Here is a 115,343-nt window from a genome sequence, read left to right as displayed (position 1 = left end):
ACGGAGTGCTTCACATTCGCGGCGAGAAGTGGCTTTCGCTAACCAATGGCGATGAGTACATCCGTCTCAGCGGTCTGGTTCGCCCCCAGGACATCGCCCCGGACAACACCGTGGCATCCAATCGCATTGCGGATGCGCGCTTTGCCTACGGCGGCACCGGTGACTTTGATCAGGCTAACCAGATGGGCTGGCTGGCCCGCTTCTTCAACAGTGAGTGGTGGCCGTTATGAGGATGATCCGGTTCTGGGTTGTTGTTCTTGCTATGGCCGTCGTGGCGTCGCCAGTGCTGGCGGATCGCCTCAAGGATCTGGCGCGCATCAAGGGTGTTCGCAATAACCAGCTGGTGGGCTACGGCCTGGTGGTGGGTCTTGATGGCACCGGTGACAAGGCGCCGTTTACCAATCAGACGTTCCGCAACATGATGAACCAGTTTGGCGTCACCCTCCCGGAGGGGGTCAACCCGAATCTGAAAAATGTCGCCGCGGTGACCGTCAGTGCCACTTTGCCGCCCTTTGCCAAGCCGGGTCAGGAAATGGACATTACCGTGTCCTCCATCGGCAACGCTGACAGCCTGCGCGGTGGTACCTTATTGATGACCCCGCTGAAGGGCGCCGACGGCCAGGTGTACGCCATCGGCCAGGGTAGCCTGGTGGTCGGCGGTTTCGGTGCCCAGGGTCAGGACGGTTCCCGTATTACCGTGAATGTGCCGTCCGTTGGTCGCATTCCCAATGGTGCCACCATCGAACAGGAAGTGATCTCACCGTTCAGCAAGGGCGATACCATTACTTTCAACCTGCTGCGGGCTGATTTCACAACGGCGCGACGGGTGGTTGAAGCGATCAACGATATCCTCGGTCCGGACATGGCTTATGCCCACGATGCCACCTCGGTGTCCGTCAAGGCGCCGCGTGATGTGAATCAGCGGGTCAGTTTTCTGTCCATCCTGGAGAACATCGAAGTGAGCCCGGCGGAAGATGCCGCCAAGGTAGTGATTAACAGCCGCACCGGCACCATCGTGGTGGGGCAGAACGTTAAGGTCAGCCCGGCGGCGGTGACCCATGGCAACCTCACCGTGACCATTCAGGAAAACCCGGAGGTCGAGCAGCCGAACCCGTTCGCGGGTGGTGAGACCGTCATCGAGCCTGATACCCAGATTGCGATTACCGAGGATCCCGCCCGTATGTTCAAGTTCGGACCGGCGGTCACCCTGAACGAGATCGTTCAGGCGGTAAACCAGGTAGGCGCCGCGCCGGGTGATGTGATGGCGGTGCTGGAAGCGCTCAAACAGGCCGGCGCACTGCGCGCCGAGCTGATCGTGATCTAGGTGACGTGATGCAGGATTCCAGCGTTCAACAGGCCCGTATCTACACCGATTTCAGTGGCCTCAACGAGCTCAAGAACCAGGCCAGAACGGACAAGAAAGCCGCTTTGCAGGAAGTGGCCCGTCAGTTTGAGAGTCTGTTTCTCGGCGAGATGCTGAAGTCTATGCGTAAGGCGGGCGATGTGTTCGCCGAGGGCAATTACCTGAACAGCAACGAATCCGAGCATTACCGTGACATGTTCGACAACCAGCTCAGCCTGAGTCTGTCGCAGAAGCAAGGCACGGGCCTGGCGGAAGCACTGGTGCGCCAGCTGAGCCGCCAGATTCCCGGCATGAATGAGGAGGGCGACAAGCTCTCCGGGCATAAGGCCACGCTGGCGGATTACGACCGCGCGGTGCCGGTCCTGTCGGAGCGGTTACCGGAACGGGTGCAGGAAGTGAATCGCGTGGCGCCCCCGGGTAAGGCGGCAGATGTTGCCGAGGCCATACCGGTGGCAGATAGCGCCGCGCCACCACCCAAGCGTTTCAGCAGCCCGGAAGAATTCGTACAGACACTGTTGCCGATGGCGCAGCGTGTTGCCCGTGACAGCGGCATCAGCCCTCGCCTGATGGTTGCGCAGGCCGCGCTCGAGACCGGGTGGGGCAAATACATGATTGAAGGTGGCAGTGGCGAGCCGAGCCATAACCTGTTCGGCATCAAGGCGGACCACCGCTGGCAGGGCGAGGCCGTGGACATTACCACCACCGAGTTCCGTGAGGGCGTGCCCATGAGTGAGCGGGCGGCATTCCGGGCGTACCCGGATTACGAGTCGAGCTTCCGCGACTACGTGGCGTTCCTGGAATCCAACCCGCGTTACCGAGATGTATTAGCTAGTGCCGACCGGCCCGAGCTGTTTGCCCAGAAATTGCAGGATGCCGGCTATGCCACCGATCCGGAATACGGTGCCAAGATCCGACGCATCATGAATGGCGATTCTCTGATGACCCTGTCACTGGGCGAATCAGAGGCTGAGGAGTAAGCGATTATGGCAGGGCTGATTAACATTGGTCTGACGGGCGTCCTTAGCCACCAGACAGCATTGAACACGACCGGTAATAACATCACCAACGCCAACACCCCCGGTTATAGTCGCCAGGAGGTGCAGTTCGACACTCAGTCGGGTCAGCGTACCGGCGCGGGTAGCGTTGGCAGTGGTGTGAGCATTACCAATATTCGCCGGCTGGCCAACGAATTTCTCTCCCAACAGCTGCGGGAAGACACCACCCTGTACGGTGAGCAGGACACCCTGCGATCCGAGCTCAGCCGTCTGGACAACCTGCTGGGCAGCGAAACCACCGGGCTGAGTGACGCCCTGAACAACTTCTTTGCCAGCCTGCAAAACGCCGCTGAAGATCCCGCCTCATTGCCGCAGCGCCAGCTGGTGTTGAGTGAAGGTCAGCAGGTGGTCAATCGTTTCCAGGCGCTGAATCAGGAATTCATCCAGCAGCGCGAGTCCGTCAAAACCCAGATGCAGCAGGGCGTGAAAGACGCCAACACGCTGCTGCAGAGCATCGCCGAGCTTAACCTGGCGATCTCAGAATCGCCCGGGCTCGCAGAGGGCAAGATGCCCAACGAGTTGCTCGACAAACGGGACGAGGCGCTACGCGAACTGTCTGAACTGGTGGGCATCAAAGTGACGCCGACCGAAGGCAGCCAGGTGAATGTGTCCCTGAATAACGGTTTGTCGCTGGTGGTTGGCAGTAACGCGGCGGAATTTGGCACCCGTGAGAGCGCTCAGGACCCGACGTCTCTGGAGTTTACCCTGCGAAACGGTGGTCGCACCCTGGTGGTGGACAACCAGATCAACGGTGGCAAGCTCGGCGGTTTGCGCCGCTTCGAGTCGGAAGCGCTGCGGCCGGCGTTTGAGGAACTGGGACGGGTTGCCATTGCGCTGTCGGATGCCCTGAACCACCAGCATGAGATTGGTCTGGATCTGGAGGGCGAGCTTGGCGGGCGGTTCTTCACCGACATCAACAACGCTGCCGCTCAGCAGGGGCGGGTGATTGCCAATGCCAACAACCAGGTGCCCCAGAACGGTCAGCTGGCGGTTGAAATCACCGACAGTGGCGTGCTGGAAGCCGGTAACTGGACCCTGCAATTCAGCGGCGACGGGCGCAGCTATGAACTGGTCGATAACGCCACCGGTGAGATTGCCAATCAGGGCCGCCTGCCGGACCCGGTGGATTCAGAGATCTCGATGCCGGGATTCAATATCCGTATCGAGGGTGGCACGTTCAATGCCGGTGACAAATATCTGATTCAGCCGACCCGCAATGCGGCGGCCAATATCAATATGGAAGTGGAGCGGGAAGAGGATCTGGCGTTTGCCAGCCCGGTACGGGCGGAATCTGATCTGGGTAACAGCGGCACCGGCAAGATCAATCAGGGCAAGATGCTGGACGTTCGCAACCCGCTCACCAATTCGCTGCTGCCGTCGTTCCGTTCGGAAGGCGAGCTGACCAACGGCCCGCTGGAAGTCCGCTTCGCCGACGACGGTGCGGGCAACCTGGTGTTCAGCGTGTTTGATAACAACGGCGACGCAATCATTGACGAAAAGCCCTATCAGGCCGGTATCTCCAACAAGTTGTTCAGCGAGAACCCCGGCGATGGCGCCGAGTATCAGGGCTTCCAGTTCGAGATCTCCGGCAATCCGGCGGTAGGCGACGTTTTCTCCATCGACTTCAATGAAAACGGTGTCTCTGATAACCGCAACGCCGAGTTCCTGGCGGCCCTGGGGACCGCCAACACCATGAACGGTGGTACCCAGAATTTTACCGAGGGCTACGCCGGGCTGGTGGAAGCCGTGGGCGTGAAAACCCGCCAGAGCCAGCTCGACAGCGACGCCGGAGCCACCCTGCTGGAGCAATCAACCAACCAGCGGGAATCGGTCTCCGGAGTGAATCTCGATGAGGAAGCCGGCAAGCTGATTCAGTACCAGGCCGCCTATAACGCATCCGCCCAGGTGATGAGCGTGGCGCAGGATTTGTTCAACACTCTGTTGCAGAGTTTCCGGTAACAGGGAGAGGTGATGTGACATGATCAGAATATCCTCACAACAAGTGTTCTCCGGTGGTATCAACCGGATTCAGGATCTCAACACCAGCCTGAACAAGACTTCGGAGCAGGTGTCCACCGGCAAGCGGGTCAACCGGCCGTCGGATGACCCGGTCGCCGCGGCGCGGATTCTCAAGCTGGATCAGGAGCTGGGCCGGGTGGAAACCTACCAGCGCAATGCGCAGCTGGCGGATAACCGCCTGAAACAGGAAGAAAGCACGTTGGCGAGCGCTGTTGACGTGATCCAGCGGATCCGGGAGCTGACGGTTCAGGCCGGTAACGGAGCGTTGTCGCCCAATGACCGCCAGTCTCTGGCCTCGGAAATGAAAGAGCGCCTGGGGCAACTGGCTAATATCGCCAACACCAAAGACGCCTCTGGCGAGTTCATCTTCAGCGGCTTCCAGGGTAACCAGCAGGCCTTTACCCAGAATGTCTCCGGCGACTGGGTGTACCAGGGCGACGAGGGCCAGCGGGTGCTGGAGATCGACGACGGTGTGACGGTGCCGATCAGCGATCACGGCAAGGGCATATTCGTGGACGTGGTTGCAGCTGAACCCACGTTCTTTGCTGAGGCCGCGAAGTCGAATACCTCGGGCGCGCAGATCAGTTCCGGTATGGTGGCGGATCGGGATGCGTTTGATCTGGTGTACCCGGACGACATCGCTGTGTCTGTGGTGGATGACGGCGCAGGGGGGCTGGAGGTGCAGGCCTTCAACCGCCGCACCAACGATCCGTTGCCGGTCGTGCCGGCAGCCTACACCGGTGGCGGCAGCTTTGAGGTGGCAGGTGCTCAGGTCGAGGTGTTCGGCGCGGTCGAGGGTGACGAATTCACCCTTAAAACAGCCCAGAAACAATCGGTGTTCACCTCCATCGAAAAGCTCATCTACGGGCTTGAGAACATCGACAAGACGGCTCCGGGAGGGCAGGGCGCCTATGACGATCTGATCGCCAGTTCCCTGACTAATCTCGATAACGGGCAGGAAAGCATTGTGCTCAAACAGACCGAGCTTGGGGGACGGATGAATGCGGTGGAATCCACTCAGTCATTCCTCGAGGATTCGTCGGTGTACAGTAACGAAATCCGGTCCCAGCTGCAGGATGTGGATTATGCCGAGGCCATCAGCACACTGAGCTTCCAGAGCTTCGTTCTGCAGGCCGCTCAGCAGTCCTTTGCCCAGGTTTCACAGTTGTCATTGTTCGACCGCCTGTAAGAAAATGACTGCCGGAACAAGGAAGTCCGGCGCTTGTTATTGCTTTCACATTCAGGCTCAGTATAATCCCCACCACTCTCCGATGGCGGCGTGGTGAAATTGGTAGACACGACGGATTCAAAATCCGTTGGGGTAAAACCCGTGGCGGTTCGAGTCCGCCCGCCGCTACCACTTACAAGCCGCAATACGCGGTGTCGTGAACAGTCCATTCAATGAATGTCTCCGATTTCCACTTTGATCTGCCGGATGAACTCATCGCCCGGTATCCTCTCAAAGAGCGCAGTGCGTCCCGTTTATTGAGTCTTAACGGCCTGTCCGGGGAGACCAATCACCTGCGGTTTACTGACTTACCCGACCTGCTTCAACCCGGCGACCTGCTGGTGTTCAATGACACCCGGGTGATTCCGGCGCGCCTGTTCGGGCGCAAGGAATCCGGTGGGCAGGTGGAAATACTGGTGGAGCGGGTTCTGGGTGAGCGTGAGCTGGTTGCTCATGTGCGCGCGTCCAAGGCGCTCAAGTCGGATCAGAAAGTTATTCTCGAAGACGGCACCGCCCTGCGCATGACCGGCCGCGAGGATGCGCTGTTCCATCTGGTGTGCGATAGCGGTGAGGCGGTGCTCGATCTGCTGGAACGTGTTGGCCACATGCCGCTGCCACCCTATGTGGACCGCCCGGACGAAGACTCCGACCGCGAGCGCTATCAGACCGTCTATGCCCGTGAGGCAGGTGCCGTTGCTGCGCCCACGGCCGGACTGCATTTTGACGAGGCACTTCTCGAAAAAATACAGGCCAGCGGTGTTGAGGTGGCCTGGGTGACCCTGCACGTGGGCGCCGGCACCTTTCAGCCGGTGCGGGTTGATCGAATTGAAGACCACGTCATGCACAGTGAGGTGGCCCACGTGCCGGATGCGACGGTTGACGCGGTGAATCGCGCCCGCGCCCGGGGTGGACGTGTCATCGCCGTGGGAACCACGTCGGTACGCTCTCTGGAATCCGCGAGTCGTGGCGGGGTATTGAGAGCCTTCCGGGGCGAGACCGATATCTTTATCCATCCCGGCTACCGTTTCCAGACGGTAGACGCCATGGTCACCAATTTCCACCTGCCTGAATCGACCCTGATCATGCTGGTCAGCGCATTCGCAGGCTACAACAATGTCATGGCGGCATACGCCGAAGCGGTGCGGGAGCAATACCGTTTCTTCAGTTATGGCGACGCCATGTTTATTACCGGCCAGGACCCCAGCCTCGGCACCCTGATCGCCCATAACGGGGATGCCGGGCAAGACAGCGGAGTGACATCGTGAGTGAATCCTGCTTTATGTCGTTTGAGAAGCTCGGGGAAGACGGGCGAGCGCGGCGCGGCCGCCTGACGTTCCCCCGGGGAACCGTGGAAACCCCCGCGTTCATGCCGGTGGGTACGTACGGCACGGTCAAGGGCATGCTGCCGCGGGATATCAAAGAGATCGGTGCCGAAATCATTCTCGGCAATACCTTTCACCTGATGCTGCGCCCGGGCACCGAAGTGGTCAAGGCTCATGGTGACCTGCACGATTTCACCCAATGGCAGGGGCCGATCCTGACGGATTCCGGTGGTTTTCAGGTGTTCAGCCTTGGCGAAATGCGCAAGATCACCGAAGAAGGTGTCACCTTCCGCTCGCCAGTGGACGGCTCGCCGGTGAAGCTCAACCCGGAAATTGCCATGCAGGTTCAGCGGGATCTGGGTTCTGACATTGTCATGATTTTCGACGAATGCACCCCGTACCCGGCAACGGAGAAGCAGGCGAAAGAGTCCATGGAGCTGTCACTGCGCTGGGCGAAACGAAGCAAACAGGCGCATGCCGGCAACCCGGCGGCGTTGTTCGGTATTGTTCAGGGTGGCATGTACGAAGCATTGCGGGACCAGTCCCTTGAAGGACTCACGGACATCGGCTTTGACGGCTATGCCATTGGGGGGCTTTCGGTGGGCGAACCGAAAGAGGATATGCTCCGCATTCTGGATCATCTTCCGACCCGCATGCCGGAAGACAAGCCCCGTTACCTGATGGGGGTTGGCCGCCCGGAAGATCTGGTCGAGGCCGTGCGCCGTGGAGTGGACATGTTTGACTGCGTGATGCCAACCCGTAATGCCCGCAATGGCTATCTGTTCACGTCCACCGGTATCGTCAAGATCCGCAATGCGAAGAATCGTCACGACACCGGTCCCCTGGATGCCACCTGCGACTGTTACACCTGTCAGAATTTTTCGAGAAGTTATCTGCATCATCTCGATAAGTGTGGAGAAATGCTGGGGTCCCAGCTCAACACCATCCATAACCTGAGGTACTACCAGAACCTGATGGCCGGATTGCGTGGCGCTATTGAAGCAGGTACATTGTCGGACTTTATTAGCGACTTCTACGCCCGTCGAGGGGAGACAGTGCCGCCGTTGGCGGACTGACAAACCTGCCTCGGCAGGCTGAAATGACTCACTAACGACTGAAACAGTTATCTCACTTAACGGAGACTTTGAATGAAATCGATCAAGCTGCTTGTTGCTGCCCTTATTGCGTTCCTGCCGTCACTGGCACTGGCCCAGGATCCGGCCGCCCAGGGCATGGGTGTCATGGGGCAGGTGATCTTCTTTGCGGGCTTTATCCTGATTTTCTACTTCCTGATCTGGCGTCCGCAGTCCAAGCGCGCCAAAGAGCACAAGGCGCTGATGGGTGGCCTGAACAAAGGCGACGAAGTGGTCACTTCCGGCGGTGTTGCGGGTCGTATCACCAAGGTGACTGATGACTTTATCGTGGTTGAAGTGGCCGACAACGTTGAGATCAAGGTCCAGAAAGTGGCCGTTGCTGCCGCTCTGCCTAAAGGCACCCTGAAGGATATCTGAACCGGCACCTCGCCAGTCTGAATTTGCCAAGCCGACTTTTCAGAGCCGGCCCTCCGGGGCCGGCTATAAAGGGAACCCATGCTCAACAAGTACCCGCTCTGGAAGAACCTGATTATCCTGGTCGCACTCGTGATCGGGTTTATCTACGCCTTACCCAACCTGTTTCCTGACGATCACGCCATTCAGATCACAGGTGCCCGAAGCAGCACCGAGATTAACCAACGCGTTCTCGATCGTGCGCTCGGCGCTATGGAAGCGGAAGGCATTTCCGTGAAAAGCAGCGAACTCCAGGACAGGAACGGGCTGATCCGGGTCCTCGACGGTGATGACCAGCTGAAAGCGCGGCCATTTGTTCAGGAGGCGCTGGGCGATGACTATCTGGTGGCCCTGAATATGGCGCCCTCCACCCCGGACTGGCTGCGCAGCCTTGGCGCAGGGCCGATGAAGCTGGGTCTTGATCTTCGTGGTGGTGTGCACTTTTTGCTGGAAGTGGACATGGTAACCGCCGTGGAACAGCGCCTTGAGGCGTTGTCTGGCCAGATCAAGCGTGAACTTCGTGAGGAGCGCATCCGCTACCGTGGCGGCGATGTCGCCGGTCGGGAAATCATCCTGAGTTTCCGGGATGAAGAGGCTCGCAGCGAAGCATTCGCCCTGATCCGCGGCCAGTATAACCAGTTCCTGATGGACGAGCAGACCGATGGCGACGAGCTGAAGATTGTGCTCTCGCTGTCCGAGCAGGCAGTGACCGCCATACAGGACTATGCGCTCGAGCAGAACCTGACCACCATCCGCAACCGGGTCAATGAGTTGGGTGTAGCTGAGCCTCTGGTGCAGCGTCAGGGCGCTGATCGCATCATTGTCGAATTGCCGGGGGTGCAGGATACCGCGCAGGCCAAACGGGTTTTGGGTGCGACAGCAAATCTCGAGTTCCGTCTTGAGGCCCGCCAGGATGCGCCGTCAGCGGAAACGGAATCGTTTGGCTTCCGCGATGAGCCGGGCCGGACGGCCCGCCTGGAGCGGGAAGTGATTGTCACCGGCAATAATGTCTCGAATGCCCAGCAGGCCTTCGATGAGAATGGTCAGCCACAGGTCAATATCACCATGGACTCCGTCGGTGGCGACCTGATGAACCGTGCGACGCGCAATGCCATTCAGCGGCGTATGGCGGTGCTTTTTATCGAGTACAAGACCGAAACCCAACAGAAAGTGGTGGATGGCGAAGTTCAGAGTGTTGAAGAGCGGGTGGTCGAGAAAGGCATCATCAGTCTCGCAACGATCCAGTCAGCACTGGGTGCCAGCTTCCGTATTACCGGGCTGGATTCCATTCCGGAGGCGTCGGAACTGGCGCTCCTGCTGCGGGCCGGTTCATTGGCCGCGCCTATGTACTTCGTTCAGGAGCGTACCATTGGCCCCAGCCTCGGCCAGAAAAACATCGATGCGGGTATGATGTCTGTGGCATTGGGCTTTGCACTGGTGTTGATCTACATGGCGCTCTACTACCGCGGGTTTGGTCTGATTGCGAACGTGGCGCTGACCCTGAACCTGATGATGCTGATTGCCTGCATGTCGATCCTCTCCGCCACGCTGACCCTGCCGGGTATTGCCGGTATTGTACTGACAGTGGGTATGGCGGTAGACGCCAACGTGCTGATCTTTGAGCGCATACGGGAAGAGCTGAAGGCCGGTGTGCCACCGCAATCGGCCATCAATTCCGGCTACTCCCGTGCCTTTGTATCGATCGTGGATGCCAATATCACCACCTTGCTGGTGGCGGTTATCCTCTTCGCCATGGGCTCGGGGCCGGTGAAAGGCTTTGCGATCACCCTGTGCCTGGGTATTCTCACGTCGATGTTCTCCGGGCTGATGGTCAGCCGCAGCATCGTGAATTTTGTTTATGGCGGTCGCAAGATCGGCAAGCTGTCGATCGGAGGGAAACTGGCTAATGTCTGATACACAGAAGAAGCCTATCGATTTCATGGGAATCCGGAAGATTGCTTCCGTGTTCTCTATCGCTCTGGTCATCATTTCCATTGCCCTGCTGGCCGTGCGCGGTCTCAATCTGGGTATGGATTTCACCGGTGGTACGTCGGTGGAGTTGGAGTATCAGCAAGCGCCAGCCCTGGAAAACGTGCGTCAGACCCTGAACACAGCCGGCTACGATAACTTTGTGGTGCAGAACTTTGGCTCAGATACCACGGTGCTGGTGCGCATGCGCGAATCCGGCAATGACGAGCTCGCTCGAGAATTGACTGGCGCTTTAACGGCAGACGGCACCGAGCTTGAACTGGTCAGCTCCGAGTTTGTCGGCTCCCAGGTCGGTGATGAACTGAAAGAAGACAGCGGACTCGGCCTGCTGATCGCGTTGGCGGTGGTGCTGATCTATGTCGGCATGCGTTTCCAGTTCAAGTTCGGTATCGCTTCCGTGTTGCCTCTGGCTCACGATGTGATCATCGTGCTGGGCGTGTTTGCGCTGTTCCAGTGGACCTTCGACCTGTCCGTATTGGCGGCACTGCTTGCGGTGATCGGTTACTCGCTGAACGACACCATTGTGGTGGCCGACCGCATCCGCGAAAACTTCCGTAAGCTGAGGGAAGGGGATTCCTGGTTTATCATCAACGAGTCCATTCATCAGACCATCAGTCGTACCATAAACACCTCCGGTACCACGCTGGTGGTATTGATGGCGCTGTATCTGTTCGGTGGCGAAGCCATCAACAACTTCGCCATTGCGTTGATGGTCGGTGTGGTGGTGGGAACCTATTCTTCCATCTACGTGGCAGCGAACATGCTGATGGTGCTGGGCGTGAGTCGCCAGGACCTGATGTTGCCGGCCAAGGAAGGTGCGGAAGATCAGGAAGAGGAAGAGCAGCCACCTGAGTGGCTGAACCGAATGTAATGCCCGGTTCCTGCCCATAAAAAAGCCGCATCCCGAAAGGATGCGGCTTTTTTTGTGGTGGCTGCGATTCAGCCCGCCTCAGCGGGGCAGGCGGCCACGGAAGGGGTGTAGCACTTTCAGTACTTCCCGGAACAGCTTGGGGTTGGCAACCACCAACTGACGAGCCTGGCCCGCGGAGGGGTTTCCGGAGAAATCACCAGTCAGTGCGCCGGATTCCATCGCCAGGGTCACGCCGATGTCCAGGTCTGCCGCCTCAGGGCGGAAGATGATGGCAGCGTCCAGATGGCCGGCAGAGACCCGGGCAATGTCCAGGGCGACACAGCCGGAGGTGCGGAACATGCCGGTTTCCCGTGCGATCACCGAGGCCATCTCACCCCACAGCAGCGGGTCATCGCCGCTGCGGGCCTGATCCAGCAGGTTGCTGGAGATGGCGGCCTTCTGGGCCTGTTTGATTTCGCTGGTCCGCACGCGGCGGCTGTTCAGCGCGGCACCATGGCCGCGACTGGCAGAATATTCTTCGCCGGTGATGGGGTTTACCAGCAGCAGGTTTTCTGCTCGGTTGTTCTTCTTCTGGACCAGTGCGAGGGCAAAATCGGGAATGCCCCGGAGGAAGTTTTCGCGACCCAGTAGCGGAAAGATGTGCCAGCTTTTATCGCTGCCGGCGGCATCGGATTCGCCCATCGGTGCAATGGTGTGGTCTTTGTAGGCTTTTTCGAGCTGCTCGGTGAAGTTGCCGTAGATAGAAGTTTCCACGCGCTCCAGCTGGCTGCGACGCTCCGCGTCGTCTTTGCCATTGGGTTCCTGGCGCTCGAAATGTGCTTTCAGATAGTCAGACCCCTGACGCGCTACGCGCAGAGCCATTTTAATTGCTGGTTGCATCTGAGTGATCATTATCCGGGTGTGTGAAGGTCGCGTATGATAGCAAAAGATAGCCCTGCTTGTATGTTTTTTGCCTTAGCAATGTCACGGATAGCAGCGGGTTTCGGGATGTTCGGAGAGGCAAGGGCGATGTGATATCTGGTATCATTGGCGGCCCGAAACCCATCACAGAGACAACGTTCCATGCACAAGCCGGCACTTCCCCAGGAAGGCACAGACACGTTCCAGGACCAGATTCGCATCGTATTGGTGGAAACGTCCCACTCTGGGAACATCGGCGCGGTCGCCCGTGGCATGAAGAACATGGGCCTGGGTAATTTGTGGCTGGTTAACCCGGCGTCGTTTCCCGATGAAACCTCCTATGCCCGCGCGGCGGGTGCATCGGACGTGCTGGACAAGGCGCAGGTGGTTTCCTCCTTGGATGAAGCGCTGGCCGACTGTGTGCTGGTGATGGGTACCAGCGCTCGCGGCCGCAAAGTGCCCTGGCCGGTGATCGCGCCGCCGGAAGCGGCGGCCAAGGCGGCGGAACACACCCCGGCGGGGCCGGTCGCCCTGGTGTTCGGGCGTGAGAATCACGGTCTGAGCAACGAGGAACTGCAGCGTTGCCATTTTCACATTCATATCCCGTCAAACCCGGATTACAGCTCGCTGAATCTGGCCATGGCGGTTCAGGTGGTGACCTATGAAATGCGGATGCATTATCTGCGGGGACTTGAAGGTGGTGAGGGCAGCCCATACCTAAAGGCCATGACGATGCCCGGCGATGATGGATGGGATGTGCCGCTGGCCCCGGTAAACGATGTGGAGGGTTTTTTCGGGCATCTGGAGCAGGTGCTGGTGGACATTGATTTCCACCGTCGCGAGAATCCGCGGCAACTGATGACCCGGCTGCGCCGCCTGTTCCAGAGATCGAAGCTGGATCAGATGGAAATCAACATTCTCCGTGGCATTCTGACGGCGGTTCAGAAATCCGCGGGAGCAAACACCACTGGCCCGACAGAGACGGCCGGGAACCCCGCGAGCGGGCAGGATAAAGACCATGTTTGAGCGATTGAGGGAAGACGTCGGTAGTGTATTCCACCGGGACCCGGCGGCCAGAAACACTTTTGAGGTGCTGACGAACTATCCGGGTTTGCACGCCCTGTTGTTCCACAGGTTTTCGCACTGGCTGTGGAATCTGGGGTTCAAGTGGCTGGCGCGCACCCTCTCGACGCTTGCCCGCTGGTTCACCGGCATTGAGATTCATCCGGGCGCAACGATTGGTCGGCGTTTCTTTATCGACCATGGCATGGGCGTGGTGATTGGTGAAACCGCCATTATCGGTGACGACGTCACCCTGTATCAGGGTGTTACGTTGGGCGGCACCAGCTGGAACAAGGGCAAGCGTCACCCGACCATCGCAGATGGCGTGGTGGTTGGCGCCGGTGCCAAGATTCTGGGGCCATTCGAGGTGGGTGAAGGCGCGAAGATCGGCTCGAACTCGGTAGTGACCAAGGCGGTTCCGGCCGGTGCCACGGTGGTGGGTATTCCCGGGCGTATCATTGCCAAGCGCAAGCCTGAGGAGGGTGACGAGGTTCGTCGCAAGCAAATGGAAGAACGTATGGGCTTTGACGCATACGGGGTGACCGAGGAAATGCCGGATCCGGTTGCCCGCGCTATGCGCAGTTTGCTGGATCACATGCATGCGGTGGATGATCGCATTGAAAACATGTGCAAGGCACTGCGCAAAGTGAACAGTGAGTACCAGAACGGCGCGTTGCCGCCCCTCCATGAGGAGGATTTTGACTGCGTGCGGGACGACGAACCCCGGGAAAAGTGAATACTTGACTGTTTTGGTGGGTCAATTCATACTCGGCGCTGTGAATTCTGATTCATTCCCTTATCGGGGCTGAGACTATGAAACTGACCACCAAAGGCCGCTATGCCGTTACGGCGATGCTGGATCTGGCCCTTCACGGGGATCACGGGCCGGTCAGTCTTGCGGACATCTCAGCCCGTCAGGAAATATCCCTCTCGTATCTCGAGCAGTTGTTTTCCCGGCTTCGCCGGCATCAGCTTGTGGTCAGTATCCGTGGGCCAGGCGGTGGTTACCGGTTGAGCCGTGATGCAGCGTCGGTGTTTGTAGCCGAAGTGGTTGACGCGGTGAGTGAGTCCCTCGATACGACCCGTTGTGCCAACAAAGGCGATTGCCAGAACGGCGAAAAATGCCTGACCCACCATCTGTGGTCCGACCTGAGCGATCAGATCCATCAGTTTCTCAGCGAAATCAGTCTTGCGGACCTGATGAGGAAGCGGGAAATCCAGCGGGTGGCGGACCGCCAGGACCGTCGCCAATCGGACTCTGATTCCCAAACCATCAATACCGAGCGCCTGAACGAACAGACGCCGGCCTGAATCAAGTTACCTCGATACCATGATGAAAAAGCCCGTCTATATGGATTACGCGGCAACCACGCCCGTTGATCCGGCTGTTGCTGCCGAAATGGTCAAATACCTCACCCTCGACGGCGTGTTTGCCAACCCCGCTTCCCGCTCTCACGTTTACGGCTGGCAGGCCGAGGCCGCCGTGGAGAACGCGCGGAAACAGGTTGCTGAACTCATTCACGCAGACCCGCGGGAGGTCGTGTGGACGTCTGGTGCCACCGAATCCGACAATCTGGCCATCAAGGGAGCAGTGGCGGGCAAAGCATCGGCGCACGTCATCACCTCGGTGATTGAGCACAAGGCGGTGCTGGATACCTGCAAGTGGCTGGAGGGGCAGGGTGTTGAGGTGACGTGGCTGGCGCCCCATCAGGATGGCCGGATCACCGTCGACCAGGTGGAGGCGGCGCTTCGTGACAATACCGCACTGGTCAGCCTGATGATGGTCAACAACGAACTCGGGAGCGTTACGGACATTGCCGCGATCGGCGAGCTGCTCCGCGCCCGCGGTGTGCTGTTTCACGTGGACGCGGCTCAGGCCGCCGGCAAAATTGCGATAGACGTAGGCCGGATGCCCGTCGACCTGTTGTCCTTGTCCGCCCACAAGGTGTATGGCCCCAAAGGTGTGGGGGCGCTCTACGTTCGACGTTCACCGGATGTACGCATCGAGTCCCAGATCCACGGTGGTGGTCATGAGCGGGGCATGCGCTCCGGGACCTTGCCCACGCATCAGATCGTGGGCATGGGTACCGCCTTCGCGCTGGCGCAGGAAAAGCTGGAAGAGGACGTGGCCAGCCTGGAGGCTCTGCGCTCGCAGTTCCTCGAGGGACTGGCCGGTCTTGACGGTATGTCGCTGAACGGCAGCGCCGAGGCCCGGGTTCCGGGTATTGTGAATCTGTCGTTTACCGGGGTGGACGCCGAGTCGCTGATGTTGGGGCTGCGGGAGCTGGCGGTGTCGTCCGGTTCTGCCTGTGCGTCCGCGACCATTGAGCCTTCTTTTGTGCTGCGGGGCATCGGGCTGGACGATGAGCAGGCCCACCGCGCCCTGCGTTTTTCCATGGGGCGTTACACCACCGACGAAGAAATCGAGTTTGCGGTCGCACAAATCATTGAAGTTGTTGGGCGTCTCAGGTCGGTGCGGTAGGCAGTAGCCTCCGGACTGCGTATAATCCCAACCCTGAATTTTCAACCTGAACCATACTGGAGAAATACCATGGCAAATGAGCGCACGCTCTCGATTATCAAGCCCGATGCAGTCGCCAAGAACGTGATCGGCGAAATCTACATACGCTTTGAAAAAGCCGGTCTGAATATCGTTGCCGCCAAAATGATGCACCTGACCCAGGAGCAGGCGGAAGGTTTTTACGCTGAGCACAAAGAGCGCCCGTTCTTCAATGACCTGGTAGCGTTCATGACCTCTGGCCCAGTTGTGGTGCAGGCTCTGGAAGGCGAAGGCGCCATCCTGAAGAATCGCGATCTGATGGGTGCAACCAACCCGAAGGAAGCCGAAGCGGGCACCATCCGTGCCGATTTCGCCTCTTCCATCGACGCGAATGCAGTACATGGTTCAGACTCCGCGGCTTCCGCTGAGCGCGAGATCGCGTACTTTTTCAATGACAGCGAAATCTGCCCGCGCGGCTGATTCGCTGCCGGGGCGGGTCTGACGGCTCGCCCCGGATTGGTTATCTGATCGAGGTTATGAAATGACAGCGGCCGCTGAAAAAACGAATCTTCTCGGGATGCCGAAAGCCAAGATGGAGGCTTTCTTCGAGAACCTGGGCGAGAAGCGTTTCCGTGCTACCCAGATGCTGCAGTGGATTCACCAGCGGGGTGCTGATGACTTCGATCAAATGACCAATATGAGCAAGGTCCTGCGGGACAAGCTCAAGGCCGTGGCCGAGATCCGTGGTCCCGAAGTGGTTTACGACGAAGTCTCCAAGGACGGCACCCGCAAGTGGGTGATGCGCATGGACAATGGCAACAGCGTGGAAACTGTGCTGATCCCCGACGGTGAGCGCGGCACACTGTGTGTGTCGTCCCAGATTGGCTGCAGCCTCGACTGTACTTTCTGCTCCACCGGCAAGCGCGGTTTCAACCGTAACCTGACTGCGGCCGAGGTCATCGGGCAGGTCTGGGTGGCCAGAAAAGCCTTCATGCCATTCGAGCCGGGCCCCGATCGGCCGATTACCAACGTGGTGATGATGGGCATGGGCGAGCCCCTGCTCAATTTTGACAACGTTGTCGACGCCATGAATCTTATGATGGAAGACCTGGCCTACGGGATCTCCAAGCGCCGTGTGACGCTGAGTACCTCCGGGGTTGTGCCGGCTCTGGACCGGCTGGGGGAAGTTACCGATGTTTCACTGGCCATTTCGCTGCACGCCCCCAATGATGAACTGCGTAACAAGCTGGTTCCATTAAATAAAAAGTATCCGATTGCCGAGCTTCTGGCGGCCACCAAACGGTACTTTGCCCGCCTGCCGGACAAGCGCAAGGCGACCATTGAATATACCGTGATCGAGGGCATGAACGATCAGCCGGAACATGCCCGGGAGCTTGCCGAGTTATTGCGGGATCTGCCATGCAAGATCAATCTGATACCATTCAACCCATTTCCGGAGAGCGATTTCCGTCGGCCCAGCATGAACGCGACCCGTCGTTTTCAGACAATCCTGAACGAAGCCGGTTACATCGCCACCATCCGCACCACTCGTGGTGATGACATCGATGCCGCCTGTGGGCAGCTGGTTGGCCGGGTTGAAGACAGAACCAAGCGAAGCCAACGTTACATCGCGGTGCAGCAGGTCAATCCCTGACCGTTACCAACGTTGTAAAAAATCAGAGCAAGAGGGGTGATCGAACTGTGGCAGTCAATCCAGTGAACAGTATCCGGGCTTTGATGACCGTTGTGCTGGTGATGTTCCTTGCGGCGGGCTGTGTCACGGTGTCCGATAGTCGTTTTTCCCGCGAAGAAGACCGCGAGAAAGCGGTAATGAACTACGTTGAGCTGGCAACGGCCTATATCAGCCAGGGCAATCTGGACCGGGCTCGGAGTCATCTCGACCGTGCCCTCGAGTTATCACCGGATGACGCCGGCGCATTGTCTGCCATGGCACTGCTGCACAACTCCGACGGCGAGCGCAAACTGGCGGAGGAGAATTTCCGCAAAGCCATCGCCAGCGACAGCGACTACACCCGCGGCCGAGTCTATTACGGTGCCTTCCTGTATGGAGAGCGTCGTTTCGAGGAAGCAAGGGATCAGTTCAGAACGGCTGCCGATGACACCAAATATCCGGATCGTGCTTCCATTTTTTTCAATCTGGGAATGAGCGAAGAGCGTCTGGAAGATAATGATGCAGCGGTCGATGCCTATCAGCGGGCTGTGGAACTGTCCAGAGGCGACGCGAAGTCTCTGCTCGCTCTGTCCCGTACTCTGCTTGAAGCGGGAGATTACAGTACTGCCTCCCGATATTACGCGCGGCTGTCCGCATTGATGCAGCAGAATTCCCGGTACCGGCACTCTCCCGAGAGTTTGTTGACGGGCATTCGGATTGCGCGCTATTTCGGTGAACGGGATCGGGAATCCAGCCTGGCGCTGCAACTGCGAAATAATTTCCCGGAGTCAGTCGAATACCAACAATACAGGGTGCTGATTTCTAATGAGTAACGAAGAAAACGCCCAGCAGGTTTCCGGAGAGTCGGTAGGCAGCCAGCTCCGACGTGCCAGAGAGCAACGAGGACTGACGGTGTCCGACGTTGCCAATGCGCAACATCTTCGGCTTGCGGTGATCCAGGCTATTGAAAATGGCGAGTATCAGCAAATCGACAGCGAACTGTTTCTCAAGGGCTATGTCAGAGCTTATGCGAAACAGGTCGGGCTAGACGCCGACGCCATCGTGGCCACGCTGGACAGGGAACTGGAGCCGTTTCGGCAGCAGAAAGCCGAAGCACTTGAGGCCAACCCGTTGGTGGATATTGAACGTCGGAAGCGCCAGAAACGCCAGGCAGCGAGGGCGTTGATGGTGTTGCTGGTACTCGCCGTGATGGGTGCCCTGGCGTTCACTTTCCTGGGCGATGACAGTGGCGGTAGGGAGGAAGCTGCCACGTCTGGACAGGGCACTGACGACGGCGTCGCCCTGGGTGCGAATGTTGCGCCTGAGGAAGTGGTGGCACCGGAAACAGATTCAGACGCGGCGCCGACGGAGGTTATGCAGGCAGAGCCCGACGCGGCCTCGGAAGGTAATCAGGCCCTTGGTGCCGAACCCGAGCCCGGTGAGCCGCTGAACGACGCGGCGCCGCTGGCTGAGGTCGTGGATGATGAGGACGCGCTGGACGAGAGCCGGATACCGACAGTGATCAGCAGTACCGACCCCGCGCTGACCGAAGAGTCCAGAACCGGTGATCTGCCGGGTACCGGCCGTCTGGAGGTCTCTTTTTCCAATGATTGCTGGGTTGAAATTACGGACGCCACCGGCGTCAGGCTGGCCAGCGGCCTTCGACGGGACGGTGACGTGATTGACGTTTCCGGGCAGGTTCCGCTGAGGGTCGTTATCGGTGCTGTGGACGCCGTGGACGCCATCCGTTTCCAGGGCGAGTCCGTTGAGCTGTCGGATTACCAGGTGGTAAATAACCGGGCCCAGTTTTCCCTGGAAATCTGAACATTCTGAACACACTTATTTTTGGTTAACACCAGATGAAACAGGAATCTCCGATTATCAGACGTAAATCCCGCCAGATCATGGTGGGTGATGTGCCCGTGGGCGGCGATGCACCTATTGCGGTGCAGAGTATGACCAACACCAACACCTGTGATGTGGAGGCCACGGTCGGCCAGATTCAGGCGTTGCAGGACGCGGGTGCCGACATCGTGCGGGTGTCCGTGCCCAGTATGGACGCGGCTGAAGCGTTCGGACAGATTCGCTCTAAAGTGTCCGTTCCTCTGGTGGCGGACATCCATTTTGATCACAAGATTGCGCTGCGGGTGGCGGAACTGGGAGTGGATTGCCTTCGCATCAACCCAGGCAACATCGGCCGGGAAGACCGGGTCAGTGCGGTGATCAGTGCGGCCCGGGATCGCAACATCCCGATCCGGATAGGAGTGAACGCGGGTTCTCTCGAAAAGGAACTGCAACGCAAGTACGGCGAGCCCACGCCGGATGCACTGGTGGAATCCGCCATGCGCCACATTGATATTCTTGATCGCCACGATTTCCAGAACTTCAAGGTCAGCCTGAAGGCCTCCGAAGTCTTCATGACCGTGGCCGCCTATCGCAAGATTGCCTCACAGATCGAGCAGCCGCTGCATCTTGGCATTACCGAGGCCGGCGGTTTCCGTTCGGGCACGGTTAAATCCTCCATTGGCCTCGGTATGCTGCTGATGGACGGTATCGGCGATACCATCCGGGTATCGCTGGCCGCAGACCCGATACAGGAAATCAAGGTCGGCTTCGACATTCTCAAGAGCCTTCGTTTGCGCAGCCGGGGCATTAACTTCATTGCCTGCCCAAGCTGCTCACGGCAGAACTTTGATGTTATCCAGACCATGAACGATCTCGAGGCCCGGCTGGAGGATGTCAATTCCCCGCTGGATGTGGCCATTATCGGGTGCATCGTGAACGGCCCCGGAGAGGCGAAAGAAGCGGACATCGGCCTCACGGGTGGCAGCCCCAAGAACCTGTTCTATATGGGCGGAAAGCCGAACCAGAAGCTGGATAACGCCACCCTGACTGACGATCTCGAGCGTCTGATCCGGGAGGAAATTGCCCGCCGCCGTGAGCAGGAAGACGCCATTATTGCCCGTTCGGGCGAGTGACCAGTCAGCGCGCAATCATTGATTCGAATTTAAGGGTTTAACTTGGCTAAGATTCAGGCAATTCGCGGGATGAATGACATCCTGCCGGAGCAGACACCGATCTGGCAGTTTGTTGAAGGTAAGGTTCGCAAAGTGCTGGCCGGTTACGGTTACCGGGAAATCCGCATGCCTATTGTGGAGCAGACCGATCTGTTCAAGCGTTCCATCGGCGAAGTGACCGATATTGTTGAAAAAGAAATGTACACCTTCGAGGATCGCAACGGGGACAGCCTGACCCTGCGGCCGGAAGGTACTGCTGGCTGTGTGCGTGCGGCCGAGGAACATGGTCTGCTGTTCAACCAGACGCAGCGGCTGTGGTACACCGGCCCGATGTTCCGCCACGAGCGTCCGCAAAAAGGCCGGTATCGTCAGTTTCACCAGATTGGGGTGGAATGCTTTGGCATGACCGGTCCGGATATTGACGCGGAATTGCTGATTCTGACGGCACGACTCTGGAAAGAGCTCGGCCTGACCGCTCATACCCGCCTCGAGATCAATTCGATCGGTACATCTGCCTCCCGTAAGGCCTACCGGGAAGCTCTGCTGGGGTATCTGTCGGGATTTCGTGATCAACTGGACGAGGACAGTCAGCGCCGTCTGGAAACCAACCCCTTGCGTATCCTGGACAGCAAGAATCCGGACACCCAGGCTATCCTGGGCGATGCGCCGAAGCTGGACGAATACCTCGACGAAGAATCACTGGCCCATTTCAGCCGGCTGTGCGAATTGCTGGATGCCGCAGGTATTCAGTACACGGTGAATCCCCGCCTGGTGCGCGGTCTGGATTATTACGGCAAAACGGTGTTCGAATGGATTACCGACAGTCTCGGGGCTCAGGGCACGGTGTGTGCCGGCGGGCGTTATGATGGCCTTGTCGAGCAACTCGGCGGAAAGCCCACGGTGGCGGTCGGATTTGCCATGGGGCTCGAACGCCTGATTCTTTTGCTGGAAACCCTGGGCCTGGTCCCCGAAGACGCAAACAGTGATGCGGACGTCTACGTGACCGCCATGGGTGAACGGGCAGTGGCTGCTGCGTTTGCGCTGTCTGAAACGCTGCGGTCAGAACTCCCGGGTGCCGTCATCGTGACCCACTGTGGTGGCGGCAGCTTCAAGAGCCAGATGAAAAAAGCCGATCGCAGCGGCGCCCGTTATGCGGTCATCCTCGGCGAGAATGAAATCGACAGTGGCACCGCTGGCCTTAAGCCGCTGCGCTCTGACGAGGGTCAACAGGCATTGGCGCAGGCTGAACTGGTATCCACACTCAAACCTTTGCTGGGCGCCTGAACGGGGCAACCGCGAACACTTATAAAAACGTTTATCACAGGAGTCATCATGGCTGAATTGCGGACTGAGGAAGAACAGATTCAGGCGATCAAGGACTGGTGGAAGAAGAACGGCAGTTCGCTTCTGATCGGTATCGGTGCAGCCCTGGCGATTGTCTTTGGCTGGCAGACCTGGCAGAACCATCAGCAAACGCAGCGTACCGAAGCGGCGTCCCAGTTTGCTAATCTGCTCAATGCCTACAGCGATCAGTCTGATGACAACAGTGGCGAAACTGTGGCGTTCGTTGCCGGCAATCTGAAAGAAGAGTTTTCTGACAGTGCCTACGCGGTCTACGGCATGCTTCTGCTGGCCCGTCAGCAACTGATGGATCAGGGCGACGCAGGGGCGGCCGTTGAATCCCTGCAATGGGCTCAAAGCAGGATCGATGACGGCACTGCGTTGTCGTTTGTTATTCGTAACCGCCTGGCCCGTGCCCAATTTGCTGCCGAACAATACGACGAAGCTCTGGCCACCCTGGACGCTGCCGGTGACAACCAGGCATTTGCTTCGATCTACGCAGAACTGCGCGGAGACATTCTGCTGGCCAAGGGTGATCGTGAGGGTGCCAGGGAAGCCTACCTCGCTGCCCGCGAACAGAGTCAGCAGGGCCGCAGCGGCGTTCTCGAGCTGAAACTGTCGGATCTCGGCGTTCAAGGGGGTGCCTAATGCCCTGGTTTTCTGATCGGCCCATTGCCAGTCGTTTTATCGGTGCTGCGTTGCTAGCAACTCTGGTGGCCGGGTGTAGCACGCGGGAGCCTATCGAGGAACCTGCGCCGGTCCCTGAGATCGAAACCACCGTGGAACTCGACAGCGTCTGGACCATGGATGTGGGCGACGGCCACGGGGAACAGTTTCTCTACCTCACGCCCCTGAACACCGGTGAGCTTATCTATGTGGCGGCGGCCAACGGCGACGTATACGCCGTGCAGGCAGAGAACGGTAAGGTTGAGTGGTATCAGGAACTGGACAGGCAGGTGTTTGCCGGTCTGGGCGGTGATCGTGAGCAACTGTACCTGGTGACCCGTGACGCCCAGCTCGTGGCGCTGTCCCGGGATAACGGAGACGTGATCTGGGAAGAGCCGCTGCCGAACGAGGTGCTGGCGATGCCGCAGTCCAATGGCGACATCGTGGTGATTCAGACCACCGACGGTAAAGTGCTGGCTTTTGATACCGCCTCCGGTGAGCTCAACTGGCAGTACGACGGCGTTGTTCCGGTACTGTCGATCCGTGCGGCATCACCACCGCTGGTGGGTAGCGAGCTGGTGCTGGCCGGTTTTGCCAATGGCAAACTGATGGCCTTGTCTGCCGAGAACGGCCAGCCGGCCTGGCAATATGAGGTAGGACAGGCGCAGGGGCGTACCGAGCTTGAACGCCTGGTGGATGTGAGCAGCCAGCCACTGATCCTGGAGAATGCGGCCCTGGTGGTCGGTTATCAGGGCAAGCTGGCGCTGGTGGACCTGCGTAATGGCGAGGAAATCTGGAGCCGCAGTGCCTCCAGCCTTCATTCCCCCATGATAGGTGCGGGTAACCTGTACGTTTCCTCTGCCAATGGAGACATCATTGCCTATCAGGGCTCGAACCGCCGTGAGCTGTGGACTCAGGACAGGCTATCGTGGCGCCAGACTACTCAGCCGGTGGTTTACGGTGACTACCTGCTGGTGGGGGATTTCGAAGGTTACATTCATATGCTGTCGCTGGAAGACGGCTCGCTTCAGGGCCAGCTGGAATTTGACGATGAAGGTCTTCGTGTGCCTGCCCAGCGGCTGCGCGATGGCAAGCTGCTGGTGTTCGGGAACAGCGGTAAACTGAGCGTGCTTGAACTCAAGGAAAGCGACTGATCGCCTCCTTCTCCGGGTCCACAAGGGCCCGGATAATCTTTTGTAGCGGAACACTATGACCCCTGTAATTGCCCTTGTCGGCCGACCCAATGTCGGTAAATCGACTCTTTTCAATCAGATGACGCGGTCCCGGGATGCGCTGGTCGCGGATTTCCCCGGGCTTACCCGTGACCGGAAATACGGTGAGGGCAACCATGAGGGGCAGCGTTTCATTGTCATCGATACCGGCGGCCTGACCGGTGACGAAGAGGGCCTGGATGCGGAAATGGCGCGCCAGTCCCTGCAGGCAATCGAAGAGGCGGATATTGTTCTGTTTCTGGTGGATGGCCGATCCGGTTTGATGGCGGGCGACGAGCTGATCGCCAACCACCTCCGCAAGACAGGCAAGCGTGCCCATCTGGTGGTGAACAAAACCGACGGCCAGGATCCGGATATTGCCGCTTCCGATTTTTACAGCCTTGGGTTTGATTCCACCTTCATGATCGCGGCGTCCCATAATCGAGGGATCCGCTCGATGCTGACGCTGCTTTTGCCTTCGGAGGAAGAGCGGGAAGAGCAGGATCGGGCAGACCGTTATCCTGGTATCCGTATCGGCATTGTCGGGCGGCCGAACGTCGGTAAATCGACGTTGGTCAATCGTATGCTCGGTGAGGATCGGGTGGTGGTGTACGACATGCCGGGTACCACCCGCGACAGCGTCTACATTCCGTTTGAGCGTCAGGACAAGCAATACACTTTGATCGACACAGCGGGCGTGCGCCGTCGCAAAAATGTGCACGAGGTGGTGGAGAAATTCTCCATCATCAAGACGCTGCAGGCCATTGATGACGCCCATGTGGTGATTCTGGTGATTGACGCCCGCGATGGTTTGATGAATCAGGATCTGCATCTGATCGGCTTCGTGCTGGATGCGGGCCGGTCGCTGGTGATTGCGGTCAATAAATGGGACGGCATGGATCCGGAAGACCGGGCGAGGGTGAAGGAGCAGGTGCAGCGACGCCTCGATTTTCTCGACTACGCCGACAAACACTACATCTCTGCACTGCACGGGTCCGGGGTGGGCGTGATGTACGATTCCGTCCAGGCCTGCTACGACTCTGCCATGGCAAAGTGGCCCACTAACCGGCTTACGGCCATCCTCGAGGATGCCATTGCCCAGCATCAGCCGCCGATGGTACACAACCGCCGGATCAAACTGCGCTATGCGCACCAGGGGGGCTCCAACCCGCCGGTGATCGTGGTGCATGGCAACCAGACCGACGCTCTGCCGGGATCCTACAAGCGTTACCTGGAAAACACCTTCCGCAAGGTGCTGAAAGTGACCGGGTCTCCCATCCGTTTCGAGTTTCGCTCCAGCGAGAACCCGTTTGCCCACAAGGTCGACCGCCTGACGCCACGCCAGAAGGTCAAGAAAGACAACGATATCAAGGCGGGGCGTCGAACCAAAAAGCCCCGGATGAAAAGCAAGAAGCGTTAGGCCTCAAACGACCTTTAGCAACTCCACGGGGCTGTTATGCCAGCCCCGCATCCTCCACCTGTTTTGCCTGAACCGCCGTCAGTGCGATGGTGAAGACGATGTCTTCCACCAGTGCGCCACGTGACAGATCGTTCACCGGCTTCCGCAGACCCTGCAACATCGGACCAATACTGATCACGTTGGCACTTCGCTGGACCGCCTTATAGGTGCTGTTTCCGGTGTTCAGGTCGGGGAAGATAAACACCGTGGCACGACCGGCCACCTTGCTGTTCGGCGCCTTGCTTTTAGCGACGCTCTCAATGGCGGCGGCATCGTACTGCAGTGGACCGTCGATCAGCAGGTCCGGGCGGCGCTCACGGGCAATCCGGGTGGCCTCCCGAACCTTATCAACATCCTGGCCGCTGCCTGACTCACCGGTGCTGTAGCTGATCATGGCGACCACGGGTTCGATGCCAAACGCTTCCGCTGACTCCGCACTCTGGATGGCAATGTCGGCCAGCTCTTCGGCGTTGGGGTCGGGGTTGATGGCGCAATCTCCGTAAACCACCACCTGCTGTGGCAGCAGCATGAAGAACACCGAGGATACGACTTTGGCCTGATCGTGGGTTTTGATCAGTTGCAGGGCAGGGCGCACGGTATTGGCCGTGGTATGGACCGCACCGGAGACCAGCCCGTCGGCTTCGTTCATCGCCACCATCATGGTGCCGAGTACCACGTTGTCCTCCAGCATGGCGTCGGCCATGTCGGTTGTCAGCCCTTTGTGCTTGCGCAGGTCCACCATGGCTGCCACGTATTTTTCACGGTCTTTTGCGGGGTCGATGATCTCGATGTCCTCGGGCAGTTCAAGCCCCTGGGAGTTGGCCACATTACGGATATCGGCAGGCTCGCCGATCAGCGCGCAGGTTGCCAGCCCTCGTTGATGGCAGATGATAGCCGCTTGAACCGTGCGGGGCTCGTTACCCTCCGGCAGTACGATCCGTTTGGCCGCGGCCCGGGCACGCTCGGACAACCGATGCCGGAATGCGGGCGGTGAGAGACGGCTCTGGCGATGAACCTTGAGGTGCTCCTGGAGCCATTCGGTGTCCATGCGGCTAGCGACGGCCTCCATGGCGCTTTCGATGCGATCGGTATCGTCAATGGGGATGGCGTTGGAGAGGTTGGCCAGCTGGTGCGCGGTCTCATAGGTGTTGCTGTCCGCGCGCAGCACCGGCAGCCCGGTGTCCAAGGCACGCCGGCACAGATCGATTACACGGTCATCGGGCATGAGGCCGCCGGTCAGCATGAGTCCGGCCAGTGGCACGCCGTTGAGCGCGGCCACCGCGGTCGCCACGACGATATCCTCACGGTCGCCCGGAGTCACCATCAGCGTCCCGGGTTTCAGGGTATCCACCATGTTGCGAATGGTGCGGGCACACACCGAGACTTTCTGCACCCGGCGCGTGTGCATATGGCCCTCATGTAACACGGGCATACCGGTTTCCCGCGCAATGTCGGAAACCCGCACCGCTAAAAGCTCCGGTTGCCACGGAATGCTGGCCAGCAGACGGAACCGGCCGTCGCGGAACACGGCGCAGCGTGTCGCAAAATCCACATCGCCGCCAGCCGCGTGGGAATTGATTCTTGGCGTGAATTCCGAACGTTCCGGCTCTCCCACTTTGTTGAGGATCACCGCGATCACATCCGGGTCGGAGGGATCCGCGAACAGGCGAGACGAGAAATCCAGCTCCTCATCCAGCTTTTCCGGAGAGAGGTCCTTGGGAGTACTGACCAGAATGACCTCGGAGCCAAGATTGCGTGCGACCTCCACATTCAGGCGGGCAATGTAGGCCTCGCTGCGGTCCGGAACCAGCCCCTCGATAATCACCACATCGACGATGCTGGCTACCTTCTGGTACTCACCGACCAGGGTTTCCATCAGCAGGTCGGCCTTGCCCTTGTTCAGAAGATGCTGTGCTTCCTTGAGATCAATCGGATCGGGGGGCACGAGATGGCTTCGGGCGCGCACGAAGGCGATCGAGGTGTCCTTACCATCGTTGTGCTGTGACTCGCCCTGATGGACGGATTGGCTGAAGGGTTTGTAGAAGCCCACACTGACCCCCTGGCGCTCCAGCGCGCGGAACAGCCCGAGACAGACCGAGGTGAGACCGGAATCGAGGGAGGTTGGAGCAATAAACAGACTTTTCGCCATGAGCGGGTCCTTTCTGGAGATGCGGTATCAGTGACTGGCGCCTGACCGGGCGATGGTCAGGGCTTCGCTGGCGATAACCCGTTCCTCGTTGGTGGGAATGACCAGGATACGGAAGCGGCTGTCGCCGCTCTCGATGCGGTATTCGCGCTGTTTTCCATGATCCCGGTTCCGCTCGGCGTCGAGCGAGAGCCCGACCAGGGAGAGGTGAGCCAGAGTTTTGCTGCGCACGAGCGCGCTGTTTTCCCCGATACCACCGGTGAACACCAGAGCGTCGAGGCGGGTGAGTGAGGCCATCATCGCTGCAATGTAGCGCGCCAGCCGGAAGCAGAAAACCTCGATAGCCAGTGCCGACGCTTCATGGCCCTGTTCGGCGAGTTCACACAGGGATCGCATGTCATTGGTTTCGCCGGACAGTCCCAATAGACCACTGTCATGGTTGAGTAAGCGGTGAAGGTCCTCCGCATTGATGCCTTTGGAGCGCAGAAAGTCGAACAGGCCGGGATCGATATCGCCACTGCGGGTGCCCATCACCAGTCCTTCGAGCGGTGTGAGCCCCATGCTGGTGTCTACGCTGGCACCATCCCGTATCGCAGTGATGCTGCAGCCGTTGCCAAGGTGTGCGGAAATAATGGATGTCGTTTCCGGCGACTGATTCAGAAGCCGCGCGGTCTCGCTGGCCATGAAGCTGTGGCTGGTGCCGTGGAATCCATAGCGGCGCACGCCCCAGTCCTTGTAGAGGCGCTCCGGCAGCGCGTACCGGTAGGCGTAATCCGGCAGTGTCTGATGGAACGCGGTGTCAAATACCGCTACCTGGGAGACACCTGGGAACAGTTCGCGGGTGGCCTCGATACCGACCAGATTGACCGGGTTGTGCAGTGGCGCGAGGCTGGCGCATTCGTGAATGGCGGACAGGACAGGGTTGTTGATCAGTGCAGCTTCCCGGAAGGTTTCGCCACCATGAACCACCCGGTGGCCAATTGCGACCGGGGCTTCGCGCAACAGGCCCTGAGCCCGCAGTGCGTCTATCAGGGTCTGCAGTGCCTCTTTATGACCGGCATTGGTCGCCAGCGGCAGGGTGTCCCGGGTGCCGGTCAGGCTGGCAAAGGCATCAGGGCCACCGATCCGTTCGGCCAGGCCAGCGGCCAATTTGTTCAGTGAGGTGTCAAACAGTGCCACCTTGAGCGATGAACTGCCGCAGTTGATAACCAGTACCATGGCTTCCATGAAACGAATCATGCTCCTTTAATCAGGCTTTTGATGTGCCTCTGTCAGGCTTATGCGCGATGGTTGGTGCGCAACCATGTCTCGAAATCAGCGTGGGGGATGGGGCGGCTGTAGAAATAGCCCTGTGAGTAGTCACACCCTTGCTGTTGCAGGAAGTGGGTCTGTGCTTCTTCCTCGACGCCCTCGGCGATGACCGAGAGGCCCAGGCTGTGGGCCATGTTTATGATGGCCTTGACCAGCGATGCGTCTTCCTGCTCTTTCATGACGTCCTGAACGAAGGACTTGTCGATCTTGAGGGTATCAAAGGGGTAGCTCTTGAGATAGCTCAGGGCGGAGTAACCGGTGCCGAAATCGTCGACCGACAGCCGGATTCCGGCAGCATCCAGTTGCTTGAGGATGTCAGCGGTTTCAATGGTGTTGTCCAGGATCAACCGTTCAGTAATTTCCAGCTCCAGTCTCTCGGCGGCAAGGCCACTGTTGTGTAGGGCGTCCATGACGGCGGCGGTGAAACCCTGATCGCGGAACTGGCGTGGCGAAACGTTCACCGACACGCCAATATCGGTGCCGGTTATCTCCCGCCATTGCACGGCTTTTTTACAGGCCTCCTGCAGCACCCATTCGCCAATCGGTATGATCAGTCCGGTTTCTTCGGCCAGCGGGATAAAACGGTCAGGCATGACCATACCCATGGTGGGATTGTTCCAGCGTAGCAGGGCTTCGGCGCTGCACAGGGCCCCGGAGTCGGTGTGAACAATCGGCTGAAAATACAGCTCGAATTCGTTCAGCTCCAGGGCCCGCCGCATCCTCGATTCCATCTGCAGTCGTTCATGGGAGACTTCGGTCATCTCCGGTGCAAAGTGGGCAAAGGAACTCTTGCCCTTATGTTTGGCCTGGTACATGGCGGCGTCCGCGTGCTGGAGCAGGGTGCCACTGTTATCGGAATCGGTCGGGAACATGGCAATCCCGATACTGGTGGTGACAAACACTTCCTGGCCATTGAGCAGGTAGGCTGGCTCGAAGGTTTTCAGGATGCGCTCCGCCACCTGGGAGGTTGCTTCAGGTCCTGCCAGACCTGGCAGGATCACCAGGAACTCATCGCCCCCCAGTCGCGCGACGGTACTGGTACCGCGCAGACAACTGGAGATGCGGCGGGCGGCCTCAATCAACAGGTTATCGCCGGCGTCGTGGCCGAGGGTGTCGTTGATATGTTTGAAGTTGTCGAGGTCGAGAAACATCACGCCGACCAGCGAACTTTCCCGTCGTGCCTGGGCGAGGGCCAGTTTCAGGCGGTCCAGTGCCAGCATGCGATTAGGCAGGCCGGTCAGAATGTCGTAGTTGGCCTGCCGCAACAGCTGCTGCTCATAGCGTTTGCGGATGCTGATGTCCTCACCGAGAATCAGGTAACCGGTGGCCTCGCCGCTGGAATTCTTGATGGGCGTTACGATCAGCTGCTCCCAGAAACGTTCACCGTTCCGCCTTACGCTGTTCACTTCACCCTGCCAGACGCCCACGCGCTGAACCTGCAGGCGGATGGATTGCCACAGATTACGGGTTTCCCGATGCTCCATGGCGTTCTCGGACAGGGCTCCCGGGTGTTTACCGTGAATCGTTTCGGCGTCATAGCCGGTCAGTTGGGTAAACTTCTGGTTGGCAAATTCGATCCGCCACTGGCGGTCGCAGATCAATACCGACGACGGGCTCTGTTCAATGGCCTTGGAGAATTTCCGGATTTCAGCCGCATCCCGTTCCTGCCGTGCCACATCTTCATTCAAGCGCTCACGCATGTGATTGATGGCATCGGTGACCTGTGCCAGTTCGTCCCGGCGATTGCGCGGCGTGTCTGGCCTATCCAGCCGCAGGGGGTTGGTGGGGTTGGTCAGAGAAAATTCACGGGCATAATCGGCCATGGCGGACAAATGCCGGGTCACGAAATACTGGAAGATCCAGATGATCAGGATGGACACCAGAAAGGTTTTGAAGAACTGGGTGACCAGAATAAAGCCGACCTTGCGCTGCATGTCGGCGTATACGCGATTCAGGTCTGCGGTGACGGTCAGTTCCCCGAGTTTGAACATTTCATCGCCCCGATGAATCAGTTCGAAACTGTGGGAGGTGGTTTTGGCCTGCCGGGGAATCTCGCCCATGACCAGCTCAGAATCGGGCTCGATCCTCAGGCGGAGGTGGACGACGTCGGGCATGCTGAGTATGCCTTCCATCTGGGTTTGCAGAAGTTTTTGATCCAATGCCCACAAGCTGCGGGCCAGACTGGAGGCATAGCCCGTTTCCACCACCAGCATCCGGCTGTCTATCTTCAGGAGGTCTTTGCGGTAATCGGAGTGCAGCTGGATGGCAGAGGCACTCAGTGTGAAAAGTGAGCTGAACAGAAGTATCCATGCAAGCAGCCGAAATGAAAGGGGAGACCCCGTCCGGAAACGTTGAAGACGTGTCGACAGTTTCTGCATGCTGCTAGTTCAGCCACCCCGGCCAGTTAATCGAGGAACAAGAGTTGAGCGTTGGTTATCCTCAGGACTATAGCAGCAGTTTCTTTCAAGTGCCTTGCAAATAAGGGAAAAATAGAGAGAAGTGTGGCCCGGTTCCGGCTTTTGAAGGCCATGTCCCGCGCGGACAGTTTGATGCAGGTCAATACGGTGGAAGCGCCGCAGGCGTAATCTGAAAACCATCAGACAAAACGAAGGTGGAGATCAGGCTATGTATATGGATGCGGTGGTATTTGCCGGTATTGCAACAGTGTTGTTGATGATCGGCTTTCTGGTTGCGGTGGGCGTGTTCGTAATGCGAGATGCAAAGCAGCAGGGAAACGGTGCCAGTAAAAATGTCCTGAGCCCGAAAGGAAAGACGGTGTGACAGAGAGAGAATTGGCGTCCCCTAGGGGGTTCGAACCCCTGTTGCCGCCGTGAAAGGGCGGAGTCCTAGGCCACTAGACGAAGGGGACGCAACGTTCTTACTGACTTGCCTCGTCGAGGTGGCGCGTATATTAAGTAACGACGATTTCTCTGTCAAACAGTTTTTTTGAAAAAAATCAGGCCCCGGGGTCGTTCAGGCAGTGCTTCAGTTCCCCGGCGAGATGGTCGAAGGTTACCAACGGTCCCTCGGCTTCAAAAATGCGATAAATCGCTTCGGCGACAGCGTGGTGCTGAGGCTCAAGGCTTCGCTTCACGTCTTCCACCGGTGCTTCCATAACGGCCGCGAGTGTGATTTCGTACCGAACCCGGTTTTCTCCGGCACAGAAGTGAAAAGCGCTGTCGCGAGTGCCGGCCTCGGGCATTCCGAGCCGCGTGAAGACCTGGCGGGCGCAGGCAGCGTATTCAGAGTGGACCCGAGAATGGGTGTCAACCAGCCCCTCTTTGCGAGACAGGGCGAGGAGGCTGTCGACCCGTTGTCTGGCCGCCGCGCTGATGTCAGGCAGCGACGCGTTCAGCGTGGTTTCATCGAGGCCACGGGAGGCCAACTGCAGCACCGTCAGGTATTCAGCGGTAATCAGACTGCAGGTTTTGAAGCTGTGACCGCGGTCTTCGGCCGCCGCCTGGCCGGGCCACAACGCCATGACCAGGGTGACAGCAACGACAGGCTGCAGCAGCCGTAGCGCGATCACCGGACGCAACTCTCCAGCGCTTCCTGAAGTTGAGGGTGAGTGAACTGGAAACCCTGTTGTTGCAGCCGCTCCGGGACGGCTTGTTGGCCGGTCAGAAGCAGTCGGGCCATCTCGCCGAGGACCAGTTTCAAGACAGGCTCAGGCGCCGGAAATAGCGCCGGCCGATGGACGGCCTTCGCGAGACAATGGGTGAATTCCCGGTTTGTGACCGGGTTGGGGCTGACCACATTATAGGGGCCGGAGGCCTGCTCTGATTCGAGCATGAACATCAGCGCGGCGACAACGTCATCGCGGTGCACCCAGGGCATGAACTGCCTGCCGGAGCCCAGTCTTCCGCCTAGCCCGAGACGAAAAGGCAGTACCATCCGCTGCAGAAAGCCTCCGCCGGAACCCGCCACCACGCCGGTTCTCGAGAGGCATACCCGCACCCCGTCGTCTTCCAGCTTGAGCGCTTCTGCTTCCCAGTCGCGGCAGAGACGGTGAGTAAACTCGTCATTGGGCGCTGTCGCCTCGGTTACCCGGGCATCGCGCTGATCGCCATAGAATCCTACCGCCGATCCGGATACCAACACCGTCGGTTTGGTCGCCCAGCTTCTGGCGACGTTGACCAGGTCACGAGTCAGGCCGATGCGGCTGCTTCTGAGTGCCTGTTTGCGTTGTTCCGACCAGCGCTTGTCGGCAATGCCTTCACCGGCCAGGTTGATGATGGCGTCAAAACCGGGGTGTTCTCTCAGCAACGCCAGATCCGATACCGCTTCGACGCGGCCACAGATCGCCCGCACGTCATTTTCCGGGCGACGGCTCAGTACGGTCAGGTTGTGGCCTTGGGCATTGAGTTTCGGGCACAGGACCTGGCCAATGAAGCCGGTGCCGCCGGTGACAAGAATGCGTTTGCTCATTCGATAGCTCCCTTATCCCGGTTTTGCGTCACCGGGGCGGTTATTTTGCCAGTTCCTGCTCCACGACATCGCGAATCGCGTCACCAAGTTGCGGATTTTCTCCAATGGGTGGCGCCAGATGAATCGACACGCCATGAGTCTGTTCCAGCGCGTCGATCATGGCGGGCACATCCTTGCGCAGATGTCGCCCTGCGGCCAGAAAGAGTGGTACAACCCGGAAATGCCGAGCGCCCTCCTGAACCCCTTCCTCTACGATGCTCTCCAGGGAGGGCTCGGCGAGTTCCATATAGGCAACACGCGCTCCGGGCACCGACTCAACGGTGGGCGCGGCCAGTTTTTCGAACGTCTCGCACCAGCGGGCATCGCTGCTGCCGTGTGCGAGGAGAATGATGCGGTGCGCTTCGGCCATGTGGGCTCCTGTGAACAATCTGTAGCTTGTTATCGTAGACGCTTTTCATAAAGTGTAACCCATAGGCCACGGGCTCGGGCCCGTGAATCCCCAAACTCTGCAGGTCAGGATACCCCGGTATGTTCGATTGGAAAGACATTCTGGATTTCTGGTTCGGTGAACTTGGTGATGAAGAACTGCCGGACCACGACCACCGCAAACGCTGGTTCCGTGCGGACCGACGCTTCGATCAGGAAATCCGCCACCGGTTTCTGTCACTGGTGCTGTTTGCATCCGAAGGCGGCCTGAACCACTGGCGAAAACATCCCGGCGGGGTGCTGGCTGAAATCCTGCTGCTGGATCAATTCACCCGCAATATTTTCCGTGGCAGCGCTCTGGCTTTCGAGCACGACCGGCTTGCCCGCAGCCTGACCCGGCAGGCCATGGAAAAAGGCCAGGATATGATGTTGCCCCCGGTGCAAAGGGCATTTCTGTATATGCCTCTGGAACACTCGGAACGGCGCGCTGACCAGGACCTGTCGCTCGAGTGTTATGAGCAGCTGGCAGCATCGACGGAGGGCCTTGTGGGCAATCTCATGCAGAGCTTCCTGCAGGCGGCCCGAGATCATCGGGATATAGTGTGCGAGTTCGGCCGTTTTCCCCATCGCAATACAGCTCTCAAGCGCCCCTCTACCCCTGATGAATTGCGTTATCTGGAGCAGGGGCGACGTTTCGGTCAGTAGTGGCCTATGCGTTGTGCTGATTACCGTCTCAGAAGGTGAAAACTGCCGAACCCGTCAAGGTTTCAGACCTCCGTTTCCGTCATTATTTACAAAACATAACAATAACTCCGGGCGGACCGGCAAAGTGTCCGGCACAGCATCGGATGCGAAGGCGACGAAACAGGACAGGGGTCATGGGGCAAGCGCAAACCATAAACGTATGGAATTCACAGGAGCTGCCGGAAGAACGCTCGTTTCGGGAATCCATTCAGTATCATGGCCGCAAGGCCGCAAGAGCGAAAAGCGAACACCGGCGATTGCAGATCCTTGAGGCGACGCTGCGCATTGCTGCGCGGGAGGGCCTGCGGGGTATCAAGCATCGGGCAGTTGCCCGCGAGGCCAAGGTGCCGCTGGCCGCAACCACGTATTACTTTCGCGACATTGACGAGCTCATCAGCGACGCCTTCATGCTGTTTGCGGAGCGGGCCCGCGAGGAACTGGGGTGTTTTTACGACACCGTTAATCTGGTGCTTGACAACATGCCGCCAGAGCCTCTGTCGCGTGGTGGGGCTGGTCGTCAGGCCCTGGCATCGCGTCTGAGCGCTATCGCGACTGCTTATCTGGATCAGCAGTTTACGCAGCGCCGGGAGCAAATGCTGGCGGAGCAGGTGTTCCTGATGGAATCCCTGAGAGACGATCAGCTCGCTGGACTCGCCCGGACGTACCGCAGTGTGTGGGTTGCCGGCCTCGAGCAGATTCTGCAGCGTCTGGACTCGCCGGCGCCGGCACGGGATGCCTCGCTTCTGGTAAGCGTCGTACTGGGCCTGGGTTATGACCATTTGTTGAATCGGCAGGCGGCCAACCCGGAAGCACTTGAGGAGGCTGTGCGGCGGATCGTTGGCCTGGTGCTCGCCGTCTGATGTGCTCTTGTGTGGTAAATTGTATAAACAATGTACAACATGACGAGCGTCGCGAATTTCCCTGTTAGAATAGCCGACACTTGAGCTCAGGCTCGGGCTGATGCCCGCTGACCATTTGTTGAGCTGGACTGACAGGATTGACGGAATGCTGAAACCGAAACAGTCAAAACACGGCGTTTTCCGGGCTACTACGGTGGCCCTCATGCTTGCCCTCCCGGCACTGACCAGCGCGTCTGACTTTGACCCATCGCTTTTTTCCCGGCTATCAAGTGTTGCACCCACGCTGAATGTGGATGTTCTTCAGAGCGCACTGAGCGCGTCGGCCTGCGCAGTGCGCAACGGCGTCGAGATGCCGGCCAGGCTCGCGGTGATCGATTTTTCCCTGCCGTCCAGTGTCGAGCGGCTCTGGATTTTTGATCTGCAGACCGGCGAACTTGTGCTGCAGGATCTGGTGGCGCATGGCAAGAACTCCGGCACGCTGGAGTCCAACGCATTCTCAAACATCGAGGGCAGCCACCAGTCCAGCATCGGCCTGTTCAGGGCCAGTGAATCCTACCGGGGTAAACACGGTTATTCGCTCAGGCTGGACGGCCTGGAGCCGGGCATCAACGATCTGGCGCGCCAGCGTGCCATCGTTATTCACGGGGCCGACTATGTAAACGACACCTGGGTAAAGGATTACGGGCGCATTGGCCGCAGCCATGGCTGCCCTGCCGTTGATCAGCAGGTGGTCAGGCAGGTGGTTGATCACCTCAAAGGGGGGCAGTTGGTGTTCAAGTATTACCCCGACCAGGAATGGTTGCAGTCTTCCGGCTACCTGAACTGCGATACTGGGCGTATGGCCAGTGCGTCTGAGCAGGGCGCCAGCCGGACCTGATCACGGTTCCATCAGGCCGTCAAAAACATGAAAAAAAGTGGTTGACGGCCGCCAGTGAATCCGTAGAATACGCCTCCGTTGTCGGCTTCAAGCCAGCATCGAACTGCGGGAATAGCTCAGTTGGTAGAGCACAACCTTGCCAAGGTTGGGGTCGCGAGTTCGAATCTCGTTTCCCGCTCCAGATTCCGGAAACCCGGCCTTTAAAACGGCCGGGTTTCTTCGTTTCGGCCCCCTCCAATTTCCACGTTTTCCGGTCAACTCGGGTATACTCTCTGGCCCTGCATTTCTATTCTGCCAGCCGTGGGAGCCAACGTGCGCGTTCATGCCCTGTATCTGTATCCGGTCAAGTCCCTTGCTGGCATTCCTGTGTCCTCATTCGGCCTGGATAACTTCGGACCGCGGGGAGATCGTCGCTGGATGATCGTTGATGCCGATGATCAGTTTGTGACCCAACGCGATCATCCCGAACTGGCAACGGTGACGACATCCATCGACGGCGATTGTGTTACCGTAACCATACCCGGCGAGGGCAGGTTCCCGTTGCAGGCAACCGCGAATGAAGCTCGCGCCCGGGTCTGGCAGGACTGGGTAAAAGCCCTGTTGGGCGAGCCGGCTGCCTCCGCGGCACTGAGTCGGTTTTGTGGCACGGATCTCCGGTTTGTTTATATGCCGGATGAGACCTTTCGCCGAGTTGATGCCGGTCGGGTGACGGACATGAGGCGGGTGGGTTTCGCCGATGGATTTCCGCTGCTGGTGACCAATCTGTTGTCGCTCGAGGAGCTCAACACGCGCCTTGAAACTCCGGTGGAGATGATCCGCTTCCGTCCCAACATTGTGATTGAGGGCGCCGGTGCGTGGCAGGAGGACCATTGGCATGAACTTCAGATTGCGGATCAGCGGGTCAGGTTGGTCAAGCCCTGTTCCCGCTGCGTGATGACAACCGTTGATCCGTTGACAGGCACCAAAGCTGCCAGCCTTCAACCCCTTCGAACCCTGGGGCAATACCGGCGTACTGAGGATGGCGTCATTTTCGGTATGAATGGGATTCACGAAACACCGGGTCGGATCAGTGTTGGCGATCCGGTCATTCACAGAACCACGGAGTAACAACAGGTGCCATTGTTAACGCTGGATGCCATTTCCCTGGCTTTTGGTATGCAGCCATTGCTGGACCAGGCCTCGCTGAATATTGAAGCAGGAGAGCGTGTTTGCCTTCTGGGTCGAAACGGAGAGGGGAAATCAACGCTGCTCAAGATTGTCAGCGGTGACGTGACCCCCGATGGAGGAGTAGTGCGGCTGGACGAGGGCGCGGTACTGGCAGTGTTGCCGCAGAACCTGCCGGCCACCGATACCCGCACGGCTTATGAGGCGGTTGCCAGTGCGTTCCCGGAAACAGGGCAGCTGCTTACCCGGTTTCACGCGCTTGCCCAGAATGCCGACGAGGCCAGTCTTGATGAAATGATGAAAGTGCAGGAGCGTCTGGAGGCACTGGATGGCTGGCGTCTGGATCAGAAAGTCACCGCCATACTTGCACAGTATCGCATCGATCCCGAACAGCGCCTGAACACCCTGTCTGGTGGCTGGCAGCGCCGTGTTCTGCTGGCAAAGGCGCTGGTTGCAGAACCGGACATCCTGTTGCTGGACGAGCCGACCAACCACCTGGATGTCCCCGCCATCGCCTGGCTGGAAGAGGCCCTCGGTCAGTTTCGTGGTGCCATGCTGTTCGTCAGTCACGATCGAGCCTTTATTCGGAAAATGGCGACCCGGGTTGTGGAGCTGGATCGAGGTAAACTGGTCAGCTTTTCAGCGAGTTACGACAAATACCTCGAACTCAAGGAAAAAGCCCTTGAGGAAGAGGAGCGGCAGAATGCGCTGTTCGACAAGCGCCTCAAGCAGGAAGAGGTGTGGATTCGACAGGGCATCAAGGCACGACGGACCCGCAATATGGGGCGCGTTCGCGCCCTCAAGGCCATGCGTGAAGAGCATCGTCAACGGCGAGTGCGCGGCGGCACTGCCAGCTTTGTGGTCGAGGATGCGGCGCGCTCCGGCAAGCTGGTGGTTGAGGCGAAAGAGGCCGGATTCCGCTACCCAGATGCTACGCCAGTGCTCAGCGACATGAATCTGACGATTCTGCGAGGCGACAAAATCGGTCTGGTAGGTGAGAACGGCACCGGTAAAACCACCCTGGTTCGTCTGTTGCTGGGTGATCTGGAGCCGACAGAGGGCAGTATCCGACGCGGAACCAATCTGGAAGTGGCGTATTTCGACCAGTTGCGCGGTGAACTGGATCTGGAGCGCAATGCCTTGGACAACCTGTCAGAGGGCCGTGAGTTCATTGAAATCAACGGCCAGAGCAAGCATGTGCTGGGCTACCTGCAGGAGTTCCTGTTCAGTCCGCAGCGCGCCCGCTCACCGGTAAGCGTGTTTTCCGGCGGCGAGCGGGCGCGGCTGCTGCTCGCCAAACTGTTCAGCAAGCCCGCCAATATTCTGGTGCTCGACGAGCCGACCAACGATTTGGATGTCGAAACTCTGGAGTTGCTGGAAGCCCAGCTGGTGGAATTCAAGGGTACAGTGATTGTGATCAGTCACGACCGGGAGTTTCTGGACAACGTTGTCACCGACACCATCTTTTTGGATGGCAGTGGCGCCGTGAGAGAGTATGTGGGCGGCTACAGCGACTGGCGGCGTCAAGGTGGCGCATTCCCTGCGGAACAGAAAGCGGCGCCTACGCGAAAGCCTGTCAAACCGGAACCCGCGCCCAGTATTGAAAAAAGCGAGATACCAGAGCAGAAAGAGCCCGTTGCTGTGGCGGAATCCACAAAAACGAAACCGGTAAAACTCAGTTACAAGCTTAAGCTTGAGCTTGAGGAATTACCGGGCAAAATTGAGGCTCTGGAGAACGAAGTGGCTGCATTGCAGGCAAGCATTTCTGATCCGGACTTTTATTCAGGCCCACCGAACGAAGTCTCGGCGACTCTGGAAGCGTTGACAGAAACGGAATCCCGTCTGGAAAAGGTTATCGAGCGGTGGATGGAGCTGGAAGAACAGGCCAATCAATGAACGTTAATTACAATTTCAAATTTCAGGATGGGCGTCAGGTTGAATTCAAGGTCACCGACCAGCCGGCTGAGGTGGTCTCGCCCCCGCCGGCATGGACGCGGCTGGAGCACTGTCAGTGCTCCAATTGTCCACTGAAGTCCGCGAACTCTCCCCACTGTCCGGCTGCCATTGAAATTCTGCCGGTGGTCAATGCCTTTCAGGCGGAAGATGCCTATCAGAAAGTGGATGTGTCCGTCACCGACGACAGGCGCACCTATTCCAAGACCACGGCGCTTGAGGAAGCGTTGCGTTCGCTGTTGGGGTTGAAAATGGCCACCAGTGGGTGCCCCGTGCTGGGCGAATTGAAGCCGATGGCGGTGCATCATCTGCCGTTCGCCAGCACCGATGAATTTATCATGCGCAGCGTGTCCCATTATCTGTTGCAGCAGTACTTTGCCCAGCGTAATCACCGGGACCCCGATTGGGATCTGAAAGGGCTGGTGGAGCGCAATCAGCGGTTACAGCTGGTCAACCAGGCACTGTGGCAAAGGATTCACTCGGTCTGCAAAGGCGACAGCAACCTCAAGGCATTACTGAACTTTTTCTCGATGGCTTCCAGTGTCAGTTTCTCCCTGGAAAGTCAGTTGCGTAAGCTGGAGAGCAAAATGGAGGGTGGGGCAGAGCACTGACCCCGTGTTGACAGCGGATGTGCCCGGTGCCGGATGTGCGGCGCCGGGCACAACCTGTCAATGAATGCGTACGGCCAGTACGTCGCACTCGGTACCGTGCAGAACGCCGTTTGCCGTTGAGCCCAGCAGCAACTGGAACCCCTTTCGCCCGTGGCTTCCCACGATCACCAGATCCACGCCGTGTTCCTTCGCCAGTCGGTGAATTTCCGATTCTGGCCGGCCGACGGACACCACCTGATTCTCCTCGCGCACATCATACTGGGTTCCATAGGTCGTCAGCTGTTCCCTGGCAGCCTTGTCGAGCTGGTCCTGCAGTTCGGTCAGATCCATCGGGATGTCGCCGCCATAGGCGTAGCCTACCGGCTCAACCACATGCACCAGGACCAGTTCGGCCTGGTGCGCCCTGCAGACCTCCACGGCCTTGGTCAGCACCTGTGGTGCCTCTTCGGTAAGGTCGATGGCAACCAGCACTTTCTTGTATGTAGGCATCGCATTGCTCCTTGGCGAACAGGGTGTTGTCTTACAGCATAACAATGAACTCAGGATAGTCGAGTTGTTGGGGGCGGGAAGTGACGGGCATCAAGAAGCGGGGCGGTTAACGTTAGCGAAGACCGCAGGCGAGGGGCCGCGATGGCGCAGCCCCGGGTGGGTCAGGCGTTTTCCTGCAGCAGTTCAATGGCGGTGGACAGCCCCTGCAGAATGCCCTTCGAATATCGGTCAATCACGAACGACACGTTGTTATCGTTATAGTTGATGTAAGAGCCGCGAATGAACTGCCATTTCGAGGACAGGTCGTTGAGTGCGGTATTCAGTTGGCCTTCACTGGAGCCCTTGTTGATTTCACTGAGCAGGGCGTCGAATTCCAGCGCCTGCTGATCAAGCGGGATGTCAGAGGAGGAGCCCTGGAATGTCTGAGCAACCGTTGAATGGGTGCGAGCGGAGTACTTGGCCATCATTTGTGCCATTGTGATGGCGGCTGAACGGGCCGCTTCCACCCGCGGGTTGTCGCCGGTTTCGCCGCTGTCCTGGGCAATCACGTAGAGCGCTGTGGCCTTTTCGCTCAGGGCCGAGGCCTGGTTGGCCATGTCAGAAACCAGCCTCAAATCCGGGTAGCCGGTGTTGCGCACATCATTGATGTTGTCGCGCATCAGATTCTTGAAGGTGTCGAAGGCCTGGTTGAGGCCTTCAACCTGCTCCTCGCTGAGAATGCCGACTGTGCTTTCGGCCAGATCGTTCATGGAGGTATTGGCTTCATTGATACTGCCGACGATTTCGTTGAGAGTGTCGGTGTCCCCTGTGGCACTGAAACGGTAGTAGGCATCAAGGGCGAGGTAATTGCTGACGCGGAAGTTGTGGAGATCCGCCAGGAATCCGTCTCCGGTTTCTGCCCGGGCCGTCAGGGAGGTGAGGGCTAGCAGAATCAAAGCTGCCACCAGTGAGCGTACCCGCAGGCGAGCGTCGTTCATCGGAAATGTCTCCGTCAATGGGTTTTATTATTGTGGACTAAGGTCTTAAACCGAAGGTAAAGTAACTCTACCGGCCGATCAAGCGGTTTTACAGCCCGTAACACGGGGCAATTGGAAAGAACTGACAAATTTGCGTGACGAAGTTCCGGTTTCCTGTTCAGACACGGATGTACCGCACTGAAAAACAACAAATCCAAACCACAAATTCCCCGGTGCCTTCACGGATGTGGAGACTTTTGCGCCGATTTTTCCGAAACAAATTGACAAATGAGCTGTTTTTTTTCATCGTGTGCCCTCACGATTCAAACGACTGTATGAATTTTGAATCGGTTTCTCGGGCAGTGACCGAAATCTCGCTGCATCCGCAGGCCTTTGCCGACCACCTCCTGAAGGCGAAGCGTTTGCAGGCAGTTCCAAACACAGACTGGAGATCAGTTGATGATTTACGAAGGTAAAGCCATCACGGTTAAAGAGATCGAAGGCGGGATCGCTCAGTTGAACTTTGACTTGCAGGGCGAGTCAGTCAACAAGTTCAACCGTCTCACTATTGAAGAGCTCCACGCCGCGACTGACGCACTGAAAGCGCAGAAGAAACTCAAGGGTCTGGTGGTAACCAGCTCCAAGGACAGCTTCATTGTTGGTGCCGACATTACCGAATTCACCGAGTTGTTTGCCGGCTCGGAAGAGGATCTGGTAGCCAACAACCTCAAGGCTAATGACGTCTTCAACGCTATTGAAGACCTGCCGTTCCCGACCGTGACTGCCATCAACGGTATGGCGCTGGGTGGCGGTTTTGAAATGTGTCTCGCCACCGACTACCGGGTTATGGATCCGAAGGCCAAAGTGGGTCTGCCGGAAGTCAAGCTGGGCATCTTCCCGGGCTTCGGCGGTACCGTTCGCCTGTCCCGCCTGGTGGGTGTGGATAACGCTGTTGAGTGGATTTGCGGTGGTACTGAAAACCGCGCTGACGCTGCGCTGAAAACCGGTGCCGTTGATGCCGTCGTCGAGTCTGCCAAGCTGGTAGAAGCTGCCGTTGCCATCATCAACCAGTGCAACGAGGGCAAGCTGGATTACCAGGCCCGTCGTGACGAGAAGAAGGGCAAGATCAAGCTGAACGCCATGGAAAGCATGATGGCGTTCGAGATCTCCAAGGCGTTTGTGGGTGCCAAAGTGGGCCGGAACTATCCTGCGCCGGTTGAAGCCATCAAGACCATGCAGAAGCACGCCGGCATGACCCGTGACAAGGCCATCGAAGTGGAAGCCAAAGGCTTCGCCAAAATGGCCAAAACCAACGTTGCGGCCTGTCTGGTAGGCCTGTTCCTGAACGATCAGGAACTCAAGAAAAAGGCCAAGGCGTGGGAGAAGGAAGCCAATGATGTCAACCTGGCCGCTGTTCTCGGCGCCGGTATCATGGGCGGCGGCGTGGCGTTCCAGTCAGCGCTGAAAGGCACCCCGATTGTCATGAAAGACATCAACCAGGACGGTATCGCCCTGGGTCTGAAAGAAGCCAAGAAGCTGCTGACCAAGCGTGTCCAGAAGGGCAAGATGAAGCCGGAGCAGATGGCTGACGTCCTGAACAGCATCACGCCGACCCTCAACTACGGTGACTTCAAGAACGTTGACCTGGTGGTTGAAGCCGTTGTTGAAAACCCGAAGGTAAAAGATGCGGTTCTGCGTGAGACTGAAGACAATGTGCGTGAAGACGCCATCCTGACGTCCAACACCTCCACCATTTCCATCGACCTACTGGCCAAGAACCTGAAGCGTCCCGAAAACTTCTGTGGCATGCACTTCTTCAACCCGGTGCACATGATGCCGTTGGTTGAAGTTATCCGTGGCAAGAAAACCAGTGATCGCGCCATCGCGACCACCGTCGCCTACGCGAAAGCGATGGGCAAGACGCCGATCGTGGTAAACGATTGCCCGGGCTTCCTGGTCAACCGTGTCCTGTTCCCGTACTTCGGTGGCTTCATCGGCCTGGTGCGTGACGGTGCTGATTTCCAGAAAGTCGACAAGGTAATGGAAAAGTTTGGCTGGCCGATGGGTCCTGCATACCTGCTGGACGTCGTTGGCATGGACACCGGCAAGCACGCTGGTGAAGTGATGGCTGATGGCTTCCCGGACCGGATGAAGCACGAAGGCACCACCGCCATTGACGTGATGTTCGAGAACAAGCGCTACGGTCAGAAGAATGACAAGGGCTTCTACAAGTACGAACTCGACCGGAAGGGCAAGCAGAAGAAGGTTGTCGACGAAGAAACCTACAAGCTGCTTGAGCCGATCGTTCAGAGCAAGAAAGACTTCGAAGAAGACGACATCATCGCCCGCATGATGATCCCGCTGTGCCTTGAAACCGTTCGCTGTCTGGAAGATGGCATCGTTGAGGATCCGGCCGACGCGGACATGGGTCTGATCTTCGGTATCGGTTTCCCGCCGTTCCGTGGTGGCGCCCTGCGCTATATCGACGACCTGGGCGTGGACAAGTTCGTCGAACTGGCAGACAAGTATGCAGATCTGGGTCCTCTATACCACCCGACCGAGAAGCTGCGTGAAATGGCCAAGACTGGCAAGAAGTTCTTTGGCTAACCCTGATTCCGAACGGAGAAAGATCTATGAGCCTTAATCCGAGAGACGTTGTCGTCGTCGATTGCGTGCGGACTCCGATGGGTCGTGCCAAAAATGGTTGCTTCCGCAACGTGCGTGCCGAGACTCTGTCCGCCGCGCTGATCGAAGCACTGTTTGAGCGCAACCCGAAGCTCGAGCCGAAAGAAGTGGAAGATGTGATCTGGGGCTGTGTGAACCAGACCAAGGAGCAGGGTTTCAACGTGGCACGGCAGATTTCCCTGCTGACCCGAATCCCTCACGAGTCGGCCGCGCAGACCGTCAACCGTCTGTGTGGTTCTGCCATGAGCGCGATCCATACTGCTGCCCAGGCCATCATGACCGGTAACGGCGATGTGTTTGTGGTTGGTGGTGTGGAGCACATGGGCCACGTGCCGATGACTGAAGGTTTCGACCACAACCCGGCCGCCTCCAAGTATTCTGCTAAGGCGTCCAACATGATGGGCCTGACCGCAGAAATGCTGGCCAAGATGCATGGCATCACTCGTGAGCAGCAGGACGAGTTTGGCGCACGTTCACACCGTCTGGCCCAGGAAGCGACCGTTGAGGGTCGTTTCAAGAACGAAATCGTGCCCATCGAGGGTCACGACGAGAATGGCTTCAAGGTGCTGATCGAGAACGACGAAACCATCCGTCCCGAGACCACCGCGGAATCCCTGGGCCAGCTCAAGCCGGCGTTCGATCCGAAGAGCGGTACCGTAACGGCGGGCACCTCTTCGCAGCTGACCGATGGCGCTGCCGCCATGGTGCTGATGTCCGCCGAGCGTGCTGAAGCGCTGGGTCTGAAGCCAATTGCCAAGATCCGCAGCATGGCGGTTGCCGGCTGTGATCCCGCGATCATGGGTTACGGTCCGGTTCCGGCCACCAAGAAGGCGCTGAAGCGTGCAGGCCTGAAAGTTGAAGATATCGACTTCTGGGAACTGAACGAAGCCTTCGCGGGTCAGTCCCTGCCGGTTCTGAAAGACCTGAAACTGCTGGGTGTAATGGAAGAGAAAGTGAACCTGAACGGCGGCGCGATTGCCCTTGGCCATCCGCTGGGCTGCTCCGGTGCACGTATCTCTACCACCCTGCTGAATGTCATGCAGGCCAAAGGCGGTAAGCTTGGTGTTTCCACCATGTGTATTGGTCTGGGCCAGGGCATTGCGACCGTGTGGGAGCGTCTGTGATTCGGTAAACCGAATTGGCAACGTTCTTCAGGAGGCCCGGCAATTGCCGGGCCTTCCTGTTTATGCTTCATTTAAAAAAAGCAGAACGGAAAACCAAGAATGGGTTGTCTTGCATTTGTTGACCCTGTAAAACAATGCACTTATACAATGTTCCGGCTATGGTGTGTTTTCTAGCCGACTGATTTTACAGCGAGTTTACGGTTTGCTGAATTATTAACCGATTATCGCCAAGGATACAGATCTCCGATATGGGTAAAAGTCTCGTTATTGTCGAGTCGCCTGCGAAAGCGAAGACCATCAACAAGTACCTGGGGTCCGACTTCATTGTAAAGTCGAGCGTCGGGCACATTCGTGATCTTCCGGTCAGCGGCAGCGGCTCTCAGTCAGATCCCAAAGAGCGCGCGAAACAGGCGGCGGCGACGCGCAAACTGAGCCCCGAAGAAAAGGTGGCTCACAAAAAGCGCAAAGCTCGTGAACAGCTGGTCGCCCGCATGGGTGTCGACCCGGATCAGGACTGGAGTGCACGTTACGAGATTCTGCCGGGCAAGGAGAAGGTGGTCAGCGAACTGAAGCGCCTGGCCAAGTCCGCCGACCACATTTACCTCGCGACGGATTTGGACCGCGAGGGGGAAGCCATCGCGTGGCACCTGCAGCAGACCATCGGCGGTGAGCCGGAAAAGTACCGCCGTGTGGTGTTCAACGAAATCACCAAACGCGCCATTCAGGCCGCGTTCGAAGATCCTGGCGCCCTCGACAATAACCGGGTCAATGCCCAGCAGGCACGACGTTTTCTGGATCGTGTTGTGGGTTACATGGTGTCACCTTTGCTGTGGGCGAAGCTTGCCCGCGGCCTGTCTGCAGGTCGTGTGCAGTCAGTGGCGGTGCGCCTGATCGTCGAGCGTGAGCGGGAAATCCGCAAGTTCATTCCGGAAGAGTTCTGGCAGCTGCACGCGGATCTGGGCGCAAAACAGGCTAAAGAGCCGGTCCGCTTCGAGGTTACCCGTTATCAGGACAAGCCCTACCGTCCGGTGAATGAGCAGCAGAGCAGCGAACACGTTGAGCGTCTCAAAGAGGGCTCGTTCCGGGTTGCCAAGCGGGAAGACAAACCCACTCGCTCGCGTCCGTCGGCGCCGTTTATCACCTCGACGCTGCAGCAGGCTGCCAGCAATCGTATGGGTTTCAGCGTCAAGAAAACCATGATGCTGGCTCAGCGCCTTTACGAGGCCGGCTACATCACCTATATGCGAACGGACTCGACCAACCTGAGTCAGGATGCAGTCAGCACCTGCCGTGATTTCATCCAGAAACAGTTCGGCGAGCGCTATCTGCCCGAGAAGCCGAGGGTATACGGCAGCAAGGAAGGCGCTCAGGAGGCCCACGAGGCCATTCGCCCGACCGAGGTGAGCCGCAGGCCGGCAGACATCAGTGGCCTCGAGAAGGACGCCGAGAAGCTCTACGATCTCATCTGGCGCCAGTTCATGGCCTGCCAGATGGCGGACGCTGAGTTCCTGAGCACGTCCATCGTGGTGGCCAATGGCGATTACGAACTGCGCACCCGCGGTCGCATCATCAAGTTCGACGGTTTTCTCAAAGCAGCGCCGCAGTCTGCCAAGAAAGACGAGGACGTGGCGCTGCCGGACATCAAGGTGGATGAGGCACTGGATCTGGCCAAGCTGGACCCGACCCAGCACTTCACCAAGCCGGCGCCGAGGTATACCGAAGCCAGCCTGGTCAAGGAATTGGAAAAGCAAGGCATTGGCCGCCCATCAACCTACGCCTCGATCATCTCCACCATTCAGGACCGAGGCTACGTGCGGTTGCAGAACCGTCGTTTTTACGCTGAAAAGATGGGCGAGATTGTCACCGAGCGGTTGTCCGAGTCGTTCCCCAATCTTATGGACTTCGATTTCACCGCGAAGATGGAAGACGAACTCGACGACATCGCCGGGGGAGAGGTGCAATGGAAGAAGGTCCTGAACGATTTTTACAGTCGCTTCCGCAAACAGCTTGAAACCGCCGAGAGCACTGAGGAGGGGGGGATGCGCGCCAATACCCCCACCGAGACCGATATCCCGTGCCCCACGTGCAGCCGGCCGATGCAGATTCGTGTGGCCAGCACCGGTGTGTTCCTGGGTTGCTCAGGGTATTCGCTGCCACCGAAGGAGCGTTGCAAAACCACCATCAACCTGGTGTCGGGAGATGAGGTAGTCAGTGCTGATGACGACGTGGAAGGTGAGGGCGAGACCCGCCTGCTGCGTAAAAAACGTCGGTGTGTGAAGTGCGGTACCGCGATGGACAGTTACCTGGTGGATGAAGGCCGCAAGCTGCATGTTTGTGGTAACAATCCGGATTGCTCCGGCTACGAGGTAGAGACGGGAACGTTCCGTATCAAGGGGTACGAGGGGCCTACGCTGGATTGCGACAAGTGTGGCTCCGAGATGCAGCTGAAAACCGGTCGTTTCGGCAAGTACTTCGGATGCACCAACACCGAGTGCAAGAATACCCGCAAACTGCTGAAAAGCGGCGAGCCGGCACCGCCTAAAATGGACCCGGTTCCGATGCCGGAACTGCAATGCCAGAAGGTGGACGATACCTACGTGCTGCGGGACGGTGCATCCGGTCTGTTCCTGGCGGCCAGCAAGTTTCCGAAAAACCGTGAAACCCGGCCACCGCTGGTGATGGAAATCAAACCCCATCGCAAAGAGATTGATCCCAAGTACGATTACCTGATGGACGCACCGGAGCGTGACCCTGAAGGTAATCCTACCGTGATCCGTTACAGCAGGAAGAGCAAGGAGCAGTATGTGATGTCCGAGAAGGACGGCAAGGCCACCGGGTGGTCAGCCTGGTACGCCAACGGCAAGTGGCAGCCGAAGGAAAAGTAAGGTTGTGACGGTTGCCCCTTCAACGTGATGGGTGAGGGGGCAGACCTTTGTCGCAGCGTTGTGCCGGGAATCTCTACCGGAACTTTCTCAGGCGCTGAATCAGTGATGAGGTGTCCCAGCGGTTGCCGCCCATGGACTGAACGTCGGCGTAGAACTGATCCACCAGCGCGGTAACGGGCAACGACGCGTTCACCTTGCGTGCTTCCTCAAGACAGATCCCCAGATCCTTTCGCATCCAGTCGACCGCAAATCCGTAGTCGAATTTGCCCTCGATCATGGTGCCCGAGCGGTTTTCCATCTGCCAGGACTGGGCGGCGCCTTTCGAGATCACATCGACCACTCTGGCCACATCGAGTTCTGCCTGTTCAGCAAAATGCAGCGCCTCGGACAGGCCCTGCACCAGTCCGGCGATAGCAATCTGATTGACCATCTTGGTTTTCTGCCCACTGCCGGCGGGCCCCATCAGGTTGAGTGCGCGGGCGTAGTGTTCCAGCACTGGCCGGGCCTGCTCGAATACCTGCGGATCACCGCCGCACATAATGGTGAGCTGTCCGTTCTCGGCACCTTGCTGGCCCCCGGACACCGGCGCATCAATAAATCCCTGCCGACGTTTTGCAGCGGCAGCGGCCAGTCTGACGGCAACGCCGGCCGAGGCGGTTGTGTGGTCCACCAGGATGGCGCCCTCTGGCGCGTGACGTATAATGCCGTCGTCGCCCTCGAATACCGCCTTCAGGTCTTTGTCTGCGCCGACACAGGTCAGCACGATATCCGCGTCACTCACCGCTTCGGCAATGGAGCTGCAGGCGCGCCCGGTGTGTTCGCCGGCCCAGGCCTCGGCCTTGGCCGACGTACGGTTCCAGACCCTGACATCAATGCCCGCCCGGGCCAGATGGCCAGCCATGGGATAGCCCATAACACCAAGCCCGATAAAGGCTGCCTTGATAGTCATGCATCATCTCCCGCTGTGGTTGTGTTTGGCTTAACTTATCACAGGGAGAAGGGCGCCGCGCATAAAAAAAGGCCGCTGATTCAGCGGCCTTTTTCCATTCCGTTACCGTGCCTTCGATTACTTTTTCGGGTAATCGCGGGCATCGGAACCGGTGTACAGCTGACGCGGGCGACCGATGCGGTAATCGCCGGAAACCATTTCGTTCCAGTGCGAGAACCAGCCGATGGTGCGCGACAGGGCAAAGATGACCGTGAACATGGAGGTGGGAATGCCGATGGCCTTGAGGATCAGGCCGGAGTAGAAGTCCACGTTCGGGTACAGTTTGCGCTTCACGAAGTATTCGTCTTCCAGTGCGATCTTCTCCAGGCGCTGGGCGATCCTTAGCAGCGGATCATTTTCCAGGCCCAGCTCGGTCAGCACCTCATGGGCCGTTTCCGCCATGACCTTGGCGCGCGGGTCGAAATTCTTGTAGACCCGGTGGCCAAAGCCCATCAGGCGGAACGGGTCGTCCTTGTCCTTGGCCTTGGCAATGAACTTCTCGATGTTGGATTCGTCGCCGATCTCAGCCAGCATATCCAGAACCGCTTCATTAGCGCCGCCGTGAGCGGGCCCCCACAGGGCTGCAATGCCCGACGCGATGCAGGCATAGGGGTTGGCGCCGGTCGAGCCGGCGAGGCGCACGGTAGACGTTGACGCATTCTGCTCGTGATCCGCGTGCAGGATGAAGATCTTGTCCATCGCCTTCGCCAGAATCGGGTTCGGCTTGTACTCTTCACAGGGCACGCCGAACATCATCTGCAGGAAGTTCTCGGAATAGGAAAGATCGTTGCGCGGGTACATGAATGGCTGGCCGATACTGTACTTGTAACACCAGGCAGCGATGGTCGGCATCTTGGCGATCAGGCGATGCGCGGTGATTTCACGCTGATGCACATCGGTAACGTCCATCTGGTCGTGGTAGAACGCAGACAGCGCACCTACCACACCGCACATGATGGCCATCGGATGCGCATCCCGGCGGAAGCCCTGGAAGAAGTTGCGCATCTGGTCGTGCAGCATGGTGTGGTTTTTGATGGTTTCGTGGAAGCGCTTGTTCTCTTCCGGTGTCGGCAGTTCGCCGTTCAGCAGCAGATAGCAGACTTCAAGGTAGTCGGAATGTTCCGCAAGTTGCTCGATCGGGTAACCGCGGTGAAGGAGAACGCCGTTGGCGCCATCGATATAGGTGATGGCTGATTCGCACGCTGCTGTAGATACGAATCCGGGATCGTATGTGAAAACGCCTTCCTGGACGAGGCCTCGTACGTCGATAACGTCAGGGCCGACGGTGCCTGAGTAAACCGGTAGCTCAATGGACTTGTCCCCCACCGAGAGCGTGGCTTTCCTGTCGGTCATGGTGCTCTCCTATTTATCAGCTTTGACAGCTTTATCTACGTTCATAGATGCGCTTGGAAGGCGCGTATTATCGCAAAACTGGCGGCAAAATATAGGGCGTTGGCTTTTTTTGTCAATAAATGAGGTGGGAAAACTCAATATTTGACAGAAGCTGTCAATGAGGGGATACCCGAACAGGGCCGTGTCCGCGTTCAAATTGAATTTGTCAATCATCCATATAGTGGGTGTGAAGCCGCTGTTTACAGGCATTGGGCTGCGTTGCACGTTTGTAATTAAGGGGGGTACTCCTTATAATCCGTAGCCCGGAATCGGGGATATGCCTTGCCTTTGTGCCAACGATGGCAGGTGGCGCTTGGTGTTTTCTCCCTCCTGAGCCAATCGTGTGCGGGTTCCGCCAGCACGCTGATCCATTACATACCAACCATCCGCATCGGTCTTTTCGGCCGCCTGTGGAACCAAGAGAGAGTGTGAGAGCGCTGTGAATAGCAAACGACCAGTTAATCTCGATCTCGGCAAGTTTCATTTCCCACTGCCAGCCATTACGTCCATATTGCACCGCATCAGTGGCATCATCATTTTCGTTGGTGTTGCGTTCCTGCTATACGGACTTCAGCTTTCCCTGTCCGGGGAAGAGGGCTTCAGTCGAGTGAATGAACTGCTGAACAGCTTCCTGGCGAAGCTGATCATCTGGGGCATTTTGTCTGCTCTGCTGTACCACCTGGTTGCAGGTATCAAGCATTTGCTGATGGATATGGGCATCGGTGAAGAGCTTGAAAGTGGCCGTCTCGCCTCGAAAATCACCCTGGTGGTGTCCGTTATTCTTATTGTACTGGCTGGAGTTTGGGTATGGGCAGCGTAAATAGCGTAACGAATCTCGGCCGCAGCGGAGTTTTTGACTGGCTGATCCAGCGTGTCACAGCCTACGTACTCGCTCTGTACACACTGTTCCTGTTGGGTTTTATGGTGTTCAGTGATGTGAACTACGAAACCTGGTCAGCGCTTTTCGCACAGACCTGGTTCCGCATCTTTACCCTGCTGGCGCTGCTGTCTCTTGGCGCTCATGCCTGGGTGGGGCTCTGGACCGTCACTACCGACTACATCAAGGCCATGGCGCCGCGTTTCCTGGTACAGGCGGTGTGTGGTCTGACCATGTTCGTGTATGTGGTCTGGGGCATTCAGATTCTTTGGGGGCTTTAATAGATGGCTAATATCAAGACCATGTCTTACGACGCGATTGTTATCGGTGGCGGTGGTGCCGGTATGCGAGCGGCCCTGCAGTTGACCGAATCCGGCGTCAACACTGCGTGCATCACGAAAGTATTTCCGACCCGTTCGCACACAGTGTCCGCCCAGGGCGGTATCACCTGCGCGATCGCAAGCGCGGATCCGAACGACGATTGGCGCTGGCACATGTATGACACCGTCAAGGGCTCGGACTACATCGCCGACCAGGACGCGGTTGAATATATGTGTTCCGTGGGTCCACAGGCTGTGTTCGAGCTCGAGCACATGGGCCTGCCGTTCTCCCGCACCGAGCAGGGCCGCATCTATCAGCGTCCGTTCGGTGGTCAGTCGAAGGGTCCGGACAACCCGACTCAGGCAGCTCGAACCTGTGCAGCTGCCGACCGCACCGGCCATGCGTTGTTGCACACTCTGTATCAGGCAAACATCAAGGGCGGCACCACTTTCCTTAACGAGTGGTACGCGGTCGACCTGGTCAAAAACAGCAAAGACGAAGTGGTCGGTGTAGTTGCGATCGAAATTGAGACCGGCGAAGTGGCGTACATCAAGTCCAAGGCGACGGTTCTGGCCACTGGCGGTGCGGGCCGAATCTATGCCTCCACGACCAACGCCCTGATTAACACCGGCGATGGCATCGGCATGGCGCTTCGTGCTGGCTTCCCGATGCAGGACATGGAAATGTGGCAGTTCCATCCGACCGGCATATACGGTGCCGGCACGCTGGTAACGGAAGGTTGCCGGGGTGAGGGTGGTTACCTGATCAACGCCGAGGGCGAGCGCTTCATGGAGCGTTATGCGCCGAACGCGAAAGACCTTGCCGGTCGCGACGTAGTAGCACGTGCGATGGTAATTGAGGTCCTCGAAGGGCGCGGTTGTGGGCCCGAAAAGGACCACGTGCTGCTGAAGCTGGATCATCTGGGTGAAGAAACGCTCAACCTGCGGCTGCCCGGTATCTGTGAGCTGTCACGCACCTTTGCCCATGTGGATCCGGTCAAAGAGCCGGTGCCTGTGGTTCCGACCTGTCACTATATGATGGGCGGTATTCCGACGAACGTCGGAGGCCAGGCGCTGACCCAGGACGAGAACGGCAATGACAAGCCGATTCCCGGTCTGTTTGCCTGCGGTGAAGCGGCCTGTGTGTCCGTGCACGGTGCCAACCGTCTCGGCGGCAACTCACTGCTGGATCTGGTGGTCTTCGGCCGTGCGGCAGGCCTGCACATCGAAGAGCAGCTGCGCGGTGGTTTCGAAGTGGACGGTGCCAGCGAAGAGGACATCAAGCGCGCCATGGCTCGCCTTGATCGCCTGGACAACGCCTCGGAAGGTGAGAGCGTGGCTGCTGTCCGCAAGGATCTGCAGAACTGCATGCAGCTGTACTTTGGCGTATTCCGCGACGGCAAGAGCATGGAAGAGGGGCTGAAGAAACTGGAAGCCATTGGCGAGCGCGCGCGCAACACCAAGCTGGCTGATACCAGTAGTGCCTTCAATACCGCTCGGATTGAAGCGTTGGAACTCGATAATTTGTACGAAGTGGCTTTGGCCACTGCCATTTCAGCGTTCGAGCGCAAGGAAAGCCGCGGTGCGCACGCCCGGAACGACTTCACCGAGCGTGACGATGAAAACTGGCTGAAACATTCCATGTATTACCCGCTGGACAAGCGCGTCGGCAAGCGTGATGTGAACTTCAAGCCGAAGACCGTTGACACGTTTGAGCCGAAGATCCGGACTTACTAAGGGGGACCTGAACATGTTGGTAAGCCTTTATCGTTACAACCCGGAAAACGACAACGCGCCCTACATGCAGGACGTCGAGCTCGATATTCCGGAAGGCAAGGACCTGATGGTTCTTGATATTCTGAACCTCATCAAGGAGAGCGATCCGTCGATGGCCTACCGTCGCTCCTGTCGTGAGGGTGTATGTGGCTCCGACGGCATGAACATGAACGGCAAGAATGGCCTGGCGTGCATTACGCCCATGTCCCAGGTGGTCAAGAACAACAAGCTGGTGTTGCGCCCGCTGCCCGGCTTGCCGGTGATTCGTGACCTGGTTGTCGACATGAGCCTGTTTTACAAGCAGTACGAGAAGGTCATGCCGTATCTGGTCAACGACACGCCGGCGCCGGCGATCGAGCGGCTGCAGACTCCGGAAGACCGTGAAAAGCTCGATGGTCTGTATGAGTGCATTCTTTGCGCCTGTTGTTCCACCTCGTGTCCGTCGTTCTGGTGGAATCCTGACAAGTTCATCGGCCCGGCGGGCCTGCTGCAAGCCTATCGTTTTCTGGCGGACAGCCGGGATACCGCACAGGCCGAGCGTCTCGCCAATCTGGATGATCCGTTCAGCGTGTTCCGCTGCCGCGGTATCATGAACTGTGTTAGTGTTTGTCCGAAGGGCCTGAACCCCACAAGGGCAATCGGCCACATTCGGAACCTTCTGCTGCAGCGGGCAACCTGAAGCAGAAATCTGAGCAAGCGCTATACTGTTCTGATCAGGTTAGCACCCGGAAGGCCCTGCAACGATGCGGGGCCTTCAACCAAAGGCTTATAGTCAAAAGTCTTACCAGGGTGCACACTACGCAAGCCGTGACGGAAGCTTAAAAGGCATCCTCACGGCTTTGCTGAGTATAAAAAAACCACTGGGGAACGGAAAACATCCATGCTGGGTGTGGTGGCCAAAGTCGATCCCGTAAAAACCCGTATTGACTGAGAAATACCCCTGGCCGACCATATCGAGCTCCCCCGCACCAGCCCAAGGTGAGCTATTCAAAATGCACGAAAGCATAATGGAGCAGTTATGGCAGACTTCCCACTTGCAGGGGGGAAATCTCGCCTATGTTGAACAGCTTTTTGAAACCTACCTGACAGACCCGAATGCCGTTCCCGAAGAGTGGCGCAACTACTTCGACAAACTCCCCAGCGTCGATGGTTATCACGGTCGCGACATTGTTCACTCTTCCATCCGCGAACAATTTGAGCACATCTCCCGCAATCAGCGTTTCCTGGCCAGCAACGGCGTACCTGCCAGTGCGACTTCCGATGCCGACAAAAAGCAGATTCGTGTTCTGCAGTTGATCAACGCTTTTCGTTTCCGTGGTCACCAGGAATCGAAACTGGATCCGCTGGGAGTCTGGCAGCGCCCGCCGGTAGAGGATCTCGATCCGGCATTTCACGAGTTGTCCGAAGCGGACCACGATCTGGAATTTCAGACCGGCTCCCTGAGCTTTGGTTCCGAGACCATGAAGCTCGGCGATATTATCGGCGGTCTGCGCCAGACCTATTGCGAGAGCATCGGTGCTGAATACATGCATGTGGTCGATACCCGCATCAAGCGCTGGTTCCAGCAGCGCATGGAACCGGTCCGCTCACGGCCGGAGTACGAAGCCAACACCCGCAAACACATTCTTGAGCGCCTGACGGCGGCGGAAGGTCTGGAGAAGTATCTGGGCTCTCGTTATCCTGGCGTCAAGCGTTTTGGCCTCGAGGGCGGTGAAAGCCTGATTCCCTGCCTGGATGAGCTAATCCAGCGGGCCGGATCCTATGGTGCCAAGGAAATCGTTCTGGGCATGGCCCACCGGGGTCGCCTGAACGTTCTGGTCAACACCCTCGGCAAGAACCCGAAAGAGTTGTTCGACGAGTTCGAAGGCAAAAAACTGGCGGATTCCGGCTCCGGCGACGTTAAGTATCACCAGGGCTTCTCATCCAACGTGATGACCCCGGGCGGTGAAGTGCACCTGGCCATGGCATTCAACCCGTCGCACCTGGAGATTGTCTCGCCGGTTGTCGTGGGTTCTGTTCGTGCCCGCCAGACCCGTCGCAACGATAACGATGGTACCCAGGTGGTTCCGATCATCCTGCACGGTGATGCAGCATTCGCCGGACAGGGTGTGGTGATGGAAACCTTCCAGATGTCCCAGACCCGGGGCTACGGCATTGGTGGAACGATCCACATCGTCATCAACAACCAGGTGGGTTTCACCACCAGCAAGCAGGAAGACGCCCGTTCCACGGAATACTGTACCGACGTGGCGAAGATGGTGCATGCGCCGATTCTGCATGTGAATGCAGATGATCCCGAGGCGGTGATGTTCGTGACCCAGATGGCCATGGATTACCGTAACGAATTCAAGCGTGACGTGGTCATCGATCTAGTCTGTTATCGCCGTCGGGGCCATAACGAGGCGGATGAGCCTGCAGCGACTCAGCCGGTCATGTATGAAAAGATTCGCAAGCTGAAAACCACCCGTGCGCTGTATGCCGAAACGCTGGTCGCGGCCGGTGTGATTTCCGAGGACGAATCCAAGCAGATGGACCTCGACTACCGTGACGCATTGGACAAGGGTGATCACGTTGTAAAGTCGCTGGTCAAGAAGCCGAATAAAGAACTGTACGTTGACTGGACGCCATATCTTGGCCATGAGTGGACCGCCAAGTGCAAATCCAGTGTCGCACTGAAAACCATTCAGAAGCTGGGCAAGAAGCTCACCCAGGTTCCCGAAGGCTTCAGTATTCAGCGTCAGGTGTCCAAGATCGTATCCGACCGGGACAAGATGACTGCCGGTGCCCTTCCGATCAACTGGGGTTACGGCGAAGTGATGGCCTATGCCACGTTGCTGGATGAGGGTCACCCGATCCGCATTACCGGCCAAGACGTTGGCCGCGGCACGTTCTCGCATCGCCACGCGGTTCTTCACAACCAGAAGGACGGCTCCACCCACATCGCGCTGGCGCACCTTGCAGAGGACCAGCCGAAGCTGGAAATCTACGACTCGCTGTTGTCGGAAGAAGCCGTCATGGCGTTCGAGTACGGTTATTCGACCACCGCACCGGACGGTCTGGTGGTGTGGGAAGCCCAGTTCGGCGATTTTGCCAACGGTGCTCAGGTTGTTATCGACCAGTTCCTCACCAGTGGCGAACACAAGTGGGGCCGACTCTGCGGCCTGACCCTGCTGCTGCCTCACGGCTATGAGGGACAGGGGCCGGAACACAGTTCCGCGCGTCTCGAGCGTTTCCTGCAGCTCTCAGCCGAGCACAACATCCAGGTGTGCGTGCCGACCACACCGTCTCAGGTGTTCCATATGCTGCGCCGTCAGGTGAAGCGTCCGCTGCGCAAGCCGCTGGTGGCGATCACCCCCAAGAGCCTGTTGCGCCACAAGGAGGCGACGTCCGATCTTGAGGATCTGACGTCTGGCACCTTCCAGACTGTGCTGCAGGAGAAGGAGCCGTCCGATCCAAAGAAAATCACCCGCCTGATCCTCTGCAGCGGCAAGGTCTATTTTGACCTGCTGGAAAAGAAGAAAGCGGATGAACGGAACGACGTGGCGATTGTGCGAATCGAGCAGCTATACCCGTTCCCGGGCGATGATCTGGATGAACTTCTTGCCCAGTATCCGAAGCTCAAGGACGTGGCCTGGTGCCAGGAAGAGCCCATGAACCAGGGTGCGTGGTACTGCAGTCAGCACCACATGCGCAATGCGCTGCACCGCAAGAACACTAAATTGTACCTTCAGTATGCTGGCCGTGAGGCGTCTGCCGCTCCGGCGTGTGGCCATATGTCCGTGCATATCGAAGAACAGAAGAAACTGGTTAACGACGCGTTCGAAATCTGACGAGCTACCGAACTAAGGATCCGAGATGTCAACTGAGATTAAAGCCCCCGTTTTCCCAGAGTCGGTCGCAGAGGGCACCGTCGCGACCTGGCACAAGCAGCCGGGTGAAGCCTGTTCCCGTGATGAGCTGATTGTCGATATTGAAACCGACAAAGTGGTTCTCGAAGTGGTCGCGCCTGCAGACGGCGTGATCGAGGAAGTACTGAAAGGTGAGGGCGACACTGTAGAAAGCGGTGAAGTCATCGGCCGCTTCAAGGAAGGCGCCGCCGGCGAGTCCAAGCCTGCTGAAAGCAAGCCGGAAAGCAAAGAAGAAGCGCCCAAGGCCGAAGCCGAAAGTAACGCCGCCTCAGGTGACGCTATCCTTAGCCCGGCTGCTCGCAAGCTGGCTGAGGAGAACGACGTTGACCCGAATGCTGTGAAAGGTACCGGGAAAGACGGTCGCATAACAAAAGAAGATGTTCAAAATCATGTTGATACTGCGAAGTCCTCAGGCTCCGCTTCAACTCCGAAGCCGGCCGCTGATCTGCCCAAGGTAGACGTGAATGCCGGGGAGCGTGCCGAGAAGCGTGTGCCCATGACCCGGCTGCGCGCCAGCATCGCCAAGCGCCTGGTTAATGCGCAGCAGACTGCAGCCATGTTGACCACGTTCAACGAAGTGAACATGGCGCCGATCATGGAGTTGCGGAAGCAGTACCAGGACAGCTTCGTGAAGCGTCACGGCATCAAGCTGGGCTTCATGTCGTTTTTCACCAAGGCGGCGACCGAAGCACTCAAACGCTTCCCGGCGGTCAATGCCTCAATTGATGGCAATGACATGGTGTACCACGGTTACCAGGACGTAGGTGTGGCCGTGTCTACCGATCGAGGTCTGGTGGTTCCGGTGGTGCGCGACGTTGACGCGTTGGGCCTGGCCGACATCGAAAAGAAGATTGTTGAATATGGCACCAAGGCCAAAGATGGCAAGCTGGCCATCGAAGACATGACCGGTGGCACGTTCACCATCACCAATGGCGGCATTTTTGGTTCACTGATCTCCACGCCGATCCTGAATCCGCCGCAGACGGCGATCCTGGGTATGCACAAGATCCAGGAGCGCCCGATGGCGGTGAATGGCAAGGTCGAAATCCTGCCGATGATGTACCTGGCACTTTCTTACGACCACCGCATGGTTGATGGCAAGGAAGCCGTGCAGTTCCTGGTCGCGATCAAGGAAATGCTAGAAGATCCGGCACGTATTCTGCTGGACGTCTGAGCTGACTTTTAACGAATCGGAAAACGGGATCAACTATGTCTGATAAGTACGACGTCATTGTCATTGGTGCAGGCCCCGGCGGTTATGTGGCTGCTATCAAGGCTGCTCAGCTCGGCCTGAAAGCCGCGTGTGTGGAGTCCTGGACCTCTGAAGATAACAAGCAGGTACTTGGCGGTACCTGTCTGAACGTGGGCTGCATTCCGTCCAAGGCCTTGCTGGAAATTTCTCACAAGTTCGAGGAAGCCAATCACGGCTACGAGATGCAGGGCATCATCGCCAAGGATGTCAAAATCGACATCGCCAAGATGATGGAGCGCAAGAGCGGCATCGTTAAACAACTGACCGGCGGTATTGCCGGGCTGTTCAAGGCTAACGGTGTCACCTCGATCCACGGGCATGGCAAGCTGCTGGCGAACCGCAAAGTGGAAGTGACGGACAAGGACGGCCAGACCAAGACCTACGAAGCCGACAACGTCATCATTGCGACCGGTTCCAAACCGATTGAAATCCCGCCTGCGCCTTTCGACGGTGAATACATTGTCGATTCCGAGGGTGCGCTGGAGTTTACCGAAGTGCCCAAGCGCCTCGGTGTGATCGGTGCCGGTGTGATTGGTCTCGAGCTTGGCAGTGTCTGGGCGCGTCTTGGGTCCGAAGTGACGGTGATCGAAGCGCAGGATACTTTCTTGCCAACGGTGGATCAGCAAATTGCCAAAGATTCCTTCAAGCAGTTCCAGAAGCAGGGGCTGAATATTGTCATGGGCGCGCGTATGACCGGCGCCGAGATCAAGCGCAAGCTGGTCAACGTTAGCTACGAAGACAGCAAAGGCAAGCAGGAAGCGAAGTTTGACAAGCTGATCGTTGCGGTTGGCCGTCGTCCCTACACCGATAATGCCCTTGCGGAAGACTCTGGTGTGCAGATGGATGAGCGCGGCTTTATTTTCGTGGACGATAACTGCAAAACCGAAGCGCCGGGTGTGTGGGCGATCGGTGATGTGGTTCGCGGGCCGATGCTGGCGCACAAGGCCTCGGAAGAGGGTGTCATGGTTGCCGAGCGCATTGCCGGACACAAGCCACAGGTCAATTACGACTGCATTCCGAACGTGATCTACACTGCGCCGGAAGTTGCCTGGGTCGGCAAGACCGAAGAGCAGCTGAAGGCGGAAGGTGAAGAGTACAATGTCGGTACCTTCCCGTTTGCCGCGAACGGTCGCGCCATGGCCGCCAACTCGGCTTCCGGTCTGGTGAAGATCATCGCCGACGCGAAGACCGATCGCATCCTGGGTTTCCACGTGGTGGGTCCGCAGGCGTCTGAAATCGTTGCCCAGGGCGTTATCGCCATGGAGTTCGGTTCCAGTGCAGAAGATCTGGCCCTGACCTGTTTCGCGCACCCGACTCTGTCCGAGTCAGTGCACGAGGCAGCTTTGGCCGTTGCTGGCGGCGCGATTCACATCGCCAACCGTCGCAAAAAGAAGTAACGCAACATCGGAAGTCGGGGCGCCAGGTTGGGCGCCCCGCTGCCATCATAACGGCAGTTTTTCCGGGTGCGTGAGCGGCAGGTTAAGGTGATCCCTGATCTGCCAGAGCGAATTCGCGTCAGGTGCACCAATGGCGGTGTGCCAGCGGGTTCATTTCCGTACGTGGTTATCCTCCATCAAAAGACGGGACATTAACTATGAATTTGCACGAATATCAGGGCAAGCAGCTGTTCGCTGAATATGGCCTGCCAGTATCCAAGGGTATCGCCTGCGATACGCCAAAGGAAGCAGTCGACGCAGCCGGCGAGATCGGCGGAGACGCATGGGTGGTGAAGGCTCAGGTTCACGCTGGTGGCCGTGGTAAGGCTGGCGGCGTAAAGCTGGTCAAGAGCAAGGACGAAATCCGTGAGTTCGCGGAGAAGTGGCTGGGCCAGAAGCTGGTCACCTACCAGACGGACGAGAACGGCCAGCCGGTCAGCAAGATTCTGGTTGAATCCCTCACTGACATCGACCAGGAGCTGTACCTGGGTGCGGTTGTTGACCGTGGCACCCGTCGTATCGTGTTCATGGCGTCCACCGAGGGTGGCGTTGAGATCGAGAAGGTTGCCGAGGAAACACCGGAAAAGATCCTGAAGGCGGAAGTGGACCCGCTGGTTGGCGCACAGCCATACCAGGGCCGCGAACTGGCCTTCAAACTGGGTCTGGAAGGCAAGCAGATCGGCCAGTTCACCAAGATCTTCATGGGTCTGGCGAAACTGTTCGAGGAGTGCGACCTGGCACTGGTGGAAATCAACCCGCTGGTGATCACCCCGGCCGGTGACCTGCACTGCCTGGACGCGAAGATCGGCGTTGATGGCAACGCCCTTTACCGCCAGAAGAAAATCCATGAGATGCATGATCCCTCCCAGGAAGATTCCCGGGAAGCGGAAGCGGCCAAGTGGGAGCTGAACTACGTGGCGCTGGAAGGCAACATCGGCTGCATGGTAAACGGCGCTGGCCTGGCCATGGGCACCATGGACATCATCAAGCTGTCCGGCGGCCGCCCGGCCAACTTCCTGGACGTTGGGGGCGGTGCCACCAAGGAGCGTGTTTCCGAAGCGTTCAAGATCATCCTCTCTGACGACAACGTGCAGGCCGTGCTGGTGAACATCTTCGGCGGTATTGTTCGTTGCGACATGATCGCCGAAGGCATTATCGGTGCCGTCAAGGAAGTGGGCGTCAAGGTTCCTGTGGTTGTGCGTCTGGAAGGCAACAATGCCGAACTGGGCATCAAGGTACTGGCTGACAGTGGCCTGAACATCATCGCCGCCACCAGTCTGGCGGATGCCGCAGAGCAAGTCGTTAAAGCCGCAGGGGGTAAATAATGAGCATCCTGATCAACAAAGACACCAAGGTTATCTGCCAGGGCTTTACCGGCGCACAGGGTACTTTCCACTCTGAGCAGGCGATTGAGTACGGCACCAAAATGGTTGGTGGCGTCAGCCCCGGCAAGGGCGGCACCAAGCACCTGGGTCTGCCGGTGTTCAACACCGTGCGTGAAGCCGTTGAGCAGACCGGCGCAGAGGCGACGGTGATCTACGTGCCGGCGCCGTTCTGTAAAGACGCCATCGTCGAAGCGGCAGACGCTGGTATCCAGCTGATTGTGTGCATCACCGAAGGCATCCCGACCATCGACATGCTGTACGCGAAAGAATACGTTGATCGCAAAGGCGTTCGTATGATCGGCCCGAACTGCCCGGGCGTGATCACACCGGGCGAGTGCAAAATCGGCATCATGCCCGGGCACATCCACAAGCCGGGCAAGGTGGGTATTGTCTCCCGCTCGGGCACACTGACCTACGAAGCGGTCAAACAGACCACAGACTTCGGTTACGGCCAGTCTACCTGTGTCGGTATCGGTGGCGACCCGATTCCGGGCTCTAACTTCATCGATATCCTCAAGCTGCTGCAGGAAGATCCGCAGACTGAGGCCATCGTGATGATCGGTGAAATTGGTGGAACCGCGGAAGAAGAGGCCGCTGCGTTCATCAAGGAGAACGTTACCAAGCCGGTGGTGTCCTACATCGCAGGCGTTACCGCACCTCCGGGTAAGCGCATGGGCCATGCTGGCGCCATCATTTCCGGTGGTAAGGGCACGGCAGACGAGAAGTTTGCTGCGCTGAACGACGCCGGTGTCAAAACTGTGCGCAGCCTGGCCGAAATCGGCAAGGCGCTGAAGGAAGTGACGGGCTGGTAAGACACGACTGACGGTTTACAAAGCCCCCGGGTCAGCCGCAAGGCGCCGGGGGCTTTTTCGTGCCGGTTTCACAGGCTAGTGCCGGTTTTTCAATGGCTTCTTAACGCCGGCGCCACATAAGACTATAATGCCCGGTCAGCCTGAACTAAGATGGGCTGCTCAATATTCTCAGAAGGAGTTCATGCTTTGAGTTCTGTAGATTCCCAGCAACGGGTTTTGTCCGGAATGCGTCCTACCGGCAAGCTTCATCTTGGCCACTACCACGGTGTGCTGAAAAACTGGGTTAAACTCCAGCATGAATACGAGTGCTTCTTCTTTGTTGCCGACTGGCATGCACTGACCACTAATTACGAAGACACCTCGGGCATCGAACAGAGCGTCTGGGACATGGTGATTGACTGGCTTGCGGCCGGTGTCAATCCGGGGTCGTCGACCATGTTTATCCAGTCACGGGTGCCGGAACACGCGGAATTGCACCTGTTGCTGTCAATGATTACGCCACTGGGCTGGCTGGAGCGCATTCCCACCTACAAGGATCAGCAGGAAAAACTGCGGGAAAAAGACCTGGCCACCTACGGTTTCCTCGGTTACCCGCTGCTGCAGAGTGCCGATATCCTGATGTACCGGGCCGGCAAGGTTCCGGTGGGCGCGGACCAGGTTTCTCATGTGGAGATTACCCGCGAGGTCGCTCGCCGCTTCAATCACATCTACGGTCGCGAGCCCGGCTTCGAAGAGCAGGCGGAAGGTGCCATTGTAAAAATGGGCAAGAAAAACGCCAAGCTCTACCGCACCCTGAAGAAGCGTTACCAGGAAGAAGGGGATATGGAGGCGCTGGAGACGGCGCGGGCGCTGCTGAAAGAGCAGCAGAACATCTCCCTGGGTGACCGTGAGCGCCTGTATGGTTACATCGAGGGCGGCGGTAAGGTCATTCTCCCGGAGCCGCAGCCGTTGCTGACACCGGAATCCAAGATGCCGGGGCTGGACGGGCAGAAGATGTCCAAGTCCTACAACAACTACATCGGTCTGCGTGAGGATCAGGACTCGGTGTCTCAGAAAGTGCGCACCATGCAGACTGATCCTCAGCGCGTGCGCCGGACCGACCCGGGCGATCCCGAAAAATGCCCGGTGTGGGGCATGCACAAAATCTACTCCGATTCAGGTACCCGCGAATGGGTTCAGAATGGCTGCCGCAGCGCTGGCATCGGCTGCCTTGACTGCAAAAAACCACTGATCGACGCCATCATTGAAGAACAGCGCCCACTCCACGAGCGGGCCCGTGAGTATGAAGGCAATCCTGATCTGGTTCGTTCCATTATCGAAGAGGGTTGTGAGCAGGCCAGGGATTCGGCACGGGACACCCTTGAAGAAGTGCGCTCGGCGATGGGATTGAACTACCGCTGACATGAGGGCGCTGGAGACCGTATGACCGAGGATACTGCGAGCAGACCACAGGCCGACGCCGGCGAGGCAACCGTGTCGTCGCCCGCTGACCCGGCGCCGTTGGCTCGCGTGTCCGGCAAACCGGTGGTGGATTTGCCACGGGATCTCTACATTCCGCCCGACGCGCTGGCGGTTTTCCTCGAAGCGTTCGAGGGCCCGCTGGACCTTTTGCTGTACCTGATCCGCCGCCAGAATATGAACATTCTGGATATAGACGTCAGCGAGATCACACGGCAGTACATGGATTATATCGGCGCGGTGGAAGCCATGCGGTTCGAGCTGGCGGCGGAATACCTGGTGATGGCGGCGACGCTGGCGGAGATCAAATCCCGCATGTTGCTGCCGCGCCAGGAGAGCGAAGACGAGGAGGAGCTGGATCCCCGGGCCGAGCTTATCCGCCGTCTTCAGCAGTATGAGCGGTTCAAGAAAGCGGCAGAGGATCTGGATCAGCTGCCGCGTCTGGAGCGCGATAACTTCAGCGGCTCCGCAGCGTTGCCGAAGATGCCATCGAGCCAGCCGCATCCGGACGTGGAACTGTCCGAGTTGCTGCTGGCGCTGCAGGGCGTTTTGAAGCGTGCAGACCTGTTCACCAGCCATCATGTCGAGAGGGAAAAACTGTCGACCCGAGAACGTATGTCCGCCATTCTGTCTGTTCTGCAGGGGGACCGGTTCGTCAACTTTGAAAGCCTGTTCACACCGGAAGAGGGGCGGCTGGGCGTGGTCGTCACTTTTCTGGCGACGCTGGAACTGGTGAAGGAACAACTGATCGAGGTGGTTCAGGGCGAGGTACTCGGGCCGATACACGTGCGTGCCAGAGCTTCCTGCTAGAACACACCAGCAAGACAAGACGCGAGTGCCATGAACGAAGAAAACCTGAGAAAAATACAGGCGATCACCGAAGCCGCGTTGCTGGCGGCCGGCAAGCCCATGTCTCTGGAGCAGCTTCGTGACCTGTTTACAGACGATGAACGACCGGCTCGCCAGGTCATGGAGCATGTGCTGGTGCTGCTGGAAAGCGCCTGCGAGGGCCGCGGCTTCGAGCTCAAGAAGGTAGCCAGTGGCTACCGTCTTCAGGTCCGGGAAGAGTACGCGCCCTGGGTAAGCCGGATGTTCGAGGAAAAGCCCCAGCGCTACTCCCGGGCGTTGTTGGAGACGCTGGCGTTGATCGCCTATCGTCAACCGATCACCCGGGGAGAGATTGAGGACATCCGGGGTGTCACGGTGAGCAGTAATATTATTCGCACCCTGCTGGAGCGGGAGTGGGTCAAAGTGGTCGGGCACCGCGATGTGCCGGGTCGACCGGCCATGTACGCCACCACACGCCAGTTCCTCGACTATTTCAATCTGTCGGGTCTGGATCAGTTGCCGCCTCTGTCGGAGGTGCGTGATCTGGAGGAGATCGGTCGTGAAATTGAAAAGAACATCCAGGCGGAGATCGAGTTCGAGTCTTCCGCCGCTGCTGACGAAAACACCGATGATGAAGGTGCCGGGCAACCGGAGCCGGATACCGAATCGAATCAGACACTTCACTGATGCCAGGGGCATCAGCCCAGTTTAAAGGAAAAATTCATGGCGTCAGATCGCCCCGGGAAGCCAGGCCCCAAAGCCGCTCCCTCCAGGAATGCACCGTCTACCGCCGGTGAGCCGGAAAGAATCCAGAAGCTTCTGTCCAGAGCAGGCGTGGGCTCGCGGCGCGAGGTGGAAAGCTGGATGGACGCCGGGCGTGTGACGGTGAACGGCCATTTGCCGGAGCCAGGCCAGAAAGTCACCATTAATGATCGTATCGATGTCGATGGCAAGCGGCTGGACCTGGCCTCAGGTTCTGCCGTGGTCAGACGTGTGTTGATCTATAACAAGCCGGAGGGTGAAGTCACTACCCGACGCGATCCCGAGGGTCGCCCTACGGTGTTCGACCGCCTGCCACGGCTCAAGGACCATCGCTGGATCTCCATCGGGCGTCTTGATATCAATACCACCGGGCTGGTGCTGTTCACTACTGACGGCGAACTGGGGAACCGGTTGATGCACCCTTCCAGTGAAGTGGATCGTGAATACGCCGTGCGGGTCTTCGGAGAAGTGACCGACGACATGCTCAAACGGCTGATGGAGGGTGTGCTGCTGGAAGACGGCATGGCCAAGTTCTCGGACATCACACCGGCCGGCGGCAGCGGGATCAACCGCTGGTTCCATGTCACGCTACTTGAGGGCCGGAATCGCGAAGTGCGTCGGCTATGGGAATCCCAGGGTGTGCGGGTCAGCCGGCTCAAGCGCGTGCGCTATGGGCCGATTTTTCTGCCAAGCCGTCTCACGGTAGGCAAGTGGGAAGAGCTGGACCAGAAAGCCGTGGACCTGCTCAGCAAATCGGTTGGTCTGGAATCCGTTGTGATTCCGGCCAAGACGCCCGATGAGAAGGCCGCTCTGGATCGCAAGCGCAACAAGCAACCGGGACGTCAGGCACGCAAAAGTGGAGGGCGCAAGTGGGACGTTGCCACTTCAAAGCCCGCCGGAGGGGGCAAGAGCTCGTCAGCGAAATCCGGCCGAAGCCCTAAGCGCTAACCCTGTCAGCCGATACTGGCAAAGACCCTTGTGCAGTTGCGCCCGTGGTCTTTGGCCCGGTAGAGCGCCTCGTCAGCGCGAGCAACCCACTGATCGGACGTTTCGTCTACCAGCCTCATGGCCACGCCGCAGCTGGCAGTCACCGAGACGTTGGTATCACCGCAATTAACCACGATGGTGGCAATGTTTCGACGGATCCTGTCCGCTACGTCCCGGGCATCCTGCTCGGCGGTGTGGGGCAGTAGCACCGCAAATTCCTCGCCACCAAACCGGTAAACTGAATCGGAGGTCCGCACTGCCCCTTCGAGTTCGCGGGCGGCCAGTTTTAGCAGATGGTCCCCGACCACATGGCCGTACTTATCGTTAACCGCTTTGAAGTGGTCCAGATCGCAGAGAATCAGGGAATACTGATCGCCGTGGCGATCGGACAGCTGCGAGGCCTGAAGCAACGACTGTTCCATCGCGCGCTTGTTGGGAACGCCGGTCAGGGAGTCCGTAAGGGCAGCTTGTTCGATCACGATGAACCTGCAGGCGTTACGGATGGGGCAGATGGCCGCACCCAGGATCAGCTCAATACCTTCCAGTTCTTCCTCTTTGAAGCGTTGGCGACGTTTCAGTGTCAGGGTGCCGTAATATTCTCCCTCAAGATTCAGTCGGTACTCACAACTGTGTGGGCCGTCCATGCCTGAGGCATAGACGAACTCGGTACTTCCAATCTGATGGCGATAGTTGAGCGCCCCGTAAGGCACCACAACGGCCATTTCCTCTGCAAGAATGGCGAGCTGATGCTCCAGTGAGAGCGTGGTCGAGAGCCGTCGGGTCAGACGAGTCAATACATCGGGCGACTCGTTCCAGTCCCGATGAGCCTGCCGCAGCGCAGCGAGCTTTTGGGGTTGAGGGCCAGTTTTTGCAATTGAGGGAATGTTTTTCACTGGGTGTCCGCCGTGATTCACGATTTCCATGTACAATGCACATACTGTGCCTGAAAAAATAAAAGTATAAAAACCAGTACGATAAAGAGCTTACTTAAACCAAGATATGGGTGTTCACCATTTTTGGCAGTGAAGCGTCAGAATTCCGGCAGACATTTGCCTCCGTCAGACCGGTCGAAATGTCGGGCAGGGGGATGGGGTCTGCCAATCCCTGTGTTAGACTTTTGTGTTTATTATTGTGCCCTCAGTATAGCCAGTGAGCATCGATTTCTATGAGGTTTCAGGCCCCCGAAAGTCTTTCCGAGCAGATTGCGCAGCACCTCGGGCAACGCATCATGACCGGCGATCTCAAACCCGGTGAGCGGATCCAGGAACTCAAGGTCGCCGGGGAGCTCAATGTCAGCCGTGGCTCGGTTCGCGAGGCGCTGCTGATCCTGCAGCGGCGCCATCTGGTGGAAATTTTTCCGCGTCGAGGCGCCGTGGTATCCCGCCTGACCCCGGAGTTGGTCAACAGCCTTTACGACATCTACATCGACCTGCTGTGCATGCTCGGCCGTAAGGTCATGGAACGCTGGTCGGGCCCGGAGCTGGCGGGTGTTATCAGCCAGGCCCGCGAACTCCAGGCAGTCACCGATGCGCTGAACTCCCCAGAGGGAGATGCAGCGGAGCAAGTGATCGAGGCAGGTTTCGGCGTGATGCGGTACGCCTACACTCTGGTGGATAATCCATTCCTTGAAGAGACCCTGGAAAATTTCCGGCCGGCCATCAGCCGAACCTATTACGTCGCCCTGGAAAACTTCCGGGAGGAAATGACCGAAACCGGACGCTTCTTCAGTGATGTTGCCGATGCCGCGGTGAGCGGGGAGGCTGGCAAGGTGGAATCGGCCATTTGCCGCTTTGGTGAGCACCAGCGTAACCAGGTGCTCCGGATACTCAGGGAAGAGGCCACCGCGTGATATGCGCCTGAAATCCATTAAGCTTGCCGGCTTCAAATCCTTTGTTGATCCCACCACGGTGCCATTTCCCACCAACTTGACGTCCGTTGTCGGGCCAAATGGCTGCGGTAAATCCAACATCATCGATGCCGTGCGTTGGGTCATGGGTGAAAGTTCCGCCAAGTACCTGCGTGGCGAATCCATGACCGACGTGATCTTCAACGGCTCCAGTGCCCGCAAGCCGGTGGGGCAGGCGTCCATAGAGCTGATTTTCGATAACAGCGATGGGTCTGCACCCGGCGAGTTCGTGCGTTTCAATGAAATCTCCGTACGCCGACGGGTGTCCCGGGAGGGGCAGTCAGACTACTTTCTGAACGGCTCCAAATGCCGCCGCCGCGACATCACCGATCTGTTTCTGGGGACCGGGCTTGGCCCGCGCAGCTACGCCATTATCGAACAGGGCATGATCTCCCGGTTGATTGAAGCCAAGCCGGAAGAGTTGCGGGTGTATATCGAAGAGGCAGCGGGCATTTCCAAATACAAGGAGCGCCGCCGGGAGACCGAAAACCGTATTCGTCGCACCCAGGAAAATCTGGAACGCCTGACCGACCTGCGCGACGAGCTGGGACGCCAGTTGCAGCACCTTGAGCGTCAGGCCGCCGCCGCCGAGAAGTACAAGGCGTTCAAACAGGAGGAGCGTCAGAAAAAGGCGGAGCTGACGGTATTGCGCTGGAAGTCCCTCGACGACGATCTGCAGACCTGGCGCATCAGGATTCGTGATACCGAGCTGGAGCTGGAAAAGTACCTGACCGAACGGGTGAACCTGGAAACGTCTCTGGAGGCGTTGCGGGACAGTCATCAGGAGCGCACCGAACACTTCAATCGCGCCCAGGCCCGTTTTTATGAGGCCGGCGCGGATATTGCCCGCATTGAACAGAGCCTTGAGCACCAGCGGGAGCGCAGCCGGCAGACCGCTACCGAGCTTGATCAGGCGATGGCCAACCAGCGGGAGCTGGCGCGGGAGCTGGAGCAGGACGAAGAGAAGCGCGCCGGGATCCAGGAAGAGCTGGACATGATTGAGCCCGAGCAGGAAGCGCTGGCGTTGCGTGCCGAAGAATCCGGCGAGAAGTTGCAGCGAGCGGAAGATGCCATGAGTGAGTGGCAGCAGGGCTGGGAGCAGTTCAGTTCCCGTTCAGCGGATGCCCGGCGCCAGGCAGAACTGGCCCAGTCACGCATCCGTTCACTGGAAGACGCGATCAATCAGTTGAAGAATCGCCAACAACGCCTGAAAGATGAACAGGAACTGCTCGAAGGACAGCTGGACCGGGCCGAGCTGGAGGCCCTTCTGGAGCAGCAGGAAAACCTGCAGCTCCAGCGTGAAGACGCTTCTGAGCGGATTACTGCAGTGCAGGACGAGCTGTACGAGGCCCGTCAACAATACAAAGACGCTGAACAGGGCGTGTCGCGCTACCGCCAACGGGTTCAGAGCCTCCAGGCAACGCTGGACTCCCAGCACGCCCTGCTGGATGAGCAGATGGGTGGCCAGGACGACGCGCTGCAAACCTGGCTGCGTGAGTCCGGTCTGGAGAGCGCGCCAAGGGTGGCCCAGCAACTGACCATCGACAACGGCTGGGAGTTTGCAGTCGAACAGGTGATCAGCCGCTTCAGCCAGGGCGTGACCGTGCCGGGCCTGGGTGATTTGCATCCGGCGCTGGTCAATGCGCCAAGGGGGCTGGCGCTGGTGAATGAACAGGGCACTGAGCCGCGCTCAGGGTCGGGGCTTGCTGGCCGGGTGTCCGGGGCCGATGGCATCAGCGTGCTGCTGTCTGGCATCGACACCGCCGATTCCCTGGAGCAGGCGTTGTCGCGCCAGGCGAGTCTCGCAAACGGTGAGAGTGTGATCACCCGTGACGGTGTCTGGGTATCCCGCGACTGGATTCTGATGCCGGATTCGGACGCAGGGCAGGTCGGGGTCATCGAGCGGCAGAAAAAAGTCAGTCAACTCGGCGAGGAGCTTGCGGAGGCGGATGCGCTGCTGCAAGAGGCCAGCGCGCAACTCGAGGCACTTCAGGAGCGAGTAGAACGCGCGGAGTCAGACCGGGACGATGCTCAGGGCCGCCTCAGCGACGCAGAGCGGGAGCTTGGGGGCCTGTCCTCGAAGATCAGTGGCCTGAAAGCGCGCGCAGAGCAGATCGATGACCGTCTTCAGCGCATCCGTGATGACGCGGAGGATGTGGTCATGGGCATTGAAGAACAGCTGGAACAGCTGCAGGAAGCCCGCGAGGAGTGGCAGGATGCGCTGGCGTCGACGGAAGACAGCGACGAAGAAAAAGAGCGGTTGCTGGAGCGTCGTGATTCGCTCCGGGAAAACCTCGACCACCTGCGCCAGGAAGCCCGCCATGACCGGGATCATGCCCATCAGCTGCAACTTCAGCTGCAGTCACTGAACAGCCAGCGGGACGGATTGAAACAGACGCTGGAACGCATGCAGATGCAGAAAGAGCGACTGGACGAACGACTGGATATCCTCAGGGAAAGTCGGGAGCAGGCCGAAGAGCCCATCGAAGATCTGCAGCTGCAGCTTGAGGGTCTGCTGGACCGCCGGCTGGCGGAAGAAGAAAAACTGGGTGCAGCTCGGGATGCGCTGGAAGAGATTGATCGGGAAGTCCGGGAGAAGGAGCAGGGCCGGGGCCGAACCGAACACGAGGTCCAGGACATCCGTGCCCGGCTGGAAAAACTCAAAATGGAATCCCAGGCGCTGGAAATCCGCTCGGGTAACCACATTGAGCAGCTCAGGGAGCTGGATGTGAAGTTGCAGGAAGTGCTGGAACAGCTCCCCGAAGAAGCCACTGAGCAAAGCTGGGCTGACGAGCTGGAGAAGATCGGCAACCGGATTCAGCGGCTGGGCGCGATTAACCTGGCTGCTATTGAAGAATACCAGGTGCAGGGCGAGCGCAAGAACTATCTGGACAGCCAGCATGAGGACCTTACGGAAGCATTGGAGACGCTGGATAACGCCATGCGGCGCATTGACCGGGAAACCCGTCAGCGCTTCAAGGAAACCTTCGATCAGGTGAACGGTGGCCTTCAGGCTCTGTTCCCGAAGGTGTTCGGCGGCGGCAACGCCTATCTGGAACTGACCGGGGAAGACCTGCTGGAAACCGGCGTCGCCATTATGGCGCGGCCGCCGGGCAAGAAAAACAGCACCATTCATTTGCTATCGGGCGGGGAGAAAGCACTCACAGCAATTGCCCTGGTGTTCTCCATTTTTCAGCTCAATCCGGCGCCGTTCTGTATGCTGGATGAGGTGGACGCCCCGCTGGATGATGCCAATGTTGGCCGCTATGCCAATATGGTGAAGGAAATGTCAAAGCAGGTTCAGTTTATCTACATCACTCACAACAAGATCGCCATGGAGATGGCAGATCAGTTGATGGGGGTGACCATGCATGAGCCCGGGTGCTCACGTCTGGTGTCGGTAGATGTAGAAGAGGCGGCCGCGCTGGCAGAGGCCTGAACCCGGGAGGCCGCCCCCGAGGCGGTCAAAGATGACAAAAAAGCCATCTGGCCCACCTGCGCGTTGTATTCATTACAGGCTTTTTTTAGAGTAGCAACGATATCCGATCCGCAAACAGGACAGCAGCACTATGTCACTAAGGGAATGGTTAATTGCCATAGGTACCCTGGTCATTATCGGCATTGTCATCGACGGTCTGCGTCGAATGAGACGGGCCAGAAAAGAGTCGATGGCAATTTCGTCCGGTATGGGCGTCAACGAACTCGATGCGTCACCGCTGGATGAGGATCACAATCCTGAACTGCCCAATGGCGGCGCCCGCACCATATCGCGGGATACCCTGGAAGAGCGGGGTTATCTGAAGCGAGAGCGGTCCAACCGGTTCGGGAGTCCGGTGCAGAAACCGACGCGGCCCATCATCAGTGATGAGGAAAAGCGTGCGCTTTCCGAACCCTACAGCGGCAATGAGACGGGCAATCCTGCCGGAAACGACCAGCAGCATGATGAGGTGCGCGAATCGGAAATCGACGACACTGGCTGGGGTGCGGTTGAGGACGATGTCGAGTACGAGGTTGCTGAGGGCCTGGTCAGCGAACCGAGAACCGGGGGCGCAAGCCAACCTGCGGCGGAGCCACAGCCTCAGGCTGATCTTGTCGCGAGCGCTGCAGAGGCCCGGAGCGCGCCTCCGCTGGTCACCAGCGAGGTAGAGGAAGATACCGCACGTCGGGAACAAATGCCGAAACGAACCGATCAGCCGTTGGCGGGTGCCAATCGTCCGGAAGCACGGGAAGTGATTGTGATCAACGTGCTGGCGCGCAACGGTGAGGACTTCAAGGGGACTGCCCTGAAAAACCTGTTCGAAGCCTGTGGTCTGGAATACGGCGATATGGACATATACCATCGCCACGAACAGTCCGACACCATCAGCCCTGTGCAATTCAGTGTGGCCAGTGCCGTTGAGCCGGGCACCTTCCGGCCCGCCGACATGCCCGGGATGGCAACCCCCGGGATCAGCTTTTTCATGAGTCTGCCTGGACCGTCCAATGCCCTTCAGGCCTTCGATTTCATGCTGGAAACAGCGCAGTGCGTGGTCCGCAACATGGGCGGTGAGCTGAAAGATGAGCGGCGCAGCGTCATGACCCCGCAAACCATCGAGCATTGTCGCCAGCGTATTCGTGAGTTCGAGCGCAAGCAGCGGTCGCATCGCCACTGACACCTACGGCGGACAACTGACGGTAAAATACCCGGTGTAATCCGGGTATTTTTTTGTAGATCCGAGGACAGACAGGTATGAGCACAGCAAACCGGGAGACGGTTAACCGGGTTCAGGCATTGCGACAGGCGATCAATGAACACAACTATCGCTATTACGTGCTGGATGAGCCGCAGGTGCCAGATGCGGAGTACGACCGTTTGTTCAGGGAACTCCAGAAGTTGGAGGCCGACAATCCTGAGCTCATCACCGAGGATTCACCCACCCGTCGGGTTGGCGTCAATGCCGAGACCAGCTTCGAGGAGGTGGTTCATCGGATCCCGATGCTGTCACTGGATAATGCTTTCAGTGATGAAGAATTGCAGGATTTCGACCGCCGGGTTCGCGACCGCCTGAAAACCGATGATCTCATCGACTACGTCTGTGAGCCGAAACTGGACGGTCTGGCGGTCAGTCTGCACTACGAGCAGGGTGCGCTCACCCGTGCCGCCACCCGCGGTGACGGCTACGCCGGCGAGGACATCACCGCTAATATCCGAACGATTCCCTCGGTACCGCTGAAGCTCCGTGGGGAGCAGGTGCCGGACCTGGTGGAGGTGCGTGGCGAAGTCTATATGCCCAAGGCGGGTTTCGAAGCCCTCAACCAGTCACTGACCAATAAGGGTGAGAAAGCCTTTGTGAATCCCCGCAATGCCGCGGCCGGTAGTCTGCGCCAGAAAAAACCGTCGGTCACCGCCCGCCGTCCACTGGAGATGTGTGCCTACAGCGCCGCGGTTACCGACGACTCCCTATTGCCCACCACCCATTGGGATACCCTGCAGCAAGTACGGGAGTGGGGGTTTCGCATCAACCCGGAAATGACCAAGGCCCGGGGTGTGGAGGCGTGCCTGCAGGCGTATCAGACGTTGATGACCAAGCGTCCCGAATTGCCTTATGAAATCGACGGTATCGTGTTCAAGGTCAACAGCCTGGAGCTGCAGCGGACGCTGGGTTTTGTGTCACGCGCACCACGCTGGGCCATTGCTCACAAGTTTCCGGCTCAGGAAGAGCTGACCGTGATCGAAGACGTCGAGTTTCAGGTCGGCCGCACCGGTGCCGTCACTCCGGTGGCGCGTCTCAAGCCGGTGTTTGTCGGCGGGGTCACCGTCAGCAACGCCACGCTGCATAACATGGATGAAATTCACCGCCTTGATGCCCGCATCGGCGACACGGTGTTCATCCGCCGCGCCGGGGATGTGATTCCACAGATCGTCAAGGTGGTCATCGAGAAGCGCCCGCCCAACGCCTGTGCGGTGGTGCTCCCCGCCACGTGCCCGGTGTGCGATTCCGACGTTATCCAGATTGAGGGCGAGGCGGTGGCCCGCTGTTCCGGCGGACTGTTCTGCCCGGCCCAGCGCAAGGAAGCGATTCGTCATTACGCGTCCCGTAAAGCTCTGGACATTGAGGGTCTGGGTGACAAGTGGATAGATATCCTGGTGGACAGGAACATGGTGAAAACCGTGGCTGATCTGTACCGGCTGACCAAAGCGGATCTCACCGGTCTGGAACGGATGGGAGAGAAGTCCGCGAGCAATCTTCTGGGGGCCATCGACAAGTCCCGCAATCCGGTACTGTGGCGATTCGTCTACGCGCTGGGAATCCGCGAAGTGGGTGAGGCGACCGCCAAGGCGCTGGCCAGCTATTTTGGTACCCTGGAGGCGATGGCAGAAGCGGATGAAGAGACGCTGCAGCAGGTGCCTGACGTAGGGCCGATTGTCGCCGGGCATATCCGCAGTTTTTTTGACCAGTCCCACAACCAGGAAATCCTCGAGGCCCTTCGCAGTGCTGGTGTTCAGTGGCAAACGGAGGAAATCACCGCACAGGCGAGACCGCTGCAGGGAGAAACCTGGGTGCTTACCGGCACGTTGTCCACGATGACCCGGGATGAGGCCAAAGCGCAGCTCGAGCAACTCGGCGCGAAGGTCGCCGGCAGTGTGTCCCGTAAAACCACGTGCGTGGTCGCCGGCGAGGCGGCCGGATCAAAACTCACCAAAGCGGAATCCCTCGGGGTCCGGGTCCTGGACGAGACCGATTTCCAGTCGTTCCTTCAGGCCCAGCAGGCATAGCCACTCGGGCCGGGATACCGGGCCCGGCCTTTCAATCTGAGAACTCGCGCAGATCCCCTCAGGGATAAATTGATTACCATGGCGTTGCTCTGTAACGGTGTGTAAAGCTGTGATGTGACGCCGCTTGGCCACCGATAATAACAACGCCTTGAAACGGACTTTTCCATGCGCGCCGATTCGCTACCCCGCATTGCCTGCTCTCTGGGCCGCTACGGCCTGCTTCTCGCGGCAACCCTGATCGCCACCGGATGTAAGACGGACACCGGGCCTGATGACCCCACCATTCTGGGTGATCCCCCGACCGAGGCCTACCTCGGTGTGGAGTACTACTACAATTTTGGTGCCTTTGGCGGTGAGCGTATCCTCGATTTTTCCCTCACCAATGCGCCGTCCTGGCTGGCTTTGGAAGACACCAGCAACAAAGCGCGGCCGGGAATTATCATGCGTGGTGTGCCAGGGCTTAGCGGCGGCGCCCGCGGTGATGCGGACCTCGGCAAGCAGGAAAACATCAATTTGCTGACAACGGACGGCGAGCGTGCAGGAATGCAGCCGTTCGATATTGAGGTCAAGCGCAATCCGTTGTCACTGGAATCCGACACGTTTATTGAAGGCAAGGTATCCGAGGCTCCCGAAGAGGCCGACAACCGCTGTCAGGCGCCAGATCTTGAGAGCACCGGATCTCACAGCTACGAGATCAACCTGTTTGATGAGTCCGGCGAAGTCACGGCCACGGAGCCTCGCACCGGCAAAACCACGCCGATGCTGGTGAAAGTGTTGCTCGAGCAGCCTTCCGTGACCCGGGTCGCGGTGGCCTTCGAATTGACGTCTGAATTCGACCCTGAGGCATGCGATCAGGACTTCCTCCCCGATCACCAGCGCTGCGAAGAGGGCGATGCCAACCGTGACGAGGCCATGATCGGGCGCGATATCGTGGCGCTTGGCAGCGACAGCGCAGGCCGCCTGCCGATTCCCGATTACCTCCGTTATGAGCGTGATGACAACAACGTGTATTCCCGGGGGGTAGTGACTCTGGAGCCCGGTATTACGGAGTGCTACATCCGCCTCGAAGTGGTTGATGACACGGTACCGGAGCCGTCAGAGTCACTGCGCCTGACCCTCACCGAAATACGCAGCGGGCTGGCGGCGCTTGGGCCGTCCGACACCGGGGTGCGGACCACTCTGGTGATCGATGACAACGAGCCGGTGGTGCGGCTGGAAACTCTGGAGGGCCGGCATCGCGACGCCATCAGCGTGGGCACCGAGCGCGAATTCGTGGCGGTATTGACGGGTGAGCGAGGGGGAAGCATCCGCGCCCGGCTCGCCGAGACTGAGGACTCAGTAGCCAAGGCCGGTGACTACGTCATCAGAACCCGCAACGAGGAAGATCTGTGGGTGGAGGATCCGACGCTGACCTTCCCGCTGGGTGTGGATCGCATTCGTTTCCGTGTCTTTATACCCGATGATTACACCAATCCGGGCCTGAACGACAGGTTTTTGTTGTTGGCGCCAGACCAGCACTACCAGGCGGGGCGTGAAAACTTTGCGGGCTCAGCCGATGATGCCGAAATGCGGCTCAACATCAACGAACTGCTGACACCCCTTGCCCTGAACGACGGCAATGCCTTCGTACCCACGGATTTGACCGTCGGTCACGACGGCAGACTGTTTGTGGCGGGTTATGACAGTGACGCGGACGACCGGGTGCTGGTGCGGATTTATGATCAGAAAGGCTCATTGTTGCAGGAAGTGCCCGTATCGGACGCTACGGTTGTGCTCAATCAGCCAGACCCGGTGATTGCCTTTGTCCAGCGGACGGTGACCCGGGACAACACCCGCGTTGACCGTTTCGAGTTTGCGGTGTCCTATCAGGCAGTGAACGACATACCGGGTCAGTCCTCCAGCGGTGGGCGGGATGCGGTAACCACGCTGTTCTGGTTCGACTCTGCCCAGCCCGCCGGCAGTGAGTACGTGGAACTGTGGACCCTCAGGGCCGGCACCGGCGGCCATGACGATCCTCGTTGGGTGGGCATTAATGACAGTAATGGTGCGGTTTTTGTCGCCGGTGAAACGACGGGACGTTGGCCCGGTCAGACCCGTGGTGGCGGGCAGGACAGTTTTCTGCAGCGCATTGATACGGTGATTGACGGTGATGCACGGGTTCCGGACATAGCGTGGACGCGTCAAACCGGGTCCAGCGCGGATGACAGCGTGGTTGCCGGAAGCGCAGCGACCGCCAGCGCCTATCTGTTCGGTTCGACCAATGGAGCCATCGGCGAAAGTGGCGGACAGGGTATGTCAGATGGTTTCTTCTACAGTGCCTCTACCGCCGAAGGTGCCCTCAACGTCTATCAGGTTGGTACAGACGGCGGCGAGGTGGTGGCCGATGGTCTCTACACCCCCAGCAACCTATGGTTACTGGGAGACAGCAATCGCAACTACATCATCCAAGAGCAGGACGAGGGCAATAACATTCTGGTGGGTGAGCCGCTGAGCGGCACTAACGGGTTCATTCTGGGTTATTCATCGACCGGCAGCGTGAACCGGGCATTTTCTTTCGGATCCGAGGATCGTACCGGAATGGAAACATTCCGCTCGTTACTGTTGTTTGATGGCGATCTGATTGCTGCCGGGTCAACCACGGGTGCTTTTGTTGACGGCGCGGCGAGTGGCGCCACGCAAGCCATTCTCGGCCGAATGGACCCTGATGGAAAACCGGAAGAGGGCGACCGAGATGCCGATCCGGATGAGAGGGATGCCGTAGCAGAGGAAGACACCGGCACCGAGATTGCCACAGAACTCTGGCGCGTGCAGCACCTCGCTGACGATGCCGGGTTCCGGGTGATCGCGAATTACCGGGATGATGAGATCGTTGCGCTGTTTCGGCAAACGGTGGGCGGCAACGTGCAGTGGAGTGTCCTTCTGTTCTCTGGTGAAGGGGTGAAACTGAACTAGACCATGCCGTGCTTGCCACCCACGCTGGCATAGAGCTTAAGATAGTCGGTGCTGGTGACAATACCGGATGGACTGCCGGCCTGATCAACCACGAGTGCCGCATTCAGTTGGTGGGCAAGCATCAGCCGCGCCAACTGATGAGCATCTGTCTCCGGGGAGGCGGTCAGGAAAGCCGGCAACTCCACGTGCACCAGACTGTGGCTCATAGCGTCGGCGTTGCTCTCGTGCAGCCACGTGAGCAGCCAGCGCAGATCAATCAGCCCTGCCACGTTGTCCTGCGCGGTGACGACCAGGTGATGGACGCCGTGATCGTCCATGTGGGTCAGCGCTTCGGCAACGGTGGCGGTGGCAGGTAACGAATACAACGCCGGCGTGCACAGCGAAAAAACCGGCAGATAACTGCGCTGGTCCCAGGGCTCGGTTGCCGCCGCTGCCCCATATTCCTCCAGGGCACGGTGATGCCCCGCTGAATAGCTGGCTTGCTGGAATTCGGCATCCGTCACCTCGCTATGGCCGGTATTGATCGGTTGCGATTCGGTCATTTCAGTGACATCACCCACGCGCCGTCCGCGGAATACTTCCGGTAATCGGGTGCCGACAGGTCTGCCGGGTTCACTGACAAAAATGGCCATAGGTATTCTCCAGAACGTAATCCCCGTTGCCGGTGTATCGGCCGCTGCCAGATTTTCTTAAGTCACTAATTCGCCTGATCTGCCGGAACAGGCCGAAAACAGCGCCCTGGCTCAACCCGTCGTACCAGCGAAGACGGCAGGCAGCGAGGCTCCCCGGTGATCACGTCGGCCAGGTACTCCGCCAGCAGGGGAGAATAGGTCAGTCCTTTACTGCCGAAACCGGTCAAAAGAAACAGGTGTCCCAAGTCGATGTCTGCTATTCCTGACAGTTCTCCTGCGACCGGCTGATAGTCATGAGTTGTGCAGCGAAAGCCGACTCGCCCTGCCAGCTGCCCGCCATCCATGGGTTCGTGCTGCCAGATGCCCGGGAGCATGGCCGTCAATTCGGCTACATTCTCACGGTGGCTGGCGGCGCTCTCCGCCGGCGAGAGATCGTGCAGGTCGAAGGTGGCCCCCGTTACTGCGACCCCGTTGCTGGCGGGATTGATGTAACGCGGCCCGCAGATTACCGCTCCTGGGGAATTTATGATGGACGCCGGCAGGTGGCTTACCTGACCCCGGATGGGCTTCAGGCGGAACATGCCCTGTTGAGGATCCAGAGGAATGAGCGCCGGCGTTTCGTGGCCCCCGCAGATGACGACCCGGTCCGCCTGCTGGATCTGATCGCCGGCCAGGACTCGCCAGCCATCGTCGTTGCGCTCAAGATGGCTCACTTCGCTGGAAAAAAGGTGCTGGATTCCTGGATGCTGGCTTAAATGCTGGCACAGCAACGCCGGTTGCAGCCAGCCGCTGTGAGCAAACCAGAGACCGCCGTCGGCGACGTTGAGACCACAGAGTTTGCTGGCCCGCTCGGCAGACACAGGCTGCACCACCTCCGGTGGGTAGTCGTTGCGAAGGGTGAAACGCTGCTGGCGCTCATGCTCCTGTGGGCCAAAGGCCATCTGGAAAAGCCCGGTAGGGTGCCAGCCATCGCCCCGGAACGGCTCGTAATATCGCTGGCTGAACAGTAGCGCAGAGAGCGCGAGTTGGGTCTGGGCGTTGAATTCCACCCCGAGTTTCACATACAGGGCGCCCTGCAGGTTGCCGGACGCCGCTGCACCGGGGCCGGATGCGCGGTCGATGAGCGTGACGCTCACTCCCCTTGACGCAAGATTGGCCGCCAGCAAGCAGCCTGCGATGCCGGCTCCGATAATGGCAACAGATCGGGGAGGGGGCGCCAGCGAAGACGCTGCAATAGCCGGGCGGTCTGCAAGTTCGCCATGCAGCATCTCCCGCTTGCGCCCGAAGCCGGCGGTTTTAGTCATCCTGAATCCACACGCAGTCAGCGCGCGGCGAACGCTGCCCACCGACGTGAAAGTCGCCAGCGTCGCTCCGGGTTTGCTGTGCTGGCGGACAAGGTGCATGGTGTCTTCCAGCCACATCTCCGGGTTGATGGCCGGCGCGAATCCGTCCAGAAACCAGGCGTCCGCCTGGAAGTCCAGCTCGCGCCAGCCATCCGTCACATCACCGAGGTAGAGGGTGAGCCTGACACGGCCGTGATCGAGCAGGATGCGATGAACGCCGGTGATCAGCGGCGGGTAATGTGCCACCAGTTGATCGGACAGTTCCGCAAGCTCCGGCCACAGGCTCAGGGCCCGCTGCAGGTCTTGCCGGCTCAACGGGTAGCGCTCCACCGATACGAAATGCAGGCGTGCACCGGGTGCGGGGCAATGCGCCCTGAACGCTTGCCAGGCGGCGAGGAAACTCAGGCCGGTGCCGAAGCCGCTTTCACCAATGACGAATGACGAGCGGTTCCTGAGATTGGCGAACCGCTCGTTCAGTCGATTATGCGTGATGAAGATGTATCGGGCTTCTGCCAGACCGTTGCCACGGTTGAAATAGACATCGCCAAAAGCCCGGGACTCAGGCACACCGTCCTGCCAATCAATCTCCGCCGGCTCCAGCGAAGGTAGTTTCGGCGAGTTCATCAGTCGGCGGTTTGGCCATCTTGTTGAGCTCCGCGGATGACCGAAACCCGCTCAATCACGATGGGGTCGCGGGGAACATCCGCCATGCCGCCGGAATATCCGGTCCGGGCGCCGGCGATGGCGTCAACCACACCGAGACCCCCGGTGACCTTGCCGAACACCGCGTATCCCCATTTTCTGGGATTGTCGGTGGTATTGAGGTAGCCGTTATCCACCACGTTGATGAAAAACTGGGATGTCGCGGAGTGTGGCTGTCCGGTGCGTGCCATGGCGATGGTGCCCCTGAGGTTTTTCAGGGTCGGGCTGCCTTCGTTCCGAATCGACTGGCCAGTGTTTTTGCGACCAAGATTCTTGTCAAAGCCGCCACCCTGAATCATGAAACCGGGTATGACCCGGTGAAAGATGGTGCCGTTGTAAAAGCCACTTTCAGCGTACTCGATAAAATTCCGCACGGTTTCCGGGGCGACGTCGGGGCGCAGCATCAGTTCAATCACACCCTCGCTGGTTTCCATTCGTACCAGCGGCAGATTCTCGTTGGCGCTGATGGTTTCTTCAGCCGCCGCCATCGCGGGCAGAATTGTAGAAGCGAGCAACAACAGGAGGGCCTGAATCACAGAAACTGTGGGTTTTACCGTATTTGTCATTTGAGTCGGGTGCACCGTGTGAGCTCCGTCAGTCATCCCTGCAATAATGCAGGCGTTTGAAGGGTTTGTGTGGATGTTAGCAGAATTAGAAGGTATTACGGCGATTCCCTATGCGCAGATCGGGGTCATCGTCTAACCTATTATCAGATTGTTGTACAACACACGTCACTGAGCCGGGCTGTACGGTTATCGATACAACGGATTGGGGGAACATGGTGAGAATCCGTCAGGGTTTTGAGGAAAAATCACGGCTTGGTCTGCTGCTGGTCAATCGCGGATACCTCTCTGAGGGCCAATTGGAAAATGGTCTGCGCTTGCAGCGCGACACCGGGCAGCGTCTTGGTGAGGTGCTGGTGCAGGCAGGCTGGATCAGCGAGCGGGAGCTGCAGCGGGTTCTCAAGCACCAGTCCCGATACCGCAATGCCGCGGCGCTGTTTACCATGGTGACGTTACCATTCCAGCCTCTGGTCAGCTTTGCCGCCTACAGCGGAAGCGAGACGGCGTCCGCGAGTGAACAAGGGCCGGGGGAGCTCTATGCCCAGCCTGGGCTGTCGGCACTGGACGATGTCGAACTGGCCGCGATTGCCGGGCAGGGCGATCCCACATTGCTGCAGCGCATTGAATCCGTGTCACGTATGCCGGGGGCCGTGGACGAGGTAAAGGGCAAGAACCTGGCTGAGGGTGTGGATGTCATTGAAGGCATACGGCTGACCGCAAACATTTTTGTGCCGGTTCTCAATTTCCTGGATTCGGACCTGACCATTACCGGCGTGCATTACCGCAAGGACACGCCGCGCTATCAGGTGCGCAGCGATGGCGGTCTCGTGCTCGCATTCCCGGAACGGATAAAGCAGATCCGCATGGACAACATCCGCGTCAGCGGTGGGCAAACGCCGGCCTTTGGAAACGTCAGTATTAACGACATCCGCTTTCATCCGGATTCTCGGATGACCATCTACACCCGCTGACCGACACGACACCTTCAACCGGCGCCGCGTCTGTTGCGGCTGATCAAAGTGTGATCAGGCGCTGGCGAGAATGGTCCGGTCAGACAGGCCGGTCTGTTCCCCATGGGAGCCATAGAGCTTCTGTTGGCTGCTGGCTCCCCGGAAAATGTCGGTCAGCCGGGTCAGGCGTTTTTGCAGGTGGCTGATGACGCGGCCGTTGTTCTGGTTGAGTTCCTGGCAAAAGGTCAGGCGTTCATTGGCTTCCGCCCACAGGGTAGCCAGCTCCGTCAACCCGGCACTGCGGATAAAACGGGATGGTGCGCCGCTTTCAGGCCGGTAGCCCATCGCTACCAGGTGATGGATCTTCTGCTTGGCGCGATCACGTATCGCTTGCAGGATCGCGTTCTTTTCCCCGGTCAGGGATTGGAGAGATGGCATGTCTGTGGTTGAAAGGCAGGTTTGCTCCTGCTCCAGCAGTTCCGCCAGGTTCTGAAGCTGGCGGATATCCTGAGACAGAAGGTCTTTCAGTTCATCGATTGCGGCCATGATTTACTCACCCGAAAATGCTTTCATCCATCTCAAGCATTTTCTGGGCCAGCTTTTCAGCGTCAATCTTGTAAGAGCCGTCAGCCAGGGCTGCACGAATCTGTTCGATGCGGTCGTCATCCATCTCGGGGTAATCACCGAGCTTCTGCTCCAACTGCTTCAGGTTCTTCGCCTGACTGCTCAGATTCACGTTCTCACCGCGAGCGTCCGATGCCTGCCCCTTCGCCTGTTCAGGCGATGCTGGCTGGGTGTTCTGCGTGGAGGCAGACTTGTCGGCCGTGGTTCTCTGGGTGTTGACCTGGCCGGGGCCAATTCCATTAAAGTCAACTGACATATCGGTACCTGCTTACCTTGTTAGCTGTCCAACGACAGCATTCGCGAATTTTATACTTGCGTATCGGCGGCCCGTTGCAAAACTTTAGGATTTTTTTTGCGCTGACAAAAGAATTTTCGTTAGTGTGCGGCTTTACCGTCGGCAAGGTCTTGCCGCTTGCGGAAAAGGCCCTCCGCTGATCACATAGGTATTTCGACCTGGCCCGGCGCTGTAACCCGGGCTTTTACGGTGCGTGACGATGACAGGTTCTCTACCAGAACCTGGTCGCCGACGCTGGCGTCCGCGAGGGCCTTGCCCCGGGAGTTCACTGAAAAATTGCCGCTTCGGGCGGTGATCATAACATGGTCACCCCGTGCGACAGCCGCAGGAGCGGAGAGAAGGTCCGGCGTCATGAGTGTGCCGGTGTTCACTCCGCGCCGCATTTCCATCCCGACAAGCTGATCCGGATCGGTAATAACGCCGCGGCGCGTTGCATTGACGGTGACCCGCTCGGCTTTAATCAGGCCGCTTGTCACTTTTTCGCCTCGCGCCAGAGGGCGCGCAGCGACGAGGCCATCACCGTCGATGGTGACCGTGGTGTTCAGAAACATCCGCCAGGGGCGATCACCGCTGCAGGCGACCTGAAGGGTTGGCTGTGTAGTTTTCCACACGTCACTGCTGAAACTGACCGCCAGTGGCCTGTTGCAGGTAGCGAGGGCCAGCCGGCTGTCCAGCCGACCGGTTTTGTAGGCCACAGCAAAGCCACGCTTTTCCTGTTCAGCGCTGAACGCGTTCAGAAAGCCGTTCGCGGCGCGCTTGATCTGGGCGGCCGTGGTGTTGGCCGCCTGCAGTTCGGGTGACGCTGAAGCCAGCATTGCCATGGCCAACGTTGCGACAAAAATCGTGGTGCGCATAAGCAGTAGTTTGTCCTATGCTATCGGTATTGAGGCAAAAAACCGGCCCGTCCTTCAGGATTCCGGCTGGCTGCCGTTAATCGTATTTAGCGAGTCAAAAAACCGGCGATCCTTGGCGTTTAGACCGGCAATGACAAAAAATCAGCAAAATACATGCCGGTATCAAGTGGCAGTTTCGGGAGAGACGCAATGGCAGGGGTACTCGATAGTGTTAATCAGCGGACGCAGCTGGTAGGGCAGAATCGCCTGGAGCTGCTGCTGTTCCGCCTTCGTGGCCGGCAGATGTACGGCATCAACGTTTTCAAGGTCAAGGAAGTGTTGCAATGCCCCAGGTTGTCGTCGATTCCCAACAGCCGCAGCATGGTGCGGGGCGTTGCCCATATCCGTGGTGAAACCATTCCCATCATTGATCTGGCCATGTCGATACGGATGCCGGGTATCCCGCAGGAGGAGCTGGCCACCAGCTTCGTGATCATCACGGAATACAATCGTAAAATTCAGGGCTTCGTGGTGGCAGGCGTAGACCGGATTATAAACATGAATTGGGAAGACATGCTCCCACCACCGAAGGGCGCCGGCACGGAGATTTACCTGACCGCCGTCACGAAAGTTGACGACAAACTAGTAGAAATCATTGACGTAGAAAAGATTCTTGCAGAAGTTTCTCCGCTGAAGGATGATGTGTCCGAAGAAATTCGTACCAGAAGCGCGCAACGGGTTGCCGGGCATCTTCCGGTGTTGGTGGTAGACGATTCCTCGGTGGCCCGCCGGCAGATCGAGCGCTGCCTGACAGCCATCGGCATGGAGGTAATCACCCGTGATGACGGTAAGCAGGCACTGGATTATCTGAAGCAGATCACCGCGGACGGATCAAAAGCCAGCGACCACCTGTCGTTGATGATTTCGGATGTCGAAATGCCGGAAATGGATGGCTACACCCTGGTGACCCGTTGTAAGAGTGATCCGGCCATCCAGGATATCTTTATCATGCTCCATACCTCACTCAGTGGAGTCTTCAACACCGCGATGGTACAGAAGGTGGGTGCAGATGTGTTCATGGCCAAGTTCAGTGCTGATGAGCTGGCAGAGAAAGTGATGGAGATCATCGACAGGGAATAGATTGTGCCCCTGACGTCCTTTGTTTCACCTGACGCAGAGATTCAATGAAAGCGGACATTACGCCACAGGAATATGAGGCCTTTAAAACGTTCCTGCAGGATGCGTGCGGCATATTGCTTGGTGAGAACAAGCAGTATCTGGTGAAAAGCCGCCTGCGCCGAATTCTCGAGGAAAACCAGCTCACGACCCTGGGTGAATTGCTGGACCGGCTGAAACGGTCCGGCCGCAGCAACCTGCGGGAAGTGGTCATTGATGCGATGACCACTAATGAAACGCTCTGGTTTCGTGACAACCATCCCTTCCGCATCCTTCAGGACAAACTGCTTCCGGAATTCGCCGAGCGTCAGTCGCTCCAGCCCCTCAGAATGTGGTCTGCCGCAAGCTCAACGGGGCAGGAGCCCTATTCGGTTGCAATGATCATTGAAGAGTTCCGGCGGCAGCGACCGGGGAAGCTCAGGGATGTGAAAATCACCGCCACCGACATATCCAAAAGCGTTCTGGAGGTGGCCCGCAAGGGCGAATACGAGATGATCGCGATCGGACGCGGGTTGTCTACCGAGCGGCAGAAGCAGTTTTTTACGCCTTCTCCCAGTGGTGGATGGCAGATCCGGCCCCAGATCAAGAGCATGGTCGAGTTCAAGGAACTGAACCTGCTTGAGCGGTACATGCTGGGGAAGTTTGACGTTGTGCTGTGCCGGAACGTGCTGATCTACTTCTCGGCGGAACTGAAGAAAGACATCCTCACTCGCATCCACGCCACCCTGAATCCTGGCGGCTATCTGATTCTCGGTGCGTCCGAGTCATTGAATGGCCTGCCGCATCTCTACGAAATGGTGCAATGCCACCCGGGAATCATTTACAGGAAGAAATAAGCCATGCCTCTGAATGTCTGGGTACTGGTGGCCGCTCAAGCGCTGGCGATGTGCACTGCGCCTTTCGTCGTTTTCATCGGGAGTATTCAGGGGCGGCTGTTGGCCCCGTCGATCGAGTACGCGACGCTGCCGGTCGGCCTCGTTGTGGTCGGCACCGTGCTGGCGATCAAACCCGCTACCTGGCTCATGGAACGCGTTGGCCGCAAGCAGGTAATGCTGCTGGGAGCGGTTATGGGCATTCTGACGGGGTTGCTCGGTACCCTGGCGTCCTGGCAGGGATCGTTTCCATTGCTGTGCCTCGCCGCCGTAATCGGCGGCACCGGGCTGGCCGTGGTTCATCAATACCGATTTGCGGCGATGGAGTCGGTGCCCACCGAACTTGCCGGTTCCGCCGCTGCCCGGGTGTTGCTGGGCGGGTTGGTGGCGGCCTGGCTGGGGCCGGAAATTGCGGGCATTGGCAGCGGCCCGGATGAGGCGTTTCCCTTTCTGACCAGTTGGTTTGGCCTCGCGATCGTTCAGGGCGTTGCGCTGATAATTCTGGCAGCAGGCTACCGTGCCCGGGGAGAGCTGGTTCGTGAATCCCAGCCCGGGGGCGGCAGACCTTTGCCCGAGGTGCTGGCCAATCCGCTGGTCTGGGCCGCGATCAGCGCAGCGGCCATTGGCTATGCGGTAATGAGCTTTATCATGACTGCGACACCGCTTAGCATGACCGAGTCAGTCGGGCACGATTTTGACGATGCCAAACGGGTCATTCAACTCCACATCATGGCCATGTACCTGCCGTCATTGATCAGTGGCTGGTTGATCCGTGTCGTGGGTCTGCCGCTGATGATGACTGCCGGGCTGCTGGCCTGCCTTGGTTGCGTATTGCTGGCCGCCAGCGGCATCAGTTTCCACCATTACCTCAGCGCCTTGGTGTTACTGGGTATTGGCTGGAATTTCCTGTTTGTGGGCGGGACAACCCTTTTGCCCAGGGGGTACAGGGAGTCGGAGCGGTTCCGGGTTCAGGGTTTGAATGACATGCTGGTATTCGGCGCCCAGGCGACGGCGGCGCTGTCTGCGGGCGCCGCGCTGAGCTGGCTGGGCTGGGGCGGGCTGGTCATGTTGGCTGTGCCATTCCTCGTGCTTCATGGTGTACTGATGATCTTCTGGCTGACCCGTGCACGTACGCCTGAGATTGCTGACTGAAGGAGAGCGCAATGCTGATAGATCTGGATGGCATGGCACCACAAGATGCCTATCACCTGCTGACGCAAACGGTGATTCCGCGGCCTGTGGCGTGGGTGCTGAGCGAGAACCCCGAGGGCGACTACAACCTGGCGCCATTCTCGTTTTTTACGCCGATCACCAGTAATCCGCCACTGCTGATGATTTCCGTTGGCAGGAAGCCGGGGGAGGGTGTGTCCAAAGATACCCGGGTCAACATTGAAGCGCGCAAGCATTTTGTGGTTCACATCGCCCATCGCGGTCTTGCGTCTGCCGTGACCGAATCGTCCCGTTCGCTACCCCATGGTGACTCCGAACTCGCTAATCTTGACCTGGAACTGGCTGACTTTGAGGGCGCTGAGCTGCCTCGCCTGAAGGATTGTCACGTCGCATTTGCGTGTGAGCTTTACGAGATCAAGGAGATTGGCGAAGCGCCCCAGTCACTGGTGTTCGGAAAGGTGACGCGGGTATGGGTGTCCGATGACGTTATCCGCCACGATAACAAGAACCGAATGACCTTCGACGGTGCCACTATCGACCCGATCGGACGTCTCGGGGGCAGTGAATACGTCACATTCGGAGAGGTTTTCAAGATACCCCGGCCCTCCTGACGTCCGGCGGGTCAGTGACCTGCCGGTTCCGCGAGTAAATGACCGGTCTTCACCCAGATGACCGTTTCCTGATCGACAAACGGGTGGTGCTGACTGAGGTGAGGGCTTCGTAACCAGGTGCCCTCCGGGTAGCGACCGTGCTCATCGCAAAACTCGCCGGAAAGGACGAAGATTTCTTCACCACCAAAATGCCTGTGAGGTTGAAATACCTCGTTGGCTGGCCATTTTACCAGAGCCACATGCTCGTGCTCGAATCCGTGGAGCGGCATCACCTGCAGGCCTCCGATGCCCGGAAGCCAGGGTGTTGTGTTGGTATCAATCCGCACGGTGGCCAGGTCCCGCGGATCAAACTGGTGAAGCTTGACCAACAGGGAGCAGCCGTCTTTGCTGAACGGGGCGTGACCGGTGCCCGGTGGATTACGCAGATAGGTGCCCGCGGGATAATCGCCGGTCTCATCGGAAAAGACACCGTCCAGAACGAGGATCTCTTCCCCCAGAGGGTGCTCGTGGCGCTTGAATGAGGCGCCGGGCTCATAGCGCACCACGCTGGTGGCGTGTCCTCGCTCTGCCTCTTCCCGCGCGAGGGGTTTGCGCAGAACGCCGCCGGCCGGGCTGGGCACCCATTCCTGTTCGGCGGTCCTGACCACAACCCTGCGGGAAAAATCCATGTTAAGCATCGTAACCCCTATGGCAACTGTGGTTTCCAGCGACAGACTACGTCGGTAACCGGCAGGCGGATGTTTCTACTTGATCAGCGCCTGTATGTTCCTGAATTGCGGGTGTTGGCAGTGACGCATCCATTCGAACGCCACCATTTCCACGGTAACGATCCGGGCACCGCTTTCGCTCAGCCGATCCAGTGCCACGTCACGGTCGAACTCATTGCGTGAGCCGGTCGCATCGGCTACCACCCAGACCTTGAAGCCGGCATCAAGCAGGCTCAGAGCCGTTTGCATCATGCATACATGGGTCTCGCAACCGCCAATAACGATCTGCTGGCGACCCTCGGGGAGTGCGTCGATCAGGCCATCGGGGCAGGCGTCAAAATAGACTTTCGCAATTGTCTGGTCGCACAGCTCGCGCACATCGGCCACGTTATGGCCGAGCTTGTCAGGGAGTTGTTCCGTTCCCACCACGGGAACATCAAGCAGGCCTGCCAGGGTGGCCAGAGTGAGGCATTGATGGATCACGTCACCGCCATGGCTGATCGCCGGCATCAGCTTCTCCTGAAGATCAACGAGTACAAGGATGGATTGTTCGGCTTTCATCAACATGGGAGCTCCCGGGACTGGCAGGGGTGTGGGTGGCTGGGCTCGGCCGTTTTCTGGTTCCTGTCTGATAGTAGCCCGCAAACCGCCTGATCGTTAAGCAATCCGCCGGCGGGGTAATAATTTTTTATGGATTTATCCGGTGGCAGTTGCCAAACGCCTGAAAATTCATTAGAGTTTGCGCCCTCAAATGAGTGACGACGTTGCTGATTTGGAACAGGTTATTGGAGAGGTGGCCGAGTGGCTGAAGGCGCACGCCTGGAAAGTGTGTATACGTTAATAGCGTATCGAGGGTTCGAATCCCTCTCTCTCCGCCAACATGAAACCCCAGCGTTCGCTGGGGTTTTTTATTGGGTCTGAAAATCCCGGAATCCGTCCACAGAGGCTTCAGACTCTGTCACCCGAACGTCCGAAACGCGCGCTGATGGTGGCCCCTGGGTGCACCATTCCTTGAGCGCCTGGAGTTGCCCGACGTCACCCTCGGCCACTATGTCCACGCGCCCATCCGCCCTCCTTCCCCAACAAAAAGCCGTTACCGCTAAACGAAATGTAATTCAAAGCATTTGGTGACGCCATGCCGTGCTAAGCTATAGTGACAGCGATTTAAGACAACCTATAACGACCGTCCAGAGCCTGAAAACCAAGGAAGCACATGGAAACCGTCAATCCGACTCCGGAGCAGCTCCAGAAAGTCCTCGCGGATACGCCAAAAGATCACCCGGTGGTAATGCTGAACCTTTTACGATTCCGTGAGCGGGCGCAATACAAGGATGAAACTGCGGAGCGTTCGGGCCGCGAGGCTTATTCTCTCTACATGAAAGAAGCCGCCGCCTGTGTGCGCGAGGTCGGTGCCGAGGTGATCTGGTCGGGCCGAAGCCTGGGCTCGCTGATTGCGCCGCCTGACGAATCGTGGGATCAGGTGTTGCTGGTCCGCTACCCCTCGATTGACGCCTTTATGGCGATGATCGAGAGCCAGGAATATAAAGGCGTGGTGAAACACCGTACGGCGGCCCTGGAAGATTCGCGACTGGTGGCCAACCTCGAGGGCCAGAGCTGACAGCATGACCGACGATGCCAGCCAGCAGGGGCAATCCGATCCCCGGGAAGAAAAGTTTGTGGTGGATACCGGGTTGCTGTCCGAGGATCAGATTGACGGGCTCGTTGACGAATACTGCACTCGTTACCATGGCCTGAACGACACCGAAAACCCGATGGCTGAACGCGGCCGGGTGATGGCGGCGGTACGCCGTGGTGAACTGGTGGTGTGGTTCGACCCGGTTGAGAACACCGCCGGGCTTGGGCAGCCTGCTTGAGCGTACATTCAGTTTGGATGAAACCCCTGAAACACCTACCCGGGGCCTTTCTTAGGCGGTACAATCCGTGTGTTTTTACCAGAAGCCGCGTGCGAGGTGAGTTTTGATCAGGGTATTGGTTGTTGATGACCATGAGCTGGTGCGCTCGGGGATTACCCGGATGCTGGCGGATAACCCCGACATTGACGTCATCGGCCAGGCCTCATCCGGTGAGGATGCCATTGAGTTCGTCCGTAAGCAGTCCCCGGATATTGTTCTGATGGATATCCGGATGCCGGGTATCGGTGGTCTTGAAGCCACCCGTCGTATCCTGCGGATTGACGACGCCATCCGCGTGATTGTCGTGACCGCCTGCGCCGATGATCCATACCCGACTCGCGTCATGCAAAGCGGGGCCTCGGCGTACATCACCAAGGGTGCAGACATTAAGGAAATGGTCCGCGCCATTCGCATGGCCCATTCCGGTCAGCGTTACATCAGCCCTGAAATTGCCCAGAAAATGGCCCTCAAACAGCTGGGGGGCGACCACAATGGCGAAGACGGGGATCTCTCCCTGTTCGACCGCTTGTCCGAACGTGAGATGCAGATCGCCATGATGGTGGTTGACTGCCAGAAAGTTCAGGACATCTCGGACAAGCTCTGTCTAAGTCCAAAAACCGTCAACAGTTACCGTTACCGGATATTCGAGAAGCTGGAAATTTCCAGCGACGTTGAGCTCGCTTTGATGGCGGTACGGCTCGGATTGCTCGATGCCGACCAGGTCTGAATTCGATTCCCGCAGCTTTCTCAAGCAATTAACAGAACGGCCCGGCGTCTATCGCATGTTCGATGACGGTGGTTCCGTGTTGTACGTCGGTAAGGCCCGGAATCTCAAGAAACGGGTGGGTAGCTACTTTCGCAAGACCGGGCTGGCGCCGAAGACTGAAGCGCTGGTTGCCAGAATCGCGTCCATCGAAGTCACCATTACCGGCAGTGAAACCGAAGCTCTGCTGCTTGAGCAGAACCTCATCAAATCCCTGCGGCCGCCCTACAATATTTTGCTTCGGGACGATAAATCCTATCCTTATATTTATCTGTCTTCTCACGCCGATTACCCGTCGCTGACGTTCAGGCGAGGGCGCACCAAGAAGGGCGGTGGAACCTGGTTCGGACCGTTCCCGAGCTCCGGCGCCGTCAAGGAAAGTCTTAATATACTGCAGAAAGTATTTCGCATAAGATCATGTAATGAAAGCTATTTCAGAAACAGAACACGCCCCTGTCTGCAGTACCAGATCAACCGATGTACCGCGCCTTGCGTTGAATTCATCACGCCCGAGGACTACCAGGAAGACATCCGCCACGCCTCCATGTTCCTGGAGGGAAAAAACCCCGCCATCATCCACGACCTGATGGCAGCGATGGAAACCGCCTCGAAAAACCTCGAGTTCGAAAAGGCCGCCAGCTGCCGCGACCAGATCAACCATCTGCGCCATGTGCAGGAGCAGCAGTCGGTCGATGGCGAGGGTGGTGACGCAGACGTGGTCGCCATTGAACAGGATGCCGGGGTTGTGTGCGTTGTGGTGATCATTGTCCGGGGCGGTCGGGTGCTGGGCACCAAGGACTACTTTCCCCGCTATTCCATTGAGCAGTCCGAGGGCGAGCTGCTGAGCGCTTTTCTCGGCCAGTATTACTTTGGCGGCAGCACCCGGCGGGAAATTCCCCGCGATGTTCTGGTGCCCGTTGAGGTGGACGGCCAGGAACTGCTGGCGCAAGCCTTGAGTGAATCGGCAGGGCGGGACACCCGCATTCGCCGTAATGTGCGTGGCGAGCGCCGGAAATGGCTTGAACTGGCCATGACCAACGCCCGGCAAACGTTGCTCAGCCACCTCGCCAGTAAAGAAACCGTCTATCGACGTCTGTTGGCCCTGAAGGACATGCTCGAGCTGCCGGAAACCCCGTCACGCATGGAATGTTTTGATATCAGCCACAGCCATGGCGAAAACACGGTCGCATCCTGTGTGGTTTTCGATGAGAATGGTCCGCTGAAGAGCGATTACCGCCTGTATAACATCGAGGGTGTGACCGCCGGTGATGACTATGCGGCCATGCGCCAGGTGCTGACCCGTCGCTACAAGCGAATGGTGTCCGGTGACGGAAAGCGGCCGGATCTGGTGTTTATTGACGGTGGTAAGGGGCAGTTGAATATTGCCCGGGAAGTGTTTGATGAGCTTGAGATTTCAGACATTCCGCTGATTGGCGTCGCCAAAGGCGTCACCCGTCGCGCCGGCATGGAGCAATTGATCGATGCCATGACGGGGGATGTGTTCCGGGTGCCCGCAGACTCACCGGCGTTGCATCTGATTCAGCATATTCGCGACGAATCCCATCGCTTCGCGATTACCGGGCACCGGGCCCGGCGTGATAAAAAACGGCGGCAGTCCACGCTGGAGGGGATCGAGGGCGTTGGTCCGAAGCGCCGGCGGGATCTGATTCGCTATTTTGGCGGCATACAGGAACTTCGCAAAGCCAGTATCGACGAGATGACCAAGGTCCAGGGCATCAGCAAGTCGCTGGCAGAAAACATCTACGCAGCCTTGCACGACGAATAGGAAACCAATGAACTTACCCAATATTCTGACCATGTCCCGCATCGTGATGATCCCGGTGTTTGTGGTGATTTTCTACCTGCCGGCGCAATGGAGCTATCTGGTCAGTGCTGCGATTTTTGCGCTGGCGGGTGCCACCGATTGGCTGGATGGGTATCTGGCCCGCAAGCTTGACCAGAGCACACCATTCGGTGCCTTTCTGGACCCGGTGGCAGACAAGCTCATGGTGGCGGTTGCCCTGACGGTGCTGATCGAAGAGCACGCAAGCCTGATCCTGACGCTGCCGGCCACGATTATTATCGGCCGCGAGATTGTCATTTCCGCACTGCGGGAGTGGATGGCAGAAATGGGCAGCCGGGCGAGTGTCGCGGTGTCTTACATCGGTAAGATCAAAACCACTGCGCAGATGGTTGCCATTATTGCGTTGCTGGCGTTTCCCCCCGGGGTATTCGGTGCCTGGATCGGCACAGGGCTGCTGTACCTTGCGGCCGTTCTGACGCTCTGGTCGATGTTCCTGTACCTCAAGGCCGCCTGGCCTGATCTGTTTCCGAAGCACCCGGCCTGATCAGCCGAGGCAGTTGTCCAGCCAATTCCGGACCTGACGGCGGAGGTCCTCGCCGGCAGTGCCAAATGCCGTGACCACTGCGTCTATGTCGCCGGCTACCGCCGGCTCACTGACCTCGAAGTTGCGGGTGCACAGGGTGGTCCGTGAGCGGTTGTCCATGATCTGTCCATACAGCGTAATCGTTACGCTCACTTGCCCGTCCCGGGTTTCGCTGTGAAAGCCATACAGATCGCTGGTGAATGTCAGGTCGCTGGCTGTAGGGCTGGATTCATTAATCACTGCATCAAAGCGTCCTTCCTGCCTCAGAGATCCAATGATCAACTCCCGTACCAGTACCGGTGCCGTGTCACGCCAGCGTACCTTGCCATACATCTGATATTCGTTGGGGGAGGGTTTGGTCAGGATGCGTGAGCTGTCAAAAGGTTCAGTAGCCAGTGGCGTGTCGACACGCAGGGATCGACCGTAACCGGGCGTTGTTGCCTCGGCCACGTCAGCAAGTGCAAGATCCATGACTCGCGGCGGCTCGCCTCCGGGAAACACTGTGCATCCGGAAACAGCGAGTGCGAGGCCCAGTGCAGCAAGTATCGGTAAGGGCTGGCCTGTCATTGTGGCGCCTCCTGCATGGTTTCCCGGCCCCAGATCGTGCTCGATGGGTTGTCCTCAAGCCGGCGGGTGAAATGGTTGAGGTTGCGCAGCGTGCTCCTCAGTTCTCGCAGCGCCGGAGACAATTCACCCAGGCCGCGCAAGCCCTCGTTGAGGGCGCCTTCGTTGTTTGCCGTTAGCAGATCGATACGTGTGGCCGTGGCCTGAATGGACGCAATGGCGGTGTTGAGTGCGGCAAAGGTTTCCTGCCCCTCGTTCTGGAGAAAACGGTCGGCGTTGTCGGCAAACCGATCCACTTTGGCGGCGGCCTGTGCCGCCCGCACGCTCGCATCATTCATCCGTTCCATCAGCTGCTCCAATTCACCCCTGTGCGCCAGCAGCGCTTCCGTGGCGGCTCGCGTGTTGGCGAGAATCACAGTCAGGTTGTCGCTGTTCTGTTCGGAAAACAGCGCATTGGCGTTGGTCAGTAGCCGGTCGGCTTTGCTCATCAGGGCCTCGCCGTTATCAAGAATCGACGTGAACGCCGAGGGCTCAGCCATGATCAACGGTGGGTCGTCGCGGGGGCCTTCAAGCACCGGGCTGTCCAGCGTCCCCCCCTGGAACCGCACACTCATGCTGCCGGTGATGTTGGCCAACACCAGACTGACCCGGCTGTTCTCGCGAATGTTTACGTCATCGTATACGCGCACCAGAGCCCTCACATGACTGGGGTTCTCCGGATCCAGATAGAGGTCCACCACCTCGCCGATGCCGACCCCGCTGTACTGCACCGGGTTGCCCTTGGAGAGTCCACTGACTGCGTAATCGAAGCCGATCTCGTACCAGGCCCAATCTCGGTCGGTGTTGGATTTCCCGAGCCAGAGCGCAAACAGCAGGGCAGCGGCGAAAACTGCCACCGTAAACAGGCCGATCACCAGATGGTGGGCTTTGGGCTCCATAGTTACTGCTCCTGAATACCGGCGGTGGCTGCCTGTGCGGCAGCGCGTCCCCTGGGGCCGTGGAAATAGTCCTGAACCCACGGGTCGTCGGTGGTTCCCACTGCTGCCAGCGTATCAGCGACGAGCACCTTTTGCTGTGACAACACCGCAACCCGGTCACAGGTAGAATAAAGCGTGTCCAGATCATGGGTGACCATGAATACGGTCAGACCGAGAGCGTCGCGCAGGGTTTTCAGCAAGTGATCGAAGGCTGCCGCGCCGATGGGATCCAGCCCTGCGGTCGGCTCATCCAGAAACAGAATTTCCGGATCCAGAGCCAGAGCGCGGGCCAGTGCTGCCCGTTTGACCATGCCACCGGACAGTTCTGCCGGGTACTTGAGGGCAGCATCAGGCGGTAGCCCCGCGAGGGCGAGCTTCATCTGGGCGAGGTGCTCCGCCAGGGGGCGCTTTAGGCCAGCGTGTTCGATCAGGGGAACGGCGACATTTTCCTGCAGGTTCAGGGAGGTGAACAGGGCGCCGCCCTGGAACAGCACACCGAACCGCTGCTCGATGCCGGACCGTTCACGGGGCGAGAGCGCTGGGAGATTCTGGCCGAAAACTCTTACTTCGCCGCTCGTGGGTTCGTGCAGACCTACGATACTGCGCAGCAGAACCGACTTTCCGGTTCCGGAGCCACCCACCACACCGAGAATTTCACCTTTGAGAATGTCGAGGTTCAGCTGGTCATGCACCAGGTGGGACCCAAAGCGGTTGGTCAACCCACGTACCTCAACCAGGATCTGCCCGGACGCATATTCCGTAACGGCCATACTGCCTTCTTCCACGGTTACCACCCCATTTCCATAAAGAATAGCGCAGCAGTCGAATCCAGCAGTATCACCATAAAAATAGACTGCACGACGCTGGATGTGGTGTGCTCGCCCACCGATTGGGCACTGCCGCTGACCTTGAAGCCTTCCAGGCAGCCAATAACCGCAATCAGAAAGGCAAACACCGGAGCCTTGCCGAGGCCCACCAGAAGGTGTTTCAGCGCGATATCACGTTCGAGTATGGCGAGAAACTGGCCGGGGGAGATGTCGAGGACAAGCGCACAAACCGCAGCGCCACCGATCATGCCCGAAATCATGCCCACAAAGGTCAGTATCGGCAGGCTGATCATCATGGCTAATACCCGGGGCAGTACGAGTAGCTCGATGGGGCTCAGTCCCAGAGTACGGATCGCATCGAGCTCTTCGTTGACCTTCATGGCACCGATGTGGGCGGTAAAGGAACTGGCGGTTCGACCGGCCAACAGAATAGCCGCCAGCAAAACACCGAACTCGCGCAGGAACGAAAACGCCACCAGATTGACGGTATAGATGGTGGCGCCGAAGTCCTCCAGAACGGTAGCGCCAAGAAACGCGACCACAGCGCCGACCAGAAAGGTGAGCAGCGCGACGATTGGCAGGGCATTCAGGCCAGTGTCCTGCACCGCGGAAACCAATGAAGTCACCCGCCATCGTTTGGGGCGTGGCAGGTTGTAGGCCAGAGCGGCCAGGGTCTGGCCAATGAAACCCAGCAGGAGCGTCAGTAATTGATAGAGCTGCTCGGTGCGTTGGCCTGTGATGTTCAGGGCGGCAATCAGCGGATGGATCGTCGGTCGGTGAGGTGCGCTCCGGTCGGCCATCGCGGTGGCAACGGCATGGAGTAGGGCACATGTCTCTCGTGGTAAACCCGGGGTGTTGTCCGAAAGCCGGACCAGGGCTTTGGCGCCGAGAAGCTCCGCAAGCAGTGCAGCGCCCGCTGTATCGATTCGCCCGAGCCCGGATAGGTCGCCGTGGTGGATCTGCCCGGAGGTCTGGTCCTGCAACCGGTCAATGTCGGCTTTCAACCGTCGATAATGCGCCAGCACCCAGTCACCCCGGATGAGTAGGCAGTCTCGCTGCTGAACAACAGCGCCGGGGGCGCCCGGTACCGTTGGCGTTTGGGGGTCAGTGGAGTGGGGTGGCTGCGTCATGTCGCTCCTTGTTATTGTTTAAATAATATGCATAAAACGCAGATAAAACAAAAAGTTGAAAAAAGAGGTTGACGCAATCGGTCGAATCCGTAGAATACGCCCTCGTTGACCAAGCGGGAATAGCTCAGTTGGTAGAGCACAACCTTGCCAAGGTTGGGGTCGCGAGTTCGAATCTCGTTTCCCGCTCCAACATCCAGTGCCACTGGTTTTATCCAGAGCTTCTGGTTTGAGGTTCAACACAGTCTCTCAATGCCCACCTGAGAGCATGAAAGTCCCGCAGATTCCTTCGGACTTTTCCCGGCGCGGTGGCAGAGTGGTTATGCAGCGGACTGCAACTCCGTTAACGCCGGTTCGATTCCGACCCGCGCCTCCATTATTTTTCTGATCCCAAATATCCCCAACGCTTCAGGCCAGGTCTGTTTGCGTCCCGTACCCGTTTCCGTTCGTCTGGTGATGCCCCCCCTGCTATGCTTCAATGATGTGCAAAGCGTCAGGTCAGCCAACAAGGCTGTCTTACGCACTTCGGGGCCTGGTCAACAACAATGAACACAGACGAACCGATGGTCAAACCCCGGCGGCCTTCTCCGCGCGGGCGCCAACTTGAGCCCGTTCTACTGGCGGAGTTGCGCGACCTGCTCGGCGACGAGCGTGTCGATGCCACATTGCGCCACCGCGAGCATTTGATCGAATACCTGCATGCCATTCAGGATACCTGTGGTTACCTCTCCGTACCCAGGCTACGGGCCCTGGCGGCCTATATGAACCTGCCCATGGCCGCCGTCTACGAAACAGCGACCTTCTACGCCCATTTCGATGTTGTTCACGATGATCAGACGCCACCCCCTGCGTTGACCCTGCGAGTGTGCGACTCACCTTCCTGCCGTCTGGTGGGCGCATCTACACTGCACGACGCGCTGGCGAAGGGGGCAGATCCTGCGCAGGTCAGGGTTGTACGAGCACCCTGCATGGGGCGCTGCGATACTGCGCCGGTGGTTGCTGTCGGGCATCACCATGTGTGCAATGCCGACGTCCGCACCGTGGGCGCTGCCCTGAAGCAGAGGCAGGTTCAGCCACGGCTGATCGCCTGGCAAGGCCTCGCGGATTACCGTCTGGCCGGTGGTTATCGGCTGCTCACGGAATGCCGCGAGGGCACAGTGAGTGTTGCAGCGCTCGCCAGCGAACTGGAGTGCGCCGGCCTGCGTGGCCTCGGTGGTGCGGGCTTTCCGACCTTCCGCAAATGGCAGGCAGTGCGGGCCGAACCCGGGCCGCGCTATATGGTGATCAACGCTGACGAGGGCGAACCGGGCACCTTCAAGGATCGTTTTTATCTGGAGCAGGCACCCCATGGATTTCTTGAGGGCGCTCTGGTCAGTGCCTGGGCGGTCGAAGCGCAGGCTCTCTATATTTACCTGCGTGATGAGTACCCCGGCCTCCACAGGGTGCTGACCGAGGCTATTTCCGAACTGGTGGCGACCGGTATCATCGAGGCAGGCTTTGTAATCCTTCGCCGGGGGGCGGGCGCCTACATTTGCGGTGAGGAGTCAGCGCTGATCGAATCTCTGGAGGGCAAACCCGGCAAACCTCGCCTTCGCCCGCCTTTTGTTGCCCAGAAAGGGTTGTTCGGACGGCCCACCCTGGTCAATAACGTCGAGACCGTCTACTGGATTCCGCGCATTCATGCCGAAGGTGCCGAGTGGTTTGCCAGCCAGGGACGCCGCGGGCGGCGCGGTCTGCGCAGCTTCTCGGTTTCCGGGCGGGTCGCTCGCCCCGGCGTGCACCTTGCGCCGGCAGGCATCAGCCTCGCAGAACTGATTGAGGAGTATTGTGGCGGCATGGTCGAAGGGCACCGCTTGTTGGCTTATCTGCCCGGCGGGGCCTCCGGCGGGATTCTCCCCGCGAGCAAAGCAGACATCCCCCTCGATTTTGACACTCTGCAGGAACACGGCTGTTTTATCGGCTCAGCCGCGGTAATCGTCCTGTCCGATCAGGATGATTTACCCGCCGTGGCTGCCAACCTTCTGGGCTTTTTCGCCGACGAGTCCTGCGGGCAATGCACCCCCTGCCGTGTCGGCACCGAGAAAATGCTGACGCTGCTTGAACGTGACACTTGGGATGAGGAGACGCTGCAGCAGTTAGCCCGTGTGATGGCGGATGCCTCCATCTGCGGGCTGGGGCAGGCCGCACCGAACCCGGTGTTGAGTCTGCTGCGTGACTTCCGCAGCGAACTCTCCAGTCGCAACCTGATTGCCAAAGGGTAGGGGTCGCCATGAGCAATGCCAACACAAGCTTCAGTTTGACACTGGATGGCACCGAGGTTCAGGCCCGCCCCGGTGAAACCCTGTGGCAGGTGGCGAAACGCGCCGGTGAGACCATTCCTCATCTATGCTTCAAGGACACGCCCGGCTACCGGGCGGATGGCAATTGCCGGGCCTGCATGGTCGAAGTGGAGGGGGAGCGAGTGCTCGCTGCAAGCTGCGTCCGCGAAGCAGTTCCCGGCATGGTGGTGCGCAGTGCCGGATCCGCCCGTGCCCAGGAGGCCCGCAGAGGCGTTCTGGCATTGCTGCTGGCGGACCAGCCTGAACGCGAGAACAGTCCGGACCGCGCCAGCGACCTGTGGCATCTGGCGGATCAGCTGGCGATCGATGCCGGCGCAGTGCGGCGGCGCCTGCCGGCCAGGGCAGAGCGCAACGCGGCCACCGTTCATCATGTTGTGCCAAGAGCAGATGCGCTGGGCCACGCCGGAGGCCATGATGCCACGCACCCGGCGATGACCGTCAACCTGGACGCCTGCATCACCTGCGGCTTGTGTGAGCGCGCTTGCCGCGAGGTTCAGGGCAATGACGTTATTGGTCTGGCACACCGGGGCGCCGCCTCCAAGGTGGTGTTTGATTTCGATGATCCCATGGGCGACAGCACCTGCGTTGCCTGCGGCGAATGTGTTCAGGCCTGCCCGACAGGCGCGCTGATGCCCGCCACCCTGGTGGATGCCCGGGGTCGCGGTGACTCCGCGACGGCGGACCGCACCGTTGACTCTGTTTGCCCCTACTGTGGGGTGGGCTGCCAGTTGACCTATCACGTTAAAGACGAGCCGTCCCGATCAGGTGAGCCACGTGCACGTATCCTGTTCGTGGAGGGTAAGAACGGACCGTCAAACCAGGGTAGGCTCTGCGTCAAAGGGCGGTTTGGCTTCGATTATCCTGCGCACCCGGCGCGACTGACCCGGCCGTTGATCCGCCGGGAGGGCGTGCGCAAAGGCCTGGATCCCGATTTTGACCCGACCCATCCATTGACTCACTTCCGCGAGGCGGGCTGGGAGGAAGCGCTGGAGGTGGCGGCAAAGGGGCTAACTCAACTTAAAGCACAACACGGTCCGAGCGCGCTCGCCGGCTTCGGCAGCGCCAAATGTTCGAATGAGGAGGCCTGGCTGTTCCAGAAGCTCGTGCGTGCGGGTTTCGGTTCCAACAACGTTGACCACTGTACGCGGCTTTGCCACGCCAGTTCCGTGGCGGCGCTGATGGAGTGTCTGGGCTCGGGCGCCGTAACCGCCTCGTTCATGCAGGCACTGGAGGCCGACGTGGTGATCCTGATTGGCTGCAACCCGGCCGTGAACCATCCGGTGGCGGCCACCTATTTCAAACAGGCGGCGCGCAACGGCACCCGGCTGATCATTCTCGACCCCCGGGGCCAGGCGCTGGACGCCTACGCCTGGCGTAGCCTGCGCTTTTCACCCGGCGGCGACGTGGCGCTCCTTAACGCCATGCTCCACGTCATTGTCAGTGAAGCGCTCTTTGACCGACGCTACATCGAAGCCCATACCGAAGGCTTTGAGGCGCTGGCGGCCAGTGTCGCGGAGATGACGCCTGAATTGATGAGCTCTCAATGCGGGGTGGCACCCGAGATGATTCGCGAGGTGGCCCGTGCCTACGCAGGCGCCGAAAAGGCGATGATCTTCTGGGGCATGGGGATTTCCCAGCACGTGCACGGCACCGACAACGCCCGCTGCCTGATTTCCCTGGCGCTGGCGTGCGGCCACACAGGCCGTCCCGGCACTGGCTTGCACCCGCTGCGGGGCCAGAATAACGTGCAGGGAGCCTCCGACGCCGGCCTGATCCCCATGGTGCTGCCAGACTACCAGCCGGTGGGAGACGCGCAGCTGCGAGCCGCTTTCGAGGAACTCTGGGAGACCAGACTTGACCCCGAGCCGGGCCTCACCGTCGTGGAGATCATGGGGGCCATCGCTGCCGGGACCATCAAGGGTATGTACATCCTGGGGGAAAACCCTGCGATGTCCGACCCGGATCTGACCCATGCCCGGGCCGCACTTGCTGCCCTTGAGCACCTGGTGGTGCAGGACCTGTTCGTCACGGAAACCGCCCAGTATGCTGACGTCATCCTGCCTGCTGCGGCCTGGTCGGAAAAGTCCGGCACCGTTACCAACACCAACCGGCAGGTGCAGATGGGCCGCGCCGCGGTGCCGCCGCCAGGGGCCGCAAAGCCCGACTGGTGGATTATTCAGGAGGTTGCCCGGCGTTTCGGGCTGGATTGGCAGTACGCCGGCCCCGAACAGGTGTTTGCTGAGATGAAACGGGGCATGCACTCACTGGACCACATCTCCTGGGATCGCCTGGAGCGGGAGGGGTCGGTGACCTATCCCTGTTTCGCCGACGACGCGCCGGGCCATGATGTGGTGTTCTCGGATGAGTTTCCCCGGGCCGGAGGGCGGGCCAGATTTTCACCAACCCGGCCGTTGCCGCCGGACGAGCCGGTGGATGCGGCCTATCCCGTTGTTTTTATGACCGGACGGCTCCTTGAGCACTGGCACACCGGCGCCATGACTCGTCGCAGCAAGGTGCTGGATGAGCGGGAGCCCGAAGCGGCGGCTTTTCTCGCATCGGAGGAGCTGGCGCGCCTGGGCATCGCATCCGGTGATCTAATCCATATTGCCACCCGGCGCGGCAGCATTACCCTGACCGCGCGGGCCGATCAGACCATGCCCGAGGGCGTGGTGTTTGTACCCTTTGCCTTCGTAGAGGCGGCGGCCAACCTGCTGACCAACCCGGCACTGGATCCAGACGGTAAGATTCCCGAGTTCAAGTACGCAGCGTGCCGGTTGAGCCCTGTGAGGCCGGGCTGACACAACCGTTACCGGTCTGCCGTCTCAGCTCGCCGGGTGGGGCAATACGCCATCTACCAGAAACGTCTCCTGCCGGAATTCCGATGCGGATTTCTGCCCGTCTTCGTGGGTCAGGCTCATAGATACCATTGTACTGTCGGCGATAATGATCAGGCGGCAGCGTGTCAGGGGCTTGCTGTCTTTGAGGGCGCGGGGTGTGAACAGGCCTGCATTCACCCCCTCCAGACCATTGGACGATTCGTACGGCAGCCGGTAAAGGACTGCCTGGCGGGCGCGGGCAGACAGAAACTGAAAGGCCTCAACTCCGGTTTCCCGCATCTGTGTCCCCAGGCTCTGGCAGGCATCGTAACTGCCCGGATCGGTGAGGGCCTCATGGAGATCCTCCCAGGCTCTGTCCTGCAGGCGAAGGCCTCTATCGGTGCGCATTCGGGTGGCAAACAGGGCGTGCTGGGTTTTCAGAGGTTTGGGGTAGGGCGTGGCCATGTCATTGATGAACACGAACCGATAGAACGCCGACTCCGCCAGCACGGTGTTGACGCTCATGGCGCCGTAAAACAGGCTTTTCTCGAAAGGGCGCCCATAGCGAGAGCCGTACTTCAGTGGTGGATACCGGAACGGGGTTGCCAGCAGGTAGTGAAGCCCATCGGTGCCTTCCGGTCGGCGGGGCTTGCTGAGCTCAAGCATTTCCTCCAGACGTATCTGTTCCGATGTGCTGTCGACCAGCTGTGTGGTTGCAATCTCTTCCTGGGATTCCACCACGCGGTAAATCTTGCCCTGCAGCGCCGAGAGCTCGCCATGGATGCGGTCCGTCAGGTTCAAATCTTGCCCCGCATCGCATCCAGATAATGAAGAACCCGCACCAACCCCTCTGCGGTGCGAATCATGTCCCGTGGTACCTCATCGAAGTACCGGTTTTCCGTAGCCAGCCAGTGCTTCATGGCGCTCTGGTCGCCGCCCATCAGCGCATACACACTGCGATAGAGGCGAATCAGCAGCAGCGCCAGCTCGCCGGCTTTGCTGGAGGGGTCGATGCCATCGCGCAGCAGGCCGGAGCGGTTGCGACCCACGATATCAGCCACCTCGGCCTGAGTAAGACCGAGGGCTTTGCCGGCGTTCACCAGGGCTTTCCCGAGCAGAGCCCGATCGTTGATCTGTGGTCTGGTGTTGGATGCGACAGTCATAACACCTCCGACGTTGTGTTGCTTTTTCACAGTATAGCAAAAACTGTTGAAAAAACGACAATCTCTCCAGTGCCGGGGAGCGCTAGCGCAAGGCGTTAATCAGTCGCCGGTTGACGTCCTGCCAGTGCTCGAGTTTTTCGGCTTCTCCGATTCGCTGCTGCTGTCCGCCCGAGCGGTTGAGCCACAGACCACCGCCATTGAAACTGTATACCGGCTCCAGATCCGGACGCTGCGATGCGGGCTTGATCTCATTGATCAGGTTATCGAGGATCAGCGGGTCCGCATCGGGTTCCGGGTACCAGGCCAGCACCATGTGCGCCTGGTTCAGCTCCAGGGCCTTGACGTAGACAATGCGTAGCTGCTCATCCGGTACACCCATGGATTTCAGGGTCAGGTACTTGGCGATGGAAAAGTCCTCGCAGTCCCCACCGTTGGTGGTAAGCAATTCGACTGGCGTGGCCCAATAGTCTTCCTGACCCCAATGCTCGATGTCATTCACAAAACGTACGCGGTTGAAAAATGTGTTAACCAACCGAAGTTGTCGCTCAACCGGGGCTCTGGCAGCCAGTCGGTGAAGGTTCTGCCAGTTATCCAGACGGCTGTACGCTTCGCTTCCGAATTCCTTGCGGACATAGTCCATCAGTTGCTCGCCTATTTCGAAGGCGGCCACGGTGGAGACGAGTAGCAGCAAGGGAAGCAGGAGACGACAGCGGCGAATTGGAAGGGCTGCTGTCTCCATGAGGGGTATCAGCTATTGTTGTTCCGCAGGCGTTCGCGGAGTTGTTCAAGGCGGCGGCGTATTTCTTCCCGGCGCTGGTCGTCGCTGGTCGGGCTCGCATTGCCGGGTGAGGGACTGGCGGACGGTGCTGCGGACGAACCATCATCCGGGGATTCCATATCGTTACTGGTGGCGACGCTCAGGCCGCTGCGATCGTCGCCCTCCGGGAAATACAGGTTCTCGAGTTTGCCACCGCGTTCAATGATCACCCGGTTGGCATGAACTGAACGGAGTTTGGCGTTGCCCGGCAGCTCATCACCGACCAGGTACGCTTCGGTAGTGCTTTTATCATCTTCGATCAGCGCGCTGCCCGGAAACTCACCCTCGGCGGCAAGCACGCCGCGCAGGAACAGGCGGAGATTGGTCTCGGGAAGGTTTTCCGTATTCAGTTCCGTGGGCGTTGCACTCTCACCCGCAACCCCGAACAGGTCAAGTGAGGCCAGTTTCACCTCCGGCGTAGTGTCTTTATCAGCGACGGCGGTGCTACTGGCCGATTCGGCGAGTTGCTGACGCTCCCGTTGGTTTTCAGACTGCCAGAAACGATATGCTTGCCATGACGTCAGGCCAATCATGGCTGCTGCAACAATGACAGCAAGAAGCAGGGGAAGGCGGGTATTGTTCAAAGGCATGGGGTGTCCCGGCTGTGTATTTACGACCCTGTAAAAAGTCCACAGGTTATCAGACTGAAAGGCTTAAATGGCAGTATAGTGTATAGAGTTATTCAGCGGTTCCATATCCTGTGGTAGCCTTTCGGAATCAATTGAATAAAAAGGGTTTACGGAGACAAACTTTCCGCACCTGGCAACAAAAACGAGGACGACCTTGAACACAGATCACGAACTTCAGCCGCAGGATGCTCCGCTGGGCCGTCTTCCCTTCGCCTTTGCCAAGCGCAACGGTGTGATTCTTACCCGGGACGATCAGGGTGAGGCGGTCATTCTGGTGCGCCCGGGCGCGGGGCATTCCGCTCTGGCAGAGGCCAACCGGATCAGCGGCGGTCGTGCGCGTTTTTCCAGAATTGATCCGGAACGTTTCGATGCCGCGCTCAACGCGGCCTATCAGAACGATTCCGCCGAAGCCATGCAGATGGTGGAGGGGATCGGTGATGACATGGACCTGGCGTCGCTCGCGGATTCTGTGCCCGAAACCGAGGATCTGCTGGAACAGGAAGACGACGCCCCGATCATCCGGCTGATCAACGCCATCCTCACCGAAGCGGTGAAAACCAACGCGTCGGACGTTCACATCGAAACCTACGAGAAGCGCCTGGTGGTGCGGTTCCGCGTGGACGGCGTGCTGAGGGAAGTGGTGCAACCGAAGCGGGCGCTGGCACCATTGTTGGTGTCGCGTATCAAGGTCATGGCAAAGCTGGATATTGCCGAGAAGCGTCTGCCTCAGGATGGCCGGATTGCGCTGCGGGTTGCCGGGCGTGAAGTAGACATCCGTGTGTCGACCATGCCGTCCTCAAGCGGCGAGCGGGTGGTGCTGCGACTGCTGGACAAACAGGCCGGCAATATCCACCTTGAATCGCTCGGCATGGAGGGTCGCGATCTCACGGTGTTGCGCAAGCTGATCCATCGCCCGTACGGCATCATGCTGGTCACCGGTCCGACCGGCTCCGGGAAGTCCACAACGTTGTATGCATCGTTGCTGGAAATCAATGATCGCAGCCGCAATATCCTCACCGTGGAAGACCCCATTGAATATGATTTGCCGGGCATCGGGCAAACCCAGGTCAACACCAAGGTGGATATGACGTTCGCTAGGGGCCTGCGGGCAATTCTGCGCCAGGATCCCGATGTGGTGATGATTGGTGAGATCCGCGATCTGGAAACTGCTGAAATCGCTGTTCAGGCCAGCTTGACTGGCCACCTGGTACTTTCCACGTTACACACCAACACGGCGGTTGGTGCCATAACCCGATTGATGGATATGGGCATTGAGCCATTTCTGATCTCTTCGAGTCTGGTGGGCATCGTGGCTCAGCGTCTGGTCAGGGTGTTGTGCAAAGAATGCCGGGAGCCTTACGTGCCCACCCAGGAGCATTGCGATTTCCTCCAGCTTGAAAGTGACAACCCACCGATGATTTTCCGCGCCACCGGATGTGAGCACTGCAACCAGCTTGGGTATCGGGGGCGTATTGGTATTTATGAGGTGGTGGAGATTACCGATGAGATCAGTGCGCTGATCCACAAACGGGCAGGGGAGCTGGATCTGGAGCGAGAAGCGCGCCGGTCGGGCCCCAGCATTCACGCTGACGGTGTCAAAAAGATTCTGGATGGCGTAACGACGGTAGAAGAAGTTCTTCGCGTAACCCACCGGAGCCAATAATTTCATGCCGGCATTCGAATACAAGGCGCTGGACGCCCGAGGCAAACAGAAGCACGGTGTGCTAGAGGCAGACGCCCCCAGAGCGGTCCGTCAGCAGCTTCGAGAGCGGGGCCTGACTCCTCTGGCGGTAGAGCCTGCCGCTGAAAAACAGGCCCGCAGCCGCAACCCGTTAAGCAGCCGCGGCTCGCTGGCGGCCGCCGACCTTGCGCTGGTTACCCGCCAACTGGCCACTCTGATTCAGTCCGGCATTCCCATTGAGCAGGCGATGTCGGCCGCGGCGCAGCAGTCCTCCAAACCGCGCATCCGCGGCATGCTGATTGCGATCCGGGCCAAAGTCATGGAAGGTTACAGTCTGGCCGACAGTCTTGGTGAGTTTCCGCGCGCGTTTCCGCGGCTGTACCGGTCGACCGTGGCCGCCGGTGAGCACGCGGGGCACCTTGATCTGGTGCTCAACCGGCTGGCGGATTACACCGAGGCCCGTCAGGAGGCGCGACAGAAAATCCAGCTCGCTGCCATATACCCCATCATTCTGAGTGTGGTGGCGATCGCTATCGTGGTGTTCCTGCTCACCTATGTGGTGCCCGACATTATCGAAGTGTTTGTCCGGCAGGGTCAGGATCTGCCGGGACTCACCGTGGCGATGCTGACAGTGTCGGAATTTCTGGGCAATTATGGTGTCTATCTTCTTATATTGATCGTGTTGGGGGTTGTTGCGTTTCGCGTTGCTTTGCGTAAGCCCGCATTCAAACTGAAATTTCATCGCAGCTTGCTGAACATGCCCTTGTTCGCCGGAATGGTGCGGGGTGTGAACACCGCCCGTTACGCCAGTACGCTCAGCATCCTCACCACCAGTGGTGTGCCTCTGGTGGATGCTATGCGCATAGCCGGGGAGGTGCTGTCGAACGACTATCTCCGGCAGGAGTTGCGGGACGCTGCTCGGAAAGTCAGCGAGGGCGGCTCACTGCACCGCTCGCTCGACCAGACCGGCTATTTTCCGCCGATGATGTTGCACATGATTGCCAGTGGCGAGGCCAGCGGCGAACTGGACAGTATGCTGGAGCGCACTGCACGGATGCAGGAAAACACCCTGCAATCGAAAATTGCCGCCATCGTCGGTTTGTTCGAGCCAATGATGTTGCTGTTTATGGGTGTGGTGGTACTGATCATTGTACTGGCCATCATGCTGCCGATTCTCAATATGAGTAATCTGGTCGGCTGATCCGACGCCGAATCCCCAAGACAACGGAAAATGGAAAGAGAGCCCCTCAAATGACGAGCACAGTAATGAAACCTCAAGTCAATCGACCACTGGCGCATGGTCGGCGCCCACAGAACGGCTTCACCCTCATCGAAATCATGGTGGTGATGGTCATTCTCGGTCTTCTGGTAGCAATCGTTGCTCCCAACATCATGGGGCGCAGTGATCAAGCCAAAGTGACGGTTGCAGAAACCCAGCTGAGCAACATTGCCAACGCACTGGATCTGTATCGTCTTGATAACAGTCATTATCCGTCCACGCAGCAAGGGCTGCGGGCGCTGGTGACACAGCCCAGTGGCAGCCCTGAGCCAAAAAACTGGAACCCGGACGGCTACCTCAAGAGCGTTCCGGAAGATCCCTGGGGGAGCGAATATCAATACATCAGCCCTGGCAGGGAAGGCCCTTATGATCTCTACTCTTTCGGATCCGACGGCCTGGATGGCGGTGACGGCGACGCCGCTGATATCAGTGTCTGGAAAGCCAGGGATTGATGAACTGTGGTTAGACGGGCACCCACCTCGGGCTTTACGCTCATCGAGATTCTGGTCGTGCTGGTTGTGGTGGGACTTCTTGCCGCACTGGCGGTGCTGAATCTCGGGGGCGGGTCTCAGCAGCGAGAGTTGCAGAACCATGTGCGGGAAACCTATCTGCTGATGCAGACAGCGTCCGAGCAGGCGGTGCTGAACAACATCGAACTGGGGCTGCTACTGGAAGAAGACGGATACCGCTTTGTCATCCTCGACGAGCGCGCCAACGAATGGACCGAGACCACTGAGCGGATGTTTCGTGAGCGCAATTACCCGGAATGGCTGGTGCTGACGGAATATATCGAGAGCAATACGCCCCGCCTGGCGTCCGAGGAAGACCGGCTGCGTCCGGATATCGTGTTTTTCTCCAGCGGGGAAACCACACCTTTCGAAGTGGAATTCACCATAGGCGCTGACAGTTCCTATATGCACGTGCTGGCGTCTGACGGCCTCTCGGCCCTGGAATGGCGCAAACCCGGTGGTGACGGGGAGGACGAATGAACCGTCAGCGTGGATTCACCCTTATAGAAGTACTGGTTGCACTGTTGGTGTTCGGATTGATCGCCACCGCTGCCGCTGAAGTGGGCAGTCAGTACATTGCCAGTTTCGAGCGTATCCGCGACAAGACGTTTGCCGGCTGGATTGCCGACAACCGAATCAACGAACTCCGCCTCAGCGAAGCGTTGCCCGGTATCTCCGAAAATTCGAGCGATCTCGATTATGGCCCGTTCCGCTGGCAGGTCACGACCGCAGTACTCGCCACCGAAGAACCCACCATGCGGCGTGTAGAAGTCACAGTAGCCCGATTCCGCGATAATGGCAGTGACCCGCTTCCGGTGCACACCCTGTCTGCCTTCATCGGAGAGAGCTGATGAGCCAGAAGGGTTTTACACTGATGGAGGTGCTGATTGCGGTTGCCATCACCGCGGTGATCGGCCTGGGTGTCTGGCAGGTGCTCAATGGCGTGATATTGTCCCGGGATCGGGTAAACGAGGCCGGCGATGCGTTCGATCAGCTGCAACGGACCATGCTGCTGCTGGAGCGTGATCTCACTCAGCTGGTGAATCGGCCGGCACGGGATATGTTCGGTGACTATCAGCCCGCCCTGACCAGTCGCGAGGATGAGTTTGACCTGGTGCTGACGCGCCAGGGCTGGCGAAACCCACTGGGAACCCGCCGTAGCTCCTTACAACGGGCGGCCTGGGAGTATACCGGTGAGGAGCTCCGGCGCAGGCAGTGGCGTACCGTTGATCGGGGCCAGGAAGACAACAGCGAGGATGTGCTGGTGCTGGCCGATGTAACCGCCTTCGAAATCCGTTTCCTTGATAACGAACGCAGCTGGAGCGACGGCTGGCCGACAGAAGAGGCCATGGCCAATCTCACCCAGGGTGCGCGCCCCGACATCCCGATGCCGGTCGGGATCGAAGTGACACTGGAGCATGAGCGGTTCGGGGAAATGGTGCGCACCTTTGCGATCGCCGATTTTGACGGCAGTGTCGCTCAGGGCGTGGTGAACGCCGCCAACGAAGCCGGTGCCCAAACTGATACGGATGAGCAGGAAGAGGATGAAGGCCAGTCTGCAGAGGGGGGCACGCAATGATGCGTCAGGCAGCCTTCTTCAAGCGTCAGCAGGGTGTGGCGTTGATCATGGTGTTGCTGGCCATGGCATTGGTCGTGATGCTGGCCACGGGTATGACCCAGCAACAGAGCGTTCGGGTTTTCCGGGCCGGCCACTATCTGGCACAGCAGCAGGGCCTGAGTGTCGCGCTCGGTGCGGAGGCTTTCGCACGGCAGATTCTGGTGCGGGACTATGAAGCGGACAAGGAAGATAGTGTCATGGTCGACAGTCTCGACGAGTTCTGGGCCGCCAACGCCGCCATCCTTCCGCTGGACGACAACGGCGTTGCCGAAGTACAGATTGACGACCTCGGCGGACGAATCAATCTCAACGATCTGGTTTCGTCCAACGGTCAGGTTGACCCGTTGACCCGGGATCGGCTGACCCGCTTGTTGGTTGCACTGGATATTTCCGGATTGTCGGTGGATACATTGATTGACTGGATTGATCCGGACGATCAGACCATCAGCGCCTTTGGTGCCGAAGACGGTCAGTACCTGGTGGCGGAGCCTGCGTTCCGCGCCGCGAACCAGCCTTTTGTCAGTGTGTCCGAATTGCGGTTGCTGGAAGGCATGACCGAAGAAATTTACCGGCAGCTCCGGCCCCACGTGGCAACACTGCCGGTGAGTGGTTTGGGCATTAATGTGAATACGGCATCCGCTCCGGTTCTTCGCTCTCTGCATGAGGAGCTGACACTGGCTCAGGCAGAGTCTATTCTTGAAAAAAGAAAGGAAGAGCGGTTCGAAAACATTCAGGATTTTCTGGCGTTACCCGAATTCTCCGGTCTCGGCCTCAAAGCCAGTGGGCTGGGATTACAAACCCGTTTTTTTGAAGTCGTTTCACGAATTACCTACGATGACCGCGTGGCGAACCTGGTCAGTACGGTTTTCCGGAATTCCGAAGGGGAAGTGCAAACGGTTCACAGAGATACCGGACAGAAGAACCGCATCACCAAAGAGCCTTTCACCATCTCAGAAGGATAGACATGTCTTACCGTCTTTATGTCAGGCCACTGCCGCCCTTCGCGGACCCGGACCAAAGCCCGGACGCGCAGCTGTATAATTGGGTCCTCCACGATGCCAGTGGTGATTCTCAGGCCCGTGGCACCGGCGATACACGCTCGGTGATCGAGCAGACACTGAGTCAGAACGACCTCGACAACGTTTTGCTCAATGGCCTGATACCGGGAGACGAGGCATTGTTTTGCCTGGCAGACATTCCCGCAAAGCAGACGCGTTTTATCCAACAGGCTTTGCCCTATGCGGTGGAAGAGCAGATTGCTCAGGACATTGACAGCGTTCACCTCGCGCTCGGCGGCCATGGTGATCAGGGCTATCGCGTGGCGGCTATTGATCGCGGGAGAATGTCGGGCTGGATAGACCTGTTCAGTGGCTGGGATCATTCCCGTCTGTATGCGATCTATCCCGATGCGGCACTGCTGCCCGTCACCGGGGGCGGCTGGTCAATCTGCCTGGATGGCGACAACGCCATGCTGATCAGTGATCGCGGGGAATGGTTGAGTATTCAGTCGCGGAATCTTGGCATGTTCGGCCATACGCTGGCGATGCCACCCTCTGAAGACGTAGTGGCGGAAGTGCCGGTCACCATCTACGGCACCGAGGTCGAGCTGGAACAACAGCAATCGGCCATCAGTGAACTGCGGAGTGCCGGGCGCCTGACGGTTCGGCTCGAAACCATCGAACTGATGCCGCTGGAATTACTGGCGCACGCCCATCACCATCATCTCTCCCAGCCGATTAATCTGTGCCAGGGCAGTTATGGGCTGAAGAGCGGCAAGTCCAGTCCATTGCTGGCGTGGAGGCCGGTGATTGCGGTGGCGTCGGTATGGTTCGTGATTCAACTCGGGGTTGAGATCGGCATGGGTTATTACCATCAGCAACACGCTGACGAGACTCGTGAACAGGCAATGGCCATCTACCGTAACGCGTTCCCCGATGACACCCGTACCCATGCGGGGAACGTGCGTCGGGTGATCGAGGGGCAATTACGCACCATCGGTTCCGGCGGTCCCAGTGCGGACTTTGTCACGCTGATGAAATATACCGGAGACCAGTACACCAGAGTGCCCCAGAATCAGTCACTCACCTTCAATTCCATCAATTACAGTCGCTCCCGTGGTGAGCTGGTGGTGGATCTTCGTGCCGACAGTTACGATCGCATGAGTGCTTTGCGTAGCGGACTGTCGAAGCAGGGACTGGAGGCACAGATCGGCTCGGTGGTGAATGAATCCAGCGGTGCCCGCGGGCGCCTGACAGTCTCGGGGGGCTGACCTTATGATTGCCAAACTGAAAGAGCAGCCTGCCGTCGAAAAACTGATTGCGCAATACGATCAATTGCCACGCCGGGACCAGCAGGCCCTGACGGTACTGGCCATTGCGGTCTTTCTTGGCTTGCTTTACTTCGCCATCTGGCGCCCGGTGGCTGGCTTCCATGACCAGGCATTGAGTGCCAGGGAAAATGGGGAGGAGTTGTTGGCCTGGATGCAGTCCAACAAGTCTGCGCTGGATCGCCTGGCTGCCAGCGACGGCAGCAGCAGTCCCGCGGCCAACGCGCCTGAGGATGGCCGCGCGCTGATGGCGCTGGTTACCCGCAGCGCCGGGGAGTCAGGACTGTCCCTGCAGCGCTTCGAGCCCAGCGGATCCGATGCGATACGGGTATGGCTTGAAGACGTCCCGTTTGCCGAGGTGGCAGCGTGGCTGGAGGGCCTCAACGGAGATCATGGTGTGGTGATCGATCAGGCGGCGATGGATAAACAGGATGAACCGGGGATCGTGTCGGTTCGGCTGACCCTGACAATCTGACCGGCGAATCCGGGCGAGCAGGGCAGTCCAAGGTGAGTTAACAGGAGCAAACCGGATGAGTGGCAATAAAGATAACAACAAGAAATCAGAACCCGTGGTGGTCCGTCTTGACGAAGACGCCCGAAATGAAGCGCGCTCCATTCTCTTTCATGCCTATCTCCACGAACCGACGTTCCAGTACCTGTTCGATCATCGCCGCGCCGGATACGCGCAGCGGGTGAGGGCAACCATTCGCGAGCTCGTCGACCTGTATATTGATCTGAACCAGGAATCGGTCGGCGTAATGGTTGATGACACGCTGGTTGCCGTGGCGTTTATCGGTGAACCGGAGCTGCGGTTGAACCTTGCTGATCAGATCAGCTGGCGCATCCGTATGGTACTAACAGCCGGATTCGCCAGTACCCGCCGGTATCTGGATTATCACGAAAAGATCAAGCAGCTGTTACCACAGCCTCTGGCACACCAGTTGCCGTTGATGGGAGTAAACCCGAAGTATCAGAACTTGGGTTATGGCCGCCTGTTGCTCTCCACCGTGGAGCGTCTGTGTGCGGAAAATCCCCGCGGCAGTGGCCTGGTTCTGGATACCGGCAACAGTCGGTACCTGCCGTTTTATGAGTCCGAGGGATTCCGCAGCCTGGGCAGGATCCGGCTAGGAGATTTCGAGGACCACGTGTTGTTCCGGGAAGTGACGCCTGCTGAAAGCAAGGCTGCACCCGGTTGAAGTCATCACTTGCTTTATTCAGGAGACTCTGTGTCTGACCCCCAGGATTACGATCTGATCATCATCGGTGCCGGTTCCGGAGGCGTTCGTCTTGCCCGGATGTCCGCCCAGCGTGGCGCTCGGGTGGCCGTTGTGGAATCCCGGTACCTTGGCGGTACCTGTGTCAACGTTGGTTGCGTACCCAAAAAGCTGTTCGTTTACGGTGCCCATGTCAGCGAGGATCTGGAGGATGCCGCAGGTTACGGCTGGTCGTTCCCCCGTGATCAGGTGAAGTTCGACTGGCCGACCCTGGTTGCCAATAAGAACACTGAGATCGAGCGGCTCAACGGCATCTACGGCCGTATGCTGGAAAACGCCGGGGTAACGGTCATTCAAGGCTCCGCAACCCTGGCCGACGCCAACACGGTTGTAGTCGGTGACGACCGCTACACCGCCAGGCACATTACGGTCGCCACGGGCAGTTGGCCGGTGATTCCTGAGGTGCCGGGGAAAGAGTGCATCCTCACCTCCAATGAGATGTTCTACCTGCCGCAGCTGCCACGGGAAGCGGTGGTCTGGGGCGGCGGTTACATTGCGGTGGAATTTGCCGGCATTCTGGCCGGCCTGGGCGTGCAGACCACGCTGCTGTACCGGGGCGACATGTTCCTTCGCGGCTTTGACGACGATATTCGCGAATTTACTGCGCAGGAAATGCGCAAGAAAGGCGTGGACCTGCGATTTGGCGTGACGATCGAGGCGGTGGAAAGTGACGGCGCTCATTACGACGTGATCCTGAACGATGGCAGCCAATTGAAAACCGGGCTGGTCATGGCCGCCACCGGTCGCCGTGCGCTGATCGATGGTTTGGGGCTGGAGAAACTGGGTGTGCAGATCAGTGAATCCGGCCACGTGGTGGTGGATGAGCATTTCCAGACAGCGGTGCCTTCCATCACCGCGTTGGGGGATGTTATCGGCACACCGCAGCTGACCCCTGTGGCGCTCGCCCAGGGCATGGTGCTGTCCCGCCGGCTGTTCGGAGATGGCAACGGTGAAATGGACTACCGCTGTATCCCCACTGCGGTGTTCTGCCAGCCCAACATCGGGACCGTTGGCCTGACTGAGGCCGAGGCGAGGAAAGCGGGTCACCAGGTCAGTGTTTACCGCTCCGAATTCCGGCCCATGAAACACACCCTCAGTGGTCGCGATGAGCGGTGTCTGATGAAACTGGTGGTGGATGCCCAGACCGATCGCGTTCTTGGTGCACACATGGTGGGGCCGGACGCCGGTGAAATTACGCAGGGCCTGGCCGTGGCGCTGAAGGCCGGTGCTACCAAGGCGCAGTTCGACAGCACATTGGGCATTCATCCCACCTCTGCGGAAGAGTTCGTCACTATGCGTGAGCCGGTCGCCTGACCGGCCTCGGCCGCCGAATCAGAGTTTGATCCAGCGGCTGAGCACCTCCCGCAAACACTCTTTACGCACGGGTTTGGCGAGGTAATCGTTCATCCCGGCGTCGTGGCAGCTGGCCTCGGTGCCGGGCAGGGCGTCGGCGGTCAAGGCAATGATGGGGGTTCCACCCTGACCGTTACTCTGTTCCCATTCCCGAATGCACCGCGTGGTTTCGTAACCGTCCATTACCGGCATCTGGCAGTCCATCAGAATGACGTCATAACCTGCATGATTGGTGCGCACCAGATCCAGTGCCTCCTTGCCGTTGTTGGCCGCGTCGGTTTCGAAGCCCAGGCGGGTAAGGAGAGCCGTCGCGACACGTTGGTTGACCGGGTTGTCCTCCACCACCAATGCTCTGGATGTCGCTCCTTCATTTACCGCGCCGGCATTCTCCCGTGGCACCGGTCGAATGGCGGGCGCGGTGTTGCTGAGTTCGAAGGGCAATTCAAAACGGAACGATGAGCCTTTGCCTGGATCGGTTTCGACCTGCACATGGCCACCCATCAGTTCCACCAGACGCTGAACCAGAGACAATCCCATACCGGTGCCGTCGTGCCCTCGATTGTCGCCGCTGTCCAGCTGTTCGAAGGAATTGAAAATATCGCTCAGTCGCTCCACCGGAATGCCGGACCCGGAATCGCTGACCGAACAGTTCAGCACCATGCAGTTATCTTCCAGTGCAAACCAACCGGCCTGGATGTTGATGTACCCCGCGCCGGTGAATTTGATCGCGTTGTCGATCAGGCCCGCGAGGATCTGTCGCAGCCGGGGCGCGTCACCCACCACGAAGGGTTTTTCCGGCCACTCACCGAAGAACGCCAGCGTCAGC

Annotated in this window: 104 protein-coding genes and 6 tRNA genes (2 of these 110 running past the window's edge); 79 read left to right on the top strand and 31 right to left on the bottom strand. The window is 58.7% G+C overall.

All coding sequences use genetic code 11. The annotated features are described in order from the left end of the window. The 11 genes from flgH to secF form a co-directional block, all read left to right on the top strand. Window positions 1-230: the final stretch of a flagellar basal body L-ring protein FlgH gene (flgH, locus tag R0125_RS08420; RefSeq protein ID WP_317237825.1), read on the top strand. Its footprint begins 472 nt before the window's first position; only the last 230 of its 702 coding nucleotides appear in the window; its start codon lies beyond the left edge, outside the window; it ends in the stop codon at window positions 228-230. Then, window positions 227-1,324, top strand: a complete 1,098-nt coding sequence (locus tag R0125_RS08415; protein WP_317237824.1) for a flagellar basal body P-ring protein FlgI — start codon at window positions 227-229, stop codon at window positions 1,322-1,324. Before flgH ends, R0125_RS08415 begins: the two co-directional genes overlap by 4 nt. Window positions 1,325-1,332: 8 nt before the next feature. Next, window positions 1,333-2,340, top strand: a complete 1,008-nt coding sequence (gene flgJ, locus R0125_RS08410; protein ID WP_317237823.1) for a flagellar assembly peptidoglycan hydrolase FlgJ — start codon at window positions 1,333-1,335, stop codon at window positions 2,338-2,340. A gap of 6 nt (window positions 2,341-2,346) precedes the next feature. Continuing rightward, window positions 2,347-4,377, top strand: a complete 2,031-nt coding sequence (gene flgK / locus R0125_RS08405) for a flagellar hook-associated protein FlgK (RefSeq protein ID WP_317237822.1) — start codon at window positions 2,347-2,349, stop codon at window positions 4,375-4,377. Window positions 4,378-4,396: 19 nt separating this feature from the next. After that, window positions 4,397-5,626 carry a flagellar hook-associated protein FlgL gene (gene flgL / locus R0125_RS08400; RefSeq protein WP_248183533.1) on the top strand — a complete coding sequence of 410 codons (1,230 nt, stop codon included), beginning with the start codon at window positions 4,397-4,399 and terminating at the stop codon, window positions 5,624-5,626. 84 nt (window positions 5,627-5,710) lie between these two features. Continuing rightward, window positions 5,711-5,797, top strand: a tRNA-Leu gene (locus tag R0125_RS08395). 41 nt (window positions 5,798-5,838) lie between these two features. Continuing rightward, window positions 5,839-6,930 carry a tRNA preQ1(34) S-adenosylmethionine ribosyltransferase-isomerase QueA gene (gene queA, locus R0125_RS08390; RefSeq protein ID WP_317237821.1) on the top strand — a complete coding sequence of 364 codons (1,092 nt, stop codon included), beginning with the start codon at window positions 5,839-5,841 and terminating at the stop codon, window positions 6,928-6,930. Between the two features lie 14 nt (window positions 6,931-6,944). After that, window positions 6,945-8,063 carry a tRNA guanosine(34) transglycosylase Tgt gene (gene tgt, locus R0125_RS08385; RefSeq protein ID WP_248183627.1) on the top strand — a complete coding sequence of 373 codons (1,119 nt, stop codon included), beginning with the start codon at window positions 6,945-6,947 and terminating at the stop codon, window positions 8,061-8,063. A 72-nt stretch (window positions 8,064-8,135) separates the two neighbouring features. Next, a complete protein-coding gene (gene yajC, locus R0125_RS08380; protein WP_248183531.1) occupies window positions 8,136-8,498 on the top strand; it encodes a preprotein translocase subunit YajC in 363 nt (120 codons plus the stop codon). 78 nt (window positions 8,499-8,576) lie between these two features. Then, on the top strand, window positions 8,577-10,448 hold the full coding sequence (gene secD, locus R0125_RS08375) for a protein translocase subunit SecD (RefSeq protein WP_317237820.1): 1,872 nt from the start codon (window positions 8,577-8,579) through the stop codon (window positions 10,446-10,448). Then, a complete protein-coding gene (gene secF, locus R0125_RS08370) occupies window positions 10,441-11,394 on the top strand; it encodes a protein translocase subunit SecF (RefSeq protein WP_317237819.1) in 954 nt (317 codons plus the stop codon). Before secD ends, secF begins: the two co-directional genes overlap by 8 nt. 78 nt (window positions 11,395-11,472) lie before the next feature. Here secF and R0125_RS08365 read toward each other — a convergent pair whose 3' ends face one another. After that, window positions 11,473-12,273: an inositol monophosphatase family protein gene (locus R0125_RS08365; RefSeq protein WP_248183528.1), complete on the bottom strand. Its 801-nt coding sequence runs from the start codon at window positions 12,271-12,273 to the stop codon at window positions 11,473-11,475. Window positions 12,274-12,456: 183 nt separating this feature from the next. Between R0125_RS08365 and trmJ the strand changes: the two genes are divergently transcribed. The 13 genes from trmJ (at window position 12,457) to der (ending at window position 25,183) form a co-directional block, all read left to right on the top strand. Next, window positions 12,457-13,320 (top strand): tRNA (cytosine(32)/uridine(32)-2'-O)-methyltransferase TrmJ, encoded by an 864-nt coding sequence (gene trmJ, locus R0125_RS08360; RefSeq protein WP_248183527.1) that lies wholly within the window; start codon window positions 12,457-12,459, stop codon window positions 13,318-13,320. Continuing rightward, the gene (gene cysE / locus R0125_RS08355; RefSeq protein WP_248183525.1) at window positions 13,313-14,092 is read left to right on the top strand and encodes a serine O-acetyltransferase; all 780 of its coding nucleotides are present in this window, start codon (window positions 13,313-13,315) and stop codon (window positions 14,090-14,092) included. Before trmJ ends, cysE begins: the two co-directional genes overlap by 8 nt. Before the next feature lie 77 nt (window positions 14,093-14,169). Then, window positions 14,170-14,667: a Fe-S cluster assembly transcriptional regulator IscR gene (gene iscR, locus R0125_RS08350; protein WP_317237818.1), complete on the top strand. Its 498-nt coding sequence runs from the start codon at window positions 14,170-14,172 to the stop codon at window positions 14,665-14,667. A gap of 22 nt (window positions 14,668-14,689) precedes the next feature. Then, window positions 14,690-15,838, top strand: coding sequence for an IscS subfamily cysteine desulfurase (locus tag R0125_RS08345; RefSeq protein ID WP_317237977.1), 1,149 nt, complete (start codon window positions 14,690-14,692; stop codon window positions 15,836-15,838). A gap of 69 nt (window positions 15,839-15,907) precedes the next feature. Beyond that, window positions 15,908-16,336, top strand: coding sequence for a nucleoside-diphosphate kinase (gene ndk, locus R0125_RS08340; protein ID WP_317237817.1), 429 nt, complete (start codon window positions 15,908-15,910; stop codon window positions 16,334-16,336). A 61-nt stretch (window positions 16,337-16,397) separates the two neighbouring features. Beyond that, on the top strand, window positions 16,398-17,510 hold the full coding sequence (gene rlmN, locus R0125_RS08335; protein WP_317237816.1) for a 23S rRNA (adenine(2503)-C(2))-methyltransferase RlmN: 1,113 nt from the start codon (window positions 16,398-16,400) through the stop codon (window positions 17,508-17,510). 83 nt (window positions 17,511-17,593) lie between these two features. After that, the gene (gene pilW, locus R0125_RS08330) at window positions 17,594-18,361 is read left to right on the top strand and encodes a type IV pilus biogenesis/stability protein PilW (RefSeq protein ID WP_410797596.1); all 768 of its coding nucleotides are present in this window, start codon (window positions 17,594-17,596) and stop codon (window positions 18,359-18,361) included. Then, on the top strand, window positions 18,354-19,352 hold the full coding sequence (locus tag R0125_RS08325) for a RodZ domain-containing protein (protein WP_317237814.1): 999 nt from the start codon (window positions 18,354-18,356) through the stop codon (window positions 19,350-19,352). Before pilW ends, R0125_RS08325 begins: the two co-directional genes overlap by 8 nt. Window positions 19,353-19,387: 35 nt before the next feature. Beyond that, a complete protein-coding gene (gene ispG / locus R0125_RS08320; protein WP_317237813.1) occupies window positions 19,388-20,506 on the top strand; it encodes a flavodoxin-dependent (E)-4-hydroxy-3-methylbut-2-enyl-diphosphate synthase in 1,119 nt (372 codons plus the stop codon). Window positions 20,507-20,548: 42 nt separating this feature from the next. Beyond that, the gene (gene hisS, locus R0125_RS08315) at window positions 20,549-21,829 is read left to right on the top strand and encodes a histidine--tRNA ligase (protein WP_248183519.1); all 1,281 of its coding nucleotides are present in this window, start codon (window positions 20,549-20,551) and stop codon (window positions 21,827-21,829) included. A gap of 48 nt (window positions 21,830-21,877) precedes the next feature. After that, window positions 21,878-22,534, top strand: a complete 657-nt coding sequence (locus R0125_RS08310) for a YfgM family protein (protein ID WP_248183518.1) — start codon at window positions 21,878-21,880, stop codon at window positions 22,532-22,534. Next, window positions 22,534-23,706, top strand: a complete 1,173-nt coding sequence (gene bamB / locus R0125_RS08305) for an outer membrane protein assembly factor BamB (RefSeq protein ID WP_317237812.1) — start codon at window positions 22,534-22,536, stop codon at window positions 23,704-23,706. Before R0125_RS08310 ends, bamB begins: the two co-directional genes overlap by 1 nt. A 55-nt stretch (window positions 23,707-23,761) precedes the next feature. Further along, window positions 23,762-25,183 carry a ribosome biogenesis GTPase Der gene (gene der / locus R0125_RS08300; RefSeq protein WP_248183516.1) on the top strand — a complete coding sequence of 474 codons (1,422 nt, stop codon included), beginning with the start codon at window positions 23,762-23,764 and terminating at the stop codon, window positions 25,181-25,183. A 34-nt stretch (window positions 25,184-25,217) separates the two neighbouring features. Here der and pta read toward each other — a convergent pair whose 3' ends face one another. The 3 genes from pta to R0125_RS08285 are packed head-to-tail and all read right to left on the bottom strand — an operon-like array spanning window position 25,218 to window position 31,057. Beyond that, entirely contained in the window at window positions 25,218-27,371 is a 2,154-nt protein-coding gene (pta, locus tag R0125_RS08295) for a phosphate acetyltransferase (RefSeq protein WP_317237811.1), read from the bottom strand. A 27-nt stretch (window positions 27,372-27,398) separates the two neighbouring features. After that, window positions 27,399-28,595, bottom strand: coding sequence for an acetate kinase (locus R0125_RS08290; RefSeq protein WP_317237976.1), 1,197 nt, complete (start codon window positions 28,593-28,595; stop codon window positions 27,399-27,401). A 50-nt stretch (window positions 28,596-28,645) separates the two neighbouring features. Then, the gene (locus R0125_RS08285) at window positions 28,646-31,057 is read right to left on the bottom strand and encodes an EAL domain-containing protein (protein WP_317237810.1); all 2,412 of its coding nucleotides are present in this window, start codon (window positions 31,055-31,057) and stop codon (window positions 28,646-28,648) included. A gap of 247 nt (window positions 31,058-31,304) precedes the next feature. On the opposite strand from R0125_RS08285, the gene ccoM reads away from it, so the two are divergent. Continuing rightward, complete coding sequence (gene ccoM, locus R0125_RS08280; RefSeq protein ID WP_317237809.1) at window positions 31,305-31,460, top strand: cytochrome c oxidase subunit CcoM; 156 nt, start codon at window positions 31,305-31,307, stop codon at window positions 31,458-31,460. Between the two features lie 12 nt (window positions 31,461-31,472). Here the strand turns inward: ccoM and R0125_RS08275 are convergent. The 4 genes from R0125_RS08275 to R0125_RS08260 form a co-directional block, all read right to left on the bottom strand. After that, window positions 31,473-31,548, bottom strand: a tRNA-Glu gene (locus R0125_RS08275). Window positions 31,549-31,635: 87 nt separating this feature from the next. Next, complete coding sequence (locus tag R0125_RS08270) at window positions 31,636-32,208, bottom strand: hypothetical protein (RefSeq protein ID WP_317237808.1); 573 nt, start codon at window positions 32,206-32,208, stop codon at window positions 31,636-31,638. Continuing rightward, complete coding sequence (locus tag R0125_RS08265; RefSeq protein ID WP_317237807.1) at window positions 32,205-33,107, bottom strand: TIGR01777 family oxidoreductase; 903 nt, start codon at window positions 33,105-33,107, stop codon at window positions 32,205-32,207. Before R0125_RS08265 ends, R0125_RS08270 begins: the two co-directional genes overlap by 4 nt. Before the next feature lie 40 nt (window positions 33,108-33,147). Continuing rightward, entirely contained in the window at window positions 33,148-33,516 is a 369-nt protein-coding gene (locus R0125_RS08260) for a CbiX/SirB N-terminal domain-containing protein (protein ID WP_317237805.1), read from the bottom strand. Between the two features lie 119 nt (window positions 33,517-33,635). Between R0125_RS08260 and R0125_RS08255 the strand changes: the two genes are divergently transcribed. From R0125_RS08255 to R0125_RS08225, 7 genes are all read left to right on the top strand, one after another. Continuing rightward, window positions 33,636-34,238 carry a DUF924 family protein gene (locus R0125_RS08255; protein WP_317237804.1) on the top strand — a complete coding sequence of 201 codons (603 nt, stop codon included), beginning with the start codon at window positions 33,636-33,638 and terminating at the stop codon, window positions 34,236-34,238. 173 nt (window positions 34,239-34,411) lie between these two features. After that, window positions 34,412-35,137, top strand: a complete 726-nt coding sequence (locus R0125_RS08250) for a TetR/AcrR family transcriptional regulator (RefSeq protein WP_248183508.1) — start codon at window positions 34,412-34,414, stop codon at window positions 35,135-35,137. 202 nt (window positions 35,138-35,339) lie between these two features. Next, window positions 35,340-36,014 (top strand): murein L,D-transpeptidase catalytic domain family protein, encoded by a 675-nt coding sequence (locus tag R0125_RS08245; RefSeq protein ID WP_248183622.1) that lies wholly within the window; start codon window positions 35,340-35,342, stop codon window positions 36,012-36,014. A 105-nt stretch (window positions 36,015-36,119) separates the two neighbouring features. After that, a tRNA-Gly gene (locus R0125_RS08240) sits at window positions 36,120-36,195 on the top strand. Between the two features lie 131 nt (window positions 36,196-36,326). After that, window positions 36,327-37,121 carry an MOSC domain-containing protein gene (locus R0125_RS08235; protein WP_317237803.1) on the top strand — a complete coding sequence of 265 codons (795 nt, stop codon included), beginning with the start codon at window positions 36,327-36,329 and terminating at the stop codon, window positions 37,119-37,121. A 6-nt stretch (window positions 37,122-37,127) separates the two neighbouring features. Beyond that, entirely contained in the window at window positions 37,128-39,074 is a 1,947-nt protein-coding gene (locus tag R0125_RS08230; RefSeq protein WP_317237802.1) for an ATP-binding cassette domain-containing protein, read from the top strand. After that, window positions 39,071-39,742, top strand: coding sequence for a DUF6901 family protein (locus R0125_RS08225; RefSeq protein ID WP_248183505.1), 672 nt, complete (start codon window positions 39,071-39,073; stop codon window positions 39,740-39,742). Before R0125_RS08230 ends, R0125_RS08225 begins: the two co-directional genes overlap by 4 nt. Before the next feature lie 57 nt (window positions 39,743-39,799). Here R0125_RS08225 and R0125_RS08220 read toward each other — a convergent pair whose 3' ends face one another. Together R0125_RS08220 and R0125_RS08215 are read right to left on the bottom strand one after the other, a co-directional pair. Then, window positions 39,800-40,231, bottom strand: a complete 432-nt coding sequence (locus R0125_RS08220) for a universal stress protein (protein ID WP_248183504.1) — start codon at window positions 40,229-40,231, stop codon at window positions 39,800-39,802. 161 nt (window positions 40,232-40,392) lie between these two features. Further along, entirely contained in the window at window positions 40,393-41,208 is an 816-nt protein-coding gene (locus R0125_RS08215) for a hypothetical protein (RefSeq protein ID WP_317237801.1), read from the bottom strand. 438 nt (window positions 41,209-41,646) lie between these two features. Between R0125_RS08215 and fadB the strand changes: the two genes are divergently transcribed. The 3 genes from fadB (at window position 41,647) to topA (ending at window position 47,881) form a co-directional block, all read left to right on the top strand. After that, the gene (gene fadB / locus R0125_RS08210; protein ID WP_317237799.1) at window positions 41,647-43,794 is read left to right on the top strand and encodes a fatty acid oxidation complex subunit alpha FadB; all 2,148 of its coding nucleotides are present in this window, start codon (window positions 41,647-41,649) and stop codon (window positions 43,792-43,794) included. A 26-nt stretch (window positions 43,795-43,820) separates the two neighbouring features. After that, on the top strand, window positions 43,821-44,996 hold the full coding sequence (fadA, locus tag R0125_RS08205; protein WP_248183500.1) for an acetyl-CoA C-acyltransferase FadA: 1,176 nt from the start codon (window positions 43,821-43,823) through the stop codon (window positions 44,994-44,996). Window positions 44,997-45,244: 248 nt separating this feature from the next. Further along, the gene (topA, locus tag R0125_RS08200; protein WP_248183499.1) at window positions 45,245-47,881 is read left to right on the top strand and encodes a type I DNA topoisomerase; all 2,637 of its coding nucleotides are present in this window, start codon (window positions 45,245-45,247) and stop codon (window positions 47,879-47,881) included. Window positions 47,882-47,954: 73 nt separating this feature from the next. Here the strand turns inward: topA and R0125_RS08195 are convergent, their stop codons facing one another. Together R0125_RS08195 and gltA are read right to left on the bottom strand one after the other, a co-directional pair. After that, window positions 47,955-48,830 carry an NAD(P)-dependent oxidoreductase gene (locus R0125_RS08195; protein WP_248183497.1) on the bottom strand — a complete coding sequence of 292 codons (876 nt, stop codon included), beginning with the start codon at window positions 48,828-48,830 and terminating at the stop codon, window positions 47,955-47,957. 117 nt (window positions 48,831-48,947) lie between these two features. Further along, complete coding sequence (gltA, locus tag R0125_RS08190; RefSeq protein WP_317237797.1) at window positions 48,948-50,222, bottom strand: citrate synthase; 1,275 nt, start codon at window positions 50,220-50,222, stop codon at window positions 48,948-48,950. A gap of 478 nt (window positions 50,223-50,700) precedes the next feature. Between gltA and sdhC the strand changes: the two genes are divergently transcribed. The 13 genes from sdhC (at window position 50,701) to rluB (ending at window position 66,023) form a co-directional block, all read left to right on the top strand. Next, entirely contained in the window at window positions 50,701-51,081 is a 381-nt protein-coding gene (sdhC, locus tag R0125_RS08185; RefSeq protein ID WP_317237796.1) for a succinate dehydrogenase, cytochrome b556 subunit, read from the top strand. After that, the gene (gene sdhD, locus R0125_RS08180) at window positions 51,069-51,419 is read left to right on the top strand and encodes a succinate dehydrogenase, hydrophobic membrane anchor protein (RefSeq protein ID WP_248183494.1); all 351 of its coding nucleotides are present in this window, start codon (window positions 51,069-51,071) and stop codon (window positions 51,417-51,419) included. The genes sdhC and sdhD overlap by 13 nt, the downstream gene beginning before the upstream one ends. 3 nt (window positions 51,420-51,422) lie before the next feature. Beyond that, entirely contained in the window at window positions 51,423-53,195 is a 1,773-nt protein-coding gene (gene sdhA, locus R0125_RS08175) for a succinate dehydrogenase flavoprotein subunit (RefSeq protein ID WP_317237795.1), read from the top strand. Window positions 53,196-53,208: 13 nt separating this feature from the next. Then, window positions 53,209-53,913, top strand: a complete 705-nt coding sequence (locus tag R0125_RS08170) for a succinate dehydrogenase iron-sulfur subunit (RefSeq protein ID WP_248183492.1) — start codon at window positions 53,209-53,211, stop codon at window positions 53,911-53,913. A gap of 313 nt (window positions 53,914-54,226) precedes the next feature. Further along, window positions 54,227-57,064, top strand: a complete 2,838-nt coding sequence (locus tag R0125_RS08165) for a 2-oxoglutarate dehydrogenase E1 component (protein WP_248183490.1) — start codon at window positions 54,227-54,229, stop codon at window positions 57,062-57,064. A gap of 25 nt (window positions 57,065-57,089) precedes the next feature. Next, entirely contained in the window at window positions 57,090-58,316 is a 1,227-nt protein-coding gene (odhB, locus tag R0125_RS08160; protein WP_317237793.1) for a 2-oxoglutarate dehydrogenase complex dihydrolipoyllysine-residue succinyltransferase, read from the top strand. A gap of 35 nt (window positions 58,317-58,351) precedes the next feature. Then, window positions 58,352-59,791 carry a dihydrolipoyl dehydrogenase gene (gene lpdA / locus R0125_RS08155; protein WP_248183486.1) on the top strand — a complete coding sequence of 480 codons (1,440 nt, stop codon included), beginning with the start codon at window positions 58,352-58,354 and terminating at the stop codon, window positions 59,789-59,791. A gap of 197 nt (window positions 59,792-59,988) precedes the next feature. After that, on the top strand, window positions 59,989-61,155 hold the full coding sequence (gene sucC, locus R0125_RS08150; protein ID WP_248183483.1) for an ADP-forming succinate--CoA ligase subunit beta: 1,167 nt from the start codon (window positions 59,989-59,991) through the stop codon (window positions 61,153-61,155). Further along, the gene (sucD, locus tag R0125_RS08145) at window positions 61,155-62,027 is read left to right on the top strand and encodes a succinate--CoA ligase subunit alpha (protein WP_248183478.1); all 873 of its coding nucleotides are present in this window, start codon (window positions 61,155-61,157) and stop codon (window positions 62,025-62,027) included. Before sucC ends, sucD begins: the two co-directional genes overlap by 1 nt. A gap of 186 nt (window positions 62,028-62,213) precedes the next feature. Next, window positions 62,214-63,428, top strand: coding sequence for a tryptophan--tRNA ligase (locus R0125_RS08140; RefSeq protein ID WP_282448413.1), 1,215 nt, complete (start codon window positions 62,214-62,216; stop codon window positions 63,426-63,428). 21 nt (window positions 63,429-63,449) lie between these two features. Continuing rightward, window positions 63,450-64,295: a segregation and condensation protein A gene (locus R0125_RS08135; RefSeq protein WP_317237791.1), complete on the top strand. Its 846-nt coding sequence runs from the start codon at window positions 63,450-63,452 to the stop codon at window positions 64,293-64,295. A gap of 30 nt (window positions 64,296-64,325) precedes the next feature. Then, complete coding sequence (gene scpB, locus R0125_RS08130) at window positions 64,326-65,000, top strand: SMC-Scp complex subunit ScpB (protein WP_317237790.1); 675 nt, start codon at window positions 64,326-64,328, stop codon at window positions 64,998-65,000. Between the two features lie 36 nt (window positions 65,001-65,036). After that, a complete protein-coding gene (gene rluB / locus R0125_RS08125) occupies window positions 65,037-66,023 on the top strand; it encodes a 23S rRNA pseudouridine(2605) synthase RluB (RefSeq protein ID WP_317237789.1) in 987 nt (328 codons plus the stop codon). Window positions 66,024-66,028: 5 nt separating this feature from the next. Here rluB and R0125_RS08120 read toward each other — a convergent pair whose 3' ends face one another. Further along, window positions 66,029-66,955 (bottom strand): GGDEF domain-containing protein, encoded by a 927-nt coding sequence (locus R0125_RS08120; RefSeq protein ID WP_317237788.1) that lies wholly within the window; start codon window positions 66,953-66,955, stop codon window positions 66,029-66,031. A gap of 272 nt (window positions 66,956-67,227) precedes the next feature. On the opposite strand from R0125_RS08120, the gene R0125_RS08115 reads away from it, so the two are divergent. The 5 genes from R0125_RS08115 (at window position 67,228) to R0125_RS08095 (ending at window position 77,677) form a co-directional block, all read left to right on the top strand. Then, a complete protein-coding gene (locus R0125_RS08115) occupies window positions 67,228-67,911 on the top strand; it encodes a GntR family transcriptional regulator (protein WP_248183466.1) in 684 nt (227 codons plus the stop codon). A 1-nt stretch (window position 67,912) separates the two neighbouring features. Then, a complete protein-coding gene (gene smc, locus R0125_RS08110) occupies window positions 67,913-71,407 on the top strand; it encodes a chromosome segregation protein SMC (RefSeq protein WP_317237786.1) in 3,495 nt (1,164 codons plus the stop codon). A 130-nt stretch (window positions 71,408-71,537) separates the two neighbouring features. Then, complete coding sequence (zipA, locus tag R0125_RS08105) at window positions 71,538-72,620, top strand: cell division protein ZipA (RefSeq protein ID WP_317237785.1); 1,083 nt, start codon at window positions 71,538-71,540, stop codon at window positions 72,618-72,620. A gap of 77 nt (window positions 72,621-72,697) precedes the next feature. Continuing rightward, window positions 72,698-74,725, top strand: a complete 2,028-nt coding sequence (gene ligA / locus R0125_RS08100; protein ID WP_317237784.1) for an NAD-dependent DNA ligase LigA — start codon at window positions 72,698-72,700, stop codon at window positions 74,723-74,725. A 165-nt stretch (window positions 74,726-74,890) separates the two neighbouring features. Beyond that, complete coding sequence (locus R0125_RS08095; RefSeq protein WP_317237783.1) at window positions 74,891-77,677, top strand: hypothetical protein; 2,787 nt, start codon at window positions 74,891-74,893, stop codon at window positions 77,675-77,677. Here the strand turns inward: R0125_RS08095 and R0125_RS08090 are convergent. The 3 genes from R0125_RS08090 to R0125_RS08080 form a co-directional block, all read right to left on the bottom strand. Next, window positions 77,674-78,309, bottom strand: a complete 636-nt coding sequence (locus tag R0125_RS08090) for a CBS domain-containing protein (RefSeq protein ID WP_317237782.1) — start codon at window positions 78,307-78,309, stop codon at window positions 77,674-77,676. The two genes, R0125_RS08095 and R0125_RS08090, sit on opposite strands and share 4 nt — an antisense overlap. A 65-nt stretch (window positions 78,310-78,374) precedes the next feature. After that, the gene (gene mnmC / locus R0125_RS08085; RefSeq protein WP_410797595.1) at window positions 78,375-80,279 is read right to left on the bottom strand and encodes a bifunctional tRNA (5-methylaminomethyl-2-thiouridine)(34)-methyltransferase MnmD/FAD-dependent 5-carboxymethylaminomethyl-2-thiouridine(34) oxidoreductase MnmC; all 1,905 of its coding nucleotides are present in this window, start codon (window positions 80,277-80,279) and stop codon (window positions 78,375-78,377) included. After that, entirely contained in the window at window positions 80,276-80,920 is a 645-nt protein-coding gene (locus R0125_RS08080; protein WP_317237779.1) for a peptidylprolyl isomerase, read from the bottom strand. The genes mnmC and R0125_RS08080 overlap by 4 nt, the downstream gene beginning before the upstream one ends. A 215-nt stretch (window positions 80,921-81,135) precedes the next feature. On the opposite strand from R0125_RS08080, the gene R0125_RS08075 reads away from it, so the two are divergent. Continuing rightward, window positions 81,136-81,888, top strand: a complete 753-nt coding sequence (locus R0125_RS08075; protein ID WP_410797594.1) for a pilus assembly protein PilB — start codon at window positions 81,136-81,138, stop codon at window positions 81,886-81,888. 54 nt (window positions 81,889-81,942) lie between these two features. On the opposite strand, the gene R0125_RS08070 is transcribed toward R0125_RS08075, so the two are convergent. The 3 genes from R0125_RS08070 to flgA form a co-directional block, all read right to left on the bottom strand. Then, window positions 81,943-82,413 (bottom strand): flagella synthesis protein FlgN, encoded by a 471-nt coding sequence (locus tag R0125_RS08070; RefSeq protein WP_248183450.1) that lies wholly within the window; start codon window positions 82,411-82,413, stop codon window positions 81,943-81,945. 7 nt (window positions 82,414-82,420) lie between these two features. Continuing rightward, a complete protein-coding gene (flgM, locus tag R0125_RS08065) occupies window positions 82,421-82,747 on the bottom strand; it encodes a flagellar biosynthesis anti-sigma factor FlgM (RefSeq protein ID WP_248183447.1) in 327 nt (108 codons plus the stop codon). Window positions 82,748-82,926: 179 nt separating this feature from the next. Further along, complete coding sequence (gene flgA, locus R0125_RS08060) at window positions 82,927-83,640, bottom strand: flagellar basal body P-ring formation chaperone FlgA (protein WP_317237776.1); 714 nt, start codon at window positions 83,638-83,640, stop codon at window positions 82,927-82,929. Between the two features lie 189 nt (window positions 83,641-83,829). Between flgA and R0125_RS08055 the strand changes: the two genes are divergently transcribed. The 4 genes from R0125_RS08055 to R0125_RS08040 are packed head-to-tail and all read left to right on the top strand — an operon-like array spanning window position 83,830 to window position 87,448. Next, window positions 83,830-84,759: a chemotaxis protein CheV gene (locus R0125_RS08055; RefSeq protein WP_248183444.1), complete on the top strand. Its 930-nt coding sequence runs from the start codon at window positions 83,830-83,832 to the stop codon at window positions 84,757-84,759. Window positions 84,760-84,803: 44 nt separating this feature from the next. Then, window positions 84,804-85,631 (top strand): protein-glutamate O-methyltransferase CheR, encoded by an 828-nt coding sequence (locus tag R0125_RS08050; RefSeq protein WP_317237774.1) that lies wholly within the window; start codon window positions 84,804-84,806, stop codon window positions 85,629-85,631. A 3-nt stretch (window positions 85,632-85,634) separates the two neighbouring features. Then, entirely contained in the window at window positions 85,635-86,819 is a 1,185-nt protein-coding gene (locus tag R0125_RS08045; protein WP_317237773.1) for an MFS transporter, read from the top strand. Window positions 86,820-86,830: 11 nt separating this feature from the next. Beyond that, entirely contained in the window at window positions 86,831-87,448 is a 618-nt protein-coding gene (locus tag R0125_RS08040) for a flavin reductase family protein (protein ID WP_317237772.1), read from the top strand. A gap of 11 nt (window positions 87,449-87,459) precedes the next feature. On the opposite strand, the gene R0125_RS08035 is transcribed toward R0125_RS08040, so the two are convergent. Then, entirely contained in the window at window positions 87,460-88,125 is a 666-nt protein-coding gene (locus R0125_RS08035; RefSeq protein WP_248183434.1) for a cupin domain-containing protein, read from the bottom strand. 66 nt (window positions 88,126-88,191) lie between these two features. After that, window positions 88,192-88,722 (bottom strand): isochorismatase family protein, encoded by a 531-nt coding sequence (locus R0125_RS08030; RefSeq protein WP_248183432.1) that lies wholly within the window; start codon window positions 88,720-88,722, stop codon window positions 88,192-88,194. Between the two features lie 220 nt (window positions 88,723-88,942). Between R0125_RS08030 and R0125_RS08025 the strand changes: the two genes are divergently transcribed. Continuing rightward, window positions 88,943-89,033: transfer RNA gene (locus R0125_RS08025), tRNA-Ser, on the top strand. A 30-nt stretch (window positions 89,034-89,063) separates the two neighbouring features. On the opposite strand, the gene R0125_RS08020 is transcribed toward R0125_RS08025, so the two are convergent. Next, a complete protein-coding gene (locus R0125_RS08020; RefSeq protein ID WP_317237975.1) occupies window positions 89,064-89,270 on the bottom strand; it encodes an acylphosphatase in 207 nt (68 codons plus the stop codon). Window positions 89,271-89,368: 98 nt separating this feature from the next. On the opposite strand from R0125_RS08020, the gene R0125_RS08015 reads away from it, so the two are divergent. The 5 genes from R0125_RS08015 (at window position 89,369) to pgsA (ending at window position 93,179) form a co-directional block, all read left to right on the top strand. Beyond that, window positions 89,369-89,773: a DUF1330 domain-containing protein gene (locus R0125_RS08015; RefSeq protein WP_248183430.1), complete on the top strand. Its 405-nt coding sequence runs from the start codon at window positions 89,369-89,371 to the stop codon at window positions 89,771-89,773. A gap of 4 nt (window positions 89,774-89,777) precedes the next feature. Then, complete coding sequence (locus R0125_RS08010) at window positions 89,778-90,029, top strand: hypothetical protein (protein WP_248183428.1); 252 nt, start codon at window positions 89,778-89,780, stop codon at window positions 90,027-90,029. A gap of 103 nt (window positions 90,030-90,132) precedes the next feature. Continuing rightward, window positions 90,133-90,795, top strand: coding sequence for a UvrY/SirA/GacA family response regulator transcription factor (uvrY, locus tag R0125_RS08005; protein ID WP_248183426.1), 663 nt, complete (start codon window positions 90,133-90,135; stop codon window positions 90,793-90,795). Further along, entirely contained in the window at window positions 90,779-92,617 is a 1,839-nt protein-coding gene (uvrC, locus tag R0125_RS08000) for an excinuclease ABC subunit UvrC (protein ID WP_317237770.1), read from the top strand. The genes uvrY and uvrC overlap by 17 nt, the downstream gene beginning before the upstream one ends. Before the next feature lie 7 nt (window positions 92,618-92,624). Continuing rightward, a complete protein-coding gene (pgsA, locus tag R0125_RS07995) occupies window positions 92,625-93,179 on the top strand; it encodes a CDP-diacylglycerol--glycerol-3-phosphate 3-phosphatidyltransferase (protein WP_317237769.1) in 555 nt (184 codons plus the stop codon). Here pgsA and R0125_RS07990 read toward each other — a convergent pair whose 3' ends face one another. The 4 genes from R0125_RS07990 to R0125_RS07975 are packed head-to-tail and all read right to left on the bottom strand — an operon-like array spanning window position 93,180 to window position 96,716. Beyond that, on the bottom strand, window positions 93,180-93,785 hold the full coding sequence (locus tag R0125_RS07990) for an ABC-type transport auxiliary lipoprotein family protein (protein WP_317237768.1): 606 nt from the start codon (window positions 93,783-93,785) through the stop codon (window positions 93,180-93,182). Next, on the bottom strand, window positions 93,782-94,720 hold the full coding sequence (locus R0125_RS07985) for an MlaD family protein (protein WP_317237767.1): 939 nt from the start codon (window positions 94,718-94,720) through the stop codon (window positions 93,782-93,784). The genes R0125_RS07990 and R0125_RS07985 overlap by 4 nt, the downstream gene beginning before the upstream one ends. A 2-nt stretch (window positions 94,721-94,722) precedes the next feature. After that, window positions 94,723-95,529, bottom strand: coding sequence for an ABC transporter ATP-binding protein (locus R0125_RS07980; protein WP_317237765.1), 807 nt, complete (start codon window positions 95,527-95,529; stop codon window positions 94,723-94,725). A gap of 17 nt (window positions 95,530-95,546) precedes the next feature. Then, window positions 95,547-96,716: an ABC transporter permease gene (locus R0125_RS07975; RefSeq protein WP_317237763.1), complete on the bottom strand. Its 1,170-nt coding sequence runs from the start codon at window positions 96,714-96,716 to the stop codon at window positions 95,547-95,549. 113 nt (window positions 96,717-96,829) lie between these two features. Here R0125_RS07975 and R0125_RS07970 point away from each other — a divergent pair. The 4 genes from R0125_RS07970 to fdhF all read left to right on the top strand — a co-directional run bounded on the left by R0125_RS07970 (window position 96,830) and on the right by fdhF (window position 101,850). Continuing rightward, window positions 96,830-96,905 (top strand) — tRNA-Gly (locus R0125_RS07970). A gap of 110 nt (window positions 96,906-97,015) precedes the next feature. Next, window positions 97,016-97,089, top strand: a tRNA-Cys gene (locus R0125_RS07965). A gap of 169 nt (window positions 97,090-97,258) precedes the next feature. Beyond that, entirely contained in the window at window positions 97,259-98,974 is a 1,716-nt protein-coding gene (locus R0125_RS07960) for an NADH-ubiquinone oxidoreductase-F iron-sulfur binding region domain-containing protein (RefSeq protein WP_317237762.1), read from the top strand. 8 nt (window positions 98,975-98,982) lie between these two features. Beyond that, window positions 98,983-101,850 carry a formate dehydrogenase subunit alpha gene (fdhF, locus tag R0125_RS07955; protein WP_317237761.1) on the top strand — a complete coding sequence of 956 codons (2,868 nt, stop codon included), beginning with the start codon at window positions 98,983-98,985 and terminating at the stop codon, window positions 101,848-101,850. A gap of 24 nt (window positions 101,851-101,874) precedes the next feature. Here the strand turns inward: fdhF and R0125_RS07950 are convergent, their stop codons facing one another. The 4 genes from R0125_RS07950 to R0125_RS07935 form a co-directional block, all read right to left on the bottom strand. Continuing rightward, window positions 101,875-102,669, bottom strand: coding sequence for an RES family NAD+ phosphorylase (locus R0125_RS07950; protein WP_317237760.1), 795 nt, complete (start codon window positions 102,667-102,669; stop codon window positions 101,875-101,877). Then, on the bottom strand, window positions 102,666-103,031 hold the full coding sequence (locus R0125_RS07945) for an MbcA/ParS/Xre antitoxin family protein (protein ID WP_248181280.1): 366 nt from the start codon (window positions 103,029-103,031) through the stop codon (window positions 102,666-102,668). Before R0125_RS07945 ends, R0125_RS07950 begins: the two co-directional genes overlap by 4 nt. Window positions 103,032-103,113: 82 nt before the next feature. Continuing rightward, a complete protein-coding gene (locus R0125_RS07940) occupies window positions 103,114-103,770 on the bottom strand; it encodes a transglutaminase-like cysteine peptidase (protein WP_248181279.1) in 657 nt (218 codons plus the stop codon). A gap of 8 nt (window positions 103,771-103,778) precedes the next feature. After that, the gene (locus tag R0125_RS07935) at window positions 103,779-104,438 is read right to left on the bottom strand and encodes a type II secretion system protein N (RefSeq protein ID WP_248181277.1); all 660 of its coding nucleotides are present in this window, start codon (window positions 104,436-104,438) and stop codon (window positions 103,779-103,781) included. A 193-nt stretch (window positions 104,439-104,631) separates the two neighbouring features. On the opposite strand from R0125_RS07935, the gene gspE reads away from it, so the two are divergent. The 11 genes from gspE (at window position 104,632) to gorA (ending at window position 114,478) form a co-directional block, all read left to right on the top strand. Then, window positions 104,632-106,140 carry a type II secretion system ATPase GspE gene (gspE, locus tag R0125_RS07930; RefSeq protein ID WP_248181275.1) on the top strand — a complete coding sequence of 503 codons (1,509 nt, stop codon included), beginning with the start codon at window positions 104,632-104,634 and terminating at the stop codon, window positions 106,138-106,140. 4 nt (window positions 106,141-106,144) lie between these two features. After that, window positions 106,145-107,359, top strand: a complete 1,215-nt coding sequence (gene gspF / locus R0125_RS07925; RefSeq protein WP_248181273.1) for a type II secretion system inner membrane protein GspF — start codon at window positions 106,145-106,147, stop codon at window positions 107,357-107,359. 65 nt (window positions 107,360-107,424) lie between these two features. After that, window positions 107,425-107,889 carry a type II secretion system major pseudopilin GspG gene (gene gspG / locus R0125_RS07920; protein ID WP_248181271.1) on the top strand — a complete coding sequence of 155 codons (465 nt, stop codon included), beginning with the start codon at window positions 107,425-107,427 and terminating at the stop codon, window positions 107,887-107,889. Between the two features lie 6 nt (window positions 107,890-107,895). Beyond that, window positions 107,896-108,426 carry a type II secretion system minor pseudopilin GspH gene (gene gspH / locus R0125_RS07915; protein WP_317237759.1) on the top strand — a complete coding sequence of 177 codons (531 nt, stop codon included), beginning with the start codon at window positions 107,896-107,898 and terminating at the stop codon, window positions 108,424-108,426. Continuing rightward, window positions 108,423-108,797 (top strand): type II secretion system minor pseudopilin GspI, encoded by a 375-nt coding sequence (gspI, locus tag R0125_RS07910; protein WP_248181269.1) that lies wholly within the window; start codon window positions 108,423-108,425, stop codon window positions 108,795-108,797. The genes gspH and gspI overlap by 4 nt, the downstream gene beginning before the upstream one ends. Next, a complete protein-coding gene (gspJ, locus tag R0125_RS07905; RefSeq protein ID WP_317237758.1) occupies window positions 108,797-109,525 on the top strand; it encodes a type II secretion system minor pseudopilin GspJ in 729 nt (242 codons plus the stop codon). Before gspI ends, gspJ begins: the two co-directional genes overlap by 1 nt. Then, a complete protein-coding gene (gene gspK / locus R0125_RS07900) occupies window positions 109,522-110,526 on the top strand; it encodes a type II secretion system minor pseudopilin GspK (protein WP_317237756.1) in 1,005 nt (334 codons plus the stop codon). Before gspJ ends, gspK begins: the two co-directional genes overlap by 4 nt. Window positions 110,527-110,528: 2 nt before the next feature. Beyond that, window positions 110,529-111,833: a type II secretion system protein GspL gene (gspL, locus tag R0125_RS07895; protein ID WP_317237755.1), complete on the top strand. Its 1,305-nt coding sequence runs from the start codon at window positions 110,529-110,531 to the stop codon at window positions 111,831-111,833. 4 nt (window positions 111,834-111,837) lie between these two features. Beyond that, entirely contained in the window at window positions 111,838-112,365 is a 528-nt protein-coding gene (gene gspM / locus R0125_RS07890; RefSeq protein ID WP_248181262.1) for a type II secretion system protein GspM, read from the top strand. Between the two features lie 55 nt (window positions 112,366-112,420). After that, complete coding sequence (locus tag R0125_RS07885) at window positions 112,421-113,086, top strand: GNAT family N-acetyltransferase (protein ID WP_317237753.1); 666 nt, start codon at window positions 112,421-112,423, stop codon at window positions 113,084-113,086. 30 nt (window positions 113,087-113,116) lie between these two features. Next, window positions 113,117-114,478: a glutathione-disulfide reductase gene (gene gorA, locus R0125_RS07880; RefSeq protein ID WP_317237752.1), complete on the top strand. Its 1,362-nt coding sequence runs from the start codon at window positions 113,117-113,119 to the stop codon at window positions 114,476-114,478. Between the two features lie 18 nt (window positions 114,479-114,496). Here gorA and R0125_RS07875 read toward each other — a convergent pair whose 3' ends face one another. Then, window positions 114,497-115,343 carry the 3' portion of an ATP-binding protein gene (locus tag R0125_RS07875; RefSeq protein WP_317237751.1) on the bottom strand. The gene runs 1,091 nt beyond the window's last position, so only the last 847 of its 1,938 coding nucleotides appear in the window; its start codon lies off the right edge, out of view; its stop codon occupies window positions 114,497-114,499.

This window comes from Marinobacter sp. M-5 (genome assembly GCF_032911545.1).
Taxonomy (GTDB): domain Bacteria; phylum Pseudomonadota; class Gammaproteobacteria; order Pseudomonadales; family Oleiphilaceae; genus Marinobacter; species Marinobacter goseongensis.
The sequence above is the reverse complement of the archived record's forward strand: the minus strand, read 5'-3'. Positions and strand labels throughout refer to the sequence as shown.

Coding starts and splice junctions, on each gene's coding strand:
- R0125_RS08415 (WP_317237824.1), top strand. CDS start 227: ATGAGGATGATCCGGTTCTGGGTTGTTGTTCTTGCTATGGCCGTCGTG.
- flgJ (WP_317237823.1), top strand. CDS start 1,333: ATGCAGGATTCCAGCGTTCAACAGGCCCGTATCTACACCGATTTCAGT.
- flgK (WP_317237822.1), top strand. CDS start 2,347: ATGGCAGGGCTGATTAACATTGGTCTGACGGGCGTCCTTAGCCACCAG.
- flgL (WP_248183533.1), top strand. CDS start 4,397: ATGATCAGAATATCCTCACAACAAGTGTTCTCCGGTGGTATCAACCGG.
- queA (WP_317237821.1), top strand. CDS start 5,839: ATGAATGTCTCCGATTTCCACTTTGATCTGCCGGATGAACTCATCGCC.
- tgt (WP_248183627.1), top strand. CDS start 6,945: ATGTCGTTTGAGAAGCTCGGGGAAGACGGGCGAGCGCGGCGCGGCCGC.
- yajC (WP_248183531.1), top strand. CDS start 8,136: ATGAAATCGATCAAGCTGCTTGTTGCTGCCCTTATTGCGTTCCTGCCG.
- secD (WP_317237820.1), top strand. CDS start 8,577: ATGCTCAACAAGTACCCGCTCTGGAAGAACCTGATTATCCTGGTCGCA.
- secF (WP_317237819.1), top strand. CDS start 10,441: ATGTCTGATACACAGAAGAAGCCTATCGATTTCATGGGAATCCGGAAG.
- R0125_RS08365 (WP_248183528.1), bottom strand. CDS start 12,273: ATGCAACCAGCAATTAAAATGGCTCTGCGCGTAGCGCGTCAGGGGTCT.
- trmJ (WP_248183527.1), top strand. CDS start 12,457: ATGCACAAGCCGGCACTTCCCCAGGAAGGCACAGACACGTTCCAGGAC.
- cysE (WP_248183525.1), top strand. CDS start 13,313: ATGTTTGAGCGATTGAGGGAAGACGTCGGTAGTGTATTCCACCGGGAC.
- iscR (WP_317237818.1), top strand. CDS start 14,170: ATGAAACTGACCACCAAAGGCCGCTATGCCGTTACGGCGATGCTGGAT.
- R0125_RS08345 (WP_317237977.1), top strand. CDS start 14,690: ATGAAAAAGCCCGTCTATATGGATTACGCGGCAACCACGCCCGTTGAT.
- ndk (WP_317237817.1), top strand. CDS start 15,908: ATGGCAAATGAGCGCACGCTCTCGATTATCAAGCCCGATGCAGTCGCC.
- rlmN (WP_317237816.1), top strand. CDS start 16,398: ATGACAGCGGCCGCTGAAAAAACGAATCTTCTCGGGATGCCGAAAGCC.
- pilW (WP_410797596.1), top strand. CDS start 17,594: ATGACCGTTGTGCTGGTGATGTTCCTTGCGGCGGGCTGTGTCACGGTG.
- R0125_RS08325 (WP_317237814.1), top strand. CDS start 18,354: ATGAGTAACGAAGAAAACGCCCAGCAGGTTTCCGGAGAGTCGGTAGGC.
- ispG (WP_317237813.1), top strand. CDS start 19,388: ATGAAACAGGAATCTCCGATTATCAGACGTAAATCCCGCCAGATCATG.
- R0125_RS08310 (WP_248183518.1), top strand. CDS start 21,878: ATGGCTGAATTGCGGACTGAGGAAGAACAGATTCAGGCGATCAAGGAC.
- bamB (WP_317237812.1), top strand. CDS start 22,534: ATGCCCTGGTTTTCTGATCGGCCCATTGCCAGTCGTTTTATCGGTGCT.
- der (WP_248183516.1), top strand. CDS start 23,762: ATGACCCCTGTAATTGCCCTTGTCGGCCGACCCAATGTCGGTAAATCG.
- pta (WP_317237811.1), bottom strand. CDS start 27,371: ATGGCGAAAAGTCTGTTTATTGCTCCAACCTCCCTCGATTCCGGTCTC.
- R0125_RS08290 (WP_317237976.1), bottom strand. CDS start 28,595: ATGGAAGCCATGGTACTGGTTATCAACTGCGGCAGTTCATCGCTCAAG.
- R0125_RS08285 (WP_317237810.1), bottom strand. CDS start 31,057: ATGCAGAAACTGTCGACACGTCTTCAACGTTTCCGGACGGGGTCTCCC.
- ccoM (WP_317237809.1), top strand. CDS start 31,305: ATGTATATGGATGCGGTGGTATTTGCCGGTATTGCAACAGTGTTGTTG.
- R0125_RS08265 (WP_317237807.1), bottom strand. CDS start 33,107: ATGAGCAAACGCATTCTTGTCACCGGCGGCACCGGCTTCATTGGCCAG.
- R0125_RS08260 (WP_317237805.1), bottom strand. CDS start 33,516: ATGGCCGAAGCGCACCGCATCATTCTCCTCGCACACGGCAGCAGCGAT.
- R0125_RS08255 (WP_317237804.1), top strand. CDS start 33,636: ATGTTCGATTGGAAAGACATTCTGGATTTCTGGTTCGGTGAACTTGGT.
- R0125_RS08250 (WP_248183508.1), top strand. CDS start 34,412: ATGGGGCAAGCGCAAACCATAAACGTATGGAATTCACAGGAGCTGCCG.
- R0125_RS08245 (WP_248183622.1), top strand. CDS start 35,340: ATGCTTGCCCTCCCGGCACTGACCAGCGCGTCTGACTTTGACCCATCG.
- R0125_RS08225 (WP_248183505.1), top strand. CDS start 39,071: ATGAACGTTAATTACAATTTCAAATTTCAGGATGGGCGTCAGGTTGAA.
- R0125_RS08220 (WP_248183504.1), bottom strand. CDS start 40,231: ATGCCTACATACAAGAAAGTGCTGGTTGCCATCGACCTTACCGAAGAG.
- R0125_RS08215 (WP_317237801.1), bottom strand. CDS start 41,208: ATGAACGACGCTCGCCTGCGGGTACGCTCACTGGTGGCAGCTTTGATT.
- fadB (WP_317237799.1), top strand. CDS start 41,647: ATGATTTACGAAGGTAAAGCCATCACGGTTAAAGAGATCGAAGGCGGG.
- fadA (WP_248183500.1), top strand. CDS start 43,821: ATGAGCCTTAATCCGAGAGACGTTGTCGTCGTCGATTGCGTGCGGACT.
- topA (WP_248183499.1), top strand. CDS start 45,245: ATGGGTAAAAGTCTCGTTATTGTCGAGTCGCCTGCGAAAGCGAAGACC.
- R0125_RS08195 (WP_248183497.1), bottom strand. CDS start 48,830: ATGACTATCAAGGCAGCCTTTATCGGGCTTGGTGTTATGGGCTATCCC.
- gltA (WP_317237797.1), bottom strand. CDS start 50,222: ATGACCGACAGGAAAGCCACGCTCTCGGTGGGGGACAAGTCCATTGAG.
- sdhD (WP_248183494.1), top strand. CDS start 51,069: ATGGGCAGCGTAAATAGCGTAACGAATCTCGGCCGCAGCGGAGTTTTT.
- sdhA (WP_317237795.1), top strand. CDS start 51,423: ATGGCTAATATCAAGACCATGTCTTACGACGCGATTGTTATCGGTGGC.
- R0125_RS08170 (WP_248183492.1), top strand. CDS start 53,209: ATGTTGGTAAGCCTTTATCGTTACAACCCGGAAAACGACAACGCGCCC.
- R0125_RS08165 (WP_248183490.1), top strand. CDS start 54,227: ATGCACGAAAGCATAATGGAGCAGTTATGGCAGACTTCCCACTTGCAG.
- odhB (WP_317237793.1), top strand. CDS start 57,090: ATGTCAACTGAGATTAAAGCCCCCGTTTTCCCAGAGTCGGTCGCAGAG.
- lpdA (WP_248183486.1), top strand. CDS start 58,352: ATGTCTGATAAGTACGACGTCATTGTCATTGGTGCAGGCCCCGGCGGT.
- sucC (WP_248183483.1), top strand. CDS start 59,989: ATGAATTTGCACGAATATCAGGGCAAGCAGCTGTTCGCTGAATATGGC.
- sucD (WP_248183478.1), top strand. CDS start 61,155: ATGAGCATCCTGATCAACAAAGACACCAAGGTTATCTGCCAGGGCTTT.
- R0125_RS08135 (WP_317237791.1), top strand. CDS start 63,450: ATGACCGAGGATACTGCGAGCAGACCACAGGCCGACGCCGGCGAGGCA.
- scpB (WP_317237790.1), top strand. CDS start 64,326: ATGAACGAAGAAAACCTGAGAAAAATACAGGCGATCACCGAAGCCGCG.
- rluB (WP_317237789.1), top strand. CDS start 65,037: ATGGCGTCAGATCGCCCCGGGAAGCCAGGCCCCAAAGCCGCTCCCTCC.
- R0125_RS08115 (WP_248183466.1), top strand. CDS start 67,228: ATGAGGTTTCAGGCCCCCGAAAGTCTTTCCGAGCAGATTGCGCAGCAC.
- smc (WP_317237786.1), top strand. CDS start 67,913: ATGCGCCTGAAATCCATTAAGCTTGCCGGCTTCAAATCCTTTGTTGAT.
- zipA (WP_317237785.1), top strand. CDS start 71,538: ATGTCACTAAGGGAATGGTTAATTGCCATAGGTACCCTGGTCATTATC.
- ligA (WP_317237784.1), top strand. CDS start 72,698: ATGAGCACAGCAAACCGGGAGACGGTTAACCGGGTTCAGGCATTGCGA.
- R0125_RS08095 (WP_317237783.1), top strand. CDS start 74,891: ATGCGCGCCGATTCGCTACCCCGCATTGCCTGCTCTCTGGGCCGCTAC.
- R0125_RS08090 (WP_317237782.1), bottom strand. CDS start 78,309: ATGGCCATTTTTGTCAGTGAACCCGGCAGACCTGTCGGCACCCGATTA.
- R0125_RS08080 (WP_317237779.1), bottom strand. CDS start 80,920: ATGACAAATACGGTAAAACCCACAGTTTCTGTGATTCAGGCCCTCCTG.
- R0125_RS08070 (WP_248183450.1), bottom strand. CDS start 82,413: ATGGCCGCAATCGATGAACTGAAAGACCTTCTGTCTCAGGATATCCGC.
- flgM (WP_248183447.1), bottom strand. CDS start 82,747: ATGTCAGTTGACTTTAATGGAATTGGCCCCGGCCAGGTCAACACCCAG.
- flgA (WP_317237776.1), bottom strand. CDS start 83,640: ATGCGCACCACGATTTTTGTCGCAACGTTGGCCATGGCAATGCTGGCT.
- R0125_RS08055 (WP_248183444.1), top strand. CDS start 83,830: ATGGCAGGGGTACTCGATAGTGTTAATCAGCGGACGCAGCTGGTAGGG.
- R0125_RS08050 (WP_317237774.1), top strand. CDS start 84,804: ATGAAAGCGGACATTACGCCACAGGAATATGAGGCCTTTAAAACGTTC.
- R0125_RS08045 (WP_317237773.1), top strand. CDS start 85,635: ATGCCTCTGAATGTCTGGGTACTGGTGGCCGCTCAAGCGCTGGCGATG.
- R0125_RS08040 (WP_317237772.1), top strand. CDS start 86,831: ATGCTGATAGATCTGGATGGCATGGCACCACAAGATGCCTATCACCTG.
- R0125_RS08035 (WP_248183434.1), bottom strand. CDS start 88,125: ATGCTTAACATGGATTTTTCCCGCAGGGTTGTGGTCAGGACCGCCGAA.
- R0125_RS08030 (WP_248183432.1), bottom strand. CDS start 88,722: ATGTTGATGAAAGCCGAACAATCCATCCTTGTACTCGTTGATCTTCAG.
- R0125_RS08015 (WP_248183430.1), top strand. CDS start 89,369: ATGGAAACCGTCAATCCGACTCCGGAGCAGCTCCAGAAAGTCCTCGCG.
- R0125_RS08010 (WP_248183428.1), top strand. CDS start 89,778: ATGACCGACGATGCCAGCCAGCAGGGGCAATCCGATCCCCGGGAAGAA.
- uvrC (WP_317237770.1), top strand. CDS start 90,779: ATGCCGACCAGGTCTGAATTCGATTCCCGCAGCTTTCTCAAGCAATTA.
- pgsA (WP_317237769.1), top strand. CDS start 92,625: ATGAACTTACCCAATATTCTGACCATGTCCCGCATCGTGATGATCCCG.
- R0125_RS07990 (WP_317237768.1), bottom strand. CDS start 93,785: ATGACAGGCCAGCCCTTACCGATACTTGCTGCACTGGGCCTCGCACTC.
- R0125_RS07985 (WP_317237767.1), bottom strand. CDS start 94,720: ATGGAGCCCAAAGCCCACCATCTGGTGATCGGCCTGTTTACGGTGGCA.
- R0125_RS07980 (WP_317237765.1), bottom strand. CDS start 95,529: ATGGCCGTTACGGAATATGCGTCCGGGCAGATCCTGGTTGAGGTACGT.
- R0125_RS07975 (WP_317237763.1), bottom strand. CDS start 96,716: ATGACGCAGCCACCCCACTCCACTGACCCCCAAACGCCAACGGTACCG.
- R0125_RS07960 (WP_317237762.1), top strand. CDS start 97,259: ATGAACACAGACGAACCGATGGTCAAACCCCGGCGGCCTTCTCCGCGC.
- fdhF (WP_317237761.1), top strand. CDS start 98,983: ATGAGCAATGCCAACACAAGCTTCAGTTTGACACTGGATGGCACCGAG.
- R0125_RS07945 (WP_248181280.1), bottom strand. CDS start 103,031: ATGACTGTCGCATCCAACACCAGACCACAGATCAACGATCGGGCTCTG.
- R0125_RS07940 (WP_248181279.1), bottom strand. CDS start 103,770: ATGGAGACAGCAGCCCTTCCAATTCGCCGCTGTCGTCTCCTGCTTCCC.
- R0125_RS07935 (WP_248181277.1), bottom strand. CDS start 104,438: ATGCCTTTGAACAATACCCGCCTTCCCCTGCTTCTTGCTGTCATTGTT.
- gspF (WP_248181273.1), top strand. CDS start 106,145: ATGCCGGCATTCGAATACAAGGCGCTGGACGCCCGAGGCAAACAGAAG.
- gspG (WP_248181271.1), top strand. CDS start 107,425: ATGAAACCTCAAGTCAATCGACCACTGGCGCATGGTCGGCGCCCACAG.
- gspI (WP_248181269.1), top strand. CDS start 108,423: ATGAACCGTCAGCGTGGATTCACCCTTATAGAAGTACTGGTTGCACTG.
- gspJ (WP_317237758.1), top strand. CDS start 108,797: ATGAGCCAGAAGGGTTTTACACTGATGGAGGTGCTGATTGCGGTTGCC.
- gspK (WP_317237756.1), top strand. CDS start 109,522: ATGATGCGTCAGGCAGCCTTCTTCAAGCGTCAGCAGGGTGTGGCGTTG.
- gspL (WP_317237755.1), top strand. CDS start 110,529: ATGTCTTACCGTCTTTATGTCAGGCCACTGCCGCCCTTCGCGGACCCG.
- gspM (WP_248181262.1), top strand. CDS start 111,838: ATGATTGCCAAACTGAAAGAGCAGCCTGCCGTCGAAAAACTGATTGCG.
- R0125_RS07885 (WP_317237753.1), top strand. CDS start 112,421: ATGAGTGGCAATAAAGATAACAACAAGAAATCAGAACCCGTGGTGGTC.